Source organism: Parviterribacter multiflagellatus, from assembly GCF_056863265.1.
Genome location: NZ_JBXPIZ010000013.1, coordinates 1 through 109,500, shown reverse-complemented (window position 1 = coordinate 109,500; position 109,500 = coordinate 1). Strand labels below are relative to the sequence as shown.

General features: G+C 73.7%; 112 protein-coding genes, 2 tRNA genes and 1 other RNA gene (1 of these 115 only partly in view). 61 read left to right on the top strand and 54 right to left on the bottom strand.

From position 1 onward, the window contains the following. On the bottom strand, positions 1 to 653 hold the start of the coding sequence (locus AC1UE5_RS25680; RefSeq protein ID WP_482928787.1) for a PAS domain-containing protein. It extends 733 nt beyond the left edge of the window; 653 of the gene's 1,386 nt are visible here — the first part of the coding sequence; its start codon is at positions 651 to 653; its stop codon lies off the left edge, out of view. A 56-nt stretch (positions 654 to 709) separates the two neighbouring features. Beyond that, positions 710 to 1,372, bottom strand: a complete 663-nt coding sequence (locus AC1UE5_RS25675; protein ID WP_482928786.1) for a TetR/AcrR family transcriptional regulator — start codon at positions 1,370 to 1,372, stop codon at positions 710 to 712. A 111-nt stretch (positions 1,373 to 1,483) separates the two neighbouring features. On the opposite strand from AC1UE5_RS25675, the gene AC1UE5_RS25670 reads away from it, so the two are divergent. Together AC1UE5_RS25670 and AC1UE5_RS25665 are read left to right on the top strand one after the other, a co-directional pair. Then, positions 1,484 to 2,575, top strand: coding sequence for a GAF domain-containing sensor histidine kinase (locus AC1UE5_RS25670; RefSeq protein WP_482928785.1), 1,092 nt, complete (start codon positions 1,484 to 1,486; stop codon positions 2,573 to 2,575). Continuing rightward, positions 2,572 to 3,180, top strand: coding sequence for a response regulator transcription factor (locus AC1UE5_RS25665; RefSeq protein WP_482928784.1), 609 nt, complete (start codon positions 2,572 to 2,574; stop codon positions 3,178 to 3,180). The genes AC1UE5_RS25670 and AC1UE5_RS25665 overlap by 4 nt, the downstream gene beginning before the upstream one ends. 19 nt (positions 3,181 to 3,199) lie before the next feature. Here the strand turns inward: AC1UE5_RS25665 and AC1UE5_RS25660 are convergent, their stop codons facing one another. The 3 genes from AC1UE5_RS25660 to AC1UE5_RS25650 all read right to left on the bottom strand — a co-directional run bounded on the left by AC1UE5_RS25660 (position 3,200) and on the right by AC1UE5_RS25650 (position 5,133). Then, a complete protein-coding gene (locus AC1UE5_RS25660; RefSeq protein ID WP_482928783.1) occupies positions 3,200 to 3,733 on the bottom strand; it encodes an SMI1/KNR4 family protein in 534 nt (177 codons plus the stop codon). Then, positions 3,727 to 4,377, bottom strand: a complete 651-nt coding sequence (locus AC1UE5_RS25655) for a DNA/RNA non-specific endonuclease (protein WP_482928782.1) — start codon at positions 4,375 to 4,377, stop codon at positions 3,727 to 3,729. Before AC1UE5_RS25655 ends, AC1UE5_RS25660 begins: the two co-directional genes overlap by 7 nt. Positions 4,378 to 4,533: 156 nt before the next feature. Next, entirely contained in the window at positions 4,534 to 5,133 is a 600-nt protein-coding gene (locus AC1UE5_RS25650) for a hypothetical protein (protein WP_482928781.1), read from the bottom strand. A 78-nt stretch (positions 5,134 to 5,211) separates the two neighbouring features. On the opposite strand from AC1UE5_RS25650, the gene AC1UE5_RS25645 reads away from it, so the two are divergent. After that, positions 5,212 to 5,781 (top strand): response regulator transcription factor, encoded by a 570-nt coding sequence (locus tag AC1UE5_RS25645; RefSeq protein WP_482928780.1) that lies wholly within the window; start codon positions 5,212 to 5,214, stop codon positions 5,779 to 5,781. A 19-nt stretch (positions 5,782 to 5,800) separates the two neighbouring features. On the opposite strand, the gene AC1UE5_RS25640 is transcribed toward AC1UE5_RS25645, so the two are convergent. Both AC1UE5_RS25640 and AC1UE5_RS25635 read right to left on the bottom strand, forming a co-directional pair. Continuing rightward, positions 5,801 to 6,343, bottom strand: a complete 543-nt coding sequence (locus tag AC1UE5_RS25640; protein ID WP_482928779.1) for a hypothetical protein — start codon at positions 6,341 to 6,343, stop codon at positions 5,801 to 5,803. Next, positions 6,340 to 6,912, bottom strand: a complete 573-nt coding sequence (locus tag AC1UE5_RS25635; protein ID WP_482928778.1) for a hypothetical protein — start codon at positions 6,910 to 6,912, stop codon at positions 6,340 to 6,342. Before AC1UE5_RS25635 ends, AC1UE5_RS25640 begins: the two co-directional genes overlap by 4 nt. A 56-nt stretch (positions 6,913 to 6,968) precedes the next feature. On the opposite strand from AC1UE5_RS25635, the gene AC1UE5_RS25630 reads away from it, so the two are divergent. Both AC1UE5_RS25630 and AC1UE5_RS25625 read left to right on the top strand, forming a co-directional pair. Next, the gene (locus AC1UE5_RS25630; RefSeq protein WP_482928777.1) at positions 6,969 to 7,178 is read left to right on the top strand and encodes a hypothetical protein; all 210 of its coding nucleotides are present in this window, start codon (positions 6,969 to 6,971) and stop codon (positions 7,176 to 7,178) included. Between the two features lie 5 nt (positions 7,179 to 7,183). Then, entirely contained in the window at positions 7,184 to 7,369 is a 186-nt protein-coding gene (locus AC1UE5_RS25625; protein WP_482928776.1) for a hypothetical protein, read from the top strand. Here the strand turns inward: AC1UE5_RS25625 and AC1UE5_RS25620 are convergent. Together AC1UE5_RS25620 and AC1UE5_RS25615 are read right to left on the bottom strand one after the other, a co-directional pair. Then, positions 7,366 to 7,788, bottom strand: a complete 423-nt coding sequence (locus AC1UE5_RS25620) for an acyl-CoA thioesterase (RefSeq protein WP_482928775.1) — start codon at positions 7,786 to 7,788, stop codon at positions 7,366 to 7,368. The two genes, AC1UE5_RS25625 and AC1UE5_RS25620, sit on opposite strands and share 4 nt — an antisense overlap. A gap of 37 nt (positions 7,789 to 7,825) precedes the next feature. Then, complete coding sequence (locus AC1UE5_RS25615) at positions 7,826 to 8,560, bottom strand: helix-turn-helix transcriptional regulator (protein ID WP_482928774.1); 735 nt, start codon at positions 8,558 to 8,560, stop codon at positions 7,826 to 7,828. 69 nt (positions 8,561 to 8,629) lie between these two features. Here AC1UE5_RS25615 and tcmP point away from each other — a divergent pair, with 69 nt between their 5' ends. The 11 genes from tcmP to AC1UE5_RS25560 all read left to right on the top strand — a co-directional run bounded on the left by tcmP (position 8,630) and on the right by AC1UE5_RS25560 (position 18,531). Further along, on the top strand, positions 8,630 to 9,751 hold the full coding sequence (gene tcmP / locus AC1UE5_RS25610) for a three-Cys-motif partner protein TcmP (RefSeq protein ID WP_482928773.1): 1,122 nt from the start codon (positions 8,630 to 8,632) through the stop codon (positions 9,749 to 9,751). Positions 9,752 to 9,808: 57 nt separating this feature from the next. Further along, positions 9,809 to 10,546: a DUF5131 family protein gene (locus AC1UE5_RS25605; protein ID WP_482928772.1), complete on the top strand. Its 738-nt coding sequence runs from the start codon at positions 9,809 to 9,811 to the stop codon at positions 10,544 to 10,546. 153 nt (positions 10,547 to 10,699) lie between these two features. After that, a complete protein-coding gene (locus tag AC1UE5_RS25600) occupies positions 10,700 to 11,542 on the top strand; it encodes an ACP S-malonyltransferase (RefSeq protein ID WP_482928771.1) in 843 nt (280 codons plus the stop codon). Next, on the top strand, positions 11,535 to 12,521 hold the full coding sequence (locus tag AC1UE5_RS25595) for a 3-oxoacyl-ACP synthase III family protein (RefSeq protein ID WP_482928770.1): 987 nt from the start codon (positions 11,535 to 11,537) through the stop codon (positions 12,519 to 12,521). The genes AC1UE5_RS25600 and AC1UE5_RS25595 overlap by 8 nt, the downstream gene beginning before the upstream one ends. A 26-nt stretch (positions 12,522 to 12,547) precedes the next feature. Beyond that, positions 12,548 to 13,282, top strand: a complete 735-nt coding sequence (fabG, locus tag AC1UE5_RS25590) for a 3-oxoacyl-ACP reductase FabG (RefSeq protein ID WP_482928769.1) — start codon at positions 12,548 to 12,550, stop codon at positions 13,280 to 13,282. Between the two features lie 22 nt (positions 13,283 to 13,304). Beyond that, the gene (locus AC1UE5_RS25585) at positions 13,305 to 13,556 is read left to right on the top strand and encodes a phosphopantetheine-binding protein (protein ID WP_482928768.1); all 252 of its coding nucleotides are present in this window, start codon (positions 13,305 to 13,307) and stop codon (positions 13,554 to 13,556) included. Then, positions 13,553 to 14,761, top strand: coding sequence for a beta-ketoacyl-[acyl-carrier-protein] synthase family protein (locus AC1UE5_RS25580; RefSeq protein ID WP_482928767.1), 1,209 nt, complete (start codon positions 13,553 to 13,555; stop codon positions 14,759 to 14,761). The genes AC1UE5_RS25585 and AC1UE5_RS25580 overlap by 4 nt, the downstream gene beginning before the upstream one ends. Continuing rightward, the gene (locus AC1UE5_RS25575; RefSeq protein WP_482928766.1) at positions 14,758 to 16,209 is read left to right on the top strand and encodes an acyl-CoA carboxylase subunit beta; all 1,452 of its coding nucleotides are present in this window, start codon (positions 14,758 to 14,760) and stop codon (positions 16,207 to 16,209) included. Before AC1UE5_RS25580 ends, AC1UE5_RS25575 begins: the two co-directional genes overlap by 4 nt. After that, on the top strand, positions 16,203 to 16,700 hold the full coding sequence (locus AC1UE5_RS25570) for a MaoC/PaaZ C-terminal domain-containing protein (RefSeq protein WP_482928765.1): 498 nt from the start codon (positions 16,203 to 16,205) through the stop codon (positions 16,698 to 16,700). The genes AC1UE5_RS25575 and AC1UE5_RS25570 overlap by 7 nt, the downstream gene beginning before the upstream one ends. Before the next feature lie 5 nt (positions 16,701 to 16,705). After that, positions 16,706 to 17,503 (top strand): enoyl-ACP reductase FabI, encoded by a 798-nt coding sequence (fabI, locus tag AC1UE5_RS25565; RefSeq protein WP_482928887.1) that lies wholly within the window; start codon positions 16,706 to 16,708, stop codon positions 17,501 to 17,503. Further along, positions 17,500 to 18,531 (top strand): SDR family oxidoreductase, encoded by a 1,032-nt coding sequence (locus tag AC1UE5_RS25560; protein ID WP_482928764.1) that lies wholly within the window; start codon positions 17,500 to 17,502, stop codon positions 18,529 to 18,531. Before fabI ends, AC1UE5_RS25560 begins: the two co-directional genes overlap by 4 nt. Here AC1UE5_RS25560 and AC1UE5_RS25555 read toward each other — a convergent pair. Further along, a complete protein-coding gene (locus tag AC1UE5_RS25555; protein WP_482928763.1) occupies positions 18,528 to 19,232 on the bottom strand; it encodes a DUF892 family protein in 705 nt (234 codons plus the stop codon). The genes AC1UE5_RS25560 and AC1UE5_RS25555 overlap by 4 nt on opposite strands. A 43-nt stretch (positions 19,233 to 19,275) precedes the next feature. Between AC1UE5_RS25555 and AC1UE5_RS25550 the strand changes: the two genes are divergently transcribed. Further along, complete coding sequence (locus AC1UE5_RS25550) at positions 19,276 to 19,626, top strand: STAS domain-containing protein (protein WP_482928762.1); 351 nt, start codon at positions 19,276 to 19,278, stop codon at positions 19,624 to 19,626. On the opposite strand, the gene AC1UE5_RS25545 is transcribed toward AC1UE5_RS25550, so the two are convergent. Further along, a complete protein-coding gene (locus AC1UE5_RS25545; protein ID WP_482928761.1) occupies positions 19,623 to 21,059 on the bottom strand; it encodes a sensor histidine kinase in 1,437 nt (478 codons plus the stop codon). The genes AC1UE5_RS25550 and AC1UE5_RS25545 overlap by 4 nt on opposite strands. Positions 21,060 to 21,111: 52 nt before the next feature. Here AC1UE5_RS25545 and AC1UE5_RS25540 point away from each other — a divergent pair, with 52 nt between their 5' ends. Both AC1UE5_RS25540 and AC1UE5_RS25535 read left to right on the top strand, forming a co-directional pair. Further along, complete coding sequence (locus AC1UE5_RS25540) at positions 21,112 to 21,297, top strand: hypothetical protein (protein ID WP_482928760.1); 186 nt, start codon at positions 21,112 to 21,114, stop codon at positions 21,295 to 21,297. Next, complete coding sequence (locus AC1UE5_RS25535; RefSeq protein WP_482928759.1) at positions 21,294 to 22,499, top strand: aminopeptidase; 1,206 nt, start codon at positions 21,294 to 21,296, stop codon at positions 22,497 to 22,499. The genes AC1UE5_RS25540 and AC1UE5_RS25535 overlap by 4 nt, the downstream gene beginning before the upstream one ends. Here AC1UE5_RS25535 and AC1UE5_RS25530 read toward each other — a convergent pair. Beyond that, positions 22,496 to 23,263 carry a hypothetical protein gene (locus AC1UE5_RS25530; protein ID WP_482928758.1) on the bottom strand — a complete coding sequence of 256 codons (768 nt, stop codon included), beginning with the start codon at positions 23,261 to 23,263 and terminating at the stop codon, positions 22,496 to 22,498. The two genes, AC1UE5_RS25535 and AC1UE5_RS25530, sit on opposite strands and share 4 nt — an antisense overlap. A gap of 97 nt (positions 23,264 to 23,360) precedes the next feature. Here AC1UE5_RS25530 and AC1UE5_RS25525 point away from each other — a divergent pair. The 8 genes from AC1UE5_RS25525 to AC1UE5_RS25490 all read left to right on the top strand — a co-directional run bounded on the left by AC1UE5_RS25525 (position 23,361) and on the right by AC1UE5_RS25490 (position 30,350). Next, positions 23,361 to 23,450: transfer RNA gene (locus AC1UE5_RS25525), tRNA-Ser, on the top strand. A 166-nt stretch (positions 23,451 to 23,616) separates the two neighbouring features. Next, positions 23,617 to 24,720 carry a histone deacetylase-like amidohydrolase gene (locus tag AC1UE5_RS25520; protein ID WP_482928757.1) on the top strand — a complete coding sequence of 368 codons (1,104 nt, stop codon included), beginning with the start codon at positions 23,617 to 23,619 and terminating at the stop codon, positions 24,718 to 24,720. Positions 24,721 to 24,732: 12 nt separating this feature from the next. After that, positions 24,733 to 25,590 carry a branched-chain amino acid ABC transporter permease gene (locus tag AC1UE5_RS25515; RefSeq protein ID WP_482928756.1) on the top strand — a complete coding sequence of 286 codons (858 nt, stop codon included), beginning with the start codon at positions 24,733 to 24,735 and terminating at the stop codon, positions 25,588 to 25,590. Positions 25,591 to 25,605: 15 nt separating this feature from the next. Continuing rightward, on the top strand, positions 25,606 to 26,811 hold the full coding sequence (locus AC1UE5_RS25510; RefSeq protein WP_482928755.1) for a substrate-binding protein: 1,206 nt from the start codon (positions 25,606 to 25,608) through the stop codon (positions 26,809 to 26,811). Then, positions 26,802 to 27,824, top strand: coding sequence for a branched-chain amino acid ABC transporter permease (locus AC1UE5_RS25505; RefSeq protein WP_482928754.1), 1,023 nt, complete (start codon positions 26,802 to 26,804; stop codon positions 27,822 to 27,824). Before AC1UE5_RS25510 ends, AC1UE5_RS25505 begins: the two co-directional genes overlap by 10 nt. Beyond that, positions 27,802 to 28,536: an ABC transporter ATP-binding protein gene (locus tag AC1UE5_RS25500; RefSeq protein ID WP_482928753.1), complete on the top strand. Its 735-nt coding sequence runs from the start codon at positions 27,802 to 27,804 to the stop codon at positions 28,534 to 28,536. Before AC1UE5_RS25505 ends, AC1UE5_RS25500 begins: the two co-directional genes overlap by 23 nt. Continuing rightward, positions 28,529 to 29,254 (top strand): ABC transporter ATP-binding protein, encoded by a 726-nt coding sequence (locus tag AC1UE5_RS25495; protein ID WP_482928752.1) that lies wholly within the window; start codon positions 28,529 to 28,531, stop codon positions 29,252 to 29,254. Before AC1UE5_RS25500 ends, AC1UE5_RS25495 begins: the two co-directional genes overlap by 8 nt. A 25-nt stretch (positions 29,255 to 29,279) precedes the next feature. Further along, positions 29,280 to 30,350, top strand: coding sequence for a LacI family DNA-binding transcriptional regulator (locus AC1UE5_RS25490; RefSeq protein WP_482928751.1), 1,071 nt, complete (start codon positions 29,280 to 29,282; stop codon positions 30,348 to 30,350). Positions 30,351 to 30,354: 4 nt separating this feature from the next. On the opposite strand, the gene AC1UE5_RS25485 is transcribed toward AC1UE5_RS25490, so the two are convergent. The 5 genes from AC1UE5_RS25485 to AC1UE5_RS25465 all read right to left on the bottom strand — a co-directional run bounded on the left by AC1UE5_RS25485 (position 30,355) and on the right by AC1UE5_RS25465 (position 34,652). Then, a complete protein-coding gene (locus tag AC1UE5_RS25485) occupies positions 30,355 to 32,517 on the bottom strand; it encodes a CocE/NonD family hydrolase (RefSeq protein WP_482928750.1) in 2,163 nt (720 codons plus the stop codon). A 37-nt stretch (positions 32,518 to 32,554) separates the two neighbouring features. Continuing rightward, entirely contained in the window at positions 32,555 to 33,805 is a 1,251-nt protein-coding gene (locus tag AC1UE5_RS25480; protein WP_482928749.1) for a type II toxin-antitoxin system HipA family toxin, read from the bottom strand. Beyond that, the gene (locus tag AC1UE5_RS25475) at positions 33,798 to 34,094 is read right to left on the bottom strand and encodes a helix-turn-helix domain-containing protein (protein ID WP_482928748.1); all 297 of its coding nucleotides are present in this window, start codon (positions 34,092 to 34,094) and stop codon (positions 33,798 to 33,800) included. The genes AC1UE5_RS25480 and AC1UE5_RS25475 overlap by 8 nt, the downstream gene beginning before the upstream one ends. 93 nt (positions 34,095 to 34,187) lie before the next feature. After that, complete coding sequence (locus AC1UE5_RS25470) at positions 34,188 to 34,436, bottom strand: DUF6812 domain-containing protein (protein ID WP_482928747.1); 249 nt, start codon at positions 34,434 to 34,436, stop codon at positions 34,188 to 34,190. 39 nt (positions 34,437 to 34,475) lie between these two features. Next, positions 34,476 to 34,652, bottom strand: coding sequence for a hypothetical protein (locus AC1UE5_RS25465; protein ID WP_482928746.1), 177 nt, complete (start codon positions 34,650 to 34,652; stop codon positions 34,476 to 34,478). Positions 34,653 to 34,719: 67 nt separating this feature from the next. Here AC1UE5_RS25465 and AC1UE5_RS25460 point away from each other — a divergent pair, with 67 nt between their 5' ends. From AC1UE5_RS25460 to AC1UE5_RS25440, 5 genes are read left to right on the top strand one after another with little or no spacing between them, the layout of a single operon-like run. Next, on the top strand, positions 34,720 to 36,144 hold the full coding sequence (locus AC1UE5_RS25460) for an LVIVD repeat-containing protein (protein WP_482928745.1): 1,425 nt from the start codon (positions 34,720 to 34,722) through the stop codon (positions 36,142 to 36,144). A gap of 45 nt (positions 36,145 to 36,189) precedes the next feature. Next, on the top strand, positions 36,190 to 39,018 hold the full coding sequence (locus AC1UE5_RS25455; protein ID WP_482928744.1) for an ATP-binding protein: 2,829 nt from the start codon (positions 36,190 to 36,192) through the stop codon (positions 39,016 to 39,018). After that, the gene (locus AC1UE5_RS25450) at positions 39,015 to 41,861 is read left to right on the top strand and encodes a helix-turn-helix transcriptional regulator (protein ID WP_482928743.1); all 2,847 of its coding nucleotides are present in this window, start codon (positions 39,015 to 39,017) and stop codon (positions 41,859 to 41,861) included. Before AC1UE5_RS25455 ends, AC1UE5_RS25450 begins: the two co-directional genes overlap by 4 nt. A 54-nt stretch (positions 41,862 to 41,915) precedes the next feature. Then, on the top strand, positions 41,916 to 42,107 hold the full coding sequence (locus AC1UE5_RS25445; RefSeq protein WP_482928742.1) for a hypothetical protein: 192 nt from the start codon (positions 41,916 to 41,918) through the stop codon (positions 42,105 to 42,107). A 6-nt stretch (positions 42,108 to 42,113) separates the two neighbouring features. Beyond that, positions 42,114 to 42,797: a collagen-like triple helix repeat-containing protein gene (locus AC1UE5_RS25440; protein WP_482928741.1), complete on the top strand. Its 684-nt coding sequence runs from the start codon at positions 42,114 to 42,116 to the stop codon at positions 42,795 to 42,797. A 59-nt stretch (positions 42,798 to 42,856) separates the two neighbouring features. On the opposite strand, the gene AC1UE5_RS25435 is transcribed toward AC1UE5_RS25440, so the two are convergent. From AC1UE5_RS25435 to AC1UE5_RS25425, 3 genes are read right to left on the bottom strand one after another with little or no spacing between them, the layout of a single operon-like run. After that, entirely contained in the window at positions 42,857 to 44,353 is a 1,497-nt protein-coding gene (locus AC1UE5_RS25435) for a long-chain-fatty-acid--CoA ligase (RefSeq protein WP_482928740.1), read from the bottom strand. A 25-nt stretch (positions 44,354 to 44,378) separates the two neighbouring features. Next, positions 44,379 to 44,624 (bottom strand): DUF3618 domain-containing protein, encoded by a 246-nt coding sequence (locus AC1UE5_RS25430; RefSeq protein ID WP_482928739.1) that lies wholly within the window; start codon positions 44,622 to 44,624, stop codon positions 44,379 to 44,381. Beyond that, positions 44,621 to 45,085 carry a phage holin family protein gene (locus AC1UE5_RS25425; RefSeq protein WP_482928738.1) on the bottom strand — a complete coding sequence of 155 codons (465 nt, stop codon included), beginning with the start codon at positions 45,083 to 45,085 and terminating at the stop codon, positions 44,621 to 44,623. Before AC1UE5_RS25425 ends, AC1UE5_RS25430 begins: the two co-directional genes overlap by 4 nt. Before the next feature lie 65 nt (positions 45,086 to 45,150). Between AC1UE5_RS25425 and AC1UE5_RS25420 the strand changes: the two genes are divergently transcribed. The 8 genes from AC1UE5_RS25420 (at position 45,151) to lpdA (ending at position 55,872) form a co-directional block, all read left to right on the top strand. Next, on the top strand, positions 45,151 to 46,164 hold the full coding sequence (locus AC1UE5_RS25420; protein WP_482928737.1) for a YihY/virulence factor BrkB family protein: 1,014 nt from the start codon (positions 45,151 to 45,153) through the stop codon (positions 46,162 to 46,164). Between the two features lie 13 nt (positions 46,165 to 46,177). Further along, positions 46,178 to 47,326 (top strand): hypothetical protein, encoded by a 1,149-nt coding sequence (locus AC1UE5_RS25415; RefSeq protein WP_482928736.1) that lies wholly within the window; start codon positions 46,178 to 46,180, stop codon positions 47,324 to 47,326. Positions 47,327 to 47,367: 41 nt separating this feature from the next. Further along, complete coding sequence (locus tag AC1UE5_RS25410; protein WP_482928735.1) at positions 47,368 to 48,471, top strand: S1C family serine protease; 1,104 nt, start codon at positions 47,368 to 47,370, stop codon at positions 48,469 to 48,471. Positions 48,472 to 48,492: 21 nt separating this feature from the next. Beyond that, positions 48,493 to 49,701 carry a class I SAM-dependent methyltransferase gene (locus AC1UE5_RS25405; RefSeq protein WP_482928734.1) on the top strand — a complete coding sequence of 403 codons (1,209 nt, stop codon included), beginning with the start codon at positions 48,493 to 48,495 and terminating at the stop codon, positions 49,699 to 49,701. 135 nt (positions 49,702 to 49,836) lie between these two features. Then, positions 49,837 to 50,073 (top strand): hypothetical protein, encoded by a 237-nt coding sequence (locus tag AC1UE5_RS25400; RefSeq protein ID WP_482928733.1) that lies wholly within the window; start codon positions 49,837 to 49,839, stop codon positions 50,071 to 50,073. 14 nt (positions 50,074 to 50,087) lie between these two features. Further along, positions 50,088 to 52,751 carry a pyruvate dehydrogenase (acetyl-transferring), homodimeric type gene (gene aceE / locus AC1UE5_RS25395; RefSeq protein WP_482928732.1) on the top strand — a complete coding sequence of 888 codons (2,664 nt, stop codon included), beginning with the start codon at positions 50,088 to 50,090 and terminating at the stop codon, positions 52,749 to 52,751. Then, entirely contained in the window at positions 52,748 to 54,070 is a 1,323-nt protein-coding gene (gene aceF / locus AC1UE5_RS25390; RefSeq protein WP_482928731.1) for a dihydrolipoyllysine-residue acetyltransferase, read from the top strand. Before aceE ends, aceF begins: the two co-directional genes overlap by 4 nt. Further along, on the top strand, positions 54,067 to 55,872 hold the full coding sequence (gene lpdA, locus AC1UE5_RS25385; protein ID WP_482928730.1) for a dihydrolipoyl dehydrogenase: 1,806 nt from the start codon (positions 54,067 to 54,069) through the stop codon (positions 55,870 to 55,872). Before aceF ends, lpdA begins: the two co-directional genes overlap by 4 nt. Here lpdA and AC1UE5_RS25380 read toward each other — a convergent pair. From AC1UE5_RS25380 to AC1UE5_RS25370, 3 genes are read right to left on the bottom strand one after another with little or no spacing between them, the layout of a single operon-like run. Next, positions 55,869 to 57,356, bottom strand: coding sequence for a hypothetical protein (locus tag AC1UE5_RS25380; protein ID WP_482928729.1), 1,488 nt, complete (start codon positions 57,354 to 57,356; stop codon positions 55,869 to 55,871). The two genes, lpdA and AC1UE5_RS25380, sit on opposite strands and share 4 nt — an antisense overlap. Before the next feature lie 41 nt (positions 57,357 to 57,397). Continuing rightward, positions 57,398 to 58,870, bottom strand: coding sequence for a hypothetical protein (locus tag AC1UE5_RS25375; RefSeq protein WP_482928728.1), 1,473 nt, complete (start codon positions 58,868 to 58,870; stop codon positions 57,398 to 57,400). Positions 58,871 to 58,894: 24 nt separating this feature from the next. Next, complete coding sequence (locus AC1UE5_RS25370; RefSeq protein ID WP_482928727.1) at positions 58,895 to 59,797, bottom strand: helix-turn-helix domain-containing protein; 903 nt, start codon at positions 59,795 to 59,797, stop codon at positions 58,895 to 58,897. A gap of 66 nt (positions 59,798 to 59,863) precedes the next feature. Between AC1UE5_RS25370 and AC1UE5_RS25365 the strand changes: the two genes are divergently transcribed. Continuing rightward, positions 59,864 to 60,331, top strand: a complete 468-nt coding sequence (locus AC1UE5_RS25365; protein ID WP_482928726.1) for a pyridoxamine 5'-phosphate oxidase family protein — start codon at positions 59,864 to 59,866, stop codon at positions 60,329 to 60,331. Next, complete coding sequence (locus tag AC1UE5_RS25360; protein ID WP_482928725.1) at positions 60,328 to 60,552, top strand: hypothetical protein; 225 nt, start codon at positions 60,328 to 60,330, stop codon at positions 60,550 to 60,552. Before AC1UE5_RS25365 ends, AC1UE5_RS25360 begins: the two co-directional genes overlap by 4 nt. Positions 60,553 to 61,283: 731 nt before the next feature. Here the strand turns inward: AC1UE5_RS25360 and AC1UE5_RS25355 are convergent. From AC1UE5_RS25355 to AC1UE5_RS25340, 4 genes are all read right to left on the bottom strand, one after another. Beyond that, entirely contained in the window at positions 61,284 to 62,816 is a 1,533-nt protein-coding gene (locus tag AC1UE5_RS25355; RefSeq protein ID WP_482928724.1) for a flavin-containing monooxygenase, read from the bottom strand. A 48-nt stretch (positions 62,817 to 62,864) separates the two neighbouring features. Beyond that, entirely contained in the window at positions 62,865 to 63,239 is a 375-nt protein-coding gene (locus AC1UE5_RS25350) for a tyrosine-protein phosphatase (RefSeq protein ID WP_482928886.1), read from the bottom strand. 106 nt (positions 63,240 to 63,345) lie between these two features. Beyond that, positions 63,346 to 63,699: a translation initiation factor gene (locus AC1UE5_RS25345; RefSeq protein WP_482928723.1), complete on the bottom strand. Its 354-nt coding sequence runs from the start codon at positions 63,697 to 63,699 to the stop codon at positions 63,346 to 63,348. Continuing rightward, a complete protein-coding gene (locus tag AC1UE5_RS25340) occupies positions 63,680 to 64,816 on the bottom strand; it encodes a CaiB/BaiF CoA transferase family protein (protein WP_482928722.1) in 1,137 nt (378 codons plus the stop codon). Before AC1UE5_RS25340 ends, AC1UE5_RS25345 begins: the two co-directional genes overlap by 20 nt. Positions 64,817 to 64,865: 49 nt before the next feature. On the opposite strand from AC1UE5_RS25340, the gene AC1UE5_RS25335 reads away from it, so the two are divergent. Genes AC1UE5_RS25335 through AC1UE5_RS25320 form a run of 4 tightly spaced genes read left to right on the top strand, consistent with a single transcriptional unit; the run spans position 64,866 to position 68,543 of the window. Continuing rightward, positions 64,866 to 66,053, top strand: a complete 1,188-nt coding sequence (locus AC1UE5_RS25335; protein WP_482928721.1) for an acyl-CoA dehydrogenase family protein — start codon at positions 64,866 to 64,868, stop codon at positions 66,051 to 66,053. Next, a complete protein-coding gene (locus AC1UE5_RS25330; RefSeq protein ID WP_482928720.1) occupies positions 66,050 to 66,931 on the top strand; it encodes a 3-hydroxybutyryl-CoA dehydrogenase in 882 nt (293 codons plus the stop codon). Before AC1UE5_RS25335 ends, AC1UE5_RS25330 begins: the two co-directional genes overlap by 4 nt. Continuing rightward, positions 66,909 to 67,568 (top strand): GntR family transcriptional regulator, encoded by a 660-nt coding sequence (locus tag AC1UE5_RS25325; protein WP_482928719.1) that lies wholly within the window; start codon positions 66,909 to 66,911, stop codon positions 67,566 to 67,568. Before AC1UE5_RS25330 ends, AC1UE5_RS25325 begins: the two co-directional genes overlap by 23 nt. 9 nt (positions 67,569 to 67,577) lie before the next feature. Then, positions 67,578 to 68,543 carry a zinc-binding dehydrogenase gene (locus AC1UE5_RS25320; protein ID WP_482928718.1) on the top strand — a complete coding sequence of 322 codons (966 nt, stop codon included), beginning with the start codon at positions 67,578 to 67,580 and terminating at the stop codon, positions 68,541 to 68,543. On the opposite strand, the gene AC1UE5_RS25315 is transcribed toward AC1UE5_RS25320, so the two are convergent. Continuing rightward, a complete protein-coding gene (locus tag AC1UE5_RS25315) occupies positions 68,533 to 69,624 on the bottom strand; it encodes a response regulator (protein WP_482928717.1) in 1,092 nt (363 codons plus the stop codon). The two genes, AC1UE5_RS25320 and AC1UE5_RS25315, sit on opposite strands and share 11 nt — an antisense overlap. Positions 69,625 to 69,799: 175 nt before the next feature. On the opposite strand from AC1UE5_RS25315, the gene AC1UE5_RS25310 reads away from it, so the two are divergent. Further along, complete coding sequence (locus tag AC1UE5_RS25310) at positions 69,800 to 71,476, top strand: GAF domain-containing sensor histidine kinase (RefSeq protein ID WP_482928716.1); 1,677 nt, start codon at positions 69,800 to 69,802, stop codon at positions 71,474 to 71,476. Between the two features lie 12 nt (positions 71,477 to 71,488). On the opposite strand, the gene AC1UE5_RS25305 is transcribed toward AC1UE5_RS25310, so the two are convergent. The 7 genes from AC1UE5_RS25305 to AC1UE5_RS25275 form a co-directional block, all read right to left on the bottom strand. Further along, the gene (locus AC1UE5_RS25305) at positions 71,489 to 72,157 is read right to left on the bottom strand and encodes a response regulator (RefSeq protein ID WP_482928715.1); all 669 of its coding nucleotides are present in this window, start codon (positions 72,155 to 72,157) and stop codon (positions 71,489 to 71,491) included. Between the two features lie 62 nt (positions 72,158 to 72,219). Further along, a complete protein-coding gene (locus AC1UE5_RS25300; protein WP_482928714.1) occupies positions 72,220 to 74,004 on the bottom strand; it encodes a S8 family serine peptidase in 1,785 nt (594 codons plus the stop codon). Positions 74,005 to 74,015: 11 nt separating this feature from the next. Further along, complete coding sequence (locus tag AC1UE5_RS25295; RefSeq protein ID WP_482928713.1) at positions 74,016 to 74,804, bottom strand: CAP domain-containing protein; 789 nt, start codon at positions 74,802 to 74,804, stop codon at positions 74,016 to 74,018. Positions 74,805 to 74,894: 90 nt separating this feature from the next. Continuing rightward, on the bottom strand, positions 74,895 to 77,507 hold the full coding sequence (locus AC1UE5_RS25290) for a hypothetical protein (RefSeq protein ID WP_482928712.1): 2,613 nt from the start codon (positions 77,505 to 77,507) through the stop codon (positions 74,895 to 74,897). A gap of 196 nt (positions 77,508 to 77,703) precedes the next feature. Next, positions 77,704 to 78,564: a ribokinase gene (locus AC1UE5_RS25285; protein WP_482928711.1), complete on the bottom strand. Its 861-nt coding sequence runs from the start codon at positions 78,562 to 78,564 to the stop codon at positions 77,704 to 77,706. 33 nt (positions 78,565 to 78,597) lie between these two features. After that, positions 78,598 to 79,233 carry a glutathione S-transferase family protein gene (locus tag AC1UE5_RS25280; RefSeq protein WP_482928710.1) on the bottom strand — a complete coding sequence of 212 codons (636 nt, stop codon included), beginning with the start codon at positions 79,231 to 79,233 and terminating at the stop codon, positions 78,598 to 78,600. A 36-nt stretch (positions 79,234 to 79,269) separates the two neighbouring features. Then, a complete protein-coding gene (locus AC1UE5_RS25275; protein ID WP_482928709.1) occupies positions 79,270 to 79,917 on the bottom strand; it encodes an FMN-dependent NADH-azoreductase in 648 nt (215 codons plus the stop codon). Positions 79,918 to 80,004: 87 nt separating this feature from the next. On the opposite strand from AC1UE5_RS25275, the gene AC1UE5_RS25270 reads away from it, so the two are divergent. Beyond that, complete coding sequence (locus AC1UE5_RS25270) at positions 80,005 to 80,469, top strand: MarR family winged helix-turn-helix transcriptional regulator (RefSeq protein WP_482928708.1); 465 nt, start codon at positions 80,005 to 80,007, stop codon at positions 80,467 to 80,469. Between the two features lie 12 nt (positions 80,470 to 80,481). Here the strand turns inward: AC1UE5_RS25270 and AC1UE5_RS25265 are convergent, their stop codons facing one another. After that, positions 80,482 to 81,624: a VLRF1 family aeRF1-type release factor gene (locus AC1UE5_RS25265; protein ID WP_482928707.1), complete on the bottom strand. Its 1,143-nt coding sequence runs from the start codon at positions 81,622 to 81,624 to the stop codon at positions 80,482 to 80,484. Positions 81,625 to 81,745: 121 nt separating this feature from the next. On the opposite strand from AC1UE5_RS25265, the gene AC1UE5_RS25260 reads away from it, so the two are divergent. After that, positions 81,746 to 82,072 (top strand): PadR family transcriptional regulator, encoded by a 327-nt coding sequence (locus AC1UE5_RS25260; protein ID WP_482928706.1) that lies wholly within the window; start codon positions 81,746 to 81,748, stop codon positions 82,070 to 82,072. Continuing rightward, positions 82,069 to 82,665, top strand: a complete 597-nt coding sequence (locus AC1UE5_RS25255; protein ID WP_482928705.1) for a hypothetical protein — start codon at positions 82,069 to 82,071, stop codon at positions 82,663 to 82,665. Before AC1UE5_RS25260 ends, AC1UE5_RS25255 begins: the two co-directional genes overlap by 4 nt. On the opposite strand, the gene AC1UE5_RS25250 is transcribed toward AC1UE5_RS25255, so the two are convergent. Together AC1UE5_RS25250 and AC1UE5_RS25245 are read right to left on the bottom strand one after the other, a co-directional pair. After that, positions 82,631 to 83,302 (bottom strand): Bax inhibitor-1/YccA family protein, encoded by a 672-nt coding sequence (locus AC1UE5_RS25250; RefSeq protein WP_482928704.1) that lies wholly within the window; start codon positions 83,300 to 83,302, stop codon positions 82,631 to 82,633. The genes AC1UE5_RS25255 and AC1UE5_RS25250 overlap by 35 nt on opposite strands. Before the next feature lie 10 nt (positions 83,303 to 83,312). Further along, the gene (locus tag AC1UE5_RS25245) at positions 83,313 to 84,155 is read right to left on the bottom strand and encodes an oxidoreductase (protein WP_482928703.1); all 843 of its coding nucleotides are present in this window, start codon (positions 84,153 to 84,155) and stop codon (positions 83,313 to 83,315) included. Between the two features lie 278 nt (positions 84,156 to 84,433). Here AC1UE5_RS25245 and AC1UE5_RS25240 point away from each other — a divergent pair, with 278 nt between their 5' ends. Together AC1UE5_RS25240 and AC1UE5_RS25235 are read left to right on the top strand one after the other, a co-directional pair. Beyond that, positions 84,434 to 84,700: a hypothetical protein gene (locus tag AC1UE5_RS25240; protein ID WP_482928702.1), complete on the top strand. Its 267-nt coding sequence runs from the start codon at positions 84,434 to 84,436 to the stop codon at positions 84,698 to 84,700. A 245-nt stretch (positions 84,701 to 84,945) separates the two neighbouring features. After that, positions 84,946 to 85,869 carry a hypothetical protein gene (locus AC1UE5_RS25235; RefSeq protein WP_482928701.1) on the top strand — a complete coding sequence of 308 codons (924 nt, stop codon included), beginning with the start codon at positions 84,946 to 84,948 and terminating at the stop codon, positions 85,867 to 85,869. Here AC1UE5_RS25235 and AC1UE5_RS25230 read toward each other — a convergent pair. After that, entirely contained in the window at positions 85,866 to 86,759 is an 894-nt protein-coding gene (locus AC1UE5_RS25230; protein WP_482928700.1) for a hypothetical protein, read from the bottom strand. The genes AC1UE5_RS25235 and AC1UE5_RS25230 overlap by 4 nt on opposite strands. Positions 86,760 to 86,879: 120 nt before the next feature. Between AC1UE5_RS25230 and AC1UE5_RS25225 the strand changes: the two genes are divergently transcribed. Continuing rightward, complete coding sequence (locus AC1UE5_RS25225; RefSeq protein WP_482928699.1) at positions 86,880 to 87,182, top strand: hypothetical protein; 303 nt, start codon at positions 86,880 to 86,882, stop codon at positions 87,180 to 87,182. Positions 87,183 to 87,312: 130 nt separating this feature from the next. Here the strand turns inward: AC1UE5_RS25225 and AC1UE5_RS25220 are convergent. The 3 genes from AC1UE5_RS25220 to AC1UE5_RS25210 all read right to left on the bottom strand — a co-directional run bounded on the left by AC1UE5_RS25220 (position 87,313) and on the right by AC1UE5_RS25210 (position 88,516). Then, positions 87,313 to 87,384: transfer RNA gene (locus AC1UE5_RS25220), tRNA-Val, on the bottom strand. Positions 87,385 to 87,401: 17 nt separating this feature from the next. Then, positions 87,402 to 87,899 (bottom strand): MarR family winged helix-turn-helix transcriptional regulator, encoded by a 498-nt coding sequence (locus AC1UE5_RS25215; RefSeq protein WP_482928698.1) that lies wholly within the window; start codon positions 87,897 to 87,899, stop codon positions 87,402 to 87,404. Further along, positions 87,896 to 88,516 (bottom strand): DJ-1/PfpI family protein, encoded by a 621-nt coding sequence (locus AC1UE5_RS25210; protein ID WP_482928697.1) that lies wholly within the window; start codon positions 88,514 to 88,516, stop codon positions 87,896 to 87,898. The genes AC1UE5_RS25215 and AC1UE5_RS25210 overlap by 4 nt, the downstream gene beginning before the upstream one ends. 101 nt (positions 88,517 to 88,617) lie before the next feature. On the opposite strand from AC1UE5_RS25210, the gene AC1UE5_RS25205 reads away from it, so the two are divergent. The 4 genes from AC1UE5_RS25205 (at position 88,618) to AC1UE5_RS25190 (ending at position 92,417) form a co-directional block, all read left to right on the top strand. Then, positions 88,618 to 90,741, top strand: coding sequence for a CocE/NonD family hydrolase (locus AC1UE5_RS25205; protein WP_482928696.1), 2,124 nt, complete (start codon positions 88,618 to 88,620; stop codon positions 90,739 to 90,741). Positions 90,742 to 90,754: 13 nt separating this feature from the next. Next, positions 90,755 to 91,021, top strand: an RNA gene (gene ffs, locus AC1UE5_RS25200) — signal recognition particle sRNA large type. A gap of 39 nt (positions 91,022 to 91,060) precedes the next feature. Next, positions 91,061 to 92,014 (top strand): hypothetical protein, encoded by a 954-nt coding sequence (locus tag AC1UE5_RS25195; protein WP_482928695.1) that lies wholly within the window; start codon positions 91,061 to 91,063, stop codon positions 92,012 to 92,014. A gap of 55 nt (positions 92,015 to 92,069) precedes the next feature. Further along, complete coding sequence (locus AC1UE5_RS25190; RefSeq protein ID WP_482928694.1) at positions 92,070 to 92,417, top strand: hypothetical protein; 348 nt, start codon at positions 92,070 to 92,072, stop codon at positions 92,415 to 92,417. Positions 92,418 to 92,498: 81 nt separating this feature from the next. Here the strand turns inward: AC1UE5_RS25190 and AC1UE5_RS25185 are convergent, their stop codons facing one another. Then, positions 92,499 to 94,040, bottom strand: coding sequence for a DHA2 family efflux MFS transporter permease subunit (locus AC1UE5_RS25185; protein ID WP_482928693.1), 1,542 nt, complete (start codon positions 94,038 to 94,040; stop codon positions 92,499 to 92,501). Between the two features lie 55 nt (positions 94,041 to 94,095). Between AC1UE5_RS25185 and AC1UE5_RS25180 the strand changes: the two genes are divergently transcribed. Further along, complete coding sequence (locus tag AC1UE5_RS25180; protein ID WP_482928692.1) at positions 94,096 to 94,761, top strand: TetR/AcrR family transcriptional regulator; 666 nt, start codon at positions 94,096 to 94,098, stop codon at positions 94,759 to 94,761. Here AC1UE5_RS25180 and AC1UE5_RS25175 read toward each other — a convergent pair. After that, positions 94,754 to 96,109: a hypothetical protein gene (locus AC1UE5_RS25175; RefSeq protein WP_482928691.1), complete on the bottom strand. Its 1,356-nt coding sequence runs from the start codon at positions 96,107 to 96,109 to the stop codon at positions 94,754 to 94,756. The genes AC1UE5_RS25180 and AC1UE5_RS25175 overlap by 8 nt on opposite strands. A 55-nt stretch (positions 96,110 to 96,164) precedes the next feature. Between AC1UE5_RS25175 and AC1UE5_RS25170 the strand changes: the two genes are divergently transcribed. Beyond that, positions 96,165 to 96,962 (top strand): serine protease, encoded by a 798-nt coding sequence (locus tag AC1UE5_RS25170; protein WP_482928690.1) that lies wholly within the window; start codon positions 96,165 to 96,167, stop codon positions 96,960 to 96,962. A 66-nt stretch (positions 96,963 to 97,028) separates the two neighbouring features. On the opposite strand, the gene AC1UE5_RS25165 is transcribed toward AC1UE5_RS25170, so the two are convergent. Genes AC1UE5_RS25165 through AC1UE5_RS25120 form a run of 10 tightly spaced genes read right to left on the bottom strand, consistent with a single transcriptional unit; the run spans position 97,029 to position 107,256 of the window. Continuing rightward, entirely contained in the window at positions 97,029 to 98,498 is a 1,470-nt protein-coding gene (locus tag AC1UE5_RS25165) for an NAD-dependent succinate-semialdehyde dehydrogenase (protein WP_482928689.1), read from the bottom strand. Continuing rightward, complete coding sequence (locus tag AC1UE5_RS25160; RefSeq protein ID WP_482928688.1) at positions 98,495 to 99,655, bottom strand: iron-containing alcohol dehydrogenase family protein; 1,161 nt, start codon at positions 99,653 to 99,655, stop codon at positions 98,495 to 98,497. The genes AC1UE5_RS25165 and AC1UE5_RS25160 overlap by 4 nt, the downstream gene beginning before the upstream one ends. Further along, on the bottom strand, positions 99,648 to 100,559 hold the full coding sequence (locus tag AC1UE5_RS25155) for an NAD(P)-dependent oxidoreductase (protein WP_482928687.1): 912 nt from the start codon (positions 100,557 to 100,559) through the stop codon (positions 99,648 to 99,650). The genes AC1UE5_RS25160 and AC1UE5_RS25155 overlap by 8 nt, the downstream gene beginning before the upstream one ends. Further along, a complete protein-coding gene (locus AC1UE5_RS25150) occupies positions 100,556 to 102,034 on the bottom strand; it encodes an aldehyde dehydrogenase family protein (RefSeq protein ID WP_482928686.1) in 1,479 nt (492 codons plus the stop codon). Before AC1UE5_RS25150 ends, AC1UE5_RS25155 begins: the two co-directional genes overlap by 4 nt. Then, a complete protein-coding gene (locus tag AC1UE5_RS25145) occupies positions 102,031 to 103,161 on the bottom strand; it encodes a mandelate racemase/muconate lactonizing enzyme family protein (RefSeq protein ID WP_482928685.1) in 1,131 nt (376 codons plus the stop codon). Before AC1UE5_RS25145 ends, AC1UE5_RS25150 begins: the two co-directional genes overlap by 4 nt. After that, positions 103,158 to 103,685: a formaldehyde-activating enzyme gene (fae, locus tag AC1UE5_RS25140; protein ID WP_482928684.1), complete on the bottom strand. Its 528-nt coding sequence runs from the start codon at positions 103,683 to 103,685 to the stop codon at positions 103,158 to 103,160. Before fae ends, AC1UE5_RS25145 begins: the two co-directional genes overlap by 4 nt. Next, positions 103,682 to 104,641: a glycine betaine ABC transporter substrate-binding protein gene (locus AC1UE5_RS25135; protein WP_482928683.1), complete on the bottom strand. Its 960-nt coding sequence runs from the start codon at positions 104,639 to 104,641 to the stop codon at positions 103,682 to 103,684. Before AC1UE5_RS25135 ends, fae begins: the two co-directional genes overlap by 4 nt. A gap of 29 nt (positions 104,642 to 104,670) precedes the next feature. Then, positions 104,671 to 105,417, bottom strand: a complete 747-nt coding sequence (locus AC1UE5_RS25130; protein ID WP_482928682.1) for an ABC transporter permease — start codon at positions 105,415 to 105,417, stop codon at positions 104,671 to 104,673. After that, the gene (locus tag AC1UE5_RS25125; protein ID WP_482928681.1) at positions 105,414 to 106,601 is read right to left on the bottom strand and encodes an ABC transporter ATP-binding protein; all 1,188 of its coding nucleotides are present in this window, start codon (positions 106,599 to 106,601) and stop codon (positions 105,414 to 105,416) included. Before AC1UE5_RS25125 ends, AC1UE5_RS25130 begins: the two co-directional genes overlap by 4 nt. After that, on the bottom strand, positions 106,594 to 107,256 hold the full coding sequence (locus AC1UE5_RS25120) for an ABC transporter permease (RefSeq protein ID WP_482928680.1): 663 nt from the start codon (positions 107,254 to 107,256) through the stop codon (positions 106,594 to 106,596). Before AC1UE5_RS25120 ends, AC1UE5_RS25125 begins: the two co-directional genes overlap by 8 nt. Positions 107,257 to 107,359: 103 nt before the next feature. On the opposite strand from AC1UE5_RS25120, the gene AC1UE5_RS25115 reads away from it, so the two are divergent. After that, entirely contained in the window at positions 107,360 to 108,154 is a 795-nt protein-coding gene (locus AC1UE5_RS25115; RefSeq protein WP_482928679.1) for an IclR family transcriptional regulator, read from the top strand. A 69-nt stretch (positions 108,155 to 108,223) separates the two neighbouring features. Continuing rightward, positions 108,224 to 109,500 (top strand): DNA polymerase III subunit gamma/tau (gene dnaX, locus AC1UE5_RS25110; RefSeq protein ID WP_482928678.1); only part of this gene is annotated, 1,277 nt, incomplete at its 3' end.

The following is a 109,500-nucleotide window of genomic DNA, read 5'->3' as shown; positions in this document are numbered from 1 at the left end:
TCGTCGACCAGGCTGTCGAGGAACCGCCGCATGGCGACGCAGCGCTCGAGCACCTCGGCGACGCGCGCGTTCACACCGTCGGCGGGCAGCGTCAGCTGCCCCTCGCGCGTGCCGGCCAGCAGCGCCTCGCGGCTCGTCATCTCCGCGACGAGCGCGTGGCGCATGAACGCCTCGTAGTCGGCGAACCCGAGGGCGCGGAGCTTCGCGTCGAGCCGCTCGGCGCCGGCGGCGATCGCGGCCTTGCGGTTGCGCGGGTCGCCGTTCTCGACCTGCTGCTCCAGCGCGACGACCTCCGCGTAGAGCGCCTTCACTGCGCCGAACAGCTCGGGATGCGACGGCTTGATGCGCACGGACGCGTAGCCGCCCGGCACCGGCGCGGCGATGGCCATGACCCAGTAGTGGTCGCTCGGGTCCTTCGCGCGGTTCTTGACGTAGGCGGCGACCGACTTGCCCTGCTGCAGCAGCTCCCAGAAGACCTGGAAGACCGCGCGCGGCATGTCCGGATGCCGGATGATGTTGTGGGCGGCGCCGTGCAGCTCGGACTCCTCGTAGCCGCTGACGCGGACGAAGACCGAGTTGCTCAGGCGGATGTGGCCCTTGCTGTCGGTGGTGGAGATGAAGAGCTCGTCGAGCTCGAACTGCCGTTCGGCCATGCCTCTCGTTCATCGGCACGGCGCGTCGCCGCTTGGGTGAGTGGGCGCACGGACGGTCAGGCGCGTTCGCCCCACACCGCGGCGAGCCAGATGCCGGTGAGGGCGTCGACCGCCTGCCCGGTGCGCTCGGGCGGGGTGTCGCGGCGGTGCGCGTCGTAGAGGACGCGCTCGCTCGCCAGCATCAACGCGCGCGCGAGGTCCGGCGTGGCGGGCGGCTCGCCAAGTGCGCGGCCGGCGGCGCGCTCGGCCGCGATCCGCTCGGCGATCGCGACGACGAACCGGTCGATCCACGCGTCCCACACGACGCGCGCGCCCGGGTCGCTCGCGGCCGCTTCGACCATCCCGCCGAGCAGCGTCGCGTGGCGCCCCCACAGCTCGGTCACGTTCGCGATCGCCTGCCCGGCCCACTCGCGCGGCGGCGCGTCCGAGCCGGCGAAGAAGGCGTCCGCGGCGAGCGTCATCTCGTCCCACACGTCGCCCAGCGCAGCGCTCAGCGCGGCGTACTTGCTCTCGAAGTAGAAGTAGAAGCCCGAGCGGGAGATGCCCGCCTGCGCGGCGATGTGGTCGACCGCGAGCGCGGAGATCGGGCGCTCGGTGAGCAGCTGCTCGACCGCTTCGAGGATGGCGCCGCGGCGGCGGTCGCCCTTCGGGGGCCCGCCGGCGGGACGGCGTCCGGTGCGGGGAGCGCCGGAGCCGGCTTCGTGCTGATCGCCGCCCATCTCGACGGCGCACCGTAACTTGGAGCACCGGGGATCGTCAACGGCCTGCCGCCAAGCCCGTGAGGCGTCCCCCCGATCGGGGGGTTGATGGAGCTGCGAGGATCGATGGCCATGCAGGTCGAGGTCCGTGCCGTGGAGACGTTCGCCGAGTTGCTCTTCGCGGTCGACTCCGAGGAAGGGCAGGGAGCGTTCTTCGACCGCCTCTGCGAGGCGGCGTGCCAGCTCGCCGAGCTGGATCGCTCGGTCGTCTTCCTCTATGACAGCGCGCTGCGGCGCGTGCGGGTGGCCGGGAGCCACGGGATCGCGGTGGACGACTTCCGCGACATGCACATCCAGGTCGACTCGGCGACGCTGGCCTTGCGCGCGTTGAGCGAGGACAAGGTGCTGGAGATCACCGAGGGCTTCGAGGAGCTGCTGCCCGACTGGTCGGTCCGGTTCCTCGACAACACGCGCCTGATCTGCACGCCGATCGCGGCGGCGGGTCGCTGGCCGGGGGTGATCCTGTCCGACCGCGCGGTGGAGAAGCCGCTGACCGACAGCGAGCGCCACCTGCTGTGGTCGCTGGGGAAGATCGCGGCGCTCGCGGCGAGCGCGCGGCTGGCCACGCGCGAGGCCGAGCACGCGCGGATGCTGCAGGGCCGGATCGACCTCGCGCGCGAGATCCACGAGGGCGTCGTGCAGCGGCTCTTCGGGGTGTCGCTGGCGCTGACGGCGGAGGACCTGCCGCGCGAGCAGCTCAAGCGGTGTGCCGATGAGATCCAGGAGGCGCTGGGGGAGCTGCGGACCGCGGTCCAGCGGCCGCTCGGGCGCTCCTCCCGCGAGGCGTCGACGACGCTCGCCGAGGAGGTCGCCGTCGTCGCGGAGCTGCACCCGGACATCGAGGTCTCGTTCTCCAACGTCGCGCAGGTGCCCGCGCGGCTGCAGGACATCGCGTGCTCGGTGCTGCGCGAGTCGCTGCGCAACGCGCTCAAGCACGCGGACCCGAAGCGGATCTCGGTGGACGTCGAGCGCAACGGGGCGTTCGAGCTGTCGATCGTCAACGACGGCGTGCCGAACGGCGTGCGCGCCGGGCGCGCGGGGATGGGCCTGCGCATCGCGGCGGTCGAGGCGCTGCAGTTCGGCGGCGTCGTCGAGTTCGGCCCGGCGGGCGACGGCGAGTGGCGCGTGCGCCTGATCGTCCCCGTCGAGGACTCCGCGTCGTGACGAACGGCGCGCCGCTGCGCGTGCTGGTGGTCGACGACCACGACGTGGTGCACTGGGGCTTCCGGCTGATGCTGCAGGAGCAGTCGTGGGTGGAGGCGTGCTTCAGCGCGCGCACCGGCGCCGAGGCGCTCACGATGGCGACCAAGCACGAGCCGCACGTCGCCTTGGTGGATCTCTTCATCGGCGAGGAGTCGGGCGCGCAGGTCTGCGAGGCGCTGCGGGCGAAGGTCCCCGGCACGCGCGTGCTGCTGATCAGCGGCGCAGGTCGCATCTCGCCGGCGGCGGCGCGCGCGGCGGGTGCCGCGGGGTTCGTGCCCAAGGAGTGGCCGGCGCGCGACATCGCCGAGGCCGTCCGCATGGTGGGCCGCGGCATGACGGTCTTCCGCGAGATCGAGGAGCCGCAGCCGGCGAACCGCCTGTCCGAGCGCGAGAGGGAAGTGTTGGACCTGGTCGCCTCCGGCGCCACCAACCGCGAGATCGCCGAGTCGCTCCACATCTCCCCGTGGACGGTCAAGGAGTACACCGGCACCGTCTACCGCAAGCTCGGCGTCCGCAACCGCGCGGAGGCGGTGCAGCGGGCCCAGCGGCTGGGTCTGCTCGTCTAGCGGTCCTCCACGAGTCGCGTCAGCGGTACGACTCGAACGTGTGTGGCTGCGCTTCGGTCGCGTCTTCAAGTCCGGGAACGACCACCCGCGCCGTGACGACGCCGAGCACGACGTCGGCGGCGCGCCCCGCCACGTCGACGAACACGGGCTCCTCCCACATCTGCGCGACGACCGACCACGACGGCGGATCCTCCTCGGGTCGCCAGCACAGGTAGTCAGCGCTCGGCACCTCGCCCCAGCAGATCAGCCCGCCGGTGTCGGGCCACACCACAGCCGGTTCCCCCTCCTGGTAGGGGTCTTCCGAGAACGAGGTGTGGAGCGCGTGAAGCTCACGAGTGTTCGCGATCAGGTCGACCGACTCGTCCACGCTGACGCCGTAGAGGATCACTCGGTCATCGAAGATCCCCGGTCCGTAAAGGTCGACGAGCTGCTTGTAGTCCTCCGGCAGCTGAACACCAAGCTCACTCTCGACGCGGCCCCACTCCACTGGTGACGAGCCTGCCGGCGGCGGCACGAGCTGGATGAGGCGTTCGACGGCTTCGTACATCAGCATCCCTTCGGTGGGTCGTACTGCGGCACCTCGAGGTGCACGGTGTGGTCCCAATGGGGTCCCTTGGTGGAGACCACGCGAATGTAGATGTCCGACGGGATGTAGCCGCCGCGCTCGTACTTCGGCGTCACGATGTACTTGAACTCCCTGATCCCGCGGTCCGTGATCTGCGCCTTGAGCCAGTTCTCCTTGGTGCGCATGGTGACCGTGTTGAAGGTGTGCGGCAGGGGAACGAAGTTCTGGGGATCGTCTCCGGGCCCGCCGAACTGGCGCCCGACGAGGTGGCCCTTGTCGAGCTTGCACTTCGGCTTCCAGCCTCGCGGCTTGATGCTCGAGGCTGGCGTTCCGTCGGTGTTCGGTGCGCGCCGCTCGTTCAGCGTTGTTGTGGACACGGTCGCACGCGCCTGCGAGGCCCGCCCGAACTCGTCGAACCCGAGCGTCCGTCCGCTCCCGTGCGGGATGTCCATCTTCCGCGGGCCGTTGTCTGCGAGACGCTTGGTCTTCGCCGCCTTCTTCTGGGCGGGCGTGCAGAAGTAGTCGAGCTCCGTCGCGAAGCAGGCGACCTCCTTCACCCAGCCACACAGCTTCTTCGGCAGGAGGCTGCAAGCGCCGTCGATGACCTTCTTGCAGACGTCGAACTCCGGCACGCCGCCGGTCGATCGACATCTACCTCTACCGTCCGGGCGCTGGTGACCGTGGGGCGCGCCGTCCCCCCGCGCTCCGGGGCCCCTTGGCAAGGAGGGCGCGGGCGCCGGCGGCTACGAGTGCGACGACGACGAGCATCGCCGTGACGAGTCGACGCATCATCCCGCGCTGTACCTCCGGTCGTAGTAGGCGACGAACGCCTCATGCAGCGCCGGGGGATTCGCGACACGGCTCCAGGCTGGAGCGGGATGGTGCTCGTCCTCGCTGACCACGGTGACCGGCACCGGTCTCCCGAACGTCCGTTCCACCGCGCCCGTGACATGCAGGGTCCGGATGACCTCCGCGAGGCCCTCACCGAGCGCGAGCAGGAGTCGACCGCCCTGTTCGGCACGCCGGTCCTCGTCGGCGTCGTCCTCGTACCAGATGCCTTCATCGCGCGCCCATCGCTCCCGCAGCGTCGCACCGGCGGGGTCATCGGGTAGCGTTCCCACCGAACGGCCCGGCGGATGGACGAAGGAGAGCCACTCGTGGCGATGCCAGCAGGGGTCGTCCGGCGGAGTCGTGCGATGCGCGCGGTAAGCCGACTCTGTGTTCCATGCGAGCCTGACCGGGCTCTGGCGCCAGTCGAGCTCCGCGCCTTCTGGAAACCCGATCGCCACGGCGACGAGGTAGACCTCGTGACGTACCGAAGTAGGGATCGTCTCGAGCTCGCCCGTCATCCATTCGCTGACGTGACTCCACCAGCCATCACGCGGCATCACAGGTACGCGCCCTTCCTGATCGCTCGCTTCATACGGTCAAGCACATCCCGGAACGTCGATCCCCCGCGTCTGCAGATGCCAAGCGTGGTGCACTGGGGCTTCCGGCTGATGCTGCAGGAGCAGTCGTGGGTGGAGGCGTGCTTCAGCGCGCGCACCGGCGCCGAGGCGCTCGCGATGGCGACCAAGCACGAGCCGCACGTCGCCTTGGTGGATCTCTTCATCGGCGAGGAGTCGGGCGCGCAGGTCTGCGAGGCGCTGCGGGCGAAGGTCCCCGGCACGCGCGTGCTGCTGATCTCCGGCGCGGGCCGCATCTCGCCGGCGGCGGCGCGCGCGGCGGGGGCGGCGGGCCTCGTGCCCAAGGAGTGGCCCGCGCGCGACATCGCCGAGGCGGTCCGCATGGTGGGCCGTGGCATGACGGTCTTCCGCGAGATCGAGGAGCCTCAGCCGGCGAACCGGCTGTCCGAGCGCGAGCGCGAGGTCCTCGACCTGATCGCCTCCGGCGCCACCAACCGCGAGATCGCCGAGTCCCTCCACATCTCCCCGTGGACGGTCAAGGAGTACACCGGCACCGTCTACCGCAAGCTCAACGTCCGCAACCGGGCGGAAGCCGTCCAGCGGGCGCAGCGCCTCGGCCTGCTGGTCTAGCGCTCCTGGAAGCCCACGGTCAGGGCTGAAGCAGGACGAACCCGAAAGAGGCGCTGGCCTCTCGCGCGTGCACGAAGGCCGATGCCCGTTCGACGGCATCGGACCACTTCGTGCCTTCGTGGGGGGCGGGTCCGCCCCGCCCTTCGATCGCAGCGCCGGCCGCTGACACCTGCCCCGGCGAGAACAGGAGGGTCAGCCGGAGCACCACGGAGTCGACGCGATCTCCGTCCTCGTCGTGCAACACCAGCTCACGGACCAGGTGCAGCGCCGTCACCCGGCCCGTGTCCACGCCGGGCACGGTCCGCGGGTCGATCCGCAGGCCGTTTGTCACCTCGAAGCGCAGGAGGTCGCCGTCGAGGTCCGGATCAACGCTGAGCTGGCCGTCTTCCTCCGGGTCGTCGATCGCGTCGTTGAACGCCATCGCGGCGATCTCGCGGAAGACCGCCCAAGCGTGCCAGACGTGCGCCGGATCACCGGTCTCCGCCTCGAGGGTCCGGCGCAGGCTGACGCCCCGCTCAGCGAGGCGCGCACGGATCAACGGGTGGAGGTCATACGCGTTCATCGCAAGGTGACGCTCACTGTGCACTCGAGCTCTGCGCGAGACATGCAGCGAGCGAGGTGCAGCGTCTCGCTCCGAAGGATGACGCGCCGGCGCGCGTCGCGGACGACAAGTCGACGACCGTCCGCGCCGCGCGTCAGCGACAGGACCGCGAAGCGCGGGCTGTCATCTTCGTCGAGGTCGACGATCCTGCTCGTGAGCCCGCGGCTCGCCGGCGCGAGCTCGATGGAGCGTGCCGTCGGCGGGAGGAGGGTGAACGCCACCACGTCAGGGTCTCCGTAGGAGAGGTAGGCGATTCCGTCGTACCGGGCACCGTCGCGCTGCAGGCAGAACTCCACCGGGACGCCGTCGCTCCGGCTGAACGATCCGCACGCACCCGACAGTCTCGGCGTCTCAGGCTCGGAGCGGACGGTGGTCGCCGTCGCGCGGTAAGCCGCGTGGTTGATGGTCCGCCAGGCCACGGTCGCCGGCTCGGGTGATGCGTCGGTGGCGCTGATCAAGACCCCGGCCAGTCCCGCCGCCACGACCGCCGCAGCGACGACAACCAACACCGCCCTCGTACGTCGGCTCATCGCGGCACCCTTCCCCATCGCAGGTCCTCGCGCAGCGACTCGAGTACCGGACCCGGTTGAAGGGGGCGCCCACGCTCGCGGTCAAGGCGGGCAGCGTGCGCGTCCGGCGGCTCGGCCGGTCCGTCGGCGGGCTCGAGGTGACCCTGCCCATCCGGAGCGCCGACCTGCGGCGCGTGGGTGGCCGGACCGTCACGCTGCGGGTCGGCAAGCGGACGGTGAAGGCGAAGCTGGCGAAGGTTCAGCGCGCCAAGGTGCAGGGGAGGTAGGGGCGATGGAAGGGCTCGCCGCCGTCCTGATGCTGGTCGGCACGATCATCGTCGTGTCCGCCCTCGCCGGGCTGACGAGCGACTGCGCGGGCGACCAGTGCGGCACCTTCACCGGGTTCGCGATCGGTTGGCTCGTCTTCGGCGCGTTCTTCGTCGCGATCGGGATCATGCTGCTGCGGCTGCGGGACTAGAGGCCGAGGAGCTCCGGGTGCGTGGCGACCGCACGCCAGCGGGCGGCGGGGTCTGGGACGAGGCGGCGGGTGGTGAGGTCGAGGAGGCCGCCGTGGCCGGTGAGGGTCGCGACGAGCTCGCCGTCGCTCGTGCGGCGCAGCTCGTTGATCGCGGGGTTGACCTTCGCGCCCCGCGTCCACGTGAAGTCGCACGAGACGGTGACGTCGTCGCCGGCGCGCAGCTCGCGGTGGAACGCGATGTGGGCGTCGAGGCTGACCGGGCCGAGGCCGGCGGCCTGGAGGGCGTCGAGGGAGACGCCGGCGGCGCGGGTGAGCGCCCAGCGGGCGTGGTCGGCGTAGTCGAGGTACGCCGAGCCGCGGACGTGGCCGTTGGTGTCGAGGTCCGACGCGCGGACGGGGAGCGTGACGGTGAAGGGCATCGCGCGTCCCAGCCTCGCCGCGACGGCGCGCAGCGGTCTAGAACGTTCCGGCCGCGGCGGTGCGGGCGACGAGGGTCGCCGGGGTGCGGCCGCTGAGCCGGAGCGCCTCGCGGCCGAGGTGCGCCTGGTCGGCGTAGCCCAGCTCGTGCGCGGCCGCCGCGAGCGTGGTTCGCGCGCCGGCCAGCTCCGGCAGTCGCGCGGTGAAGGCGGCGAACCGGAGCACGCGCTGGAGCGCCTTCGGGCCGTAGCCGACGTGGTCGCGCATGCGGCGGCGGAGCTGGCGGTCGCTGAGGCCCACCGCGTGGGCGACGTGCTCGACGCGCGTGTCCGGCGCGGCGCGGAGGAGCATCGCGGCGGCGAGGACGGCCGGGTCGAGCGGCGCGCGCTCGGCCCGCGCGGTCATGGCGTGCGCGAGGACCTCCGGCCGCGGGTCGCGCGCCATCCGCTCGGCGACCCTCCGCGCCCACGCGTCCTCCAGCCGCACCGGCCCACCGCCGGACGGCAGCTCCCCAAGCACCGCCCGCGCCGCCCCGGCGCGCACCCGCGCCCCGACGTACGTCGCACCCGCTCGCACGTCCGCGACCGCCAGCTCCGCGCGCGTCCCGACCGCCCACAGCGTCCCGTCCACGATGTCGAACCACACGTCCGCACACCCGTCCGGCAGCAGCCGCAGCGCGCCGTCGCGCGCGGCCCGCGCCTCCCACGTGCACGCGAGCACCCCGCCGGTGGCGACCTCACGACCGGCGCTGCGGGCGGGGAGCGGGTGCGGCATGCGCCCCACGATCCCACATGGACGGAAGGACGTTTGAAACATCTCTGTTCCTAGGGCTACGTTTCTGGCATGGGGACTGAACCAGTTCTTTGGGCCAGGGAAGGCCACACGAAGGCCAAGCACGACCTCTTGCTCGCCTTCTTTCAGAAGTGGGTCAGCGTGCACTCCGAGACGTTCGCGAAGTACCAAGGCGGTCTCGTTCGGATCTACGATGGGTTCGCCGGCCCCGGCGTCTACGAGTGCGGCGAGCCGGGCTCACCGCTGATCCTTCTCGGGGCACTGCTCGACAACGACAGGCTTCTGCAGCGATGGACGAGCGTTCGGTACGAGTTCACTTTCGTTGAGCGCGACGAGCGGCGAGCGCGCCGGCTTCAGGATGAGCTCGAGGCGCGGGAGCGGCTCGCGCGTGAGGGTCGCCGTTGGACCGATCGTGTCAGCTGGTCCGTCACCTGTGGGGCGTACGAGGACCATGCCCCGCAGCCCGTGGCCGGGCAGTCGGCGCTGTTCCTATTTGTTGATCCGTTCGGCTACAGCCATTCGCCAATGGGGCTGACCACCGAGATCCTCAAGCTCCCCAAATGCGACACGCTCATCTTCCTGCCGCTGGCGTTCGTGAACCGGTTCGTCGCTCGCTCCGGGCAGGAACAGGCCATGGATCGGTTCTTCGGCACGCCGGAGTGGCGCGACGTGCCGGATGGCCCGGGGCGTCCAAAAGCGCTGCTCAACCTCTTCTGCAAGCAGCTGGTGAAGGCGGGGCTTAGGTACACGCACCGCTTCCGTCTTGCTTCCGAGTCGAACAACGAGTACTGGATCGTGGGCGCGTCAGACAACGTGCGTGGGTTCGAGAGCGTTAAGGAAGGATGTTGGGCGGTCGACCCTCGGCATGGCCGGGGTTTCGTGCCCGCCCAAGCAGCCGTGCCTGGACAAGGGAGTTTTGGCTTCGACGGCGTCCCGGACGGGCCGGACACGGCTCCGCTCCTGGCGGGCCTTCGATCGGAGTTCGCGGATCGGTGGTTCTCCGTCGAGGACGCCATCACCTACACGGCAGAGTCGACGTTCCTCCCGAAGCACCTGAAGCGCCTCACGCTGGTGCCGGCGGAGAAGGCGCAGCAGCTGGAAGTGGAGCGGCCCTCCGGAGCAAAGCAGTTCAAGGAGGGCAACGGGATCAGAATGCGATTTGTCCGATACTGACACGAACATGTGTTCGTAATTCAAGGAACCGGCGGCACCGAATCGAAGGAAACCGCGATGGCGCAGAGCAGCAGCATCGAGTGGACCGAAGCGACCTGGAACCCGGTGACCGGCTGCAGTCAGGTGAGCCCTGGGTGCGCGCACTGCTACGCGAAGACGTTCGCGGAGCGGTGGCGTGGTGTTCCAGACCACCCGTACGAGCAGGGCTTCGACCTACGCCTGTGGCCGGAGCGGCTTGACGTGCCTCTGAAGTGGAAGAAGCCGAAGACGATCTTCGTCAACTCGATGTCGGACCTGTTTCACGAGGACGTTCCGATCGATTTCATCGACGAGATCTTCGCGACGATGCGGGCGGCGCACTGGCATACGTTCCAGATCCTGACCAAGCGCGAACGGCGCCTCGCAGAGTTTGCCGGTCGGTTCGACTGGCCACCGAACGTCTGGATGGGAGTCACCATCGAGAACCGCCGCTTCGTCCACCGCGCCGACGTGCTTCGTGAAGTGCCGTCCGCTGTGCGCTTCATTAGCGCCGAGCCGCTTCTCGGGCCGCTGGAAGGGCTCGACCTACACGGGATCGATTGGCTGATCGCGGGCGGCGAGTCCGGACCGAAACATCGGCGGATCGATCCGGCGTGGGTGCGTGACCTGCGGGACCGCTGCGGCGGCGCGGGCACAGCGTTCTTCTTCAAGCAGTGGGGTGGCGCCCGGCCGAAGTCGAACGGTCGGGATCTCGACGGTCGCCAGTGGGACGAGTACCCGACGCCGCGTGCGCGGCGGGTCCTCGTCCCGGTCTAGATGCGCTGACGTCACCGGTCGGCGCGCCGCTCGTGCCGCATCGCACGTCGATGCACCGGACGCAGGTGCGGTCCCCCCACCCGAGCCTCGTTCTCCCCCCGGATGGGGGATGGGCCTTCACACGGACCCCGCGCGGCGGGGAGGGTTGCCCGCATGCCGACCGCGGTCATCTTCCCCGGCCAGGGCAGTCAGGTGCCCGGCATGCGCGACCTCGTCGAGGAGGGTGCGCCGGAGCTGCTCGAACGGTGCCTGGAGCTCGTCGGGACCGACCCCTTCCCCCGGGTCGACGAGTCCACCCGCTTCGCTCAGCCGGCGATCTTCTGCGCGAGCGTCGCGGGGTGGCGGCGGCTCGCGCAGGAGCTCGGGACCCCGCCCGCCGCCGTCGCCGGCCACTCCCTGGGAGAGCTGGCCGCGCTGGCGGCGGCGGGCGTGCTCGACGAGGCGGCGGCGCTGGAGCTCGTCGTGCTCCGCGGCCACGCGATGGCGGAGGCCGGCGGCGGGACGATGCTCGCGCTGCTCGGCGCCGACGACGAGACCGCCGAGGCGATCGCGCACGCCGCGGGCGTGACGGTCGCCAACTACAACGCGCCCGGGCAGGTCGTGCTCAGCGGCGCGGCGGACCGGCTCGACGAGGCGGCGCGCGCCGCTCGCGCGCACGGCCACCGGGCGATGGAGCTGGGGGTCGCCGGCGCGTTCCACTCGCCCGCGATGGAGGCCGCCGTCAAGCCGTTCGAGGCCGCGCTCGCCGCGACCGACTTCGCGGAGCCCCGCGACGGCGTCACCGTCTACAGCTGCCACACCGCGCAGCCCATGACCGACCCGCGCCAGGAGCTGGCGCAGGCCCTGACCGGGCCGGTCCGCTGGGCGCACACCATGCGCGCGCTCGACGCCGCCGGCATCGACCGCTACGTCGACGCCGGCCCCGGCAAGGTGCTCGCGAAGCTCGTCAAGCGGAACCTGGGCAGCGCGGCGACGCGGGAGCCGGCGCGTGCTTGACGCTCCCGCCACGCGCGCCGCGGCCGAGACGACCGCGGTGCGCCCGACGCGCACCGCCGGCATCTCCGGGCTCGGTCAGGCGCTGCCCACCCGCTCGGTCTCCAACGCCGTCGTCGCCGAGCGGCTCGGCGTCGACAGCGCATGGATCGAGCGCCGCACCGGCATCCGCTCCCGCTACCGGCTCGGCGCCGGCGAGCGCCTGAGCGACCTCGCCGCCGAGGCCGGCCGCGCCGCGCTGCAGGACGCCGGCGTCGACGCCACCGACCTCGACCTCATCCTCGTCGCCACCTTCACCGCCGACGACATCACGCCCGGCACCGCGCCCTACGTCGCGCACGCGCTCGACACGCACGCCGCCGCGGTCGACCTCAACGCCGCCTGCACCGGCTTCCTCGCCGCCGTCGAGGACGCCGCCGCGCGCATCGAGGCGGGCCGCGCGCAGCACGTGCTCGTGATCGGGGCGGAGGCGATGTCGCGGTTCGTCGACGACGACGACCGCCGGGTCGCGCCGCTGTTCGGCGACGGCGCGGGCGCGGCCGTCGTCTCCGCGGACGCCGGCGCGCTCAGCCCGGTGATCCTTAAGTCCGACGGCGCGCTCGCGGACCTCATCGTCGCCACGCGCGAGGACCCGTTCGTCCGCATGCAGGGCCACGAGACGTACGTCAACGCGGTCTCCTCCCTCAGCGAGGCGACGGTCGACGCGTGCGCCGCGGCCGGCCTCACCCCGCAGGACATCGACCTCTTCGTCTTCCACCAGGCCAACCGGCGGATCCTCGACGCCGTCGCCGAGCGGCTCGACCTCGACCGCACGCGCGTCGTCGACGTGATCGCCGACCTGGCCAACGTCTCTGCGGCCACGCTCCCGCTCGCGCTCTGCGCGGCGCGCGACGAGGGCCGCCTCAACCCCGGCGACCGCGTGCTCCTGGGCGCGATGGGCGCCGGCTTCGTCTACGGCGCGGGAGTTCTGACATGGGCATGACGGTTCCGGCACAGAGCGTGGCGGAGGTGCAACCACCCACCCTCCGTGAGGGCGCGGCGCTCATCACCGGCGGCTCGCGCGGCATCGGCGCCGCCACGGCCCGCGCGCTCGCCGCCGACGGCTGGCCCGTCGCGCTCGTCTACCGCAGCGGCGAGGAGCAGGCCCGCGCGGTGGCAGACGGCCTCGAGGTGCCGAGCGTGATCCTGCAGGCCGACGTCGCGGACCCGGCCGCGGCCGACCAGCTCATCGAGCAGGCGGAGGCGGAGCTCGAGCTCCCGCTCGCCGTGCTCGTCAACAACGCAGGGGTGCGTGCGGACGGCCTGGCCGTCCAACTCGAGGACGATGCGTGGGACCGCGTCCTCGAGACGAACCTGACCGCGGCGTTCCGGCTCACCCGCCGGGCCGTCCGCGGGATGGTTCGCCGTCGCCACGGCCGCGTCATCAACATCGCCTCGGTCGTCGGGCCGCGCGCGAACGCGGGCCAGGCGAACTACGCCGCCTCCAAGGCTGGCCTGATCGGCATGACGAAGACCGTCGCCGTCGAGGTCGCCCGCCGCGGCGTCACCGTCAACGCGATCGCGCCCGGCTTCATCGCGACCGACATGACCGACGACCTCCCGGCCGAGGTCACGAGCGCCGTCCCCGCGCGCCGTCCCGGCCGCCCGGAGGAGGTCGCCGCCTGCGTCCGCTTCCTGGCCTCCGACGAGGCCTCCTACGTCACCGGGACCGTCCTCACGGTCGACGGTGGCATGTCCGCCTAAGAGCAACGAGAGGAACCACCCCATGTCCGCCACCGTCACCCGCGAGCAGGTCCAGCCGGTCGTCTACGACGCCCTCGCCGAGCTGGGCCCCGAGCGCGACCAGATCACCGACGCCGCCACCTGGGAGGAACTCGACGTCGACTCGCTCGACCTCGCCGAGCTGAGCCAGGTCGTCGAGGAGGAGTTCGGCGTCAAGCTGAAGGGCGACGACGTCGCCAAGATCAAGACCGTCGGCGAGGCCATCGAGCTGATCACGGAGCGCGCAAGCTCGTGAGACGCCGCGCGGTCATCACCGGGGTCGGCGCCGTCACGCCCCTGGGCGTCGGCGCCCGCACGCTGCACGAGCGGTGGACCGCGGGCGTCTGCGCCATCGAGGACGGGCTCGCGCCCTGCTCCGACTTCGACCCGACCGTCGCGATGACCGCCAAGGAGGCGCGCCGGTCGGACCGGTTCACGCAGCTCGCCGTGGCCGCGTGCGCCGAGGCGGTCGGCGAGGCGGGCTGGTCGAAGGACGACCTGCCGTACGAGCCCGAGCGCATCGCCACGGTCTTCGGCACCGGCATCGGCGGGATCTCGACCATCGAGCGCGGCACCGACGCGCTGCACGACGGCAAGAACGTGTCCGCGCTGAGCGTGCCCCTGATGATGGGCAACGCGGGCGCCGCGGCGCTGTCGATGCGGCTCGGCCTGCGCGGCCAGTCGTACGGGATCGTCTCCGCCTGCGCGGCCGGCGCCAACGCGATCGGCTCCGCCGTGCGCCTGATCCAGACCGGCGAGGCCGACGCGGTCGTCACGGGCGGCAGCGAGGCGGCGCTCACGCCGCTGTCGAAGGCCGCGTTCGCCGCGCTCGACGCGACGTCCGAGTCCGGCCACTCGCGCCCCTTCGACGCCCGCCGTGACGGCTTCATCATGGGCGAGGGCGCGGGCGTGCTCATCCTCGAGGACGCGGAGGCGGCCGCCGCGCGCGGGGCCAAGGTGCTCGGCGAGGTCGTCGGCTACGCCGCCACCTCCGACGCGTACCACCTCACCGCGCCGGATCCGGAGGGCAGCGCGGCCGCGGCGGCGATGCGCGGCGCACTGCGGGACGCCGGGCTCACCCCCGACGACCTCGACTACGTCAACGCGCACGGCACCTCGACGCCGCTCAACGACCGCGCCGAGACGCTCGCGCTGAAGGCGGCGCTGGGCGAGGAGCGGGCGAAGGCCGTGCCGGTGAGCAGCACGAAGTCCGCCATCGGCCACCTGCTCGGCGCGGCCGGCGCGGTCGAGGCGATCGCGACGCTGCTCGCGCTGCGCGACCGCGTGGCGCCGCCGACGCTCGGCTACGAGGAGCCCGACGAGGGACTCGACCTCGACTACGTGCCGGGGAGCGCGCGGCCGATGGCGCAGCAGCGCAACGGCGACGGCGCGGTCGGCATGTCGAACTCGTTCGGCTTCGGCGGCCACAACGCCGTGCTCGTCCTGAAGGCGGCGGCATGAGCGGCCTGGCGGTGGTGCCGCAGAGCACCGAGAAGCTGACGCCGCTCGAGCGGCTCGAGACGCTCTGCGACCCCGGCTCGCTCCACCTCATCCGCTCCGACGTCCTGTCCCCGCGCATGGGCGGCCGCGCCCGCGCGGGTGACGGCGTCGTCGGCGGCGCGGGCCGCGTCGACGGTCGGCCGGTGTACTGCTACGCGCAGGACCCGGCCTACGTCGGCGGCTCGCTCGGCGAGGCGCACGCGGACACGATCGTGCGCATCCTGCGGCTGGCCGATCGCGCGGGCGCGCCCGTCGTCGGCTTCGTCGAGTCGGCCGGCGCGCGGCTCCAGGAGGGCCTGCTGGCGCTGGAGGGCTACGGCCGCATCTTCGCCGAGCACGTGCGCCTCACCGCGCGCGTGCCGCAGATCAACGTCATCTGCGGGGCATCCGCGGGCGGCGGCTCGTACGCGCCCGCGCTCACCGACTTCGTCGTCATGACGGAGGCGGCGAACATGTTCCTCACCGGCCCCGCCGTCGTGCAGGAGGTGATGGGCGAGGAGCTGACCGCGTCCGAGCTCGGCGGCCACAAGGTCCACGAGCGCAACGGCGTCGCGCACTTCGTCGCGGCGACCGACGCGGACGCCGCGTGGCTCGCGCGCGACCTGCTCGGCTACCTGCGCCCTGGCCGCGCCACCGCCGAGCCGGCCACCCGCGCCGCGCAGGTCCCCGACCTCGGCGTCCCCGCCGACGACCGCAAGGTCTACGACGTGCGCGGCGTGATCCGCGGCGTCGTCGACGGCGGCCGGCTGCTGGAGGTCCAGCCCAAGTGGGCCCGCAACGTCGTCACGGCGTTCGCGCGGCTCGAGGGCCGCGCGGTCGGCATCGTCGCCAACCAGCCGAAGTTCCTCGGCGGCGTGCTCGACGCGGACTCCGCGCAGAAGGCCGCGTCGTTCGTCGACACGTGCGACCGCTTCGGCGTGCCGCTCGTCGTGCTCGTCGACACGCCCGGCTTCCTGCCCGGCTCCAAGCAGGAGCAGGCGGGCGTGATCCGCCACGGCGCCAAGCTCGTCCGGGCGTTCGCGGCGGCGTCCGTGCCGAAGGTGACCGTCGTCCTGCGCAAGGCGTATGGCGGCGCGTTCATCGCGATGAACTGCAAGGAGCTGGGCGCGGACTTCGCGTTCGCGTGGCCGCGTGCGCAGCTCGGCGTGATGGGGCCCAAGCAGGCGGTCGGGATCATCCACCGCCGCGACATCGCCGCCGACCCGGATCCGGCGGCAGCGACCAACCGGTTCGCGCGCGCGTACGCGGAGGAGCACCTGTCCGCGCGCACGGCCACCGCGCTCGGGGCGATCGACGAGGTCGTGACGCCGGGCGACACGCGCACGCGCCTCGTCGCGGCGCTGGAGGCGCTGAGCCCCACGCCGGACGTGCCGGCGGCCCGCTACACGAAGGAGACGATCACATGCTGAGCGAGCCGTTCGAGCGGCTGCGCACCGGCGCGACGTTCACGTCGCACGGGCGCACCGTCACCGAGTCCGACGTCCACGCGTTCGCGACCCAGACCGGCGACCTGCACCCGCAGCACGTGGACGCCGAGTGGGCGGCGACCAGCGCCTTCGGGGAGCGCATCGCGCACGGGATGCTCGTGCTGAGCTACGCGGTCGGGCTCGTCGGGTTCGACCCCGAACGGGTCGTCGCGCTGCGCAGGATCTCCGACGCGGTGTTCAAGCGGCCGGTCAAGCTCGGCGACACGATCCACGTCGAGGGCTCCGTCCACGAGCTGGCCGACGTCAGCGACGAGGCCGGCCTGGCGACGATCGTCTTCAAGATCGTCAACCAGGACGGGCGGCTCGTGTGCCGCGCGAAGGTCGAGGCGCTGTGGAAGCGCGACGCGCCGCTGGCGCCGAGCCGCTTCGACACCACCGCCGACGACAACGGCTTCGTCCCGATCCCGCTGTGACCGGCATGCTCGACGGCAAGAAGCTGCTCATCACCGGCGTCGTCACGAAGGACTCGATCGCCTGGCACGTCGCGCGCGCGGCGCAGGAGGCGGGCGCGGAGGTGGTGCTGACCGGCTTCGGCCGCGCGCGGCGCCTCACTGAGCGCTCCGCCAAGGCGCTCCCGACGCCGCCGGACGTGCTCGAGCTCGACGTCAACAGCGAGACCGACCTGCTCGGCGTGCGCGAGGAGCTGGCCCGCCGCTGGGGCCGCGTGGACGGCGTGCTGCACGCGATCGCGTTCGCTCCGGCCGACGCGCTGGGCGGCGACTTCCTGGACACACGGGCCGAATCCGCCGTCGAAGCTTTCCGCACTTCGGCCTATTCCCTGAAGGCCCTCTCGGAGGCTACGTTGCCGCTCATGCGGGAGCACGGCGGAAGCATCGTCGGGCTGGACTTCGACGCAAGCGTCGCGTGGCCGGCCTACGACTGGATGGGCGTGGCGAAGGCCGCGCTGGAATCGGTCTCGCGCTACCTCGCGCGGGATCTGGGCGCGCACGGCGTGCGCGTGAACCTGGTGAGCGCGGGCCCGATCCGCAGCCTCGCGGCGAGCGGCATCCCGGGCTTCGACCAGCTCAAGGACGCCTGGACGGGCCAGGCCCCGCTCGGGTGGGACTGCGACGACGCGGCGCCGGTGGCGGACGCGACGTGCTTCCTGCTCAGCGACCTGGCGCGCGCGATCAGCGGCGAGATCCTCCACGTCGACGGCGGCTTCCACGCGATGGGCGCGGTGCCGGCGATGGCGCGCGAGGTCGCACACGCATGAGGATCCTCCTCACCGGCGCGACCGGCTTCCTCGGGATGGAGACCATCGCCCGCCTCGCGGCGGCGGGCGACGAGGTCGTCTGCGTCGTGCGCGGCGACCGGCCCGACCTGCGTCTGCGCGGCGTGCTCGACCTCGTCGGCGTGCCCGAGGAGCAGCGCGACGGCATCACCGCCGTCGCAGGCGACATCACCGACGCGCTGCCGGACGTCGGCGCGGTCGACGCGGTGCTGCACTGCGCGGCGTCGGTGTCGTTCGGCCTGGACCTCGACGACGCGCGGCGCATCAACGTCGGCGGCACGCGCAACGCGCTGGACGCCGCGCGGCGCACCGGCGCGCGCTACGTCCACGTCTCCACCGCGTACGTCGCCGGCCGCCACGCCGGGGTGTTCGGCGAGGACGAGCTCAGCCTCGACCAGCCGTTCCGCAACACGTACGAGCGGACGAAGGCGGAGGCCGAGCAGCTCGTGCGCGCCTCGCGCGACGTCGACAGCATCGTGCTGCGGCCGAGCATCGTGATCGGCGAGTCCGACACGGGCTGGACGCCGGCCTTCAACGTCCTCTACTGGCCGCTGCGGGCGTTCGCGCGCGGGCTCCTCACCGAGGTCCCGGCGCTCCCGCACGGGCGCGTCGACGCGGTGCCGGTCGACTACGTGGCCGACGCGATCGCGCACGTGCTGCGCGAGCGGCCCGACGTCGGCGGGACGCTGGCGCTCGTGGCCGGCGAGGACGCCGTGACGGTGGACGACCTGCTCGACCTCGGCTCGGCCGCGTTCGGCGTCGACCGCCCCGTGCTGCAGGTCCTGCCCGACCCGCACCAGTCCGAGTTCGCCCAGCGCAGCGCCGACGCCGCCCGCTACGTCCCGTACTTCGACATGGACGTGGTGTTCGGCGACGAGCGCTCGCGCAGCGTGCTCGGGCCGGCGGGGATCGCCCCGCCGCCGCTGGCGTCCTACTTCGACCGGATCGTCGCGTACGCCGTCGAGGCACGCTGGGGCAAGGCCCCGACGGCGCGTCCGGTGGTCGCCTAGGAGGACGACCGCGCCCGCGAGCGCGAGGAGCCGGAGGACGACCGGCTGCGCGACGACGAGGACCGCGAGGAGGAGGAGGAGGAGCGCGACGCGCTGCGCGACGACGTGCTGCGCGAGCGCGCCGGCGTCGGCCGCTCCTCCTTCGGCACCTCGGCCTTGATGACGTCCTTGACGACCATCGGGATCTGCTTGGCGATGAACGCCTGCATCCGCTCCTCCTGGCGCCGGTGCTCGCGCGCGAGCTTCGCGGTCTCGGTGTCGCGGAGCTGCTCGGCGGCGGCCTCGATGACGTCGTAGTGCGCGATCTCCTCCGCCTCGTTCCAGAAGCAGTCGCGCAGGTTGCGCAGCTGGTTGTCGGCCGGGCTCGTGCCGCGCAGGGCCTGGACCGGCCCCTTCGCCGCTGACAGCGCCTTGTTGGCGACCGACGTCACCGCCTCGACCACGTCCGCGGCGATGCCAGGCGCGGGGACGGGGAGCGAGGAGCCGCCGTCGGGCGAGCCGCCGAGCGCCTTGATGCGCCGCTCCAGCGCCTTCGCCTGGTCCTGCGTCTCCTTGAGGTGCTCCTTGAGCCGCTTCTCGATCGCAGGCTTCTGCGCCAGCTTGATCTGCAGCTGGAGCACGGGCTCGAGCTGCTTCTCCTTGCCGTACGCCTCGTTCAGGTATTGGACGAGCTTGAGCTCGCCCGCGTTGCTCTGGGCCATGGTGAGGTCGTTCCCGGCTGCCGCGTCGTAAACTCGCGCCGTCATGGAGACCGTCGAGCCGTTCGCCATCGAGGTCGACGAGCTGGAGGACCGCGTCGTGGTCGTGCCGAAGGGCGAGCTGGACATGGCCAGCGCGCCCGAGCTCGAGCAGGCCGTCGTGCCCCGCATCCAGGCCGGCGAGTGGGTCGTGCTGGACCTGCGCTCGCTCGACTTCATCGACTCCAGCGGCCTGCGCGTCGTCGTCGGCGCGCACCGGCAGGCCGAGGAGGGCGACGGCCGCTTCACGTGCGTCCGCGGCGCGCCCGGCTCGACCGTGCACCGCATCGTGGAGATCGCAGGCATCGACGGGGTCATCGAGATGGTCGACGACCCGGCCGAGCCGGACGCGCGCTAGGCGCCCGGCCGCGCGACCGGGGTCACGCCCGGCAGCGTGAAACGGAACACCGTCCCGGGCGCGCCGTCGTCGGGCCGGTCGACCCAGATGCGCCCGCCGTGGCGCTCGACCACGCGCTCGCAGATCGCCAGCCCGATGCCGGTGCCGCCGTGGCGGTCGGCGCCGTCGAGCTGGGCGAAGAGCGCGAACACGCGCGAGGCCTGCTCCGAATCGATCCCGATCCCGTTGTCGCGCACCGCGATCTCCCACACGCCGTCGCGCGGGACGGCCTCGACGCGCACCAGTGGGGAGACGCCGGGCCGCGTGAACTTGATCGCGTTGGCGACGAGGTTCTGCAGCACCTGCCGCAGCTGGCCGGCGTCGCCGCGAACGGTGGGGAGCGGGCCCGCGGTGACGGTCGCGTCGCGCTCGCGGATCGCCGCGTGCATCATCTCGACGACCTCGCCGAGGACCGCGCCGAGGTCGACGTCCTCCTCGCGGCCGACGCGCCCCGCGCGCGAGAAGCGCAGCAGGTCGTCGACCAGGAGCTTCATCCGCTCGGTGCCCTCGCGGGCGTGGCGGATGTAGAGCTCCGAGCGCTCGTCCAGCGCCCCCGCGGTCCGCTTCTCCAGCAGGTCGAGGAAGCCGGTCACCGTGCGCAGCGGCTCGACCAGGTCGTGGGAGGCGATGTACGCGTACTGCTCGAGCTCACGGTTGGAGCGGCGCAGGTCCTCGGCCGACGCGGCCAGCGCGCGCTCGGCGGTGCGCGTGCGCTCCAGCGCCTGCTCCTTCTCGTCGCGCACGTCCTCGTTGAGCCGCCACGCCGCCACCGCGAACGCGCCCGCCGCGCCGATGAAGCCGGCGTGGATGAACGCCCACCGCCACGGGTGCTCGGCGGCGTCGGCGTGGTTGTAGACGTCCTCCGGGGCGATGACGCCCAGCACGCCGTGGTGGAGAGCGACGTACGCGGCGGCCAGGAGGAACGGGAGCCACTCCTCGTACAGCGTCAGCGCGACGAGCATCACGAAGAAGTGGAAGTGGGCCTCGATGTAGCCCTCGGAGAAGTGGACGAGGATCGCCGACGAGCTGAGCAGGCCGGTCGCGACCACGCACGACGCGAGCCGGCGGTGGCGCTCGTCGCGGCCGAGCAACGTCGCGACGGTGGCGAGCGTCGCGACGATCCCACCCTCCACGAGGCAGTGCCCGAGCGGGTTGTCGCGCAGCCAGCCGTAGATCGGCAGCGCGACCGCGTGCGCCCACAGCACGGCCAGCAGCCAGCGATGGCGCTTGTGCCAGGCGTCCGGCGGGAGCGTCCGGCCCCGCGGGACGACCTCGCGGACGTGGCGCCACAGGTTCGTGACGCGGCCGGGCGGCGGCGCGCCGTCAGGGGCCGGAGCGGTGGGTGAGCCGGTCGGCGCCGAGGCTGTCGGTCGTGCGGGAGTCTTGACCTGCAAGAGGGGAGTCCAGGCCGGAGCCTGGAAATCTACCGGCGATATGGTCAGAACCATGAGTGCTGAGCAGCCCAGGACCGAGGAGCTGAAGGCGCTCCAGGTCGAGCGGGAGGCGGTCGAGCGCGATGCCGCCGACGCCGCGGCCGACGGCGCCGAGCGGCGTGCGCACGAGCGGCGCGCCGACAAGGCGGCCTACCTGGCCGACAAGCTGGAGGACCAGGAAGAGGCGCTCGAGTCGTGAGCACCCACGACGAGAGGCTCCAGCGCTGGGCGCGCCTGGCGGTCGGGTTCGGCATGAACGTGCAGCCCGGCCAGATCGTCGCCATCGGCTCCGAGCCCGGCAAGGAGGCGTTCCACCGCGCCGTCGCGGTCGAGGCGTACAAGGCGGGCGCGAAGTACGTCGACGTCGCGATGTTCGACCTGCACGTCAAGCGTGCGCGGCTGCTGCACGGCGATCCCGACGCGCTCGACTTCGTGCCGCCCTGGTACCCGCAGCGGCTGCTGACGCTGGGCGAGGAGAAGGCCGCGCGCATCGGGCTCAGCGGCCCGGTCGACCCCAACGTGCTCGACGGGGTGGATCCGGCGCTGGTCGGCAAGGACCAGCTGCCGTTCATCAAGGAGGCGTCGAAGGTCGTCAACGACCGCTCGACGAACTGGACGATCCTCCCCGCGCCGACGCCGGCGTGGGCGCAGCTCGTGCACCCGGAGCTCGAGCCGGACGCCGCGCTGGAGAAGCTCTGGAGCGAGATCGAGCACGTCCTGCGGCTCGACACCGACGACCCGGTGGCGGCGTGGCGCGCGCGGGCGGACACGCTCGTGGACGCGGCCGCGCGGCTGACCGAGCGGCGCTTCGACGCGCTGAGGTTCGACGGGCCGGGCACCGAGCTGACCGTCGGGCTCTTCCCGTCGTCGTCGTGGACGGCGGCGCGGTTCGAGACGGCGTGGGGCCTGGAGCACATGCCGAACCTGCCGACCGAGGAGACGTTCTCCACGCCGGACCCGGCGCGAGTCGACGGCGTGGTGACGGCGACGAAGCCGCTCTACCTGGGCGGCTCGATCATCCGCGGCCTCGTGGTGCGGTTCGAGGGCGGCGAGGTCGTGCAGATCGACGCCGACGAGAACGCCGACGTGCTGCGCTCGTTCGTGCAGCGCGACGAGGGCGCGTCGCGGCTGGGCGAGGTCGCGCTGGTCGACCGCGAGGGCCGCATCGGGCCCTTGGGGACTGTCTTCTACGACACGCTGCTCGACGAGAACGCGGCGTCGCACATCGCGCTGGGCAGCGCCTACGGGTTCACCGTGGACGACGACGCGGATCGCGAGAAGGCGAACACGAGCGCGATCCACGTCGACTTCATGATCGGCGCCAACGACGTCGCGGTGACGGGCGTGGGCGCCGACGGGAGCGAGGTGCCCGTCCTGCGCGACGGGCGCTGGCAGATCTAGGGCTGCGCCGCCGGCGCGCTCGCGGTGTCGGCCGCGGGTGCGTCGGTGGTGGTCGCCGCGGCGTCCGGCGCGGGCGTCGTCGCGGCGGCGGGCTCGGGCGCCGGCGTGGTGGCCACGGCCTTCTCCGCGGCCTCGGCCGCCGGCTCGTCCGCGACGGTCGTCGTGGGGGCAGGCGTCGTCTTCGCGGGCGCGTTCCTCTTCGCCGGTGCGGCTTTCTTCGCGGCCGGGGCCTTCTTCGCCGTCGTCGTGGTCGCCGCGGTGCGGACGGACGCCGACGATGCGGCCGTCGCGCCCTTCGCGCCGAGGTCCACGTCCTGCGCCTCGACGACGACGCGCTTGACGATCACCTCGCGCCTGACGACCGGCTTCTCGACGACGACGTGGCGCACGACCTCGCGCGCCGGCGCGACCTCCTCGACGAGCTCGTGCGGGGCGCCGGAGAGCAGCGCGACGGGCGCGGCGAGCCCGAGGCAGGCCAGCGCGAGCGCGCCGCCGGTGCGGGCCGGGGCGGGCGCGGCGAGCAGACGCTCGCGCACCCTGGCGCGGCGCGCCTCGGTGCGGCGGTTCAGCTTGGCGGTCACGATGCGCTCGAGCGGCGCGAACGCGACGAACAGCAGCTCGAAGGCGAGCGTCCACAGCAGGCCGCGCAGCACGAGCTGCTCGATCCCCTCGCCCGGGACGTGCTCGGGCCACCAGAAGAGGAAGACCCCCGCCGACAGGCCACCGGCGGCGATCTTGGACACGATGCTCTCGAAGTTGATCACGGCAGCCCGGCTGATCGACGCCCGTCGAACCGCCTTGACCCCTGTGTGACGCCCATCCCACGACGGCGCCAGCTACCCTTCCCGTCTGCTCGTCACTGGAGAGGTGCCAGAGCGGTTGAATGGGCGCGACTGGAAATCGCGTAACGGGGGTTGACCTCGTTCGAGGGTTCGAATCCCTCCCTCTCCGTCACAGCGCAAGGGCGCCCTCCGGGGCGCCCTTCGTCGTTCAGGCACGCGGTCGTCTGCGGGAACGATTCCGCACCACGCTTGCGGGATCGTTCCCGCAGGTGTACCGTGCCCGGCGCCGAGGGCCCGCAGGAGGTGCGGGAGCCCGGCTGGGAGATCGGAGCGAGATGGCGACTGGGTGGCACTGGGACGAGAGCTACGCGTGGCACGACACGGGCGCGGGGGCCGCGTTCCTGCCTGCCGGCGGGTTCATCCAGCCAGGCATGACGAACGCGGAGAGCCCGGCGAGCAAGACGCGGTTCCGCGACCTCGTCGCCCGCAGCGGGCTGCTCGACGAGCTCGTCCCGATCGCCGGCCGCGACGCCACGGAGGAGGAGCTGCTCCGCTTCCACACCCCCGAGCACCTCGCCCACGTCAAGGCCGTCAGCGACGGCGGCGGCGGCGAGGCGGGCGACGCCACGCCGATCGGCCCGGGCTCGTACGAGATCGCGCTCCGCGCGGCGGGCGGCGCCCTGGCGACCGTCGAGGCGGTGCTCGACGGGACCGTCGACACCGCCTACGCGCTCGTCCGCCCGCCCGGCCACCACGCCGAGGCGGCGCTCGCCCGCGGCTACTGCCTCTTCGGGAACACGGCGCTCGCCGCGATGCACGCCCGGGCGCGCGGGGTCGAGCGCGTCGCGATCGTCGACTGGGACGTCCACCACGGCAACGGCACCGAGGACGCCTTCTACGAGGACCCGAGCGTGCTGACGATCTCGCTGCACGAGAACGAGCTCTTCCCGCCCGGGCGCGGCTTCGTCGAGCACCGCGGGCGCGGGGCCGGCGAGGGCGCCAACGTCAACGTCCCGCTCCCGGCCGGCAGCGGCCGCGGCGCGTACCTGGCGGCGTTCGAGCGCGTGGTGCTCCCCGCGCTGCACCGCTTCCGCCCCGAGCTGCTGCTCGTCGCGTCCGGGCTCGACGCCAGCGCGTTCGACCCGCTCGGCCGCGCGATGCTCCACTCGGACGTCTACCGCGAGATGACGGAGCTGCTGCTCGACGTGGCGGCCGAGCACTGCCAGGGGCGGCTCGTGCTGATCCACGAGGGCGGCTACTCGGAGGCGTACGTCCCCTTCTGCGGGGTCGCGGTCCTGCAGGCGCTCACGGGCGTCCACAGGGTCGACGATCCGTTCCTCCCCTTCCTGCGCGACCGGCCCGGCCAGGTGCTCGAGCCGCACCAGGAGGCGGCCGTCGAACGCGCCGCGCAGGCGCTCGACGCGGTCCCGGCGGCCTAGGCGGAAGCGGCCATGTCGCCCGAGACCATCCGGACGATCTTCGACGTCCTGAGCCTCACGTCGATCCTGGCGCTGCTCGTGCTCGGGATGGCCGTGATCGTCGGCATGATGCGCGTCTTCAACCTCGTCCACGGCGAGCTCGTGCTGCTCGGCGCGGTCGTCGCGTACCTCGCGCACAGCTGGTTCGGCAGCGTGCTGCTCGGCATCGTGCTCGCGCCGCTGCTCGTCGGCCTGTTCGGCGCGGGGCTGGAGCGCACCGTCGTCAGCCGCTTCTACGCGAACCCGGCGGGCGCGCTGCTCGCGACGTTCGCGGTCGGCTACGTGATCCGCTCGATCGTCCTGTCGCGGATGGAGAGCCAGGGAGCGCCGGTGCCGGCGCCGATCGAGGGGACGTTCGCCGTCGGCGGCGCGAACCTCTCGACGTGGCGCCTGGTGATCGTCCTCATCACGATCGCGACGATCGTCGGGACGTACCTGCTCCTCAACCGCTCGTCGCTGGGCCTGCGGGTGCGCGCGACGCTCGACAACAAGGAGCTGGCGGCCGCCGCGGGCATCTCGACCGGCCGCATGTACACCGGCACGTATGCGTTCGGCGCGGCTCTCGCGGGCTTCGCCGGGGCGATGATCGTGCCGCTCCAGACGCTGTATCCGAACCTCGGGCTCGACTACCTCGTCCCGATGTTCATCGCCGTCATGGTGGGCGGCATGGGCTCGCTGGAGGGCCCGCTGCTCGGCGCCGTCGCCATCGGCGTCCCGAGCGGCCTGCTCCCCACCTGGATGAGCGGCACGTTCGCGCAGGTCCTCGTGATCTTCGCGGCGATCGTCTTCATGCGCTTGCGACCGGGCGGCCTGGTCAGCCGCGACACCTAGGAGGAGGAGCAGTCGATGAGCACCAACGGATTCACCCGCCGCTCGGCGGTCAAGCGGTTCGTCGCGTCGAGCGCCGGGCTCACCTTCGCGGGCGGTCTGCTGTCCGCCTGCGGCGACGACAGCGGCAGCGGCTCGTCGGACGGCCCGATCAAGGTCGGCGTCCTCACCGACCTGACCGGCGCCTTCGGCGTCGTCGGCAAGGCCAACGAGGCGGTCGCGAAGTTCACCGTCGACGAGATCAACAAGAGCGGCGGCGTGCTCGGCCGCAAGCTCGAGCTCGTCGTCGTCGACGGCGCGAGCGACCCGGCCGCCAACGCGCGCGTCGCCGGCCAGCTCGTCAACCGCGACAAGGTCGACGTCGTCATCGGCGGCGTGACGAGCGCCGAGCGCGAGGCGGTCAAGGGCATCATCACCGAGCGCGGCAAGACGCTCTTCATCTGGCCGGCCTCGTACGAGGGCGGCGAGTGCGGCGAGCTGATCCGCAACGTCGGCTCGGTCCCGTCGCAGCAGGTCGACCCGACCGTCGACCACCTGCTGGCCGAGGGCGCCAAGACGTTCTTCCTCTGCGGCAACGACTACGCGTACCCGCGCAACGTCCTCAAGGCCGCCCGGGCGCGGATCGAGGCGGGCGGCGGCAAGGTCGTGGGCGAGGAGTACATCCCGATCAGCGCCACCGACGCGCCCGAGCTCGTCAGCAAGACGCTGGCCTCCAAGGCCGACGCGCTGTTCGAGGTCGTGATCCTCCCGGCGACCGTGCCGTTCATCCGCGGCGTGGTCGACGGCGGCTACGACGGCCTGATCGCCGGCACGCTGTTCGACGAGTCGATCATCCCGCTGATCGGCAAGCAGGCGCAGGGCCTGGTCGGCGTGCAGGACTACTTCCTGTCGATCGACGACGCGACCTCCAAGACGAAGGTCGAGGCGTTCCAGAAGGCGTATCCGAAGATCACGTTCGGCCCGACCTTCAACTCGCCCGCCTGGTACCGCGGGCTGCGGATGTGGGCGGCCGCCGCGGAGAAGGCCGGCAGCGTCGACAGCGCCAAGGTCGACGAGGCGATGGACGACATCGCGCTCGACGACCTCATCGGCGGCCCGGCGAAGTTCGTGCCCGGCACGCGCCACTGCGAGCTGACGATGTACCTCGGCGAGATGCAGTCCGGCGGCGACGTGAAGGTGCTGAAGGACCTCGGGTCGATGCAGCCGGAGGGGCAGTGCGCGTAGCCGAGCGCCTGCCGCGCGGCGCGGCGGCCTGGCGGGCGGGCGTGGTGGTGGCGGTCCTCGCCGCCGTGCTCGTCGCCGGGCCGCTGCTCGAGGCGGCCGGCCAGTCCTACTGGGTCATCGCGCTCACCCGCGGGCTGCTGCTCGGGGTGCTCGCGGTGGCCACCGACCTGGCCTGGGGCGTGACGGGCATCTTCACGCTCGGGCAGGCGGTCTTCTTCGGGATCGGCGCGTACGCCGCCGGCCTGCTCGGGGTGAACGCGGGGATCGATGCGCTGCCGGTGCTCGTCGCCGCGGCGGCCGGCGCCGGCCTGGTCGGCGGCCTGGTCGTCGGCGCGTTCCTGTTCTTCGGGCGGCGGCGGGTCGGCGAGCTGTACGTCGGCCTCGTGACGCTCGCGCTGACCTACGCGTTCGAGCGGCTCGCCACCGGCTGGTCGGCGGTCGGCTCGGGCAACGGCATCAGCGGCCTGCCGCTGCCGATGCTGTTCGGCAGCGAGGTGGAGCCGGGCCTGGGCTTCTTCATGCTCGCCCTCATCACCCTGCTGCTCGTCCTGGCGATCGGCTGGGCGGTGACGCGCTCGCAGTTCGGGCTCGTCATGCGCGCGGTCCGCGACGACGACGAGCGGGCCGAGTTCCTCGGCTACCGGCGGCCGATCGTGCAACTCGTCGTGTTCACCGGCGCGGCGTGCGCGGCGGCGGTCGCCGGCTGCCTGTTCGCGCTGGTCGAGGGCTTCACGTCGCCGACCTTCCTCGGCGTGGCCCTGTCGACGCAGGTGCTCGTGTTCGTGCTGCTCGGCGGCCGCGGGACGCTCATCGGCCCGGTGGTCGGCGTGCTCCTGCTGGAGGTCGGCGGCCAGCGCGTCCAGGAGCAGCTGCCGAGCGAGTGGCCGATCGTCATCGGCTCGATGCTCCTGCTCGTGATCCTGTTCCTGCCCGGCGGCCTGATGGACCTGCCGCGCAAGCTGCGGCGCGGGCGACGCGTGGAGGTGGCGGGTGCCGATCCTGCAGGTCTCTGACGTCCGCAAGCGGTTCGGCACCGTCGCCGCGCTGAGCGACGCCCGCATCGAGGTCGACGCGGGGGAGGTCCACGGGCTGATCGGGCCGAACGGGTCGGGCAAGAGCACGCTCATGCACGTGATCGCCGGGCGCACGCTGCCCGACGGCGGCTCGGTCGTGCTCGACGGGCGGGACATCACGCGCGACCGGCCGAGCGACCGCGCCCGCAAGGGCCTGTCGATCAAGTTCCAGCTCGCCCGCGTGTACCGCGAGCAGACGGTGGAGGAGAACCTGCTGCTCGCCGCGCAGGTCCACTCGCCGCTGCGGACGCTCGTGCTGTCGCGGTCGCGCAGGCAGCTGCAGGGCAAGGTCGACGGGCTGCTGGCCGACTTCGCGCTCACCGGCCTGCGCACGCGGAGCGCCGGTGAGCTGTCGCACGGCGAGCAGCAGTGGCTGGAGATCGCGATGGCGATGGCGACCGGCCCGAAGCTGCTGCTCCTCGACGAGCCGACCGGCGGCATGAGTCCGCAGGAGCGGGCGCGCACCGGCGAGCTGATCCGCGCCGCGGCGTCGACGTGCTCGGTCGTGATGGTCGAGCACGACCTCGACTTCGTGCGCGGCCTGTGCGACCGCATCACCGTGCTGCACCAGGGCCGCCACGTCGCGACGGGGACGCCGGCGGAGATCGAGCGCGACGAGCGCGTCGCGGAGGTGTACCTGACCCGTGTCTGAGCTTCCGACGATCGGCGGCCGCCCGCTGCTCGAGGTCGACGGCCTCACCGGCGGCTACGGCGCCAGCCAGGTGCTGTTCGGCGTGTCGCTCGCCGTGCCCTCCACCGGCGCGGTGGCGGTGATCGGCCGCAACGGCGCCGGCAAGACGACGCTCCTGCGCACGCTGCTGGGCTACCTGAAGCCGACCGGCGGCACGGTCCGGTTCGACGGTGAGGACGTCACGGCGAGCCCGCCGGCGGCGCTGGTCAAGCGCGGCCTGGGCTACATGCCGCAGGACCAGGTCGTGTTCCCGACGCTGACGGTGGACGAGAACCTCCAGCTCGGGCTGCAGGCCGTGCCGAAGCGGCGACGGGGCTCGATCGACCCCGCGTTCGAGCTGTTCCCCAAGCTGGCCGAGCGGCGCAAGCAGCAGGCGGGGACGATGAGCGGCGGCGAGCGCAAGATGCTCGGGCTGGCGCGGGCGATGCTCGCCGAGCCGCGGCTGCTCGTGCTCGACGAGCCCACCGAGGGCGTCTGGCACGGCGTGGTCGACGAGATCCTCGGCGCGCTGCGGCGGTACGCGGAGGGCGCCGCGATCCTGCTCGTCGAGCAGCACCTGGAGATGGCGCTCGAGCTGGCCGGCAACGCCGTGGTGCTCCAGCGCGGCGAGGTCGTGCTGGAGGGCACCCGTGAGGAGCTGCAGGCCGAGGACGCGATCGGCCAGTACCTCGCACCATGACCTGCGCGGATAAGGTCGGCTCCAGATGAGCCGGGACGACGCCAGGTCCGCGCCGCGCAGCACCGCGCCCGTGACGCTCATCGACGTCGCCAAGGCCGCGAACGTCTCGCGCACGACCGCGTCCGCGGCACTGGGCGGCTCCGGGCGCATCTCGCCCGACACGCGCGACCGCGTGCGGGCGGTCGCCGAGCAGCTCGGCTACGTCGCCAACCCGGCCGCGCGGCACCTGCAGGGCGGGCGCAAGGGGGCGATCGGGCTCTACGTGCCGGACAACCTGACCGGCTACTCGTTCTACATGGAGCTGGCGTTCGGGGCGGCGGAGGCGGCGCGGCGCGAGGGCTTCGCGGTCACGATCGTCACGCCCGCTCCCGGCACGTCGATCACGCCGCTGCTCGCGCACGTCGACGGCTTCGTCATCGTCGACCCGCAGACGGGGGACCCGTTCGTGCGCGAGGTCGTCGCCGCGCCCCTGCCGGTGCTGGCCGCCGAGCGAGTGCTCGACGGGCCGCAGCCTGACGTGACCGTGGAGACGGAGCACGCCGACGCGATCCGGGCGCTGCTCGACCACCTGGCCGACCAGGGCGCACGCCGCCCCGCGCTCCTCAACCTCGAGCTGGAGTTCGCGTGGACCCGGCTCGTCGAGGACACCTACCGCCAGTGGTGCGCCGAGCGCGGGGTCGAGCCCGTCGTGCGCTCGATCCCCGCCACCGATGACCCGGCCGTGGTGCGCGAGATCTCCCGGCGGCTGCTCGCGGAGCCGTCGCCCCCGGACGCGATAGTCAGCGCCCCGGACGGCACCGCGCTGGGCGTGCTGGGCGCCGCGCGGGACGTCGGCCGCGTCGTCGGCGAGGACCTGCTGATCGCGTCGTGCGTCGACTCGATCGCGATGCAGCTCGCCACGCCGCCGCTGACCGCGATCGTGCTGCAGCCGCGCGCGATCGGCCGGGACGCGGCGGAGATCCTCATCCGCCTGATCAAGGACGAGGACACCCCCGAGCTCGTCCGCCGCGAGCGGCCGCCGCTCGTCCTGCGCGCGTCGACCGGCATGGCCGACGCGCCGGACGCCGCCGAGCCGGCGTCCGGCGTCGTGACCTGAGGCGCTAGCGGCAGGGCTGGCCGCGCAGGCCCGGGCACGGCGGGTAGGCCGCCGGGACCGGGACGCCGCGGACGGTGGGGAGGACGAGCGTCGACCGGCGGTTGCGGCCGTCGGAGACGATCTCGATGTCCGCCGTACCCGTGCGGGGGACGAGCTCCGAGAAGGCCCAGACCGGCTGGTCGCCGCGCGGCGGGCCGATCGTCACACGGAGGCGCGAGCCGGGTCGGTAGGCGTGGCCCTGGTAGTAGAGCGGGATCACGACCCGCTCGGCCTTGCCGCGCGGCATCGGCTTCGCGTCGCTGCGGCGAAGCGACAGGACGGGCGCGAGCGTCCGGCTCTTCTTCGCGTCGAGCTTGCGCTTGCTCGCCCGCAGCCAGCCGCTCTGCACGAACACCTCCTTGCCGTCCGGGCGCACCTCGCTCACCGTCGCCTGCAGATCCACGTCCGGCACGGAGCTCTTCACCCACGCGGTCACCGAGCCGGCGCCGATGACGGCCTTCGCCTCGGTCAGCGGCGCGCTCGTCCACGAGTACACCGAGCCGTCCGCCGGTTGCGTCCAGCGGTAGGTCGGGGTGGCGGTCCACAGGTCACCGGAGGCGGTGTTCGTCCCCGCGAAGCTGCGGGCCGGGCGCGAGGTGCGCGACCAGCGGAACCTGCCGGGCGTCATCTCCCACACCGTCCCGTCGGTGCCGCGCGGCGGCCACTGCGAGAACGTCCGCTCGAAGCCCGGGACCGGGATGCCGGGCACCGCGCTGCCCGCGCCGTTCTCGAACAGCACCCGCACCTGCGGCAGCGCCTCGAACGCCGCCTTCGCCGCGGGGTACGAGCCGGCGGCCTGGATCGGGTCGTCCGGCAGCCCGACGCCGTCGACGCCCATCGACGTCTTGAAGATCACCGGTGCGAGCTGCTTGAGCCCGTCCGCCAGCCTCGGCGCGCGCCGCGCGACGTAGATCTCGAGGAAGTCGTACCAGCGCGTGAACGTCGCGGGATCGAGCGAGTCGATGTGGTTGCCGTTGGTGAACGTGAACCACTTGCGCTTGGTGCCCGTGAACGCCGACGCCAGCGACGGGCAGTGGCCGCCGGTCTGCTCGTCGGTGAACTGGCAGGCCAGGAACGTCGGGACGTCGATCTCGTCCACGAACGTCTGCGGCGACAGCGGGTCCGCGACCTTCGGGACGTAGAACTGGTTCGCGCGCGTCTTGGCGATCAGGTCGACGGCCTCGGTGTGCAGCGCCTGGTTGACCTTGCAGACGTCGTCGCCGCCCTTGATCCGGTCCCACGCCCAGCGCTGGCCGCTCGTCGCGGTCGCCGGCTTGGCGCCCTCGACGCGGTCCTTCGCCCACGACAGCGAGAAGCCCGTGTTGAGGATGCCGCCCGGGTAGAGCGTCGTCTCGGTGCTGCTGATCACCGACAGCGGCGTGATCGCCGCGAGGCTCGGCGGGCGGTGCTGCGCGGTGAACAGCTGGCTGATGCCGCCGTACGAGATGCCCATCATCCCGACCTTGCCGTGCAGCACCCACGGCTGGCGCGCGACGGTCTCGATGACGTCGTAGCCGTCGAGTCCCTGCAGCGGCTCGAAGTAGTCGAACGCGCCGCCCGAGCACCCGGTGCCGCGCATGTTCACGTCGACGACCGCGTAGCCGAGCAGCTGCGCGATGTCGGCGATCGAGCTCTCGCCGCCCTTCGGGTTCGCGTAGCCGTACCCCGAGTACTCGACGAGCGTGGGGAACGGGCCCTTGCCGCCGCCCGAGGGCAGCCGCACCGCGATCGCCAGCTTCGTCCCGTCGCGCGTGGTCAGGTAGCCGTAGCCGTCGGTGGGGAGCCGCTGGTCGTAGACCTTCGTGGTCGGCGGAGCGGCCCGCTGCGACAGGACGGTGACCGGCTTCGTGCGCCGCCCGGACGCCGTCCGCACGCGGTACCCGCGCCCGGGTGTGACCGCCCGGAACACCGCGCCGCCCAGCCGCCCGGCCGGCTGCTTGGCGGCGACCCGCCCCCGCCGGTCGACCAGCGTCAGCCGCTGCCCGGGCTCCGCCCCGGTGACGTGGACCTGCTCGACGCTCCCACGGACGGTGAGCGCGGCGTCCGCGGAGGACGGAGCGGCGGCGCCGAGCAGCAGCCCGGCGACCACGGTGAGAGCGCCGGCATGACGGCGCGTCACAAGACCCATGGCGCGGCAGCTTCGCACGCCGCGCGGGCGGCGTGCCCTACGCCGCCGCCCGGTCCCGTTCGGCATGCTCGAACGCCGGGCGGACCCGGTCGATCTCGCGGGCATCGAGCCCGACCGCCCGCGCGGCGTCGACCCACCCGGCGGTCGCCTGCGCGACGTCGCGCAGCACCTCTCGGGCGGCGTCGGGTCGCAGTCGGAAGTCGGCGGCGACCGCGAGCAGGAGCTCCACGCTGGCGGTGGGATCGTCGAGGTCGATCGTCGTCTGAAGCACCTTCGCGCCAGGCCGAGGATCGGGGTTGAGGTCGAACGCCGGTGAGAGCGTCCACCCAGCCGTGCTCGTGCGCAGGAAGCCGTGGTTGCGGAGGTGGTCGTCGGTGTTCGAGACGAGGACCGAGAACGCGATCCGCCGCCACAGCTCGTGCAGGTCGGCGGTCGCGCGCGGAGACTCGCGCTCGATCACATCGGCGATCTCCAGGTAGCTGCCGTGGTCGCCGTCCGCCCGCTCGAGCATCGTCATCGCGCTCACGTAGCCGATCCGCCGCGCGCCGGCGCGGTCGAAGCGGTCGAGCACCAGCACGGCCTTGCCGTCCACGACGTGCAGCTCGTGCCGCGGGACGGTGAGCCCGGCGGCCTGCGCCAGTCGCAGCGTGACCGCCTCCCACCGGATCACATCCCACTCGTCGTTCGCGGGGCTGGGGAACTTCGCGATCGCGGTGCGCCCGTCGCCGGCGAGCACGTGCGCCTTCGGGCGCGCGCCGCCGAGGGAGCTGCCGCCCCGGAGCAGGACCGCGAGGTCGGCGGCGTCCTCGTCCTCGCGCTCCAGCCGCTCCGCCGCGCCGAGTAGGCGGGGCAGCTCCACCAGCGGAGGGACGCCGGTCGCATCGTCGGCCAGGAACCGCGCGGAACGCGGATCGCGGTACCGCAGCGCGCCCTGCCGCAGGTCGTCGCGGACGCCGAGGAGGAGGTCGGCCTCCCCGAAGCTGCGTTCGGCGTCGCCCTCCTCGCGGGCGCGGCGACGCTCGCTGCGCGCGATCAGCCGGCGGCCCCACCGGTCGGGTGCGCTGTCGCCGAACGCCCCGAAGAGCGCGCGCCCGACGGCGGTCTGCTGCGCGCCTGCGGTCAGCGGGAGGGCGGGATCGAGGGGGTAGGCGCCCGGGTGCGCGAGGAACGCGGCGTCGTAGGCGAAGGTCGCGGACTCCGTGTTGCGCCGCTGGTGCGACCACAGCCGGCCGGCGACGACGTGGTCGCCTGCGAGGGCGACCACGACCTGGACCTCGCGATCAGCCATCGTCGCCGGTGAGGTCGCGCGGGCGGACGCGGCGCGGCAGCTGGTCCTCGGCGCGCAGGCGCCCGACGTCGGTGGCGTACGGGTCCATCGCCGCCGTGAGCGCGTCGAGGACGCCGAGCGCGCGCGCGACGCGCACCAGGTTCTCGACGCTCGCGCCCTCGCCCGTCTCGAGGCGCACCACCGTGTTGCGGCCTACGCCGGCGCGATCAGCGAGCTGGGCCTGCGTGAGCCCGCGCAGCTTGCGCCACGTCGACACGTGCTCGCCGATCGCCCGCAGCGAACGACGCACGGGGAGCGGGACGTGACGTGACGACTTGTGCTCCATATTTGGAGCTTAGTCGCCGTTAGTGCCCCACATCAAGGGCACTACTTGGAACTGTCGTCAGTCCTCGGCGGCGAGCGGCGTGACGTAGACGATCTGCGTGCGCGAGACCGCCATGAACGGGTGCTCGGTCGTCTCGCCGCCGTCGAGCGGCTCGAGCGTGACGTCGGTGAGCGCGAGGAAGTCGCGCTCGGTGGCGTTGAGGAGGTCGGAGATCCGGCTGCGGAAGCCGGACTCGGACAGGGTCACGTCACCGGTGATCCGGTGGCGGGTGGTCTCGAGTTGGATGCGCTCCTGCCGCTGCTGCATGCAGTGGATGGTGTCGGCGCGCCAGGCGGCCGACTTGAGCTACGCGCCGCCGACTCCGCGCACGACCGTCCCGGCGCCCTCGCACTCCGGGCACGGCTTGCCGTCCACCTGCCCCGATCCGTCGCAGCGCGGGCAGACGTCGTCGCCCGTGCCCTCCGTCCCGGGCGGCGCCTCGTCGCCCGGCGCCATCTCGTCGTACCGCTGGTCGTCGCTCATCTCTCCCGCAGAGCTACCCACGCGGCGGCGAGCGCAAGAACCATCCGCGCCGCGCGTTCGACCACGCATGCGCCGCGCGATCCTCGCTCTCACCGCCACCGTCGTCGTGCTCGCCGTGCCGGGGGCCGCGCACGGGCAGGGCACCGGCAGCCCCAACCTCACGCACGTCAAGAACCTGCCGTACGACGCCCGCTACGGCGACGTCGCCAACTACGGCACCGACGTCGAGTTCGCCACGATCGCCGGCCGCCGCTACGCGCTGGCGGGCTCGGAGAAGAACGGCCTGCAGATCGTCGACGTCACCAAGCCCGCCGAGGCGCGCCGCGTCGCGGTCTACGACTGCGCGGTGAGCCAGGGCGACGTGCAGGTGTTCAAGCGCGGCACGCGGACGTACGCCACCTACACGAACGACTACGAGCAGGACGCGACGACCGCCACCAGCGCGTGCTTCGCCGAGGCGCAGGCGCGCGGGCTGGAGGCGATCGACGCGGCGGGCAACGCGAAGCTCGGCACGTTCGTGGTCGACGTCACCCAGCCGGCGAAGCCGCGGACGGTCTCGTTCGTCGCGATCCCGCAGGGCTCGCACAACATGACCGTCCACCCCAGCGGCGAGTACCTCTACAACTCGAACTCGGACCTGATCACGTCGCTCCAGCCGGCGATCGAGGTCTTCGACATCCGCGACCTGACCAGCCCGAAGGCGGTGGCGGAGCTGCCGCTCACCGCGCTCCCCGGCCTCGGCACCGAGTCGCACGACATCACGTTCAACGCGGACGGCACGCGCGCGTACTCGGCCGCCCTGTCGCACGGGGTCATCATCGACACGACGAACCCCGCGCAGCCGCGGGTCGTGACCGAGTTCGACGACGAGACGATCAACGTCTGGCACCAGTCCGACCCCGTGACGATCGGCAACCGCGAGCTGCTGCTCGTGGAGGACGAGGTCGCCGGCGCGGCGGGCCCGGGCGTCTGCCCCAGCGGCGGCGTCCACGTGTTCGACATCAGCGTCGAGACGCAGCCGATCAAGGTCGGCTACTGGAACATCGACGACATCGCGGTGGACGACGACCCGCTCGCCACCTGCACCGCGCACGTCTTCGACGTCCACGAGGAGGCGCACGTCATGACGATCGCGTACTACATGGGCGGCGTGCGGGTGGTCGACCTCTCCGGGCTGGCGGACGCGCGGGTCGGGGTCGGGATCGGCGACACGACGCTCGGCGGCGCGATGAAGGAGGTCGCGCACTTCATCCCCGAGAACGCGAACACGTGGAGCGCCAAGACCCCGCGCGTCGAGCCCGACGGCTCCTTCTGGCTGTATGGCAACGACATCAACCGCGGCCTCGACGTCTACCGCTACGACGCGACGAAGCCCAAGAGCGACAGCCCCGGCCGGTTCCTCGCGCCGGCGGCGCTGACGCGGGCGCTGGACGGCGTCGACCTGCGCGGTGACCGCCGTCTGATCTGCCTGCTCCCCGCGCTCGGTCGGTAGCTCACCCTCGACCCCGCCCGCATCGGGGACTACTGTGCCCCGGGCGTGGCTGGGACGTTGCTCGAGCGGGACGGAGACCTCCGGGTGCTGGATGGCGCCCTCGCGCTCGTGGCGCAGGGGCAGGGCGGCACGGTCGTCGTCGAGGGCCCGCCCGGCATCGGGAAGAGCGACCTCCTGCGGACCGCGGCCGCGCGGGCGCCCGAGGGCGCGCTCGTCCTCACCGCCCGGTGCGGGGAGCTCGAGCGCGACTTCGCCCACGGCGTCGTCCGCCAGCTGCTGGAGCGCACGGTCCACGGCGCCGAGCCCGAGCAGCGCGCGCAGCTGCTCAGCGGGCCCGCGGCCGCCGCGGCCGGGACGCTCGGCCTGCCCGCGCCCGGCGCCGCGCCTCCGCCGGCGGGCGCGGACCCCGCGTTCACGATCCTCCACGGCCTCTACTGGCTGACCGCGAACCTCGTCGACGACCGCCCCGCGGTGCTGTGCGTCGACGACCTTCAGTGGGCCGACGGCGCGTCGCTGCGCTTCCTCTCCTTCCTCGCGCGGCGGCTGGAGACCCTGCCCGTGCTGCTGCTCGCGGCGGTCCGGACCGGCGCGACGGCGGACGCCGACCGCGCGCTCGGCACGCTGCTCGCCGACCCCGCGACGCTCCGCATCGCGCCGCGCCCGCTGTCGGCGGAGGCCGCCGCCGCGCTGCTGCGCGACCGGCTCGGCACCGAGCCGGCCGACGCGTTCGTCCGCATGTGCCACGAGGCGACCGGCGGAAACCCGTTCCTGCTGGGCCAGCTCGCGGATGCCGCCGCGCAGGCGGGCGTGGCCCCCGACGCGGCCGGGGCGGCGCACGTCGCGCAGGTCGGCCCCCGCACGGTCGGCCGCTCGATCCTGCTGCGGCTGGGGGAGCTGCCAGCGCCGGCGCTCCAGCTCGCCCGCGCCGTCGCCGTCCTCGCCACCGCGTCCCCGCCGGACCGCGCCGCCGCCGTCGCCGGGCTCGACCTCGCGGTCGCCGCCGAGGCCGCCGACGACCTGCACCGCACCGGGCTCCTCGGCCCGGGCCCCGAGCTCGACTTCGTCCACCCGCTGGTGCGCAGCGCGATCTACGAGGACCTCGCCCCCGCGGAGCGCGCCGCCGCCCACGCGCGGGCCGTCGCGACGCTGCGCGCGAGTGGCGCCACGCCGGGCGAGCTCGCGCCCCACCTGCTCGGCACCGCGCCCGAGGGCTCCGCCGAGACGGTCCGGCTGCTGCGCGCCGCCGCCGCGGCCGCGCGCGAGCAGGGCGCCGCCGACATCGCCGCCCGCCTCCTGGAACGTGCGCTGGCCGAGCCGCCGCCGCCCGGGGAGCGGTGCGACCTGCGCGCGGACCTGGGCGCCGCGCACCTCCACGCCGGCGACGGCGCCGCGGCCGACCGCCACCTCACCGCCGCGATCGAGGAGACGACCGATCCCGCCCAGCGCGCCCTGCGCCGCCTCGACCTGGCCGAGGCCCGCAACGCCGTCGCCGACCCCGAGGCCGCGATCGCGGTGCTCCACGACGCGCGCGCCGACGCCGAGGAGGCGGGCGACCAGGAGCTGGCGCTGCGCGTCGAGAGCGAGCTGGCCACGATGGAGACCTTCGGCGGCGGCGCGGTCCGCGCGGGCGACCGCCTCACGCGCTTCGCGCACCTCCCCGGCGACACGCCGGCCGAGCGGCTGCTGCTCTGCGGCCTGGCCCGCGAGGCGTACCTCACCGGCCGGCCCGCGCCCGAGGTGGCGGAGCTGGCGCGGCGCGGCCTGGCCGGCGGCCGCATCGTGACCGAGCTGGGGAGCGCGTCGATCGTCCCGTCCCAGGCCGCGTACGCGCTGACGCTGACCGACGCGTTCGACGACGCTGCCACCGCGACCGAGCTGCTGCTCGACGACGCGCGGCGGCGCGGCTCGGTCCACGGCTACGGCTTCGCGAGCACGTGCCGCGCCCTGCTCGGCCTGTGGACCGGCGACGTCACCGCCGCGGAGGCCGACGCGCAGGCGGCCGTCGAGGCGTTCCGCGACCACGCCGTCTACCAGGTGATCCCGCTCGCGACGCTCGTCCTCGCGCTGCTGGAGCGCGGCGAGCTGGCGGAGGCCGCCGGCCGGCTCGCCCAGCACGAGGCCGAGGGGCGGATGCCCGACCTGCTGCCGTCCAACCGCATCCTCCACGCGCGAGCCGCGGTGCGGCTCGCGCAGGGCGACGCCGACGCCGCGTTGGCCGACCTCGCCGAGCTGGCCGACCGCGAGCAGCGGCTCGGGCTCGTGGACGTCGGCGTCGACTGGCGCGTGCTCTCGGCGCTCGGCCACCTCGCCCGCGGCGCGCAGGACGAGGCGGCGCGGCTCGCGGATGAGCAGCTCGCGCTCGCCCGCCGCCTCGGCGCGCCAACGTCGGTCGGTCGCGCGCTGCGCGTGCGCGGCGTGGTCGGCGACGACCTCGAGCTGCTGACGGAGGCGACGGCCGTCCTCGACGGCTCCGGCGGACGGCTCGAGGCGGCGCACGCGCACGTCGCGCTCGGTGTCGCGCTGCGCCGGCGCGGCCGCCGCAGCGACGCGTGCGACGCGCTGCGCACCGGGCTCGACCTCGCCCGCCGCTGCCACGCCACCGCGCTCATCGAGCGGGCGACCGAGGAGCTGACCGCCGCCGGTGCCCGCCCGCGCCGCCTGCAGTTCAGCGGCGCCGACGCGCTCACCGCGTCCGAGCGGCGCGTCGCCGAGCTGGCCGCCGCCGGGCGCACGAACCGCGAGATCGCGCAGGCGCTGTTCGTCACCGCCAAGACGGTCGAGAACCACCTGTCGCGGGTGTACGCGAAGCTCGGCATCGGCTCGCGAACGGATCTCGCCGGGGCGCTCGACCTCGCCGAGGCGGCGGCCGCGTGATCGAGGCCGAGGCGCTCGAGGAGCGCGCCGCCGAGCTGGCAGCCCTGGACGCCGCGCTCGACCAGGCGCTGGCCGGCAGTGGCGGGACGCTCGTGCTCGAGGGCCCGGCGGGGATCGGCAAGACGCGGCTGCTGCGCGAGCTGCGGCGGCTCGCGGCCGACCGCGGCGCGGAGGTCCTCACGGCCCGCGCCGCCGAGGGCGAGAGCGACTTCCCGTTCGGCGTCGTCCGTCAGCTGCTCGAGCGCCGCGTGCGGGTGGCCGACGCGCACCGCCGCGACGCGCTGCTCGCGGGCGCGGCCGCGCTGGCCGGCCCGGCGCTCGGGCTGGCCCCGGAGGCCGCCGCGCCCGACGCTCCCGACGCGCCCGAGCCCGCGTTCGCCGCGCTCCACGGCCTGTACTGGCTGACGAGCAACCTCGCCGCCGAGCGCCCGCTCGTGCTCGTCGCCGACGACGCGCAGTGGGCCGACCCGGCGTCGCTGCGGTTCCTGGCCTACCTCGCGCGCCGCGTCGAGGAGCTGCCGGTGCTGCTTGCGGTCGGCGTGCGCTCCTCCGACCCGGCCGCCGGGCAGCCCGCGCTGGCGGCGCTCAGCGCCGACCCGGCGAGCACCGTCGTGCGCCCGTCGGCCCTGACCCCGGCCGCGGTCGCCCGGCTCGCTGCCGCGGTGCTCGGCGCCGAGTGCGAGCCGCCGTTCGCCGAGGCCGTCCACACCGCCGCCGCGGGGAACCCGTACTTCACGACTGAGCTGCTCGGCGCGCTGAGCCGCGACGGCGTCGCGCCGGTCGCGGCGGAGGCCGGCCGCATCGCCACGCTCGGCCCGCGCACGGTCGTCCACGCGATCCTCGTCCGCCTCGCCGCGCTGCCCGCCGGCACGTCGGACGCCGCCGCGGCGCTGGCGGTGCTCGGCACCGAGGCGACGCTCCCGCGCGTGGCGGCGGTCGCCGACCTGCCCCCCGAGACGGCCACCGCGGCGCTCGACGCGCTTGCCGGGACCGGGCTGCTCGCGCCCGACGGCGCGCCCGCGTTCGCGCACCCGATCGTCGCCACCGCGGTGGAGGAGGAGCTCGGACCGGGTCGCCGCGCGCTGCTCCACGCGCGCGCCGCCGACGCGCTGCGCGACGAGGGCGCCGAGCCCGCGACGATCGGCCGCCACCTGCTGCTCGCGCCGCCGGGCGAGCGGCCCTGGGCGGCGTCCGTGCTGCGGGCGACCGCCGCCGCGGCGGTGGAGCGCGGCGCGCCCGAGATCGCCGTCCGCGCCCTGCGCCGCGCGCTCGTGGAGCAGCCCACCGACGACGAGCGCCGCGCGGTCACCGGCGAGCTGGGCGCCGCCGCGCTGCGGGCGGGCGACCCGTCCGCGGTCGAGCACCTCACGGCTGCCGCCGCGCCCGGGACGCCCCCGCTCGACCGGGCCCGCCACGCCCGCCTGCTCGGCCGCGCGCTGGCGGCGAGCGGCCGCCCGGCCGAGGCGGTCGAGACGCTCGGCAAGCTCGCCGACGCGCTCCGCGACGAGGCGCCCGAGACCGCGATGCTGCTCGACGGCGACCAGGCCTCGATCGGGCTCACCGACCCGCTCCTCGCCCCGCGTGCGGCCGCCCGCCTGGCGCGCCACGCGGACATCGCGGGCGCCACGCACGCCGAGCGCGTCGTGCTCGCCAACCTCGCGCTGCGCGCGTGGGTCGGCGGCGCCGGCGTCGACCGCACCCGCGAGCTCGCCGGTCGGGCGCTGGCCGGCGGCGCGCTGCTGGCCGACGAGACGAGCGACTCGGTCCCGCTCCACCAGGCGACGTTCGCGCTCGTCGTCGCCGACGGGCTGGAGGACGCCGAGCTGCACCTCGCCGCCTCGCTCGACGACGCGCGCCGGCGCGGCTCGGTCTACGGCTTCGCCGCGTCCTCGACGCTCCGCGCGCTCGCCCGCCTGCGCGCGGGCCGCATCACCGACGCGGAGGCCGACGCGCGCGCGGCGGTCGACACGGGCGTCGAGCACGCGCTGGTGACGCCGATGGCGCGGGCGTTCCTCGCGCTCGCACTGCTGGAGACCGACGCGCTGGACGAGGCCGCCGCGACGCTCGACGCGCTCCCCACCCGCGCCGCGCTCCCGTCGGCGATGCCGTCGATCCACGTCTGCTTCGCGCGCAGCATGGTCGCGCTGCGCCGCGGCGACCCGGTCGCCGCGCAGGCCGAGATCGAGGCCGCCGCCGCGCACGAGGACGCGTTCGCGATCCAGACGCCGATCCTCGGCTGGCGGCTCGTGCTCGCCGCGCTGCGGGCCGGCGCCGGCGACCTGGCCGCGGCCCGCGCGCTGGTCGACGACCACGTCGAGCGGGCGCGCGCGTGGGGCTCACCCGCCGTGCTCGGCTCGGCGCTGCGCGCGGAGGCGCTGTTCCACCCGGGCGAGGAGGGGCTGGAGCGCCGCCGCACCGCGATCGGCCTCCTGCGCGACGGCTGCGACCGGCTCGAGCTGGCCCGCGCGCTCGTCGAGCTGGGCGCCGCCACCCGACACGTCGGCGACCCGGCCGCGGCGCGCGAGCCGCTCACCGACGCGCTCGACCTCGCCCGCGCGCTGGGCGCCCGCGCGCTGGCCGAGCGCGCGCACCGCCAGCTCCAGGCCGCGGGCGCGCGACCGCGCCGCCTGCGCTTCAGCGGCGCCGAGTCGCTGACGGCGTCCGAGCGGCGCGTCGTGGAGCTGGCCGCGCGCGGGATGTCGAACCGGGACATCGCGCAGGCGCTGTTCGTCACGGCCAAGACGGTCGAGAACCACCTCGGCCGCGCGTACCGCAAGCTGGGCGTCTCGTCACGGGAGGAGCTGGGGGGCGCGCTCGCCCCCCAGGCCGACCCCCAGGGCTGAAGTTGAGGGACGTCCCCTCATGAGGACCCGGCGCGGCGGATCGATGCTCCTGCCGTGCTCGACACCGGACGCATCGACCTCCACCTCCAGATCGACGGCGGCGACCCGCTTCACGGCCGCCTCGCCCGCACGGACGGGGCCTCGCGGGACTTCCGCGGCTGGCTCGGCCTGGCGGCGGCGATCGAGGAGCTCATGCGCCCGGTGGCGAGCACGCCCCCGACATCCACTCCCACTCCGGAGGACTGACGCACCATGCGTTTCCTGCTCAAGCTGTCCGCGTTCGCGCTCGTCGCGGCGCTCCTCACCGCCGGCACCGCGACCGCCGCGAAGCTCATCACCGGCAAGCAGATCCAGAACGGCTCCATCACCGCCGTCGACATCAAGAAGGGCTCGCTGAAGGCCGACCGCCTCCACTCGTCGCTGCGCAACCAGCTGCGCACCGCGGCCGCCGACGGCAAGGCCGGGCCCGCCGGGCCGCAGGGTCCCAAGGGCGAGACGGGCGCGCAGGGCCCGAAGGGCGACACCGGCGCGACCGGCCCCCAGGGACCGCAGGGTGAGCGCGGTCCGAGCGCCGCGACCATCCACGGCGACAACACGCACACGTTCACGACGGCGCAGCAGGGCCTCGTGGCGACGCTCCCCGTCGAGGCCGGTCCGAACATGGTCCAGGCCAAGTTCACCGCGATCAGCGCCGACGCCGGCTCGCTCGACTGCGAGCTGCAGACGAACATCAACGTCGTCATCGACTCGACCGAGATCGAGCTGCAGGTCGGTCAGCGCACCGTCGTCGCGCTCATGGCGGCGCACGCGAACACGCCGGACAACCCGCTCGACGACACGGTCCGGATCGTCTGCAAGAAGACGACGCCCACGGTGGTGATGGACGGGATCAAGCTCAGCGCGATCCAGCTCGGCGCGATCCAGCCGACGACCTAGTCCCCACCGTCCCCAGACGCGACGACCGGGGCGGCCCATCGGGCCGCCCCGTCGGCGTTCTAGGACTCCTGTGGGGCGGGGACCTCGATCTCCCGCTTGAGGATCTTGCCCGTCGGGCCCTTGGGGAGCTCGTCGACGATCCACACGTGGCGCGGGTACTTGTACGCCGCGACCTGCTCCTTCGCGTGCGCCTTCAGCTCCTCCGGCGTCGCCGAAGCGCCCTCCTTCAGCGCGACGACCGCGCCGACCTCCTCGCCCCACTCCTCGTCCTTGACGCCGATGACGGCGACCTCGCGGACGGCGGGGTGCTCGTAGAGGACCTCCTCGATCTCGCGCGGGTACACGTTGTAGCCGCCGCGGATGATCATGTCCTTCTTGCGGTCGACGATGAAGAAGTAGCCGTCCTCGTCCACCTTGGCCATGTCGCCGGTGTGGAACCAGCCGTCCTTGATCGCCTCCGCCGTCGCCTCGGGCTTGCCCCAGTAGCCCTTCATGACGTTGTGGCCCTTGATGACGATCTCGCCGACCTCGCCCTGCGGGACGTCCTTGCCCTCGTCGTCGACGACCTTCATCTCGACCCCGTCGATCGGGGTGCCGATCGAGCCGGGCTTGCGCTCCTTGTCGGGGTGGTTGAACGACGCGACCGGCGACGTCTCGCTCAGCCCGTAGCCCTCCAGGATCACCGCGCCGAACTTCTCCTCGAACGCGCGCATCACCTCGACCGGCATCGCCGAGCCGCCCGACACGCACACCTTCAGCGACGACGTGTCCGCGCCCTCGGCCTCGGGGGTGTGGAGCAGCGCGCCGTACATCGTCGGCACGCCGAGGAAGATGTTCACCTGGTCGCGGGCGATGATCTCCAGCGCCTTCACCGGGTCGAACCGCGGCAGCAGCGTGAGCGTCGCGCCGCGCAGCACCGCGGTGTTCAGCGAGCACGTCTGGCCGAAGGAGTGGAACAGCGGCAGCCCGCCGAGCACGACCGAGCCGGCCTCGTACTGGATGAGGTCCGCCGACACCTCGGCGTTGCGCTGCATGTTGCGGTGGGTCAGCTCGGCGCCCTTCGGGGAGCCCGTCGTGCCCGACGTGTAGAGGATCACCGCGGTGTCCTCGGGGTCGCGGTCGACCAGCTCGGTGATCTCGGGCGCGCCGAAGACGACGCCCTCGATCTCGCCCGGCTTGACCAGCACGCACTCCGCGCCGGTCTCCTCGGCGCCCTGCTGCGCCGCCTCGCCGAAGTCGTGCCAGGCGAACAGCAGCTCCGCGCCGGAGTCCTTGAGGTAGTACGCGACCTCGCGGCCCTTGAGGAGCACGTTCATCGGCACGACGACGCCGCCCGCGCGGAGGATCCCGTAGTAGACGAACGGGAAGTACGGGACGTTCGGGAGCATCACGCCGACCCGGTCGCCCGGCTTGACGCCCTTCTCCTGCAGGAGCCCGGCTACGTGCGCGGTGGCCTTGTCGAGCACGGCGTAGTTGAGCGCCACGTCGTCGAGCTTGACCGCGATCGTCTCCGGCGCCGCAGCCGCCGTCTTCAGGAGGTTCTCCGCGAGGTTCATCGTGCCGGCAGACTAACTGCGGACGTCACTCGCGCGCGCGGCGGACGACCAGCAGGACGAGCAGCGCGGCGCCCACCCCGAGACCGATCTGCACACGGCGGTCGGTGGTCGCCCGCTCCTTGACCTGCTCCTTCGTCTCGTCGACCTTCGCCTTCGCGTGCGCCTTGACGTCCGCCTTGTCCGCGAGCGCCTCGACGGTCTCGCCGAGCTCCTCGCGCGTCTGCTCGATGTCCTCGCGGATGCGCTCCGCCTCGCGTGTGTCCTGGGTCATGCCTGGTGCCTCCCCGCCTGTGCGTGCGCCTTCACCGACGCGATGTCCTGCTTGACGCTCTCCTGCGCGCGCTCGGGCGCCGGCGGACCGGCGTCCTGCACCTTGTTCTTGCCGGTGAGCGCGAGCACGCCCGCGACCGCGCCGTAGACGGCGGCGACGATGAGCGCGGCGAGCCACGTGTGATCCAGCGCGCTGGCGAGCAGCGCGATGAGGCACGTGGTCAGGGCGGCGAACGCGAACAGGCCGAAGAGCCCCGCGCCGCCGAGCATGCCGGCGCCGGCGCCCGCCTTCTTGCCCTTCGCCGTCAGCTCCACGCGCGCCAGCTCGAGCTCCTGCCGCACGAGCGTCTGCGTCTGCTGGCTGAGGTCCTTCACGAGGTCGGCGACGCTCCGGTCGTCGTCGCGGTCCGCGCGTGCGAACCGTGCCTCGTCCGTGATCGCGCCCGGAGGCTGCGGATCCATGTCGTTCCTCTCAGTTGGCGTGTGAACGTCGGTCGGGGTCGGCGTTCCCGGGTAACGCCGATCACATGAGCGACCCGCACACCACGGCGCGTCAGCAGCAGGCGCAGGAGCACGACCAGGAGCAGCGGTTCCACCGCGACGCCGAGGAGCGCCGTGCACCGGACGACCCCGGCGACCTGCCCAAGCGCTCCTGGCTGGGCGTGCTCAAGCGCACCGCCAAGGAGTTCTCGGACGACAAGCTGACGCACTGGGCGGCGGCGCTGACGTACTACTCGGTGCTCTCGCTCTTCCCGGCGCTGCTGGCGCTCGTGTCGATCCTCGGCCTCGTCGGCCAGTCCGCGACCCAGCCGCTGCTCGACAACCTCGCGACCGCCGCGCCAGGCCCGGCGAAGGACATCCTCACCGACGCCCTGACCGGCCTGACGGAGAGCGGCGGCAAGGCGGGCCTGGCGTTCGTCATCGGTCTCGGCTCCGCGATCTGGGCGGCGTCGGGCTACATCTCCGGCTTCATGGATGCCTCGAACGCGATCTGGGACGTCGAGGAGGGGCGGCCGATCTACAAGAAGCTGCCGCTGCGCGTGGCGATCACCGTCGCGATGCTCGTGCTGCTGGCCGTGCTGGCGGTGCTGACCGTCGTCACCGGCCCGATCGCGGAGGAGGTCGGCTCGCTCATCGGCCTCGGCGACGCCGCCGTCACCGCGTGGAACATCGCCAAGTGGCCGGTGATGCTCGTCGTCGTGAGCTTCATGTTCGCGTTCCTCTACTGGGCGGCGCCGAACGTCAAGCAGCCGGGCTTCAAGTGGGTCTCGCCGGGCGGCGTCTTCGCGGTCGTGCTGTGGATCGTCGCGTCGGCGCTGTTCGCGTTCTACGTGGCGAACTTCAGCTCGTACAACGCGACCTACGGCTCGCTCGGCGGCGTGATCGCGTTCCTCGTGTGGCTGTGGATCTCGAACATCGCGATCCTGCTGGGCGCGGAGCTGAACGCCGAGCTCGAGCGCGGGCGGCAGATCGAGGCGGGCATGCGGCCGGTCGACAAGGAGCCGTTCCTCGAGCCGCGTGACGCGCCGAAGAACGGGTAGCCTCGCCCATCGGGTGAAGCGCGCAGGGGTTCTCGCGTTCCTGGTCTCGTTGTTCGCGGCCGCTGCGCCGGCGGCCGCGGACGTCCGCGTGCCTGCGGGCTGGGGGAAGACGCTCCAGCTCGGGGTCGCGGACTCGCCGGGCGGGGCGGAGAAGGCTCGCGCGCGCGGGCGCGTGGATCAGCGCTACCAGTACCTCACCGGCGGGGTCGACACCGAGAACGGCTGGCGCCACTGGAACGAGGACGCGACGTTCGTCTCGCGGTACGTCGAGGAGTCGGCGCGCGCGGGCGTCACGCCGGTCTTCACCTACTACCAGCTGCTGCCGTCCAAGCCGTCGCGCCAGCTGGGCGAGGCGGACAAGGACTTCGCGAACCTCACCGACGCCGAGCTGATGCGCGCGTACTACGCCGACCTGCGGCTGGCGCTGCGGCGGATGGCTGAGGGCTCGCATCGCGTCGTGCTCCACGTCGAGCCGGACCTGTGGGGCTTCGCGCAGCAGCGCCACGGGGACGACGCGTCCCGCACCCCGGCGGCCGTTGCGGCAAGCGGCGATCCGGAGCTGGCCGGGCTCCCGGACAACCTCGCGGGCTTCGCGCAGGCGGTCGTGCGGCTGCGCGACAAGCACGCGCCCAAGGTGCTGATCGGGTGGCACCTGTCGACGTGGGGGACGAACCGCTCGACGACCTCCGACGACGCGACGCCGGCGCTGATCGACCAGCTCGCGGCCCGCAGCGCGGCGTTCGCGCGTTCGCTCGGGCCCGCGCGGTTCGACCTGATCTTCAACGACGTCGCCGACCGCGACGACGGCTTCCGCGAGAAGGTCCTGAAGGAGCCGCGCGTCGTGCACCACTGGGGCAGCGGCGACGTCACGCGCCACCTGCGCTGGGTCCGCGGGGTCACGCGCGCGACGCGAACTCCGATGGTGCTGTGGCAGCTGCCACTCGGGCATCGCGGGCTGAACAACACGTGGAAGCGCTACCGCGACAACCGCGTCGACCTCCTCCTCGGCTCCCGCAAGAACCTGCGCCGCGCCCGCGACGCGGGCGTCGTCGGGCTGCTCTTCGGCGCGGGCGCGGACGGCTGCACGACCCCGCAGACCGACGGCGGCCACTTCTTCCGCCACGCGCGGCGGTACGCGCGCTCCCAGCTTCCTCTCAGGTAGCCCTCACCGCGCGCTCGCAGCGCCGCCGCAGCCTGACGGGCATGCAAGCGACGCCCCAGCTCTCCAAGCCCCGGATGCCGCGTCGCCTCCTCGCCCTGGTCGCGGCCGCGGCCATCGGCGGCGGTGGCGGTGCGGCGGCGACCCTCACCCTGAGGGACGACCCGGTCCCCGCGATCTCCACGCCCGTCGTAGCGGCCTCGAACGCCTCCGACGCGTCCTCGTCCACGAGCACCGCCGCGACCGTCTACGCGAACGCCGCCGGCTCGGTCGCGTTCATCACCGCCACCGGCGCGTCCGGCGAGGCGACCGGCTCCGGCTTCGTCGTCGACGCCGACGGCTACATCGTCACCAACGACCACGTCGTCGAGGGCGCGTCGGAGATCACCGTGAAGGTCGGGTCGGGCGCCGAGGTCAGCGCGGAGATCGTCGGCGAGGACCCGTCGAGCGACCTCGCGCTGCTGAAGATCGACGCGTCCGGCCAGGAGCTCACCGCGCTCGAGCTGGCCGACTCCGCTGCCGTGCAGGTCGGCGACGAGGTCTACGCGATCGGCTCCCCGTACGGCCTCTCCAGCACGCTCACCGTCGGGGTCGTGTCCGCGCTCGACCGCCAGATCGAGGCCCCGAACGGCTACACGATCGACGGCGCGATCCAGACCGACGCCGCGCTCAACCCCGGCAACTCCGGCGGCCCGCTGCTCAACGCCGCCGGGCAGGTCGTCGGCGTCAACTCGCAGATCGAGACCTCCGGCACCTCGGACTCCGGCAACACCGGCATCGGCTTCGCGGTCGACTCCGGCACCGTCACCAAGGTCGTCGCCGCGCTCAGGTCCGGCGACACCGTCGAGCACGCCTACCTCGGCGTCCAGGCCGGCGACGCGGACGGCGGCGGCGCGCAGCTCGGCACGGTCACGGACGGCTCCCCGGCCGCCGACACGGGCCTGCAGGAGGGCGACGTCGTCACGAGGATCGGCGACGACGCGGTCGAGGACGCCAGCGACCTCACTTCCGCCGTCAACGACCGCTCCCCCGGCGACCAGGTCCAGCTCACGATCACCCGCGACGGCGAGTCGCAGACGGTGACCGTCACGCTGGGCGACCGCCCCGCGAGCGCCGACACGGGGGTTAGCCCTATGGTTCGCCCTTGATCGAACCCATAGGGTCGAGGCATGGGACGAAGGACTCGGAGGTTCCTCGACGAGCTCGACACGGCCCTCCCCGATCGGCCGTTCGCGGTCGAGCTGTGGGATGGGAGCCGGCTGCCCAGCAGCAACGGCAACGGCGGGCCCACCTTCCGCGCCACGACGCCTGACGCCATCGCGCACGTGCTCCGCGCCCCCGGCCAGCTCGGCCTGGGGCGCGCGTACGTGAGCGGGGCGCTCGAGGTCGACGACATGGACGCGCTGATGGGGCTGCTCGCGACGTGGAAGCCCGCGCCGATCGAGCGCAAGGAGGCGGCCAAGCTGGCCGCGCTGGCCGCCGTCGCGGCGGGCCCGCGCATCCCGCCCAAGCCACCGGCCGCGGAGCTGCGCCCGCGCGGGCGCCGGCACACGAGCGACCGCGACATGCGCGCGGTGCGCCACCACTACGACGTCTCCAACGACTTCTTCGCGCACTTCCTCGACGAGTCGATGACGTACTCGTGCGCGGTGTGGCGCGACGGGGCGACGACGCTGGAGGAGGCCCAGTTCCGCAAGCGCGATCTGGTCTGCCAGAAGCTCGCGCTCCAGCCGGGCGAGCGGCTGCTAGACGTGGGGTGCGGCTGGGGCGCGATGGCGATCCACGCGGCCAAGCACTACGGCGTGGACGTCGTCGGGATCACGCTCTCCGAGCCGCAGGCGCGGCTGGCGCGGCAGCGGGCGGAGGAGCAGGGAGTCGCCGACAAGGTCGAGATCCGCGTCATGGACTACCGCGACATCGCGGACGGCCCGTTCGACGCGATCTCGTCGATCGGCATGGTCGAGCACGTCGGCGCGTCGCAGATCGACGCGTACGCGGAGGTGCTCGCGCGGCTCCTGCGGCCCGGCGGCCGCCTGCTCAACCACGGCATCGCGCGCCTGCGCCACGGCGATCCCGAGGCCGGCCCGTTCAGCGAGCGCTACGTCTTCCCCGACGCCGCGCCGCTGCACCTCTCGCGCGTCCAGTTCGCGCTGGAGCGGGCGGGCTTCGAGACCCACCACGTCGAGGACTTCCGCCACGACTACGCGCGCACGCTGACAGCGTGGCTGGAGAACTTCGAGTCGGACCTCGACAAGGCCAACCGCCTCGCCGACCCCGAGCGCGTCCGCGTCTGGCGCATCTACCTCCGCGCAGCGCGCAACGGCTTCGAGACCGGCTTCCTGTCGATCTTCCAGGTGCGCTGTTCGCTGCCGGGCTGAGCGCGACGTCGCATCAGGGCGACCGGCTCGCGGTGCGGGCCGGTCGCCTCCTCCGCCGGGATCTCGTGTCCCGCGAGGGCGTGCGCGGGCGGGCGGCGCTCGACAGGCTGTCCAGGTGCTTGTATACTAGTACCCATGTCTGCTGCCACCGCCTCGAAGGCCCAGCTCACGCCCGAGGAACTGGCTGCTCAGCTCGAGCAGCCGTTCACGTTCGACAGCCTTGTTCGTGCCGCCGAGCGGCAGCACGTGCGAGTAGCCGAGCTGATGCCGTGGCTGACCGACGCGACCGAGCGCGCGATCATCACCGACACCGGTGCGCGCCGCGGTTCGTCCAACGCGCTGCGTGGTAGCAGGCTGTATCGCCTTTCGTAGGGAGGAGAGCTCGCATGTCCACGAGTCCGAGTGACGTACGCCCCGACGTCGACCCGGACCCCACGGAGACCGCCGAATGGCTCGAGGCCCTGGAGGCGGTGGTCCGTCACGACGGTCCCGGCCGGGCACGCGAGCTCCTCGAGGCGCTCTTCGCGGATGCCCGGCGGCGCGGGTTGCACCCCGCCGGCGACCTGAGCACGCCGTACGTCAACACGATCCCGGTCGATCAGGAAGCCCAGATCCCGGGAGACGCCGCGGTCGAGCACCGGCTGCGCTCCCTCATGCGGTGGAACGCCATCGCGACGGTCCTGCAGGCGAACAAGACCAGCTCCGAGCTGGGCGGTCACATCGCCTCCTACCAGTCGGCGGCGACGCTCTACGAGGTCGGCTTCAACCACTTCTGGCGCGCGCCGACGGACGAGCACCGCGGCGACCTCGTCTTCATCCAGGGCCACTCGAGCCCGGGCATCTACGCCCGCGCGTTCCTCGAGGGCCGCCTCAGCGAAGCGGACATGAAGCGCTTCCGCACCGAGGTCGGCGGCGGTGGGCTCAGCTCGTACCCGCACCCGTGGCTGATGCCGGACTTCTGGCAGTTCCCCACGGTGTCGATGGGCCTCGGCCCGCTGATGGCGATCTACCAGGCCCGCTTCATGAAGTACCTGAGCGGGCGCGGCATCAGCGACACGTCGGACCGCCAGGTCTGGGCGTTCATGGGCGACGGCGAGATGGACGAGCCCGAGTCGATGGGCGCGATCAGCCTCGCCGGCCGCGAGCACCTGGACAACCTGAACTTCGTCATCAACTGCAACCTGCAGCGGCTCGACGGCCCGGTCCGCGGCAACGGGAAGATCATCCAGGAGCTGGAGACGAACTTCCGCGGCGCCGGCTGGAACGTCATCAAGGTCATCTGGGGCCGCCGCTGGGACCCGCTGCTGGCCGCCGACAAGGACGGCCTGCTCGTCCGCCGGATGGAAGAGGCGGTCGACGGCGAGTACCAGACGTTCAAGTCCCGCGACGGCGCCTACGTGCGCGAGCACTTCTTCGGCAAGTACCCCGAGCTCGCCCGGATGGTCGAGGACTGGTCCGACGCCGAGATCTTCTCGCTCAACCGCGGCGGCCACGACCCGCAGAAGGTCTACGCCGCGTACGCCGCCGCCAGCGCGCACAAGGGCCAGCCGACCGTGATCCTCGCCAAGACGATCAAGGGCTACGGCATGGGCGAGTCGGGCGAGGGCCAGAACATCACCCACCAGCAGAAGAAGATGAACGAGAAGGCGCTCTTCGCCTTCCGCGACCGCTTCGACCTGGACCTCACCGACGACGAGGTCCGCGAGGTCTCGTTCCACAAGCCGGCCGACGACACGCCGGAGATGCAGTACCTCAAGGAGCGCCGCGCCGCGCTCGGGGGCTCGCTCCCGCAGCGGCGCACCGACGCGCCGCCGCTGCCGGTCCCCGAGCTCGAGAAGTTCAAGGCGCAGCTGGACGGCACGGGGGAGCGCGAGATCTCCACGACGATGGCGTTCGTCCGCATCCTGTCGACGCTGCTGCGCGACAAGGAGCTCGGGCCGCACATCGTCCCGATCGTCCCCGACGAGTCGCGGACGTTCGGCATGGAGGGCATGTTCCGCCAGCTCGGCATCTTCAGCCAGGTCGGGCAGCTGTACTCGCCCGAGGACGCCGACCAGCTCATGTCCTACCGGGAGGACAAGAAGGGCCAGATCCTCCAGGAGGGCATCAACGAGCCCGGCGCCTTCAGCTCGTGGATCGCGGCGGCCACCTCGTACGCCAACCACGGCGTGGCGATGGTGCCGTTCTACATCTACTACTCGATGTTCGGCTTCCAGCGCGTGGGCGACCTCGCCTGGGCCGCCGGCGACTCGCGCGCGCGGGGCTTCCTGCTCGGCGGCACCGCCGGCCGGACGACGCTCAACGGCGAGGGCCTGCAGCACGAGGACGGCCACAGCCTGATCCAGTCCTCGCTCATCCCGAACTGCATCTCGTACGACCCCGCGTACGCGTACGAGCTGGCCGTGATCATCCAGGACGGCCTGCGCCGCATGGTGGGGGAGCAGGAGGACGTCTTCTACTACCTCACGGTGATGAACGAGAACTACGCGCAGCCGGCGATGCCGGAGGGCGCGGAGGAGGGCATCCTGCGCGGGATGCACCTCGTCTCGGACGCCGGTGGCAAGGCCGACCTGCAGCTCTTCGGCTCCGGCACGATCCTCCGCGAGGTGCTCGCGGGCGCCGAGCTGCTGCGCGAGGACCTCGGGGTCAGCGCCGACGTCTGGTCGGTCACCTCGTACCCCGAGCTGCGCCGCGACGGCATGGAGGTCGAGCGGGCGAACCGCCTGCGCGGCGCCGGCGACGCGGCCGCGACCTCGTTCGTCGAGCAGCAGCTGGAGGGCCGCACCGGCCCGGTCGTCGCCGCGAGCGACTACATCCGCCAGCTGCCCGACATGATCCGGCCCTGGATCGGCGATCGCACCTACACGGTGCTCGGCACCGACGGCTTCGGTCGCTCCGACTACCGCAAGGCGCTGCGCCGGTTCTTCGAGGTCGACCGCCACCACGTCGCCGTCGCCGCGCTCCGCGCGCTCGGCCGCGACGAGGACGCCGCGAAGGCGATCGCCAAGTACGAGATCGACACCGATGGGGAGGCCCCGTGGCGGACGTGAAGCAGGTCGCTGTCCCGGACATCGGCGACTTCTCGGACGTCGCCGTCGTCGAGGTGTTCGTCTCGCCCGGCGACACGGTCGCGGAGAACGACCCGCTGATCACGCTCGAGACCGACAAGGCGACGATGGACGTCCCCGCGCCGTACGCGGGCGAGGTCCAGCAGGTGCTGCTGAAGGTCGGCGACACGGCGTCCGAGGGGACGCCGGTCGTGATGCTCGCGGTGACCGCGTCCGGCAACGGCGCGGCGCCCGACGCCGCGAACGTGCAGCCGGTCGACGAGGCCGCGGTGGCCGAGGCCGGCGCGCCGAGCGCGGTGCGGACGGCGGTGAGCGCCGAGGCGTCCGCGCGCCCGCGGGACGCCGCTCCGGCGCCCAAGCCCGCCGAGCTGCCGCCGGCGTCCGAGGGCCCCGTGTACGCGTCGCCGTCCGTGCGGCGCATCGCGCGGGAGCTGGGCGTCGACCTGGAGCGCGTGACCGGGAGCGGCCGCAAGGGCCGCATCACGCCCGAGGACGTCAAGGCGTTCGCGGAGGGCGGCGGCGCGGCCGCGGCTCCGGCGGCGGGCGCTGCGGCCGGCGGCGCCGCGATCGCCGGGCTGGACCTCGCGCCGTGGCCGAAGGTCGACTTCGAGAAGTTCGGGCCGGTGGAGCGCGTCGAGCTGTCGCGCATCCGCAGGCTGTCCGCGAAGAACCTCGCGCGCAACTGGGTCTACATCCCGCACGTCACGCACAACGACGAGGCGGACGTGACCGAGCTCGAGGCGTTCCGCAAGCAGCTCAACAGCGAGCAGTCGGACGTCAAGGTCACGATGGTCGCGCTGCTGCTCAAGGCGAGCGCGGCGACCCTGAAGGCGTTCCCCGACTTCAACGCATCGCTCGACGGCGACGCGCTGGTGCGCAAGCAGTACTACCACCTGGGCTTCGCGGCGGACACGCCGAACGGGCTCGTGGTGCCGGTCGTCCGCGACGTCGACAAGAAGGGCATCCTCGAGCTGGCCGGCGAGCTGACCGAGCTGTCCGGCAAGGCGCGCGCGGGCAAGCTCGGCCCGGCCGACATGAGCGGCGGGACGTTCACGATCTCGTCGCTTGGCGGCATCGGCGGCACGTCGTTCACGCCGATCGTCAACGCGCCGGAGGTCGCCATCCTCGGCGTCGTCCGCAGCGCCATGAAGCCGGTGTGGAACGGCAAGGAGTTCGAGCCGCGGCTCATGCTCCCGCTGTCGCTGTCCTACGACCACCGCGTGATCGACGGCGCCGCCGCGGCGCGGTTCGTCGCGCACCTCGTCAAGACGCTGAGCGACCTGCGGAGGGCGCTGCTGTGAGCTCCACCCTCGACGTCCTGGTCCCCGACATCGGGGACTTCACCGACGTGCCCGTGGCCGAGCTGCTCGTCGCGGTCGGCGACGAGGTGGCCGCGGAGGACCCGCTCGTCGTCCTCGAGTCCGACAAGGCCTCGATGGAGATCCCGGCGCCGCAGGCCGGGACGGTCAAGGAGCTCAAGGTGAGCGTCGGCGACAGCGTGTCCGAGGGCTCGCTGCTCGCGGTGCTGGAGGTGGCCGAGTCGCCTGCCGCGTCCGCCGAGACGCCGGACGCGCCCGCGCCCGCCGCGGTCGAGTCGCCCGCTCCCGCGGTGGGGAAGGTCCCGCCGCCCCCGTCCGGCCCGGCCTCCACCGACGCCCCGTCCGCCGGCGCGACCGAGCGCGGCGACGTCCACGCGCAGGTGCTGGTGCTCGGCTCCGGCCCCGGCGGCTACAGCGCGGCGTTCCGCGCGGCCGACCTCGGCCTCGAGACCGTGCTCGTCGAGCGCTACGAGACGCTCGGCGGCGTGTGCCTCAACGTGGGCTGCATCCCGTCGAAGGCCCTGCTCCACATCGCGAAGGTCATCACCGAGGCGCAGACCGCGCGCGAGCACGGCGTGGACTTCGGCGCGGCCGAGCCGACGCTCGACCTCGACAAGATCCGCGCGTGGAAGGACGAGGTCGTCGGCAAGCCGACCGGTGGGCTCAAGCAGATGGCGAAGGGCCGCAAGGTCCAGGTCGTCACCGGCGAGGGCCGGTTCACCGGGCCGCACATGCTGGCGGTGCGCGGCGCCGACGGCAGCGAGTCGACCGTGTCGTTCGACCACGCGATCGTCGCGACGGGCTCGCGCAGCGTGAAGCTGCCGGGCATCCCGCACGAGGACCCGCGCGTGATGGACTCGACCGACGCGCTCGAGCTGCCGGACATCCCCGAGCGACTGCTCGTCGTCGGCGGCGGGATCATCGGCCTGGAGATGGCGACGGTCTACGACGCGCTGGGCTCTCGGGTCACGGTGGTCGAGCTGCTCGACGGCCTCATCCCGGGCGCCGACCGCGACCTCGTCAAGCCGCTGCAGAAGCGGATCGAGGGGCGGTACGAGGCGATCCACCTCGGCGTCAAGGTCGAGAAGATCGAGGCCAAGGACGACGGGCTGCACGCGACGTTCTCCGGCGACGTGCCCGACGCCGTCTTCGACCGCGTGCTCGTGGCCGTCGGCCGCACCCCGAACGGCGCCGGCATCGGCCTCGAGACGGCGGGGGTGAACGTCGACGAACGCGGGTTCGTGCCGGTCGACGACCAGCTCCGCACGAACGTGCCGCACATCTTCGCCATCGGCGACGTGGTCGGGCAGCCGATGCTCGCCCACAAGGCGACGGCCGAGGCGCACGTCGCGGCGGAGGTCATCGCGGGAGAGAACGCGCGGTTCGACGTCCGCGGCATCCCGTCGGTCGCCTACACCGAGCCGGAGGTCGCCTGGGTCGGCCTGACCGAGACGGAGGCCAAGGAGAACGGGACGGCGTTCGAGAAGGGCGTGTTCCCCTGGTCGGCGTCGGCGCGCGCGATCGCGGTCGACGGCGCGTCGGGCACGACGAAGCTCCTCTACGACCCCGAGACGAAGCGCATCCTCGGCGGCGGCATCACCGGCCCGAACGCCGGCGAGCTGATCGCGGAGGTCGGCCTCGCGCTCGAGATGGGCGCGGACGTCGGCGACGTCGCGCTGACGATCCACCCGCACCCGACGCTGTCGGAGACCGTCACGTTCGCGGCCGAGGTCGCGGACGGCACGATCACCGACCTGCCGAACAAGAAGGCCAAGAAGCGCTAGCCGAGGCGCACCGAGGGCGCGCTCGCGCCCTCGGTCCGCACCACGACGACGACGCGCGCGGTGTTGCCGGCCTTCTTGCGCTGGGCCTTCGTGAGCATGAGCTTCACGGTCTGCTGCTTGCCCGCCGCGAGCTGCACGCTCTTCGCCTTCACCCGCGCGACGACGCGCTTGCCGACACGCACCTCCGCGGTGACCGACGCGCGGCACGCGCTCGGGCCGCAGCCGACGCTGGTGCGGATCGTGCGACCGCTCCCCAGCCGCGCGCTCGCGGTCGTGCTGACGGGAGCGGGCGGGGTGGACGGCGCTGGAACGGCGCGGGTCTCGACGCGCAGCGGCCCGGGCACCTCGATGGTGCGGGTCTCGACGCGCGTGGGCGGCTCGGGTTGCGCGGGCGCCGGCGCTGCGCGGCTGGTCGCGTTGGCCTCCGCGTTGCCGGCGGCGTCGACGGAGAGGAACCGGATCCGCTCGCCCGCGCCCAGCACCGGCCTGTCCGTCGGGTCGTATCGCGGCGACGCGGCGGTCGGCAGCGCGGGGTCGGCGCCGATCTCGTAGTACGTGGCGGCGACGCCCGAGCCACCCGGGTCCTCCGCGAGCAGCGTGACGGGACCCACCGGCACCTCCGGCCCGTCCGCGAGCTGCGTCACCGGCGGCGTGTCGTCGATCCGGACGCGCACCTCGTGCGGCACCTCGCCGTTGCCGAAGGCGTCGGCGCTCGCCACCCACACGCGGCGGTCGCCCTCGCCGGCGAGGGTCGCCGGGCACGGCGCGTGGCCGGCGGCGTCGAACGTCGCCGGGACGGCCGGGGGATCGATCCAGCACCGCGTCTCGTCGACGCCGACCCCGCTCGGGCCGTCGTCGCTGTCGACGTCGAGGCCGACCGTCCCGCGCCACCAGCCCGCGGCTCCCGACGTGGACGGTGCCAGCGTCGTGGCCGGGGCGGCGGCGTCGGTGACGGGGTCCAGGTACGTCGTGAACGCGAGGTCCCGGTTGAACAGGCCGGAGATGTACGTCCACGCCGGCGGACTCGGCTGCCAGTACGCGGCGCCGCTCGCGTACGCGTTCACGGTGTCGAAGCGCGCCATCCAGAAGTCCACGGAGGCCGACAGCGTCAGCGCGTAGGGCGTGCCGCCGCGCACGGCGGGGCGCGACGGGAACGTGACCCGGCGCGGCGAGCCGACCTCGCTCACGCCGGCGCGCGCGAGGACGCGGTCGGTCGGCACGTTGCCCGCGACGGTGCGCAGCTCGACGACGAGCGGCTCCTCCGGCTCCGCGTCGCCGTAGATGCTGAGGTGCAGGTCGACGTACGGGATGCGGCCGTCCGCGCTCGGCACGAAGGTCTGCGCGAGGTCCTGGGCGAGGGCGCTGACCGAGCCCGACCCGCTGACCGGGTTGTGCTGGTCGCGCACGGGGATGGCACCGGCAGGCGGCGCGGCGAGGGCAGCGACGGTGAGCGCGGCGAGCGTGAACGCGAGGAGACGTGGCACGTTCGCGGCATCGGCCACGCGGCGTCACAGCTTGAGCGCCGCTACCCGCGCTCCACTGACGGTGCCGCGGTGCCCTCGATCCGGACGCTCACGACCACGCGTGCAGCCTTGCCGGCCTTCTTGCGCTGCGCTCTGGTGAGCGTGAGCTTCACCACCCGCGTGCGGCCGGCGGCGACCTGCACGGCCCTCGCCTTCACGCGCGCGACGACCTTCTTGCCCGTGCGCACCTCCGCGGTGACCGTCGCGCGGCAGGCGCTCCGGCCGCACCCGACCGCGACGCGGACGGCGCGCCCGGGCCCCAGCCGCGCGCTCGCGGTGGTCGTCGTCGTGACCGGCGGCGCCGGGACGGTGCGGGTCTCGACGCGCGTCTCGGTCCGGACCTCCGGCGCCGGCGCGGATGGGAAGCCGACGTCGGCGGCGCGGCTGGTCGTCGAGGGCTCGACGTTGCCGGCCCGGTCGACCGAGAAGTAGCGGATGCGCTCGCCGTCCCGCAGGACCGGCTTGCCGGCGGGGTCGTAGACCGGCGACGCGGCGGTCGGCTTCGCCGGGTCGACGCCGATCTCGTAGTACGTCGCAACGACGCCGGAGCCGCTGCCGTCGGCGGCCGTCAGCGTGACCGTCTGCGGGCCGGCGGTCCGCTCGCGCGCGATGCCGGCGTCGGTCGTCATCGGGGCGGTTCCGTCGATGTTCAGCGCGTGCGGGCGGGGCGTCTCGGCCTGGCCGAACAGGTCGCGGCTCGCGACGTAGAGCGTGTGCGCCCCTTCGCCTTCGACGGTCGTCGGGCACGGCCCGCCGCCCGGGGCGGCGAACGTGGCCGGCGGCGTCGCCGGATCCAGCCAGCAGCGCGTCTCGTCGAGGCCGATGCCCGCGCCGTCGCTCGCTGTCACCGTGAGCCCTATCGGTCCGTGCCACCAGCCGGTCGCGCCGCTCGGGACGGCCGGCGTCACCGTTGACGCGGGGGGGCCGACGTCGGGCGGGATGAAGTTCATCAGCGAGGCGAACCCGAAGTCCATCGCCGGCACGGGCGTCCACGGGTCGGCGCCGGCGCGGACGAGCATCGTCCCCTTGTCGTACGTGTCGTCGCTGATGCGGACGCCCCACTGGGTGCCGGCTCCGACGGTGCCCGGACTCGACAGCACGATCGCGTACGGCACACCGCCCCGCAGGGGCGGCGCCTCGGCGAAGATGATCGGCGCCGGGTCGCCCCAGTCGATCGTCTGCTCCTCCGCCAGCACGGTCCCGGTCGGCACGCCGCCGATCATCGGCTGGACCTGGACCACGATCGGCCCGGGCACGCCTTCCGGCAGCAGGTACAGGTAGAGCCCGTAGAGCCGGCCGTCCTGCGACGGGACGAAGACCTGCGAGCGCTGCACCGCCGCCGTGACCGGCTCGAAGCGCGGGTCGTCGCTCGGCCCGTTGGTCTGGTCGAAGTCGTACAGGGCGGCGTGCGCGAGCGAGGGGGCGGTGCCGAGGACGGCGGCGGTCAGGGCCGCGAGGAGGAGCGAGCGGAGCACGGGAGGTCAATCGGCGACATGATGTCACTCCTTGAGCTTCTCCAGGCGATCCTCCTCCCACAGCACGGGGTCGCCGGTCTGCAGGCCGGTGGCGCCGAGCTCGGCGAGCACGCTCGCGAGCATCTCGCGGCGGACCGCGCCGAACGTCAGGTTGTGTGCGAGGACGCCGCCGTAGGTGAACGACTGGGGCGGCTCGCAGAGCGCGTCGACGAACGCGTCGTCCGGCGCGACGGTCGCGGCCAGACGCGCGAACTTCGGGCCGGTGCGGTCCAGCCGCTGCAGGAGCGTCTCGCCCGCGGTCTCCGGGCGTGGTTCGCCGCCCATCGCCGCGACCCACACCTCGAGCGTGAACACGAGCCGCTCGGCCATCAGCGCGGCGCTCGGCTCCTCCCCTTCGAACCACACCGCCACGAACCCCGGCCGCAGCTCCCGCGCGAGCGCCTCCGCCGGCAGGGCCTCCGCCGCCATCAGCAGCTCGCGCGTGCGGTCGAGGTGGTGCTCGACCATCCGCCGCGTCACCCCGTCGTCGCCACCCCTCCTCCGTCCCGCCGGCAGCAGCAGGCCACCGGGCGGGTGGAAGTGGATCTCGTTCGGCGCGTCGAGCCGGTACGGCCCCGCGTACGCCGACGGCGGCGTCCCGAACGCCCGCGCGAACGCGCGCGAGAACGCCGCGAGCGAGCCGTAGCCCGCAGCCGCCGCGACATCCGCCACCGCCACCCCCGGCTCGGCCCGCAGCTGCCACGCCGCCCGCTCCAGCAGCAGCCGCCGCCGCAGCGCCACCGGCGTCTCCCCGGTCGCGGCGGCGAGCAGCCGGTCGAGGTGGTCGCGCGAGAAGTGCGCGCGCTCGGCCAGCTCCCGCCCGTCCGCACCGTCGTCCAGCGACGTCACCACGAGGTCGATCAGGTCACGCAGGCGGTCGGCGGCCACGCCTCCATTTGATCGCATTCGACCTGTCGCTGGACCGCCCGCCGCGGCGCGCCGATCCTCCCGCGCATGCCGAGCTGGTCCGACTTCGAAGCCGCCGCCCCCGACCTCGCCGCGAAGGTCCGCGCGCGGCTGGACGCCCACGTCCACAAGACGATCGCGACGATCCGCAAGGACGGCGCGCCGCGCATCTCGGGCACGGAGACGATCTGGGCGGAGGGCGAGCTGTGGATCGGCTCCATGTGGCAGTCGCGCAAGGCGCTCGACCTCCTGCGCGACCCACGCTTCGCGCTGCACTCAGGCTCCGAGGACCCGCCCACGTGGCCGGGCGACGCGAAGGTCGCGGGCCGCGCGGTCGACGCCGGCGACGACGCCACGATCGCGCGCGTCGTCGAGGGGCACGAGGCGCACGGGCAGATGCACCTGTTCCGCCTCGACATCACGGAGGCGACCCACATCGGGCTGAACGACGCGCGTACGCAGCTCGTCGTCGAGAGCTGGAGCGCGGCGCGCGGCATCCGTACGCTCGCGCGATGAGCAACGCCGCCGACCTCACGCGCATCGCCCACCTCGAGCACCTCGTCGAGAACCTCTACCGCCACCTCGGCCTCGAGCTGCCCACCGCCTCCCCGACCGTCTCCGCGGCCGTTCGCGACCTCGCCCTGCAGGGCAAGGAGATCGAGGCGATCAAGCTCCACCGCCGCGAGACCGGCAAGAGCCTCGGCGACGCCAAGGCGGACATCGACGCGCTCAGCTGACCAACTTGACCGCGACAGTACCGTTTCCGGTGTCATGGACGACACGGACGATCTGGAGGAGATCGACCGAGCGGTCGAGGCGCTGCTGACGGAGGCGTGGGACGCGCGCGAGGCCGGCGCGCCCGCGCGGGCGCTCGCGCTGCTCGACCGCCTGATCACGCGGTACTGCGGCGACGGGACGTTCGCCGCCGAGCGCATCCGCGCCGTGGCCGAGCTGTACGCCGGGTACGCGCTGCAGGACCTCGCGCGCCCGGTTGAGGCGATGGCCCGCTACCGCCGCGCGCTCGCCATCGCGGAGGGCGACGCGGCGCTCGACGACGTGCGCGAGCAGGCCGCCGAGCACGCCGCGTACCTGGCGGTGCTGCGCGGGCGCGAGCTGCACGGCCGGTGGTGGCGCGGGCCGGACGCCGAGGCGGCGTACCGCGAGGCGCTCGCGCTCGGCTCCGAGGACGCGTGGATCCACCTCGGCCTCCTCCTGCTGCCCCTCCCCGAGCGGCGCGCCGAGGCCGTCGCGGCGCTGCGCCGGGCCGTGGAGGGCGAGTCGCTCGCGCTCGCCGCGCGGGCGGCGCTCGAGCTGGCCGAGGTCCACGACCACGCCGGCGAGGCGGCGGAGTCCCTGCGCCTCCTGCGCGTCGCGGAGATGCTCGATCCCGCCGGCCCCGCCGGCCCCGCCGGCCCCGCCGGCCGCGCCGCACGTCGCCGCCTGGAGGCCGCCGCGACCCCGCCCGCGGTCAGCCGAGCGGCGCGGGTGTCCCGCCGCGCTCACCGGCGGCTGCAGTGGCGGCTGGCGGCGCTGCGTTCGTGGCCGGGACGAGGTCGTACTCCGACAGGTCGACCTGCCGTGTCGCCCGCACGTACTCCGCCATCTGGCCCGGCCAGTTGTTGACGATCCGGCCGTCGTCGCCCTCGCGGTACCAGCTCTCGCAGCCCGTCCACACCGTCGTCCGCAGGTGCTCCTGCACCGCCTCGGTCGACCGCTCCTGCACGTCCGGCCGCACGTCGATCGCCGCGGCGCCGAGGCGGGGGAGCGACGTGACCGCGTCCGCCATGTAGCGCGCCTGGGCCTCGAGCATCACGATGATCGAGCCGAACCCGAGGTTCGTGTTCGGGCCGTACATCAGGAAGAGGTTGGGGAACCCGCTGACCGTGATGCCGTGGTGGGCCCGCGCGCCGCCGCGCCACGCCTCGCTCAGCTCGCGCCCGCCGCGGCCGCGCACCTCCATCGGCGCCACGAAGTCGTGGGCGCGGAAGCCGGTGCCGTAGATGACGACGTCGACGTCGCGCTCGGTGCCGTCGCCGCTGACGACGCCCTTGGGCGTGATGCGGGTGACCGCGCCGGTGATGAGCTCGACGTTCGGCCGCGTGAGCGCGGGCAGGTAGTGCGAGCTGAACAGGACGCGCTTGCAGCCGATCGGGTAGTCGGGCCAGATCTTCGCGCGCAGCTCAGGGTCCTTCACCTGGTTGCGCATGTGCCACGTCGCCCACGCCCTGAGCGACGCGCGCAGGAGCGGCAGGCGCGTCTGGCCGGCGATGCCGGTCTCGGCGAACGCGAGGATGCCGAGCCGCCGCGTCGACTGCAGCCCGGGCAGCCACTCGATGAGGCGCTTGGCCCACGGCGCGTACGCGTTGTTGCGGCGCGGCAGGATCCACGGCGCGGTGCGCTGGTAGACGTCGACGCGGCCCGCCACCTTGGCGATCTCGGGGACGAACTGGATCGCGCTCGCACCCGTGCCGATCACCGCGACGCGCTTGCCGGCCAGGTCGACGTCGTGGTCCCACTCGGCCGAGTGGAACGCGGGCCCGTCGAACGTGCCGACGCCCTCGACGTTGGGGAAGAGCGGGCGCGACAGCTGGCCGCACGCGAGGACGATCGCCTGCGCGGTGACGGTCTCCAGGTCACCGGCGCCGGTCGTGGTGAGCGTCCATCGGCCGGCTCGCTCGTCCCACCGCGCGTCGCGCACCTCGACGCCGAACCGCAGCTTGCCCTCGACCCCGTTGACCCGCGCGGTGTCGTGGAGGTAGGCGAGGATCTCGTCCTGCGGCGAGCACGGCCGCGACCAGTCGCGCCGCTGGTCGTAGGAGAACGAGTACAGGCACGACGGGATGTCGCACGCGGCGCCCGGGTACGTGTTCTCGCGCCACACGCCGCCGAGATCGGCCGCCTTCTCGAGGACGACCACGTCCTCGACCCCGGCCTGACGCAGCGCGATCGCCGCCCCCAGGCCGCCGAACCCCGCACCGACGATCGCTACCCGGACGTCCATGGCCGGGATCCTGACACAGTGTCGAGCCGGTTGGCCGCGCAGCCAGTCTCAGGTCGCGAGGCGGGCGCGCAGGGCGGCCTGCTCGCGCGCGCCGAACCCGTGCTCGCGCAGCCAGCCCCCGGCGCCGCCGTGGCGCTCGTCGAGCAGCGCGAGCAGCCGGGCCATCGTCGCGGGGCGCGGGCGGTGGTGGTCGGGCGTCGTGTGCTCGAGGTCGGGCGCGTAGGTCGGGGAGGCGCCGAGGCGGGCGAGGATCGCGTCGATGCGCTCGGCGGTCGCCGCGTAGTCGGCCACGATCGCCGCGTGCGGCGCGCCGGCGACGGCGAGCGCGAACGCGCAGACCATGCCCGTGCGGTCCTTGCCCGCGGCGCAGTGGACGATCGTGGCGCCGTCGGTCGTGGCGATGTCGTCGAGCGCCGCGACGATCGAGTCCGGGCGGTCGCGCAGGTAGCCGAGGTACGCGCGGACGGCGGGCGGCTCGACGTGGTCCGCGCCGGTGCCGCCCCAGCCGGTCGCCTGCCACGGGGCGCGCTCACCCGCCGGCGAGGACGACGTCGTAGCCCTCGGCCCTGAGCACCTCGACGACGGTGTCGCGGTGGTCGCCCTGGATCTCGATCACGCCGCCCTTCGCGCTGCCGCCGACGCCGCACCGCTTCTTGAGCTTCCCGGCCAGCTCCTTCAGCCCGGCGTCGTCCAGCGCGATGTTCGAGATCGTCGTCGCCGTCTTCCCGCGCCGCCCCGCGGTCTCGCGCCGCACCTTCACGCGCCCGCCGCCCGGGCCGGGGGTCGCGCCCTCCGGCTTCGGCGCGCGCGCCTTGCGCAGATCGCCGTCGGTGGTCGAGTAGACGACGTTCGTGTCGCGGCTGTCACGGCTCCGCTTGGGCATGGGGCGAAGGTAGCGAGGGCGGGGCGGTGCGGTAGGCCGGCGGCGTGGCGGAGAGGCGGATGGGGTTGCGGGTGAGCGTGGCGGCCGTGCCGTCGTCGCGGGGGATGTCGACCGTCGGGTCGAGGCCGAGGCGGGCGGCGAGCGCGAAGGCGCCGGCGACGTCGTTGACCTGGCCGGCGGGGACACGGGCGGCGGTGAGCCGCTCGACCCACTCCGCCGCACCCCGCGCCGCGAGGTGCGCGATCAGCTCCTCCCGGAGGGCTTCGCGGTGCTCGACGCGCGCGGCGTTCGTGGTGAACCGGGGATCGGTCGCGAGGGCGGGCGCGCCGAGGACGCCGCAGAGTGCGGCGTACTGGCGGTCGGTGCCGACCGCGAGCACGAGGTCGCCGTCCGCAGTGGGGTACAGCTCGTACGGCGCGATCGACGGGTGCGCGTTGCCCATCCGGCCCGCCACGGACCCCGCGAGCGTGTACGCGCTGCCCTGGTTCACCAGCGCGGCGAGCAGGCAGCTGAGCAGGTCGACCTCGACGCGCTGGCCCTCGCCGGTGCGCTCGCGGTGGCGGACGGCGGCGAGGATGCCGACGCTCGCGAACAGGCCGGTGATGACGTCGACGAGCGCGACCCCGACCTTCTGCGGCTCCCCGTCCGGCTCGCCGGTGACGCTCATCAACCCGCCGAGCGCCTGCACGAGCAGGTCGTAGCCGGGCAGCGCCGCGCCGGTCTCGCTGCGGCCGAACCCGGTGATCGAGCAGTAGACGAGCCCGGGGTTGACCGCGCGCAGCTCCTCCCACCCGAGCCCGAGCCGGTCCAGCACGCCGGGGCGGAAGTTCTCGACCAGGACGTCCGCGCGCGCGGCGAGCGCGCGTGCCTCCGCCGCGCCCTCCGGCGTCTGCAGGTCGAGCGCGACCGACGTCTTGTTGCGGTTGACCGACTGGAAGTACGTCGCCTCGCCGCGGTCGTCGTACGGCGGGCCCCAGTGGCGCGTGTCGTCGCCCGCGCCCGGCCGCTCCACCTTCGTCACGGTCGCGCCGAGGTCGCCGAGCACCATCGTCGCCAGCGGGCCGGCGAGGACGCGGGAGAAGTCGAGCACGTGCAGCTCGTCGAGCGCTTGACCCATCGCCTAATCTTAGATCTTCGAAGATCTGGGATTCAGGAGCCTCCAAGCCATGTCCGCCACCGCCGCCCGTCCGGCCGAGATCCGCCCCCGCGACTTCCTCGACGTCGACCACCTCCTCTCCGACGAGGAGCGGCTGATCCGCGACACCGTGCGGCAGTTCGTGCAGGACCGCGTCGTGCCGCACGTCGGCGACTGGTTCGAGGAGGCGACGATCCCGCGCGAGCTGGCGACCGAGCTGGGCAGGCTCAACGTGCTGGGCATGCACCTGACCGGCTACGGCTGCGCCGGGGCGTCGGCGACCGCCTACGGCCTGGCGTGCATGGAGCTGGAGGCCGGCGACTCCGGCGTGCGCTCGCTCGTGTCGGTCCAGGGCTCGCTCGCGATGTACGCCATCTGGCGCTGGGGCAGCGAGGAGCAGAAGCAGCAGTGGCTTCCCGGCATGGCCGAGGGCGAGAAGATCGGCTGCTTCGGCCTGACCGAGCCCGACAGCGGCAGCGACCCCGGCTCGATGCGCACGCACGCCAAGCGCGACGGCGACGACTGGATCCTCAACGGCGCGAAGATGTGGATCACCAACGGGTCGATCGCCGACGTCGCCGTCGTGTGGGCCCGCACGGAGGACGGCTACGCGGGGTTCCTGGTGGAGAAGGGCGCGAAGGGCTTCACGGCGCCGGAGATCCACAAGAAGCTCAGCCTCCGCGCGTCGATCACGTCCGAGCTCGTGCTCGACGACGTGCGCGTCCCGGACTCCGCGCGGCTGCCCGAGGTCGCGAGCCTGAAGGGCCCGCTCAGCTGCCTCAACGAGGCGCGGTACGGCATCGTCTGGGGCGCGGCCGGCGCGGCGCGCGCGTGCTTCGAGGCGGCGCTGGACTACGCGAAGGAGCGCGAGCAGTTCGGCCGCCCGATCGCCGCCACGCAGATCCAGCAGCAGAAGCTCGCGCACATGGCGGTGGAGGTGAACCGCGCGACGCTGCTGGCGCTCCACCTCGGCCGGATGAAGGACGACGGCCGCTTGAGGCCCGAGCACGTCTCGATGGGCAAGCTCGCCAACGTCAACGCCGCGCTCGACGTCGCGCGGACCGCCCGGCAGGTGCTCGGCGCCAACGGCGTCACGCTCGAGTACCCGGTCATCCGGCACATGAACAACCTCGAGTCGGTCGTGACCTACGAGGGCACGGCGGACGTCCACGCGCTCGTCATCGGCGGCGCGCTCACCGGCATCCAGGCGTTCCGATGACCGGCGGAGACGCAACCACCCCGATCACGCGCGCCGGCGTCGTCGGCGGCGGCATCATGGGCACCGGCATCGCCGAGGTCACCGCGCGCGCCGGTGTCGACGTCGTCCTCGTGGAGGCGAACCCGGAGCGCGCGGAGGCGGCCCGCGAGCGCGTCGCGAAGTCGCTCCAGCGCGCGGTCAAGCGCGGCAAGCTCGAGGAGGCGGCGGCGGACGAGGCGCTCGGGCGCCTCCGGACCACGCACGAGATGGACGCGCTCGCCGACCGCGAGCTCGTCGTCGAGGCCGTCGTGGAGGACAAGGCGACGAAGCTCGACGTCTTCCACACGCTCGCGCAGGTGGTGGAGGACCAGGACGCGATCTTCGCCTCCAACACCTCGAGCATCCCGATCGTCGAGCTGGGCACCGCGACCGGCACGCGCGCCGGCAACGTCCTTGGCCTCCACTTCTTCAACCCGGTCCCGGTGCTGAAGCTCGTGGAGATCATCCCGTCGCTCCTGACGGCGCCGGGCACGACCACCCGCGTCACGCGGTTCGCCACCGAGCAGCTCGCGAAGGACCCGATCACGGCCCCCGACCGCGCCGGCTTCACGGTCAACGCGCTCCTCATCCCGTACCTGCTCAGCGCGATCCGCATGCTGGAGCAGGGCCTCGCGACCGCCGAGGACATCGACAAGGGCATGGTCGAGGGGTGCGCGCACCCGATGGGCCCGCTCGCGCTCGCCGACCTGATCGGGCTCGACACCGTCATGGGCATCGCCGAGACGCTCCACGCCGAGCACCGCGAGCAGCTGTTCGCGCCGCCGCCGCTGCTGCAGCGGCTGGTCGCCGCCGGACTGCTGGGGAGGAAGACGGGCCGTGGCCTCTACAGCTACACCTGAGCCGCTCGGCACCGCCCAGCAGCACGCGCTCGCGCACCTGCGGCGCCTCATCGTCGCCGGCGACCTCGCGCCCGGCAAGCGGGTCAACCAGGAGGAGCTGGCGGCGCGCATCGGCGTCAGCGTCGGGCCGGTCCGCGAGGCGCTCCAGGCGCTCGAGCAGGAGGGCCAGCTGACGTACATCCCGCGGCGCGGCTACTTCGTCACCGAGCTGAACGTCGCGGATCTCGACGAGATCTACGGGCTCCGCCAGCTGCTCGAGGAGCGCGCGGCGCGCCACGCGCTCCCCACCCTCGACGAGGACGCGCGCGAGCGCATCCGCGCGGCCGCCCGCGAGTGCGCGCAGGCCGCGAAGGCCGGCGACGTCCAGGCCGAGCTGGCGGCCAACCGCCGGTTCCACTTCGCGATCCTCGAGGCGCCGGACCAGCCGCACGCGCTGCGGCTGATCAAGCTCCTGTGGGACTCGACGGAGGCCTACCGCGCGCTCTACTACAACTCCCCCGCCGAGCGCGAGCGCTCGCTCGAAGCCCACGACCGCATCCTCGCCGCGATCGACGCCACCGACGCCGACGAGCTGGTCCACGAGCTCGACGCCCACCGCCGCCGGGCCCTCGACGTGCTCCGAGGTGTGCTGGGGTAGGCGACCGACATGCTCGCCGCCTACGCCGCCAAGATCGATCCCGACGACCCGCTCTCCGCCCTCGCGGTGGACGAGCGCCCCGAGCCTGAAGTGCCCGACGGGTGGACCACGGTCGACGTCCGCGCCGCCGCGCTCAACCACCACGACCTGTGGTCGCTGAAGGGCGTCGGGCTCCGCGCCGAGCAGACGCCGATGATCCTCGGCTGCGACGCGGCCGGCGTCGACGAGCAGGGCAACGAGGTCGTCGTCCACGCCGTGATCTCGACGCCCGACTGGCGCGACGACGAGACGCTCGACCCCAAGCGCACGCTGCTCTCCGAGAAGCACCCGGGCGCGATGGCGCAGCGGGTCGCGGTGCCGCGGCGCAACCTCGCCCCCAAGCCCGCCGAGCTGAGCTTCGCCGAGGCCGCGTGCCTGCCGACCGCGTGGCTGACCGCCTACCGGATGCTCTTCACGCGCGGGCGCGTGACGCCCGGCCAGACCGTGCTCGTCCAGGGCGCGGGCGGCGGCGTCGCCACGGCGCTCATCGTGCTCGCCAGCGCGGCCGGCGCACGGGTGTGGGCCACGTCGCGCGACGAGGCCAAGCGCCGACGCGCGGTCGAGCTCGGCGCGGCGGAGGCGTTCGAGACCGGCGCGCGGCTGCCCGAGCGGGTCGACGCGGTGATGGAGACCGTCGGCGACGCGACCTGGGCGCACTCGCTCAAGTCGCTCAAGCCCGGCGGGACGCTCGTGGTGAGTGGCGGGACGAGCGGCCTCACCCCGCCGAACGACCTCGCGCGCACGTTCTTCCTCCAGCTGTCGATCATCGGCTCGACGATGGGCACGCGGGACGAGCTGGAGCGGCTGACGCGCTTCCTCGTCGACCGCGACCTCAAGCCGCTGATCGACCGTGAGCTGCCGCTCGCCGACGCCCGCGAGGGGTTCGCCGCGATGCACGCCGGCGACCTCGTCGGCAAGGTCGTCTTCACCGTCTGAGCGCGGCGCGGGCCCGGGCGAGCGCCTCGCGCGCGCTCAGGTCCGCCGGCCGCAGGGCCAGGCCGCCGGCCTCGACGCCCTCCAGCTCGTCGCGCAGCGCCGCGACGGTCTCCTCCACCAGCCGCCCGGCCTGCGCCAGCGCCGGCCGCTGGCAGAGCACCACGAGCTGGCGCCCGTCGAGCCGGGCGCGCAGGTCGTGCGGGAGCGTGCACGCGCGCAGCCGCCCGCGGAGCCGGTCGAGCGCCTCGTCCGCGCGCACCGCGTCGAGCGCGTCGAGCGGGTCCCCCGCGGCCGCCGGCGCGACCCGCGCGCACACCAGCGCGGCCGCGTGCCGCTCGCGCGCCGCGCGCCACAACCGGTCCTGCACGACGACCTCCAGCGCCCGCTCGCCGATCACCTGGTCGGTCACGGGCTGCGGCACCGCCGTCACCGCCGGCGCCGCCGTCCGGCCTGCGAGCACCGCGTCGACCTCGGCGCGCAGCTCGGTCGCCCCGAACGGCTTGCACAGCACGCCGCTCGCGCCCCGCCGCCGCATCCGGTCGCGTTCGCCCGGGCTGCCGTTCACCGGGATGAGCACGAACGGGACGTCGGCGAGCGCCTCGTGCTCGCGCGCCCGCTCCAGCAGGACCTCGCCGCGCGCGTCGGGCAGCGCCGCCTCCGCGAGCACGAGCCGCGGGCGCAGCTCCCCGGCCAGCCGCAGCGCGTCCGCGGCCGTGCCGGTCACCGCGACGTCGTAGCGGTCGTCGAGCGCGCGCACCGCGAGGTCGCAGATCGCCTCCTCGTCGTCGACCACGAGCACGAGCTCGCGCTCCCCCGTCCCGGCGCGGTAGACCGACGGCGCGACGGCCCCGTCGCGTGCGTGGCCGCCGTCGGTGGCGAGCCCGTCGAGCAGCTGCCCGAGCCGGACGGCCTGCGCCTCGATGCGGAGCACCTCCTCACGCCACGTGCGGACGCCGTGCGGCGTGGCGAGCGCGTGCTGGGCCGCGGCACGCACCAGCGACAGCCCGTCGCGCAGGTCGTGCGCGACCTGCGCGTCCGCTGGTTCGTGCGCCCCGTCGGCGCTGTTGTGCCCGTGCGACACCGGTCCGCCTCCGTGCCTGCGGCTCCGCTCCAACGACCTGGACATGACCCATGGCGGACCGTAATCGAGCGCACGTCCGCGCGGGGGTTTCTTGCGCCGCAGGCTGCTGCGAACCTCTCATCCCGCCACGGGCGGCCCCCACGCTGCGGGTAGGGTCGGCCGAAGGGGACCAGGCGTGATCGAGCGACATGGAGAGTCGACGGCGCCGGGGACGTCCGGCGGCGCCACCGAGCGGATCCTCGCGGCCTGCCGCGCGCTCAGCGGCGGCGAGGACCGCGACCGCATCGAGCGCCGCCTGCCGCCGCTCGCGCTCGACGTGACCGGCGCGACGTCGGCGACGCTCGCCGTGCTGGACGAGCGGCAGGGCGCGTTCGCGCGGCTGCTCACCACCCGCCGTGACGCCGCCTCGCCCGCCCTGGCCGAGCCTGACGCGCGGGCGCTGCTGTGGGAGGTCCACCAGCACGCGGCGGCGCGCGGCGGGCCCGACGAGCACGACCGGTTCAGCGCGGCCGCGACGCTCCCGGACGGTGCCCCGGCCGACGTGCTCGTCGTCCCGCTCCTCGACGGCCGCTGGCTGCACGGCTGGCAGTGCGTCGTGACCGCGGCGGGGGAGGCGCCCGACGCCGAGGCCGCCGAGGCGCTCGCGGTCCTGGTCCGCTGGGCGGGCATGGCGCTGAGCAACGCGCGGCTGGTCGACGATGCGCGCGTGCGCGAGACCGAGCTCGTCCGGGCCGTCCGGACGCTCGGCGCGGTGGGACGGATCGCCGACTCGGTCACGCGCGAGCCGCAGATCTCGAAGGTGCTCGACCGGATCGTCGGCGAGGCGCTCGCGCTGGTGGACGCCCGCTTCACGCTCGCGCTCCTCGTGGACGGGGACGAGCTGGTCGTCGCCGCCCACGCCGGCCCGTTCGCGCGCGACATCCGCGGCCTGCGGCTGCCGGTCGGGGAGCGGACGGTGCTCGCCGAGGCGCTCGCGGACGGCCAGCCGCGCGCGGTCGACTCGTTCGTCCGCCGCGACCTGCTCAGCGCCGACAGCGACATCGGCCGCGCCGACCAGGGCGGGCTGGTCGCGCCGATGGTCTTCCGCGGCGAGCCGGTCGGGATGCTCGTGGCGATCGAGGGGCTGAGCGCGAGCGGCGGGTTCGACGCCGAGGCGACGCAGCTCCTGCAGTCGTTCGCGGCGGGCGCGTCGTCGGCGGTGGCGGGCTCGCGGCTGATCGAGGAGGACCGGCTGCGCCGCACGCTCGCGGCGACCGAGGAGGAGCGGCGGCGGTGGGCGCGCGAGCTGCACGACGAGACGCTGCAGGACCTCGGCGTGCTGCGCATCGGGCTCACGGTGGCGCTGGCCGACGACGACGCCGACGCGCGCGCGGCGATGCAGGCGGCGGCGGACGGGCTGGCCGACGAGATCGCGGGGCTGCGCGGGCTCATCAACGAGCTGCGGCCGGTGATGCTCGACGAGCTGGGGCTCGAGCCGGCCGTCCGCGCGCTCGTGGAGCGCACGCGCAAGCGCGGCTCGTACCCGATCGAGGCGCGGATCGACCTCGGCCCGGACGAGCGGCTGCCGCGCGACGTCGAGGTCGTCGCGTATCGCGTGACGCAGGAGGCGCTGACGAACGTCGCCAAGCACGCCGAGCCGCAGCGGGTGGCGGTGACGATCTCCCGCTCGGCCCGCGCGCTCGACGTGCAGGTGGTCGACGACGGGCTCGGCTTCGACCCGCGCCTGACGCTGGGCGGCGCGGGCCTGACCGGGATGCGCGAGCGGGTCGCGCTGACCGGCGGGCGGCTCGTGATCGCGTCGCGGCGCGGGTTCGGGACGCGCGTGAAGGCGTCGCTCCCGCTCGCCCGCTGAGCCGTCCGGGCGTCAGTCGTCGAGCAGGTGGTGCTCGATCGCGTACCGCACGAGCTCCACGCGCGTCGTGCGGCGCAGCTTCTGGTGCAGGTGCGCGCGGTGCGACTCGACCGTCCGCACGCTGAGCACGAGCTCGTCCGCGATCTGGCGGTTCGTGTAGCCGAGCGCGATCATCCGCAGCACCTCGACCTCGCGTGCCGACAGCTCGTCGTCGATCGCGCCGTCGCCGGACTCGACGAGCGTCGCGATGCGCGCGCCCAGCTCGGGCTGGAGGTACGTCCGCCGCCGCGACGCCGCCCGGACGGCGCTCACCAGCTCGGTCGCCGCCGCGTCCTTGAGCACGTAGCCGCACACGCCCTGGCGCAGCGCGCGGCGGGCCAGCGACGGGTCGTCCTGCATCGTCAGGACCACGACGGCGGTGTCGGGTGCGCGGTGCTGGAGCTCGGGCAGCGCGCCGAGCGCCAGCTCGCCCTGGAGGTTCATGTCGAGGATCAGCACGCGCGGCTGCGTCGCCTCCACCGCGCGGACCGTGTCGTGCACGGCGTCCGCCTCGGCGACGACCTCGAAGTCGTGCTCGGCCTCGAGCAGGAGCTTCAGCCCGTCCCGCATGACGATGTGATCGTCGGCCAGCACGATCGTGATCGCGCCGCCGCCGGAAGCCGCCTTCGTCCCCGCTTCCATGACCCGGGCCGACCCTACACCCGGCCGGGAGCCGCCGTCGGACGTCGTGGCGCGGGCGGCGCTCACGGCGCGCTCCTGCGGGCGGTCAGCGCGAGCAGGTCGGCCGACGCGGTGAACTTCAGCATCGAGCCCGCGCAGCGCACGCGCACGCGCACCTCCCCGCCCGCGCTGCGGTGGTCGGCGGCGGGCAGGCCGCCTCCGACGCCGATCCACGCGCCGTCGCGCCAGCGCAGCATGGTCAGCTCGCGCGTGCAGGCGCGCGTCTCCGTGCCCGTGTACGTCGCGGCGAGCGTCGTCGCGGTCGCCGGGACGTCGCGGAACGTCGCGGTCCAGGAGACGAGCGGCGACAGGCCGGTCGACGAGTCGAGGAGGAACGCCGCCCCATCCCCCGCCGCGAGCTCGGCCGGGCCGCCGCGTGGGTTGGTGCCGGTGCCGACGGTGACGGCGACGGGCGCGTGCGTCGTCTGCGCGGGCGGCGGATCGGGATCGGGGTCGGGATCGGGGTCCGGGTCGGGGTCGGGGTCGGGTGGGCCGGACGGGGTCGCCGCGCCGCTCCACCCGAGATGGCCGTAGATGCGTCCGGGCACGGGGCGGTCGGGGTCGCCGTGGAACCCCAGCGCCGGGTCGGCGGCGCTGCGCGCGGCCGCGGCCGCGCGCAGCCGCCCGACCACCTGCGCGGGGGCGCTGCCCGCGCACGGACCGGGGCCGTCCGTGGTCCCGAGGCAGAGCGCGGCCAGCCCCGCGACGTGGGGCGTGGCCATGCTCGTGCCCGTCCTGACCTGCGTGCCGCCACCGGCCCGCGTCGAGAGCACGCACGAGCCGGGCGCGGCCAGCACGTGCGCGCCGCCCGCGGCGCTGGTGGCGAAGTTCGAGTAGCTCGCGTACCGGTCGTCGGCCTGCGCGCCGGAGCACAGCGCGCCCGGGCCCGCGCCGCCGGGTGCGCCGTCGGTGTCGGTCGCGGCCGTCACCGTCAGCGCCTCGGGGTAGACGGCGGGCACGTCGGGTGCGCTGGTGCGCTCGAAGCTCCGCCCGCTGTTCCCCGAGGCGACGACGACGGTGACCCCGGCGCCCACGGCGCGGCAGACGGCGAGGTGCAGGGAGCTCGCCGCCGCGGAGCAGGCGCGGTGGTCGGTCGCGTCGCCGCCGCCGCTGAGGCTGAGGTTGACCACGTGGACGTCGTTCGCCGGGTCGGCGTCGGTGCGCGTTCCCACCACCCAGTCCAGGCCGCAGATCACCTTCGACCAGGCCCCGCGGCCGGCCGCGTCGAGCACCTTCACCGCCGTCACCGGCGTGCCCGGCGCGACGCCCACGACGCCGCTGCCCATGTTGCGCGCCGCGATCGTCCCCGCGACGTGCGTGCCGTGGCCGTGGTCGTCGTCCGGCGTGGTGCCCGGCGCGACGCAGTCGGTCCCGGCGCGCACGGTGAGGTCCGGGTGGCCGAGGTCGATGCCGGTGTCGAGCACGGCGACACCCGCGGTGGACGCGCGCGCGGCGGTGGTGGCCGTCGCCGCGCCGACACGACGCACGCCGGGCGGCGCGGTCTCGCCGGCGGCGAGCGGGGGATCGGCGACCGCCTCGACGGGGCGGTCCGGCGACACGGCGCGGACGGCCGGGTCGGCGGCGAGCTGCGCGGCCTGCGCCGGCGTGAGCGCGGCGGCGAACCCGGGCACGGCGGCGTCGAAGCGCAGCCGCGCGCGGAAGCCCTGCCGGCGCTCGCGGGCGTCGGTCGCGCGGTCGGGAGCGCGCACGCCCGGCTCGTAGACGACGACGTAGGGCTGCGCCGGGCCGGCGGCGTGCGCGGGCGGGACGGCCGCGGCAGCGACGCACGCGCCGAGGGCGACGGCCACGTGCGCGCGCCTCATCGCCGCGGCCCCCGGATCGTCCGCCACGCGCCGCGGTCGGGGCCCTCGACGGTCTCGGGGTACGCGACCGCGCGGGCCCGCGCCAGCGCGCCCGGCCGCACCGCGACGCACGCGCGCGCCGTCCCGAGGTGCCGCACGCCGCCCCAGCCGCGGCGGCCGCGGAGCTGCAGCTCCACCGCCCGCACCGGCGCGTCGGCCAGCGACCGCAGGAGCACGCGCCGCCCGTGCGCGCAACGCGAGACCGCGAGCCGCGGCGGGTCGGGGACGGCGATGACGGCGTCGAAGCGGGGGCGGTCGTCGACCGTCCCGAACGTCGCGGCCCAGTACCAGCGGGCGGCGAACGCCGGGTTCTCCGCGACCGCGACGCCGGTCACGCGGTAGGCGGCGCCGCGCATCGTGCGGTCGTGCGGCGGCGACGCCTTCAGCGCCTCGAACATCGCGTCGTCGGCGAGCGACCCCGTGCCGGTGTTCTGCGCTGCGCCCGGGTCGAGGTAGTTGAAGTCGGCCAGGCGCGACCACAGGTCGCGGCCGAGCGAGTCCACGTGGGTGATCGTGAAGCCGTCGTGGGCGGCCATGTCCCGCGCGTACCAGCGCGCTTCTCGCTGCAGCCGGGCGGAGACGAGGAGCGGGCGGAGGCCGAGCGAGGCGCGGTACGCGTTGGTGCGTCGCAGCAGCGCGAGCTCTCCGGAGGTGAGGTCGGCGACGGCGGCCCGGACGGACTCGGGCGACGTCGTGGCCGGCGGGCCGGCAGCGGCGGCCGGGGCAGGGACGGCGAGGGCGAGCACGAGAGGAAGGAGGCGGAGGGAGCGCATCGGAGACGGAGGAGGCCCGCACCTGGAAGCGGGCCTCCTCGGGTCTTCAGGGAGCCTCGGTGCCTAGATCGCGCTGAGCGAGATCGACTTGACCGAGGCGGGGATCGCGGTCTTCAGGACCACGACCTTGTTCGGCGCGACGCTGAAGGTCCGGGTGGCGACCACCTTGCCCTTCTTGTTCAGCATCTTCACGCGCACGCGGACCGACTTCACCTTCGGGCCACGCGCGTTGAGCCGGATGGACGTGCCCTTCTTGCTCCGGACCAGCCGGCCGGAGACGGCCCACTTCTTCACCTTGGTGGGGGAAGCGGAGGACACCTGGATGTTGTTCGCCTTCGCGATGGCGATCGACGGGGTGCTGGTGCTGGCCTGGGCCGGCGCCTGGACACCCGGGTTCGGCGTGCCGCCGTTGTTGACGGGCGGATCCACCGGCGGGTCGACCGGCGGAGGCGGCGTCTGGTCGTTGAAGTCCAGCGCCTTGGAGCGGAACAGGCCCTCGTTCACGAAGTCGGCCACGACGCCGATCTGCTCGAGCGGGTTGCCGTCCGCGCGGTACACCTCGAACGCGACGTTGCCGGCCGAGTTCGTGATGCCGCAGGCCCGCTGCGGCCCGTTGTCGCCGGACTGCGACGTGCCGACCAGGCTCCACGGACCGATCTGGCTCGCCCCGCCCGCGGACGGGCCGTAGAACCGGACGTTGTCCGCCGCCTGGGACGACAGGCACACGAGCTCGCCCGCGAACCCGCTGCCGTCGATGTCCTGCGCGTGCGCGATCACGACGCGGCCGTTGCGGTCGCCGCCGGAGACCGGCGTGCCGTCATGGCTGATCGTGCCCTTGGCGTAGTCGACGAGGTACTTGGAGAACTCGTTCCCCACCTCGATGTTGACGACGTTCGACTTCTTGTCGGGCGCGACCGGCTCGTCCGGGTAGCTCGCGACGGCCTGGATGTCCGCCTCGCCGAGCAGCGGGAACTTCGCCTTCTCGAGGTCGCAGCCGAGGTTGAGGTTCGGCAGGTTGTCGAAGAAGAACCCGTAGCCCGGGAACCAGTTCGCACGCGCCTCGCCGTGCTCGTCGCTGTAGACGGCCACGCTCTGGGCGCCCTCAGGCGTCGTGCGCGGCTCGTTGTGGTCGCCGACCCACTGCAGGCACTTGGTCGGGTCCGCGTCGCCGACCGCCAGGATGCGGGCGACGTCCCAGTAGTCGTACGGCCCGTTGACGAGGAAGCCCGGGGCGCTGTTGCGACCCAGGACCGCGCCGTCGACGCCGGAGACCGGGGAGGTGTTGAACAGGAAGTTCCCGTCGCCCGTGGCGGGGATCAGGGACGTGTAGTACGGCGCGAACAGGTTGTGCGCCGTCGCCAGGCCCGTGCCGTTGCGCGAGTAGTCGATGCGCTTGTCCGCGTTCGGATCGGCGAACGGGTCGTCCGCGACGCCGGCCTCGAGCGGCCCGCCCACGCCGAAGTGGCCGACGCCACCGGGCAGGATGTCGAAGTCGATCCGCGTGGACGGCATCGGCGCGTCCTCAGGCGTGATCTGCCCGTCGCCGAGCAGCGTCTGCGCGGTGCGGACCGGGTCGAACGGCCCGATCGTCTCGTCGGTCGTCAGGCCGAGCGGCGTGACGCCGAACAGGCCGGACAGGTTCAGCAGGCTGTCGAGCCCGGCGAACACGCGGCTGAAGTACTCGCCGCCGTCGCAGTTGTCGACCGCGTCGACCTGCGTGGCCGTCCCGATGTCGCAGACCAGGCCGCTGACGTGGCCCTCGGTCGCCGCCTTGGTGTCGTGCAGGTCCCAGTAGGACTGCGCGGCGTGCTTGTCGATGATCGGGTCGGTCGTCTCGGCCAGCTGCTTGGCCATCGCGGGCCAGGCGTCAGGCAGGGTCACCGTGTCCGGGAAGTCGTAGTCGGCGAAGTCGCCGCCCGACATGGACATGAGGCCCTTGACGTCGACGTCGAGCTCGCTCGGAGCGCCGCCCGGGATGGACGCCTTGGGCGCGTGGAGGATGCTCAGCTCCGGCGTCGTCAGCGACATCCAGCCCATGAGGGCCTGCCGGCTGAGGAGCCGCTCGTTCTCCGTGAAGAGGTCGATGATCACGTCGATGAGGTCGCCCACGTCGGCCGCCTCGGCGCCGCCACCGCCGCCACCGGGCAGCGGGATCACGACGTCCTCGAGCAGGTCGCCGATGTCCGCGGGGTCGAGCGTGATGTTCTGCGAGACGCGCGCGAGGCCGTCCTGCGTGGACATCAGGACGTGCTTGACGCAGACCTGGCCGTCGTCGGTGATGAACCAGTCCTGCGCCTTGAAGGGCATGACCTTCGGGGAGCTCGCCTCGTGCTTGCCGGACCAGGCGGTGACCTCGACGTTGGAGTCGAGGATGTCGTTCAGCTCCAGCCCGTTGGCCTCGAGGACGTCCTCCAGGTACGGGATGTTGATCACGACGTTGTCGCTGCAGCCGGTGAGCCGCAGGTACTCGCCGCGCCAGGCGAGCATCGGCGCGTTGCCCTGCTGCGCGTCGGCTTCCGTGCCGGGCAGGGGCAGGTCGCCCGGATCGAGCGGGTCGAGCCCGCCGATGTTGATCGCCTGCGCGGGAGCGGCGAAGGCCGCGGCACACGCGAACGCGGCGCCGAAGGCTCCGAGCCTCCCAAGCCGCTTCTTCCGTGAGATCCCCGTCGGGGGCATGGCTGATGGAACCTCCAGCGCCCTCAGGCATGGCCGCCACCTGACGACCACCGAGGACTAGACGGAGCGAACCTACGGTCGCCGCCGATGCACTGGCATCCGGTCGGAATGCGGCTTTTCCACTTTCGGGTGCGCCGCATCGGGGTGCGGGAAAACCGAGGTTCGGCGGCGCGTCGCCGCACCCTCAGGCTCGGCTTCAGCGTGAGGCCGTGGCCGCGTCGATGGTCGCTGTGCGGGGCATTCCGCCGCGCGCGCCGGGGACGGTCGTGGACAGCGCCCCGGCGACCACCGCGCGCGTCATCGCCTCGTGGGCCGACCGGCCGCGCGCCAGCGCCGCGGCGAGGACGCCGGTGAACGTGTCGCCGGCGCCCGTCGTGTCCACCGCCTCGACTGCGGGCGCGCGCACGGAGGCGCCGTCGTCGATGCGCGCGCCCGCCGCGCCGAGGGTGGTGACGAGCGGGCCGTCGCCGCGCTCGCCCAGGGCGGCGACCTCGCCGGCGTTGGCGACGACGATCGGGGCGGCGGCGCGCAGCTGCGGCGGCAGCGCCCGCACGGGCGAGGGGTTGACGACGAGGCGGGCGCCGCGCGCGGTGGCCGCCTCGGCCGTCGCGACGAGCGCGTCGTCCGGGATCTCGAAGCTCAGGACCACCACGTCGCCGCGCTCGACGCCGGCCAGCCCCGCCCGCACGTGCTCGGCGGTGAGCGCGAGGTTGGCGCCGGCCGCGACGACGATCGTGTTCTCGCCCGCCGCGTCGACGCAGATCATCGCGACGCCGGTGGCGCGGTCCGGCAGGACCGCCACCCCGTCCGTGTCCACGCCCTCGCCGCGCAGCTCGTCCAGGCTCCGCCGCCCGGCGTCGTCGTCGCCGACCGCCGCGACGAGCCGCACGCGCGCGCCGTCCCGCGCCGCCGCCACCGCGACGTTCGCGCCCTTCCCGCCGCCCGCGTGGAGCGGGTCGCCGGTGGCGAGCACGGTCGCGCCGGGCGACGGCAGCTCGGCGACGGGCAGCGTGACGTCGGCGTTGACCGAGCCGACGACGTGGACGGTGGCGCTCATGCGCGGCCCATCTTGGCAGCGCGCGCCGCGCGCTCAGCCGTAGATGGAGCGGCCCGCGCCGGGCAGCGCGTTCTCGGGGTACGGCACGAGGTCGTTGACGTAGCCGGGCAGCGCCGCGACGCGGTCGGTCCACGCGCGCACCGCGGGCCAGCCGGCCAGGTCGAGGCCGGCATCGCCCGCCACGTGCGCGTACGCGTAGATCGACAGGTCGGCGATCGTGGGCGCGTCGCCGACCAGCCAGTCCGCGCCGGTCAGCCGCTCCTCCAGCACGTCGAGCGCCCGCCGCGCCATCGGCAGCCGCTGCGCGACGACCTCCGGATCGCGGCCGGTCAGCATCCGGAACCGCGCGCCCGCGATGCCGGTCATCACGTGCTCCTGCTCGAACGTCAGCCACTGGACGACCTGCGCCCGCCCGAGCGCGTCGCCGGGCAGGAGCGGCGTGCCCTCCGCGAGGAACCACAGGATCGCGTTCGACTGCAGGAGCACGGTCCCGTCGTCGAGCTCGAGCACCGGCGTCTCCCTTGCGAAGTTCAGCCGCCCGAACTCCTCGGTCAGCGTGTCCCCGGCGAAGATGTCGACCGCCACCCGCTCGACCTCCCGGCCGGTCAGCGCGAGCAGCAGCCGCACCTTGTAGCAGTTGCCGGACGCCGCGTAGTCGTAGAGCCTCATACCGCCCCAACGCGCGGGCGCGCGAGAACGTGACCTCTACGCGGCCACGCGGTGCTCGCGCCACTGCGCGTCGATGGCCCGCTCGGCTGCCGCGAGCGACTCGGCCGCCAGCGGGCGCAGCTCCGCCATCGCGGGCGTGACGTCGGCGAGCGTCAGCTCCGCGGTGATGAAGCGCGGGACGAGGCCGGTGAGGTGGAGGCCGTGCGGGAGCCACTGCTCGGCGTGGTCCCACCCCTCGCGCGGCGTGCCGGGCGCGTAGCCGCCGCCGCGCGAGGCGACGACGAGGAAGTCGCGGCCGCCGAGGAGGCCCTCGCCGGTGTCGGGGTCGATGCTCAAGCCCTGCGTGACGAGGTGGTCGACCCACGTCTTGACGCTGCTCGGCGCGCCGAAGTTGTAGACGGGCAGGCCGAGCAGGACGGTGTCCGCCCGCCTGACCTCGTCGATGAGCGCGACCGTCGTCGCCCACGTCGCGCGCTGCGCGTCGGTGTGCTGCTCGGGCGGCGTGACGCGGGCGAGGTGCGCGTCGGTGTCGAGGTGCGGCACCGGCTCGGCGCCGAGGTCGCGGTAGGTGACCGTGCCCTCCGGATGGGCCGCGCGCCAGCGCTCTGCGGCACGACGGCTCAGGCGCCGGCTGATCGAGCGGTCGCCCTGGATGCTCGAGTCGAGATGGAGGAGATGCGGCATGACGTGCTGTGCTCCGTAGATCGTTGGTGAAACGCAAAGGAGTTGTAGCACGTCAATCAGTGATGGGCGCGGCGTAGACTGGACGCCGTGTCCTCGCTGCCCGTCGTCAACCAGCTCCCGCGCCGCTCCGCCGCGCTGCTCGACCACCTGACGCGGCGGATGCGGGTGCGCGCCGAGGCGGTGCTGGAGCCGCTCGGCCTGCGTCCGCGGCACCTGGTCGCGCTGACCGTCCTGCGCGAGCGCGACGGCATCTCGCAGGCGGACCTGGCGACGACGCTCCAGCTCGACCGCACGAACCTCGTCGGGCTGCTCAACGACCTGGAGCAGCGCTCGCTGGTCGCCCGCACCCGGTCGGCCGAGGACCGCCGCAAGCACGTCGTCGGGCTCACGGCCGAGGGCCGCGACCAGCTCGCGCAGGCCGAGCTCGCGCTCCAGGTGGTCGAGGACGAGGTGCTCGCCGCGCTCTCGCACGAGCAGCGCGACCAGCTCTACGAGCTGCTGGCGCTCGCCACGAGCGACGCCACCTGCACCGAGCCCCTCGGCCCCTGCTGAGCGCCGCGGCCGCTACCAGCGCAGGGCGGCGAGCATCCCGTCGGCGTCCGCGAGCGCCGGCGACTCCAGCAGCCCGACGGTGGTGACGGTCGCGTCGGACGCGAGCGCGGCCTCGACCGCGCGCTCGCCGGTGAGCGCCGGGTCGCCGCCGTCGACCAGGTCGCGCGCGACCGCGGGGATGACGGTGGCCGCCGGGACGTGGAGCGGGTCGAGCACGAGCTGCTCCACCCGGCCCGTGGCCAGCGCGGCGAGCACGGCGGCCGGGCCCGCGGCCGCGGCGTCCGGGCCGGCCGCGGCGAGCGCGTCGGCGCGGGCGACCGCGTCGTGGTGGTGGAGCGCCTCCAGGTGCGGCTCGACGCGCGCGGCGACCTCGTGCGCGGGGAGGCCGAGCAGGTTGACGTCGAGGTCGAGCCTGATGCGCGCGCGGGCGGCCTCGGGCAGCGCGAGGTGGAAGCGGGGCGCCAGCCCGCCGGGGGCGGCGAGGATCACGCGCTCCCACCCGCGCGCCGCGATCCGCTCCGCGACGGCGGTCGCGGAGGTGACGAGGAAGCGGTCGCGGTGCTCCTCCTCGCGCGCGCTGAGGTGTTCGAGGTGCGTGGTGCCCGGGTTCGCGCGCGGCGCGCCGCCGGCACCGCGGTAGCGCCGCCAGTCCGACCGGTCGAGCTCGAGCTCCACGTCGGTGTCCTCGTCGATCGTGCCGTGCGCCCACTCCAGGACGCGCACGCGCTCGCGGCCGGCGACGACGATTCCCGCGGGCGTCCCGCGCTCGACGAGGTCGACCGCGGGCGACACGAACGGCCGGCTGTCGAGCACCACCGCCGAGGCGCGCAGGGGAAGCTGCGCGGTGTGCCGCTCGTCCAGCGCGCCGTCGAGGCTCAGGAACCAGCTCAGGCTCCGCCCCCGCGCGGTCGCGTCGAGGTCGTCGATCGCCGCCACGACCTCGTCCCGCACCGCCCGCAGCGCGAGCCGGTCCTCGCGCTCCAGCCCGTCTTCGGTCAGCGCCTTGATGCCGGCGGTCAGCTCCGCCCGCCACGCCGGCGCGGCGCGGGTGTTGGCGGGGTCGCGCGGGTCGGTCCGCAGGTGGAGGCTGAGCACGGGCGAGCCGGCGTCCAGCGCGGCCAGCCGTTCGAGCGTGACGCGGTCGAGCACGGGCACGCCGCGGACGATGGCGCCGGGCCGGGTGAGCGCCCCTCACCCGCGATGGGTGACGCACCGCTGGTTCGCGAGACGGTAGAACGTCGTACGTTGTATCGCCTCACGTAGTAGTCTGCTCGCCATGAGCTCCGACGACCTCCTCGACCTCGGGCGCTACTCCGGCCCGGCGACGCTCATCCTCACGAGCCTCGCCGAGGGCCCCAAGCACGGCTACGCGCTCACCAAGGACATCGAGCGGTTCGCCGCCGTGACGCTGCAGCCGGGCACGCTCTACGGCGCGCTCACGCGGCTGACCGAGCAAGGGGCGATCGAGGCGCTCGACGGCGAGGGGCGCCGCCGTCCGTACCGGCTGACGCCGCGCGGGGCGCTGGCGCTGGAGGACCACCTCAAGGCGCAGCGCAGGATGGCGGACGTCGGCCTGCGCCGCCTGTCGGGGGCGACGGCATGAGCGGCTGCACGAGCCTCGGCGCGCGCCACGCGCGGCTCGTCGAGCGGCTCGGCTGGTGGTACCTGCCGCTCGCGTTCGTCTTCTGGGTCCTGCTGTGGCCGATCGGACTCACGGTCCTCGCGGTCGCGTTGGTGCAGCGCGAGCGCGCGGTCCGCCGCGACCCGGAGCTGCGCGTCCGCCGGCTCCTGGCCTGGTACCCGCCCGCCTGGCGGGAGCGGCACGGCGAGGCGATGGGTGAGCTGCTGCGCGACGCGCTCGCGGACGGCCGTGGCGGCCTGCCGATGACGCTCGACGTCGCGCAGGCGGGGATCGAGGCCCGGATGGAGGCGATGACCGGCCGGGGCGTGTACGCGGCGCTCGCGCTGTCGCTGGGCTCGATCCCGCTCTTCCCCCAGGGCCTCGTCCCGCTGGTCATGACCTTCACCGGCCACGACGACCGCTCGTGGTTCCTCGCCCTCTACGCGCCCGACGCGCTCCAGCGGCCGGTCGCCGTGGGCATGATGGCCCTCGGCGCGACGCTCCTGGTCACGGGCTGGCGCATCGCGCGGCCGCTGCGGCTCAGTCCCGCTGCTGGCCGAACAGCTCGAGGATGAGCAGGAACACGTTGAAGATGTCGAGGAAGATCCCGGCCGCGATCGGCACGGCGGCGTCCGGCGTGCTGCGGCGCAGGCGGTTGAAGTCGAAGATCGTGAACGCGCCGAAGATCCCGAGGCCCGCGACGGCGTAGATCGTGTTCTCGGCCGGGACCGACACGAAGATCGCGACGAGCCCGAACCCGATCAGCGCGAGGAGCGCCCAGAACAGCGTGCGTCCCCACGCGCTGAGGTCGCGGCGCGTGGCGTAGCCGTACGCGCCGGTCGCCGCGACGAACGCCGCCGTCGCGCCCGCCGCCTGCCACAGCGCGGACGGATCGGCGCCGGCGTAGTCGGCGATGACCGGCGCGACCGCCAGCCCGAGCACGAGGCCGAGCCCGAACAGCAGCCCGATCGCGAGCTGCTCGTTGCCGCGGGCGGCGGCGACGTTGAGGCCGACGGTCAGCCCGAGCGCGCCGAGGAACAGCACGATGCCGATCCCGCCGTCGAGGTCGCGGCCGAGGTACGCGCCGAGCGCGCTGAACCCGAGCGTGGCGGCGACGTAGCCCATCACCTGGCCGAGCAGCGCGCGGGTGTCCGGGGCGCTCTGCGCGTCGCCGATCGCCGGCGCGTCGTAGGGGGTCTGGAAGGTGCTCATCGCCCGGCCCTCAGCGCGCGGCCGCGGAGGTCGCGGATTCGCTCAGCTCCGCCCAGCGCTCGAGCTCCTCGGCGCGCTGCTGCTCGGCCTTGCGGGTGATCGCCACGGCGTCGGCGCCCAGCAGCAGCCGGCGCGGCGGGTCGGCCTGGCCGACCACGTCCACGACGATCTGCGCGCCGCGGGCGGGGTCCCCGGGCTGGGCGCCGTCCGTCTCGTCGCGGCGGCGGTGGATCTCGCCGACCGTCGCGGCGTAGTCGTCGCCGACCGGGTGGCGCCGCATCGACGCGCCCTGCCAGTCGGTGCGGAACGCGCCCGGCTCGACGATGACGACCTTGACGCCGAACGGCGCGGTCTCGCTGGCGAGCACCTCGGAGAAGCCCTCGACCGCGAACTTGGCCGCCTGGTACGCGCCCAGCCCGGGCGTGCCGCCGACGCGGCCACCGACCGAGGAGAACTGCACGAACACGCCCGAGCGCTGGCGGCGGAACACCGGCAGCGCCGCGCGCGTGACGTTCACGACCCCGAAGAAGTTCGTCTTGACCTGGGCGCGGAAGTCGTCCTCCGCCATCTCCTCGATCGGGGCGCTGTTCGCGTACCCGGCGTTGTTGACCACGACGTCGAGGCCGCCGAGCTGCTCCGTCGCGAGGGCCACGACCTCGCGCGCGCGGGCCGGGTCGGTCACGTCGAGCGCGACCGCGCGGACGGCGTCGCCGTACGTGGCGACGAGGTCGTCGAGCTGCCGCGGGGTGCGGGCGGTGGCGAGCACGCGGTCGCCCGCCTCGAGCGCGGCGATCGCGATCTCCCGCCCGAAGCCGCGCGAGCTGCCGGTCACGAGCCATGTGCGCTGTCTCATTCGTGGACCTCCTGGTGTTGACGGGTCGATACGCGATCGACCGTCCGACATGGCGGCCCGCTTCGCACCCGTGCCACCCCCTGGTCCACCCCCGGGAACGCCGAAGGCCCCGCCGTGGCGGGGCCTTCGATGAGGTGGGCGCGGCGGGTTTCGAACCTGCGACCTCTCGCGTGTGAAGTCCGGCGCGCCGGTCGCGAGCTACTGCGAGGTGCCGCGATCTGCCGAGGACATGTTCGAATCCGCGCTGGCGCGATCTCCGAGCGTCGCGGTGTGCTGCCGTGTGCTGCTTCCACACGCGCTTCCATAGAGCGCATGACGAAAAGCAGACGCAGAAGCTTGAGCAACTCAAGCGCTATTGGGCGAAGTCGGATGCGATCGTCGAGGCCTATCACGAGGACGACCTCGGTGTCTGGGTCCGTGTGACCGACGCGCGGGACGAAGAGTTGACGACGCATCTCATCGATCCCGATGGCGAAAGCTCGAATCCAGAGCCGGGCATCGCGCCTTACCTTCAGCGCAAGGACGAGGACGACGGGCCGAACTGAGCGCTGCCGCCGTAGAGAGCCGCGAGTCGGCTGCAAGTCGATCGTCGTTCACGGCAACGCGCATGGCTCCATTCTCCCCGATCTGCGTTCAACGCGTGGGGTAACCCGAGCGAACGCGGACGATGATCCAGGGGCGTCCTCGGCGGGTGCTGAAGCACGTACATGCCCCGACCTCCGCTGAGATCTCAACTAGCTGCGTTCAACAAACGAGAACGTCTGGCTGAGCGCTCATACTTCATGCGGCTATGGATCAGCTTCTCCTTCAAGGCAGCGAGGACGTCTTCGATCGCGAGGTGAACAGGCTCATCGCGGCGGGCGATGACCGTGCACTGCTCGATCTCATGGCCGCGCTTCCGGACACGGTCAAGGGGCTCCGCTCGGACGCGGAAGAACGGTTCGATGTACCGGTGCCGATCGTCAACGCGTGTGCGGTGGCAGCAGTCGCATTGCGGCGCAACAAGCGTGGCGTCGTCGAGGCCGCGCTTGATGCTCTGCTCCAGACCTACCGGACTGGCTCTGTTGACTCGGACGGTGGGCCTGAGGACGACGTCCGCCTGTGGGAGACGGCCGTAGGCTCGCTGTGGGCTCTGGGCGCAGTCGCAGTAAAGGCAGAGGACTGGGCGACCGTCCGATCAATCGTCATGCGCGCGCCTGAGGAGGGCGGCCACTACCGCACGTGGCTGAGACACGGCCAGGTCATGAGCTCACGTGCCTCAACCGATCGCGCCGACGACAACGTGCTCAATCTCTGCGCGGTGCGCCTGGCGACGAACCCGAGCTTTGGCTTCGTCTCAGAGAGTCCGGAAACCCGTGATCGGTTCGTCGCGGCTTTCGACCTGCTCGCGCAAGTCATGGTTGTGGGCTCGCCGGGCGGCGGGATCATGGACGTCTACCCGAGCTACGCCAAGTTCCCCGTCGCGTATGTCGAGCCGCACGTGATCGCGCTGCGACGCGAGAGCGAGGTGCGTACCCAGATCTTCCCGGGCTCGGATTCGGATCTTCGCGCCGCGTTGCGCGACTGCAACGAGATGGCGCTCTACCAGGCTGCGCAAGATCGCTATCGCGGCGGGACATGGGCGTACGAGGGATTCCAAGACGCACGGACCTGGGCGTACCTGCGAGAAGGACACTTCTTCGAAGAGTGGCCGGCCGGCGTTCGTCGACTCTAAGTCGGCGGGTCGTCCAGGTACGTGACCGGTTCGGGAGCCTCCAGTGCGCCGGTCTTGGCCCACCGAAACGACCGCCCGAAGTCGCGATTGCCCTCGGCGTAGACGAGCGCCGCTTCTCGCTGATGCGCGTCGGTTCCGTAGCGCTGGACCACGAGGCCCACCGACTGGTGATACGTCCAGAACGCGAAGTGCACCGCCTGCGATAGCCATTCCGGTGTGCTTCCGAACCGCCACTCGATCTGCTGGCCCCGACCAAACTTCGGAGCGCCCATGCGGGCGATCGAGAATGCGGACGGGTGAAGAACCTCGTTCATCAGCTTCACCACCCACGCGTTCATGAAGCGCACCTGATTGCGATCCGCTTCGGTCTGCCAGCACGTCAAGACGGCCTCGAACTTTGCCTTGCTGCCGACGCCCGTCCAGCTACTCGTGCCGCCTTTGAAGAGCTTCATCAGCTCGTCCGTCTCCTCGTCCGAGACGTCAATCGAAGGCGGCTTCTCCCCGTCGAACCAGGAGGCGAACTCAACCTGCGTGCGAGCGCGAAGGATGCGGCTGAGCTTGTCGTGCTGCTGAATTCGTTCGACGGCCAGCGTGGGGTTGAGCGCGATCCAGTGGGCGTCGAGCATGTCCTCCCACAGCGAGCGGTTCAGCATCAGGCCCTGCTCGCCGAACATGCGCTTCGCGAGCCACCGGGTGACGGCCTCATACGTTCGCGTGGAACGCGCGAAGAACGTCAGCAGCAGGAGGTCAGCGGGCTCTAGCTCGCGGGCGACAGTCCATGATTCCGCGTTCGTCGCGACCCAGCGGAGCGTCTTCTCGCAGACGTGAATCTGGAGTGACGTGGGGCCATCGCCAGGATCACTTGTCAGCCGGTTCGGGTTCTGCGTCATGGGACGTCCGTATGCGCGAACTCTGAGTCAGTTCGGCGCGGATGAGAGTGTCTCGGCCGGATCGGATGCCTCCCGTTCCGCGCCCGCTGGTCCATCCGCGACGGGGTTACGGTCGGACGCATGTGGACCATCACGCAGGGACCTGAGGAAGTCCGCGCCGTCAACGACGGTCACCGCTTCCGCTTCGTCGTTGAACGCGAGGGCGAGCGCCGAGATCTCTTCGTCGAGATCTCCGGTATGGCCTACATCTCGGCGGAGTCGTTGCCCTCGCCGCTCGATGACGACGCCAAGACGGACGGGCTGCACGCGGCGCAGCGGTACATCGACGAGGCGAACGAGAGCGGTGGCGAGCCTCCGGTGATGATCGATGTCTCGACGACGCGAGTCGTGCCGACGTTCCCTGAGGCTCCGGCCAGCCTGTAGCTACAGGATCGACCTATCCGGCGCGCGGAGCGGTACACCCGCTTCCAGCACGCTTCCACCGGGGCGAAGAGGAAAGGGCAGGGGGAGGTCCGAGCAGAAGAAAGGCCCGACTAAGTCGGGCCCTTCCGAGTGGGCGCGGCGGGTTTCGAACCTGCGACCTCTCGCGTGTGAAGCGAGCGCTCTCCCACTGAGCTACGCGCCCTCAGGGGAGGATTGATCCTAGCGTGACGCCGCTTCCGCTTCGACCGCGGCCCGGAGGCGGTCGAGGGTCGTGAGGGCCGCGGCGAGCTCGTCGGCGTCGAGGCCGGCGGTCACGCGGTTGGCCCACGCGACCTGGTCGGTGTGGATCGCGCGGACGGCCTCCAGGCCCGCGGGCGTGGCGAGGAGGAGCTTCGCGCGCTTGTGCTCGGGGTTGTCGCGGTACTCGGCCAGGCCGTCGGCGACGAGGACGTCGGCGAGGCGCTGGACGCTCTGGCGCGTCAGGCCCATCACGCGCGCGACGCCGCTCACCGTGCGCGGCTCGTGGAGCACCGCGCCGAGCACCTGCCAGCGCGCCGCGGTCAGGCCGACGGGCTTGGACAGGCGCTCGGCGGCCTCGAGGAAGAGGCCGTGGAGGGGGAACGTCGCCAGCACGATCTCCGTCAGCGCGTCGCCCGCCGGCGTGCGGCCGGACGGCGGCGCGCCGGCGTCGGTCGCGCGCCCCGCGGGCTCGCTCACGCGGTGGCCGCCATGAGCTTGCCGAACCACGCCGGGTCGCCGGTCGAGTACAGGCCGTACCAGGCCTCGAGCACGTCGGGCGCGTAGAGGTCGAGGCGCGCGAAGACCTCCCGCGCGAACTCCACCGGCCGCACGCCGCTGGCCGTGATGAGGTCGCCGTCGGTGACCGCCGGCGCGTCGACGTAGCGCTCGCCGCCCGCGTAGCCCTCGACGTACGCGAGGTACTCGGCCGCGTTGCTCGTGTGGCGGCGGTCGTCGAGCAGGCCGGCGCGCGCGAGGCCCGCGGTCGCGCCGCAGATCGCCGCGACCGGGACGCCGGCGGCGAGGAACGCCCGCGCCGCCTCGGCGAACTCGCCGAGGCCGCCCTCGTCCCAGCGCGCCGCGCCGGGCAGGAGGAGCATGGCGCTGTCGGCGGGCCGCAGGTCGGCGAGCGCGAGGTCCGGGACGATCGTGACGCCGCCCATCGTGGTGACGGGCTCGCGGGTGAGGCCGACGGTGCGGACGGCGTAGCGGCCGGGCTCGCGCTGGTGCTCGGGCTGGTTGATGCCGGCGACGGCGAACCCGGGCTCCCAGTCGGCGAGGGTGTCGTAGACGGAGAGGTGCACGGTGATGGGCATGTGCAGCATGCTGTCATAATGACAGTGCGCTGTCAATAACTCCGGTGGAGTCTTGGCGCGGATCGCCACAAGTTCGGCCGCAGGCACGCGTTCAAGGCGGCATGACACGGCCGCTCGTCGCTCTCGCCATCACGCTCCTCGCGACCCTGGTGGCCGCGGCGAGCCCCGCTGCCGCCGACGTGCCGGAAGGCGCCCTCTGGTGGGACGCGACGATCTACGAGGAGGACGGGACGCTCCTCAACGCGACCGTGTTCCGCCCGACGCACGTCGCGGAGATGGAGAAGACGCCGGTGATCCTCAGCGTCGGCCCGTACTTCAGCCGCGCCGGGCAGGTCGGCGCCGCCGGGCCGGTCCAGGGCGCGCCGTACGACCCGCTCCAGCCGCAGGTCCCCGACCGCTTCACCGACTTCATCGAGGGCGCGAAGCTGATGGAGAAGGGCTACACCGTCGTCTACGTGGACCTGCGCGGGTACGGCGGCTCGACCGGCTGCCAGGACTGGGCCGGGCCGGGTGAGCTCGCCGACGTCGCGGCGGCGATCAAGTGGAGCGCCGAGCAGCCGTGGTCGACGGGCAAGGTGGGCATGTACGGCAAGTCCTACGACGGGCTCACGGGCCTGATGGGCGCCGCGCTCAACCCGCCCGAGCTGCGCGCCGTCGTCTCTCAGGAGCCGGTCTACGACCTCTACCGCTACCTCTACTCCAACGGCGTCCGGTACGCGAACTCGCTCGGCACGCCCGCGCTCTACGACCTCATCGCCGCAACGCCCGGGCCGCTCCTCGACGACCCGTACTACGTCGTCAACTCGCTCAACGACCTGCAGCGGCCGGGCTGCCCGCTCCTCAACTGGCTCGACCAGCAGAACGACAACCACAGCGACCCGTACTGGCAGGCGCGCGACTACATCCGCAAGACGAAGGGCTCCGACGTCCCCGTCTTCCTCACGCAGGGCTTCCTGGAGAACAACACCAAGCCCGACGGCGCGTTCGAGCTGTTCAACGGGCTCGCGAACCCGGGCAACCGCGCGTGGTTCGGGATGTGGGACCACGTGCGCGGCAACGACCGCGACGCCGACGGTCGCCTGCTGATGGGCCGCGAGGGCTGGTTCGACGAGGTCGTGCGCTTCTTCGACCACCACCTCAAGGGCGCGCCCGCGCCGACGGATCCGCCCGTCGTCGTCCAGACGAGCGACGGCACCTGGCGGGCGGAGGAGCAGTGGCCGCCGGCGGACGCGACCACGTACACGAGCGCGCTGCGCACCGGCAGCTACCGCGACACGACGCTCAACAACGGCAGCGGCGAGGGCGCCGGCGACGGCATCTGGACGTTCTCGCCGCCGCTTCCGCACGACGCGCACCTGGCGGGCGTCCCGCGCCTGCGGGTCGACGTGGGCGCACCGCTCCCGCGCGCGAACCTCGCGGTCAACGTCTACAGCGTCGCGCCGGACGGCACCGCGATGATGCTGAGCCGCGCGACGACGCTCGTGGGGAACGGGACGACGCTCGACCTCGAGCTGCTCGGCAACGACTGGAAGATCCCGGCCGGCCACCGCATCGGCGTGCTCCTGTCGAGCTCCAACGCGGAGTGGTTCCTCCACGTGCCGACGCTCCAGACCGTGCAGGTGAGCCGTGCGACGATCACGCTGCCGTTCCTGCGTGAGGCGCGGACGCCGACGCTGCCGGGCGGGCCGGCGGTGCGGCTGGAGGAGTGGCTGGAGGAGGCGCCGTTCACCGTCGACCAGGCCACGATCGAGGCCGCGACCGATCCGGCGTTCGCGCTGCCGCCGGCGCTCGTCGCGCCGGCCTCCGCGCCTGAGGCACCCGAGCCGGATCCCGGCCCGGCGACGCCCGAGGAGCCCGGTGCGCCGGCGCCCGCCGCCGCGCCGGCCCCGCAGCCCGCTGCGCCCGCGCCCACCGCCGCCGCCCCGCGTGCCGCGGCCTCCGCGCGCGCCGCCACCACGACCACGGCCGCCTCACGCGTCCCGGCTCGCCTGACCGCGCGCCTCCTCCGCCGCTCCGGCCGCCTCGTCGTCACAGGCCGCGGCCCGGCGGGCGCGACGGTCGTGGTGACCCTCCAGCGCGCCGGTCGTACGCTCGCGACACGGCGCGTGACCGTCCGTCGCGGCGGCACGTTCACCACGACGTTCCGGGTGCGGAGGGGCCGCTACACCGCCACCGCGGCCACCGGCGGGACGACGGTTCGCACGGCGGGGCTCCGGCTGCGCTAGATTCACCCCAGGACCGTGCTAGGCGGGGAGGTAGCGGTGCCCTGCACCCGCAATCCGCTCTAGCGGGGCTGAACTCCCCTTCGAGGGGCGTCGGCCCCGGTCAGCGCCGTCGGTCGCGGCGTCGATGGCCCGGGTCCCGTGCGACGTCGGCCCGCGAACCAGGTCAGGTCCGGAAGGAAGCAGCCTTAAGCGACAGTCGATGGGCGCAACGGGGTCGCCTGGACCGGAGCCTTGGCCGACGGAGAGCGTCCGGGACCGCGTTTCGACAAGGGGTGCACGGTCCGCTTCCTTCGACGCCGTTCCGGGCAGCACGTTCACCGTGCAGCCCGGAGCGGTGTACTGGAGGCGCCGCGCCACCGCCCTGGGGGTGCTGGCGCTCCTCGTCGCGCTGCCGCTCCTGCTCCTCGCGGGTGGAGGCGGCGACGACGGGAACGAGACCGCGGGCGGCGGGGTCAGCGCCAGCGCGGACTCCCAGCAGCCCGAGCGGCGCCCGCAGCTGCCCCGCGGCGGCCGCTCGATCTTCCCCGAGCACCGCGTCGTCGCGTTCTACGGCGCGCCACAGGACGACGAGCTCGGCGTGCTCGGCATCGGCACGCCCACGCGCGCGGCGCGCAAGCTCGCCCGGGTCGCCAAGGACTACGACCGCCGCGGCCGCCCCGCGCTCCCCGCGCTCGAGCTGATCGCGACGGTCGCGGCGGCCCACCCGGGCGAGGGCGACCGCTACAACCTGCGCCAGGACGACGCCGTGATCGAGCGGTACCTGAAGGCGGCGCGCCGCGCCAAGGCGCTGCTCGTGCTCGACGTCCAGCCCGGCCACGCGGACTTCATGACCGAGGTGCTGCGCCTGGAGAAGTGGCTGCGCGAGCCCGACGTCGGCCTCGCGCTCGACCCCGAGTGGCACACGCCCGGCGCGGTCCCGGGGACCGAGATCGGCTCGGTGACCGCGGGTGACGTCAACGAGATCTCCGAGTGGCTGGCGGGCCTCGTCGCGCGGCACGACCTGCCCGAGAAGCTGCTCGTCGTCCACCAGTTCACCGCCGACATGATCCAGAACCGGCCCGCGCTGCGGCCGCGGAAGGGGCTCGCGATCACGCTCAACGTCGACGGCTTCGGGGATCGCGCGAACAAGCTCGCCAAGTACGCGGAGTTCACGCGGGGGCAGGAGCGCTTCCACGACGGGTTCAAGCTCTTCTACAAGGAGGACACGAACCTGATGACGCCGGGCGCCGTCCTGGACCTCCGTCCGCCGCCCGATCTCGTCGTCTACGAGTGAGCCTGGCGCAAAACGTGCGGTTTGGCACGTAGGCGCGGCGGGGATGGGAAGCAACATGGCGAAGAAGACCTCCCAGCAGGAGCAGGTGATCGAGCTGCTCCGGGCCCGGGGCCTCCGTCGCAAGGTCGCGGAGACCGTCGCCGACGCGGTCGGCAGGGCGCCCAAGAAGAACCCGCCCAAGGCGGTCCAGGCCGTGCTCCGCGACCTGGACACCGCGCGCAAGGAGATCGAGGACCGCGTCACGGGGAAGTCGAAGAGGCGGAAGGCCGCCGCGCAGAAGGCCGCGGCGACCCGCAAGCGGCAGGCGGCGAAGCGCAGCGCCGCCGCCAAGAAGGGGGCGCAGACGCGCGCGAAGCGGGCCGGTGGGGCGACCCGCAGCACGCGTGCGAAGGCCAAGGCGTGACGCCTCGGCCGGCATCTGCATGAGAAGGCCGGGCCACGCACCGTGCAGCGATGGCCCGGCCCGCCCTCACCGTGCTGACTGCTAGGCGGCCGCGACCAGCTCGCCCGTCGCCGCCGGCGCGTCCGCGGCCCACTGCTGCTCGCGCGCGCGTCGCGGGAGGGCGCCGGAGAGCGTGAGCGCCAGCGCGACGAGGCCGAGCGCCACGACGGTCGCGACCTGCGCCGCGGCGACCGCGGACGCCGCGGTCAGCGCGCCCTGCTCACCGGAGACCGAGAAGAACACGGTGCCCAGCAGCGCGACGCCGGTGGCGAAGCCGAGCTGCTGCATCGAGCCGAGCAGGCCGGTCGCGGAGCCGACCTCGTGGTCCTCGACGTCGCCGAGGACGATGTCGAACAGCGGCACGAAGATCATCCCCATCCCGAAGCCGAAGACCGCGTTCGGGGCGGCGAGGTCCCAGGCGCCGAGCGCCGTGCCGGTGGAGGCGAGGACGAGCAGGTAGCCGCCGAGGCCGAGCGCCATCAGCGTCAGGCCGAGCTGGAGGATCGAGCGGCCGAGCTTGTGCATCAGCGCGCCGCCGAAGCCCGAGCCGAGGAACGCGCCGACGCCCGACGGGGCCATCGCGATCGCGGCCTCCAGCGGGGAGAAGCCGAGGCCCGCCTGCAGCAGGACGCCGATGAAGAGCATGATCCCGCCCATCGCGGCGTGGAACGTGACGGAGAAGAGGACGCCCGACGCGTACGAGCGCTTGCGCAGGACGCTCGGCTCGACCAGCGTCGCGGCGCCGGTGCGGTTGCGGCGGACCTGATCGCGGGCGAACAGCGCGACGACCGGCACGGCGGCGACGAGCAGCGCGACCATCCACGCCGGCCAGTCCTGCTCACGCCCCTGGACGAGCGGGAACACGAGCAGCAGCATCGCCGTGCCGCCGAGCGCGACGCCGCGCAGGTCGAGCCGGCCCTGGCCCGGAGCGGGCTTGACGTCCGGCAGGTGGCGCAGCGCGACCGCGAGCGCCACGACGCCGATCGGCAGGTTGATGAAGAAGACCGAGCGCCACCCGACGACGTCGGTCAGGATGCCGCCGACGATCGGCCCGAGCACCGCGGCGAGCCCCATGATCGGCCCGAAGATCGCCCACACCTTCGCCTGCTCGTGCGCGGGGAAGAGGTCGCGGATGAGGCCGAACGCCTGCGGCACCATCAGCGCGCCGAACGCACCCTGGGCGACCCGCGACGCGATGAGCATCTCCGGCGAGACCGCCAGCGCGCACACCGCCGACGCGGCCGTGAACCCGCTGAGCCCGACGACCAGCATCCGCTTGCGGCCGAACAGGTCGCCGAGGCGGCCGCCGGTGAGGAGCAGGACCGCCAGGGCGAGGGTGTAGCCCGCGGCCAGCCACTGCAGCTGGGCGTACGAGCCGCCGAGATCCTCGCGGATCGCCGGCGCCGCGACGTGGATCACCGACACGTCGAGCAGGTCCATCACGCACGCGGCCATCACCGCGCCGAAGCCCACCCACCGCTTGGGAAGCGGCGCGTCCGCGCCCGCCGTCGCTGCCGTCGCGCTGCCGCTGCGCGGCGCGTCCACCGTGGTCTCCTCGAAGGAGAACGAAGCGTTCCGTTCCATGAGTGAAGAGTAGAACAGAACGATCCGTTCTGCAAGCCGGATATGCTTCTCCGCGATGGATGAGGCAGCCCCCACCCCGCTCGTCGGCCGCAAGGCCCAGGCCGCCCGCAACGACGAGGCGATCCTCGACGCCGCGCGCGCGGTGTTCACCGCGGACCCGGGCGCGCCGATCCAGGCGGTCGCCAAGCGGGCGGGCGTCGGGATCGCGGCGCTCTACCGCCGCTATCCGAGCAAGGACGACCTGCTCCGCAAGCTGTGCGGCGACGGCCTGACGCGGTACATGGAGATCGCGCAGGCCGCGCTCGACCACGAGGGCGAGGCCGCGGAGGACGTCTGGCAGGCGTTCGCCGGCTACGTGCGCGGGATCATGGCCGCGGACACGCCGTCGATCACGCTCCGGCTCGCCGGGACGTTCACCCCGTCGCAGGAGCTGTGGGAGCAGTCGACCGCGGCGGGCGAGCTGAACGCCCGCCTGTTCGAGCGCGCGCACGCCGCGGGCGTCCTGCGCGAGGGCGTGACGATGAACGACATCGCGCTCCTGACCGAGTCGCTCGCGTCGCTGCGGCTCGACGACGAGGAGCGCGCCGCCGAGCTGCGCGCCCGCTACACGGAGCTGGTGCTCGAGGCGATCCGCGCCCCGCGCGGCGGGTGGTCCCCGCCGCCCGAGCTGCCGGGTGCCCCGCCGAGCGACGAGGAGCTCGGCGCCCGCTGGGTCACTTGAGCCGGTCGGGCCGCACGACGACCCACGAGTCGTTGCGCGCGACGACCTCGCCGGACGTGCGCGGGAGCGTCCGGACCGGGTCGGACTTGTCGAAGATGAACCGCTGCGCGACCTCGGGGCTGGCCGGCCCGAGGTAGGTGCAGACGTCGGCCGGGTCGGCGCCGACGACGACGTCGCGCGGGTCGATCCCGTCGAAGCGGAGCGCGAGCTGCGGCACCGGGCGGCGGGTCGTCGTCCCGACCGGCTCGCACCGCAGCGCGTCGTCCGGCAGCGCGTCGAGGTCGGCGAGGATGTCGTGCTGGATGCCGAGCGAGCGGTCGAGGCGCTGGAGCCGGTCGATCTGCCCCGGCGCGAAGACCGCGAGGGCGAGGAGGAGCGCGGCGGAGACTGGGAGCCACGCGCGCGAGCGGAGGCCCTCGACGAGCGCGCCGCCGGCGAGCACGCACGCCAGCGCGGCCGGCAGCACGAGGTAGCGCGTGATGATCGGCAGTCCGGCGGTGGCGAGCAGCCCGAAGGCGACCAACGCGAGGGCGAGCGCGACGAGCGGGGTCAGGCCCAGGCGCGCCCGCCGCCGCCAGGCCAGCCACGCGCCGGCGACCAGGCCGAGCAGCACCGGCTCGCGCAGGATCTCGCCGAGCCGCCGCGGCCCGTAGAGCACGAGGTCGACCGGGCCCGTCTTGCGCCCGAGCTCCTCCGCGTTGTCCGCCGTCCCGAGCCACGAGTGGAGGGGGTCGCCGGTGAGCACGAGGTCGTGGAGCATCCACAGCACCGGTGCGATCGCGGCGACGAGCAGGAGACGCGGGTCCCGCCGCCACGCGACGTACGCGACCGAGAACAGCCAGGCCTCGGGTCGCAGCAGGCCGGCTGCGGCGAGCAGGCCGAGCACCGCGACGTCCCCGCGGCGGTCCCGGCGGGGGACGGCGACGGTCACGAACGTGAGCAGCGCGCCGAGGACGAGGCACAGGTACGGCAGGTCCACGTACGCGCGCAGGCCGAACGACAGCACCGGCTCGCGCGTGAGGAACAGCACCGCCGCGACGACGCCCGCGGCCACCCCGAACCACAGCTGCGCCAGGCGGGCCACGAGCGCGGTGGCGACGCCGAGCGACACGTACGAGAGGACGTTGGTCGCGGACGCGTTCAGCACCGTCGACCACAGCGTCTGCAGCGGGTGCGGCGTCGGCGCGAGCGGGACCTCGATGTCCGGCTTGACCCCGTCGAGCAGATCCCGCCCCCACAGCAGGGCGTACGCGGTGTCGTAGTTGATGAACGCGTTCCCGCCGAACACCCAGAGGACGGTGAGCGCGAGGGCGCCGGAGAGCGCGGCGAAGAGGGCAAGTTTCGGCATCGGAAGGCGTTGGAGCACCCAGTCCGGGTCACTCGAACGGCATGAGGTTCTATCGATGAAGCGCGTAGTCACCACCGCAGCCGCCGCAGCGCTCGCCTGTCTCACCTTCGCGGCAGGGGCCGAAGCGAAGATCAACCCCGGCGTCCAGACGGACACGAACGGGGCCCAGTGCACGGCGAACTTCGTGTTCACCGACGGCTCCTCCACCTACCTCGGCCAGGCCGCGCACTGCTCCGGCACGGGCGCCGCGACCGACACCAACGGGTGCGACGCCGGCACGCTCCCGCTCGGCACGCAGGTGAAGATCGAGGACGCCGACAACCCCGGCTCGTTCCCGGTCACCGGGACGATCGCCTACAGCTCGTGGAACGCGATGCAGGCCGCCGGCGAGACCGACGAGAACGCCTGCGCCTACAACGACCTCGCGCTGATCAAGCTCCCGGCCGGGACCGCCGCCGACCCGAACGTCCCGTTCTGGGGCGGCCCGAACGGCGTCGCGACCACCGCGCCGGCTGCCGGCTCGAAGGTCTACTCGTACGGCAACTCGTCGCTGCGCCAGGGCATCGAGCTGCTCAAGCCCAAGCGCGGCATCACCCTCGGCGCCTCGGGCGACGGCTGGACGCACCAGCTCTACACGCTCACGCCGGGCATCCCGGGCGACTCCGGCAGCGCGTTCCTCGACGCGTCGGGCAAGGCGTTCGGCGTCCTGAGCACGCTCGCGCTCGCCCCGCTGCCGGCCTCCAACGGCGTCAGCGACCTCGACAAGATGCTCGCCTACGCGCGCTCGCACGGCGTGCCGGGCCTCCAGCTCGTCAACGGCACCACGCCGTTCGACGGCAACCGCATCCTCTGAGACGGCCGCAGTTCGTCCCGGAAGCAGCCGGCGGCTCCCGCGCGTACGCGGGAGCCGCCGGCGCGTTCAGACCCCGGCGAGGCGGACGTAGCGGGTGTCGAGGTACTCCTCGATGCCCTCGGCGCCGCCCTCACGGCCGAGGCCCGACTGCTTGACGCCGCCGAACGGGACGTTCGGGGCGCTGATGACGCCGGTGTTGACCCCGACCATGCCGACCTCCAGCCGCTCGGCGACGCGCAGCGTCCGCGCGGTGTCGCGCGTCATGACGTAGCCGGCCAGGCCGTACGGCCCGGCGTTGGCGCGGGCCAGCACGTCCGCCTCCGTGGTGAACGTCTCCAGGCCGATCACCGGCCCGAACGTCTCCTCGCTGCAGATCCGCATGTCCGGCGACACGCCCGCCAGCAGCGTCGGCGCGAAGAAGTGGCCGGCCTCCGCACCCGGGACGCTGCCTGGGGCCAGCGCCGCGCCGCCGCACAGGACGCGCGCGCCGCGCGCGACCGCGTCGGCGACGTGCGCCTCCACCTTGGCGAGGCCCGCCGCGTCGATCAGCGGTCCGACGTCGACGCCCGGCTGCACGCCCGGGCCGACCCGGAGCGCCGCGACCGCCGCGGCGAGCCGCTCGGCGAACGCGTCGTGCACGTCCGCGTGGACGTACGCGCGGTTGGCGCAGACGCACGTCTGCCCGGCGTTGCGGAACTTCGACGCGATGAGCGCCCGCACCGCCACGTCGAGGTCCGCGTCCTCGAACACGAGGAACGGCGCGTGCCCGCCGAGCTCGAGCGACAGGCGCTTGACGTCCGCGGCCGACGCGCGGATGAGGTGCTGCCCGACGGCGGTCGAGCCGGTGAACGAGACCTTGCGGACGCGGGGATCGTCCATCAGCGCGCCGGCGACCGGCCCGGGATCCGCGCACGTGACGACGTTCACCGTGCCGTCCGGCGCGCCGGCCGCCGCGAGGCACTCGGCGACGAGCAGCGCGGTGAGCGGCGTCGCCTCGGCGGGCTTGACGACCATCGTGCACCCGGCCGCCAGCGCCGGCCCGAGCTTGCGGGCGAGCATCGCGGCCGGGAGGTTCCACGGCGTGATCGCGACGCACACGCCGACCGGCACCCGGACGACGAGCGAGCGGTGCCCGGGGGCCTGATCGGGGATGACGCGGCCGTAGACGCGCTCGGCCTCCCCGGCGAACCACTCCAGGAACGAGGCCGCGTACTCGACCTCGCCGGCCGCCTCGGCGAGCGGCTTGCCCTGCTCGCCGGTGATCGTCGCCGCCAACTCCCCCGCCCGCCGCCGCAGCTCGGCGGCCGCCGCGGCGAGGACCCGGGCCCGCTCGCGCGCCGGCCGGTCGCGCCACGCCTCCAGCGCCGCGGCGGCGGCATCGACCGCACGGGTCGCGTCGCCGGGCCCGGCGTCCGGGACCTGGGCCAGCTCGGCGCCGGTCGCCGGGTCGCGCACCGGGAAGCGGCCGCCGCCGGCGGCGTCCACCCACGCACCGCCGACGAACATCTGGGACGGCGCCGCCGCGAGCGTGCTCACAGCGCCTCCCGCAGCAGCGCGACCAGCTCGCCGCGCTCGGGCACCCGCGGGGCGTTCGCGATCACGACGTCGGCCAGGGCCCGCTCGGCGATCGCGTCGAGGTCAGCCTCGCGGGCACCGAGATCGGCCAGACGCGGGCGCAGACCGATGCGGTCCTGGAGCGCGAGCACCGCCGCCTCGAGCCGGTCCGGCGGCGCGTCGAGCGCCTCCGCGGCCCGCGCGGACCGCTCCGGGCGCTCCACCGCGTTGAGCCGGACCACCGGCGCGAAGATCGCCGCCAGCGCGACCCCGTGCGCGGCGCCGTAGCGATCCGACAGGGCGTGCGCCAGCGCGTGCGCAGTGCCCAGGCCGGTGCCGCCGGCGGAGAACGCGAGCGTCGCCAGGTGCGCGGCGAGCAGCATCTGCCCGCGCGCCTCCAGGTCCTCGCCGTCCGCGACCGCGCGGGGCAGGAACCGCGCGACGGCGCGCACGGCCTCGAGCGCCAGGCCGGTGGCGTAGGGGTTGGCGGTCGCGGCCTGCAGGCCCTCGACGGCGTGGACCAGCACGTCGAAGCCGGTCGCGGCCGTCACGCCGACCGGCAGCCCGACGGTCAGCTCCGGGTCGAGCAGCGCCAGGCGCGGCTGGCACGTGTCGTGCCCGGCGTAGATCTTCTCGCCGCGCGCGTGGTCGGCGATCACCCCGAAGCCGTTCGTCTCCGCCCCGGTCCCGGCGGTCGTCGGCACGGCGACGACCGGCCACGCGGGCGCGGGGAGCGAGACGCGGTAGTCGCAGTCGCGGGCCACCGCGCCGGGGTTCGCCGCAAGCAGGGCGATCGGCTTGGCGGCGTCCATCGGCGAGCCGCCGCCGAGGCCGACGACGACCGCCTCGCCGAACGCGCGCAGCCGCGCCGCGCCCGCGTCGGCGTCCTCGATCGTCGGGTTGGGGCTCACGCCGGAGAACACCGCGACCTCGACCCCGGCGCGCTCCAGGATCCCCCGCACGCGACCGGCGATCCCGCAGGCCTCGACGCCCGGGTCGGTGACCACGAACGCGCGCGTGCCGAGCGCGGCGACGCGCTCGCCGAGCTCGGCGACGGTCCCCGGGCCGAACAGCAGCTCGGGCGGCGGGGCGATGCGGACCTCGCCGAGCGGCGGGGCGGCGGCGAGCGTGTCAGGCATGGACGGCCTCTCCCTCCAGCCGCAGCGGCGTGCCGGTGAGGTCCTCGTAGAGGCGCACCGCGCTCATCTCCCCGGCGGTGTCGCCGTACTGCGCGCGGGCGCGGCGGTGGATCTGCTCGGTCAGGGCCGTCAGCTCCGCCGGCACGCCCGCGTCGCGCGCGAGGTCCGTGGCCAGGCCGAGGTCCTTGGTGACGAGCCGCATCGCGAACGCGTCGTCGTAGTCGCCGTCGTGCAGGACGCTGAGCACGTCGCGCTCGAGGAAGTTCGAGTTCGCCGGCGAGTGGACGAGCGCCTCCCGGAGCACGCCGAGGTCGACGCCGGCGCGGACGCCGACCGTGAGGACCTCGGCCGTCGCGGCAGCGTGCATGAACCACAGGAGGTTCAGCAGCAGCTTCACCGCGTAGCCGGCGGTGTGGCCGCCGACGTGGAAGATCCGCTGCGGGTCGCCCATCGTCTCCAGCGCGGGCCGCGCACGCTCGAGGTCGGCCGCGTCGCCGCCGACGAAGATGCTGAGCGTGCCGGCACGCGCGCCCGCGGCCATGCCCGCCACCGGCGCGTCGAGCACCGCGACGCCGAGCGGCGCGGCGGCGTCGACGATCCGCCGGCCGACCTCGGCCGAGGAGGTGCTCATGTCGATCACGAGCGCGCCGGCCGGCACGGCGGGGAGGACCTGGTCGCGCACGACGGAGGCGACCTCCGCCGGGCCAGGGAGCATCGTCACGACGAGCGCGGCGCCGTCGCACGCGGCGGCCACCGAGCCGGCGGGCTCGGCGCCGGCCGCGACCGCGGCCTGCACGGCCGCCGGGTCGAGGTCGAACGCGCGGACCGCGTGGCCGGCGCGGCAGAGGTTCGCGCACATGGGTCCGCCCATGTGCCCGAGGCCGATGAACGCGAGGTGGGTCATGTCAGGGAGATCCAGGTGGTCTTGAGGTGGGCGTAGGCGTCGAGGGCGTGCAGCGAGCGGTCCCGGCCGTGGCCGGAGGACCGCATGCCGCCGAACGGGGTGGCGAGCGAGGAGACGTCGAACGTGTTGACCCACACGGTCCCGGCGCGCAGCGCGCGGGCGAGCCGGCCGGCGCGCCCGACGTCACGCGTCCAGACGGCGGCCGCGAGGCCGTACTCGGTGTCGTCGGCCAGGCGGAGGGCATGGTCGGCGTCGTCCGCCGGCTGCAGCACGACGACCGGTCCGAAGACCTCCTCGCGGACGATCGCCGCGCGCGGGTCGGCGCTCTCGAGCACCGTCGGCGCGACGTACGACCCGCCGGCGGCGACGTCCACGCGCGCGGCGCCCGTGTGCACCTGCACGCCGGCGGCGCGGGCCCGCTCGAGGTGGCCCATGACGCGCCCGAGGTGCTCCTCGCTGACGAGCGCGCCCATCTGCGTCGCCGGGTCGAGCGGGTCGCCGAGCGCGAACCGCTCGGCGAACGCGACCACGCGCTCGCGCAGCTCGTCGAGGACCGGGCGCTCCGCGACGACGCGGGAGCCCGCGTGACAGGTCTGGCCGGCGTTGTAGAAGATGCCCCAGCCGATCGCCTCGGCCGCCGCCTCCAGGTCGGCGTCGGCGAGCACGACGTGCGGGCTCTTGCCGCCGAGCTCCAGGGCGACCGACTTGCCGTTCGACTCGCCCGCGTAGCGCTGGAACAGGCGGCCGACCGGCACCGAGCCGGTGAACGCCACCTTGTCGACGTCGGGGTGCCGTCCGAGCGCTTGGCCGGCCTCCTCGCCGAACCCGGGGACGACGTTCAGCACGCCGTCGGGCAGACCGGCCGCGGCGCCCAGCTCGGCGAGCCGCAGCGCGCTGAGCGGTGACTCCTCCGCCGGCTTGAGCACGACCGCGTTGCCCATCGCCAGCGCGGGCGCGAGCTTCCACGCGGTGATGATCAGCGGGTAGTTCCACGGGACGACCGCGCCGACGACGCCCATCGGCTCGCGGCTGACGAGCGCGTACGCGTCGGCGGCGGTGGGCTGCAGCTCGCCCGGCACCTTGTCGATCGCCTCGGCGTACCAGCGCAGGCACCGCGCGCAGCTCGGCACGTCGACGCCGCGGGCGTCGGAGATCGGCTTGCCGACGTCGAGCGCCTCGATCAGCGCGAGCTCCTCGAGGTGCTCCTCGACCAGCGCGGCGAAGCGGAGCAGCACCGCCTTGCGCTCGGCCGGGTCGGCCGTCGCCCAGCCCGACGTCGTGAACGCCCGGCGCGCCGCGCGGACGGCGCGGTCGACGTCCTCGGCGCCGCCGCGCGCCACCGCGGCGAGCACGCGGCCGTCGCGCGGGGAGACGGTCGTGAACGTGCGGCCGTCGGCAGCGGGCGCGAACCCGCCGTCGACGAAGCACTCCGTGCGCAGGCGCACGCCCGCGAGCGGGTCGGCGGTGGCGCTCACAGCACGGCCTCCCGTCCGGTCTCGGTCGCGTAGAACGCGACGGCCTCCTCGTCCAGGACGATCCCCAGGCCCGGCTGCTCCGGCACGCGGACGCACCCGCCCTCGTCGATCCCGACCGGCTCGGCCAGCATGAAGTCCCGCCGGTCGACGGTCCAGCCCGGCGGGTCGTACGGGAACTCGATGTACGGCCCGCCTCCCACGCCGCAGACGACGTGGAGGTTCGCCAGCAGGCCGATGCCGTTGGTCCAGGTGTGCGGGGTGAACCAGCGGTTGCGCCGCAGCGCGAGCTCGCCGAGCGTGCGGGCGCCGGACATGCCGAGCGCGAGCACCACGTCCGGCTGGTACACGTCGAGCGCATCGTCGTCGAGGACGAGCCGCAGGTCCTCGAACGTGCGCGCCATCTCGCCGCCGGCGACGCGGACGCCGGTCGAGTGGCGCAGGGTCCGCATCCCGTCGCGGTCGTTGCCGTCGAGCGGCTCCTCCACCCACAGCACGCCGTGCTCGGAGAGCCGCTCGACGACGCGGCGCGCATCCTGCGGGCCGAAGCCCGGGTGGATGTCGCCGGCCATCCGCCACCACTGGTTGAGGTCGACCAGGATGTCCATCCGGTCGCCGACCGCGTCGCGCACCGCGGCGACCGCCGCGACGCCCTCGTCGACGCGGTCGCGGGCGATGCGGATCTTCAGCGCGCGGAACCCCTGGTCCAGCAGCGCGAGCGCGCGCTCGGCGCGCACCGCCGGCGCCATCAGCTCGCCGCACGAGGCGTACGCCGGCAACCGGTCGACCGCACCGCCGAGCAGCGTCGCGACCGGCACGCCGAGCGACTGGCCGAGCAGGTCCCACAGCGCCGCCTCCAGCGGCCAGTAGCGCCCGGCGTGGAACGAGATCGTCTCGAGCGTCCGGACGTGGCGCGCGATCGTGCGCGGATCCTGGCCGATGAACAGGTGCTCGAACTCGTCGAACCCGGTCATCGTGTCGCCGCTGCCGATGCCGACGAGCCCCTCGTCGGTCTCGACGCGGACGAGCGTCGCGTCGAAGACGCGGCGCGGCTCCGGGTCCCAGGCGGCGTTGAACGGCGGGTCGAGCGGCAGCCGCAGCCGCTGCGTCCGGATGGCGGTGATCCTCACATGCGCTCCCTGCCGGCGAGCGCGCCGGCGTCGAAGTAGGCGTTCGCGGACGGGCCCGCGGCGAGCACGGCCTCGACGTCCGGCGCGCCCGCGGCCGCGCGGGCGAGCGCCCCCGCGGTCGCGGTCCGGTTGTTCTCGAAGACGCGCTGCTCGTCCTCGGCGTCGGGGTTGACCCAGACGGCCGCGATCAGCAGCAGGTCGGCGGCCTCCTCGCGGGCGACGGCGCCGGTGCGCAGCGCGTCCAGCACGCCCTCCGAGACGCCGGCCTGCGCGGCGCCCCAGGTCAGGCTCCCGTGCCGGTCGGACGCGATCGGCGCCTTGTTGACGAACACGGTCGCGGGACGCAGGAGCACGCCGGGCCGGTGTGCGACGAGGAACGGGACGTGGCCCGCCCGGGGCGTCGCGAGCGCGACGCTCCAGGCCGTCTCGTGCGCCGTCCCGCGCGCACCGAGGACGACGTTGACGTGCGCCAGCTCGACGCCCTCGCCGACGAAGTCCTCGCCGATGCGCGTGGGCGCGGTCATCCCAGCAGCCCTTCCGCCTCGAGCCACTCGCGCGCCACGTCCTCGGGCTGCTCGCCGTCGACGTCGACCTTCGCGTTGAGCGAGCGGATGACCTCGTCGGTGAGCTTCGCCGCGACCGGCGCGAGGAGCTCGGCGGCCTGCGGGTGCTCGTCCGCGGTCTCCTTGCGCATCGTCACCGCCGCCTGGTAGACGGGGAAGAACCGCTTGTCGTCCTCCAGGACCGCGAGCCCGAGCGCCTGGATGCGGCCGTCGGTGGCGAAGACCTCGCCGAAGGTGCAGTCGTCGCCCTTCTCGGTCGCCGTGTAGATGAGCCCGGTGTCGAGCGTCTTCACGTTCCCGCGCGGGATGTCGATCCCGTAGTGCTCCAGCAGGCCCGGCAGGCCGTCGTCGCGGCCCTGGAACTCGGACTCGACGCAGATGGTCGCCTTCGACGGGTCGCGCTGGGCGAGCGCCGCGAGGTCGCTGAGCGTCTTGACCCCGAGCTCGTCGGCCGTCTCCTGCTTGACCGCCAGCGCGTAGGTGTTGTTCAGCGGCGCGGGCTCCGACCAGACGATCCCGTTCTTCGCGTCCGCGTCGCGGACCGCCGCGTACTGCTTCGCGGGGTCGGCGATCGGCTTGGTCTCCTTCAGGTAGGTGATCCAGCCGGTGCCGGTGTACTCCCAGTACAGGTCGATGTCGCCGCCGACGAGCGCCTTGCGCGTGTTGTCCGAGCCGACGATGTTCGTCTTGTCCTCGACCTTCGCGCCGTGCGCCTGCAGGACCTGCATCGTGATGTGGCCCAGCACGTACTGCTCGGCGAAGTCCTTCGAGCCGACCTTGAAGGTCGCCCCCGCGAGCTCCTTCGCCGTGTCGTCGCCGGACCCGGCGGCGGTGTCCGCATCGTCGCCGCAGGCGGCGAGCCCCGTCGCCAGCGCGCAGCAGGCCGCAAGGGCCGTCAGGCTCTTCGTGAACCCCATGTCTCCTCCTTGTGTGTGTGGACGCGGCGCTACGCCGCGCCGTCGGTCGCGATCCCGCGCGGGGTGAGCGCGCGCTCGGCGAGCTCCCCCACCCAGTCGATGAGCAGCGCGAAGCACGCGGTCAGCACCGCGCCGGTCACGAGGACCGCCTCGCGCTGGGTCTTGATGCCGGCGACGATGAGATCGCCGAGGCCGCCGGCGTTGACGAACGTCGCGAGGGTCGCGACGCCGACGCACAGCACGAGCGCCGTCCGGATCCCCGCGAGCACCACCGGCACCGCGAGCGGCAGCTCCACGCGCCAGAGCAGCTGCAGCCGGGACATCCCCTGGCTCCGCGCGGCGTCCAGGAGCTGCGGGTCGACGCCCCGGATGCCCGCGATCGTGTTGCGGAGCACCGGCAGGACGCTGTAGGCGACGAGCGAGACCAGCGCGATCTCGAACCCGATGCCGAACAGGATCACGAGCAGCGCGAGCACCCCGATCGCGGGCGTCGCCTGGCCGAGGTTGGCCAACCCGAGGGCCACAGGCGCGAGCGCGCGCCAGCGCCCGCGCGTGAGCAGCACGCCGAGCGGGACGCCGATCGCCAGCGTGATCGCCATCGCGGCGCCGACGAGTCGTGCGTGCTCGAGGAGCGCCTCGCGGATCGCGACCTCGCTCAGCGAGCGCTGGGCGATCGAGTCGAGCTCCTGCGTGTCGACCCAGAGCTTCAGCGCCAGGGCGCCGAGGAGGACGACCGCCGGCGTGAGCGCCAGCCGGCCGGGACGCGGCAGGCTCACCGCAGCACCGCCCCCTCGTCGCGCAGCGCCGCGGCGGCCTGCTGGTCGCGGCGGGTCGCCTCCTGGCGCAGCTGGGCGATCCGCTCGGTGATCGCGTCGATCGCGACGGTCCCGGCGTAGGCGCCGTCGGCGTCGCAGACGATCGCGACGCCTGCCGAGGAGGCGAGCATCGCGTCGAGCGCGTCGTGGAGCGTCGTGTCGGCGCCGATGACCGCCCCGACCTCGTCGCCGCGCTCGGCCCACGCGTCGTCGCGCAGGTCGTCGGCGTACAGCCAGCGCGCGGGGCGGCCGTCGGCGTCGAGCCCGAGCAGCGCACCGCACGCCGCGTTGTCGGCGAGGCGCTCGCGCAGGACCTGCGCGGGCTCGCCCGGCCGCGCGACGGGCCAGGTGCCGAGCTGAACGCCGGAGACCTGCAGCAGGTGCAGCCGCTTGAGCGATGCGCCCGCGCCGATGAACGACTTGACGTACGCCGACGCGGGCGCCGCGAGGATCTCCTCGGGCGTCCCGAACTGCGCGATGCGCCCGCCCTCCGCGAAGATCGCGATGCGGTCGCCGAGCTTGATCGCCTCGTCGATGTCGTGGGTGACGAAGAGGATCGTCTTGCGGACCGTGCGCTGGATGCGGAGGAGCTCGGCCTGCAGGCGTTCGCGCGTGATCGGATCGACCGCGCCGAACGGCTCGTCCATGAGCAGCACGCCCGGATCCGCGGCGAGCGCGCGGGCCACGCCGACGCGCTGCTGCTGGCCGCCCGAGAGCTGGCGCGGGTACCGCTCGCGGTAGTCCTCGGGCGGCAGCCCGACGAGCGCGAGCAGCTCGTCGACGCGCTCGGCCGTGCGGCGCTTGTCCCACTTGAGCAGGCGCGGGACGAGGCCGACGTTCTGGGCCACCGTGAAGTGCGGGAGCAGCCCGTTGGCCTGGTTCACGTAGCCGATCCGGCGGCGCAGCGCGTCGCCGCCGACCGACGAGACGTCCTCGTCGCCCAGCCACACCCGGCCGGCGCTCGGCTCGATCAGCTTGTTGACCATCCGCATGGTCGTCGTCTTGCCGCAGCCCGACGGGCCGACCAGGACGGTGATCTCGCCGGCCGGGAACTCGAGGTCGACGTCCTCGACGGCGGCCCGCTCGGCCCCGGGATAGCGCTTCGAGACGCCCTCGAGGCGGATGGAGACGGCGTGCTCAGACACGGAACCCCTTCGGCGTGGTGAAGCGGGCGAGCGCGACGAAGACCGCGTCGAAGAGCAGGGCGATGACGACGACCCCGACCGTGCCCGCGATGACCTGGTTGATGGCGTTGAAGGACCCCAGCGAGGAGATCCCGTTGAAGATCAGCGTCCCCAGGCCGGGCCCGCGGACGTAGGCGGCGATCGCCGCGATGCCGATCGCGAGCTGCGCGGAGACGCGCAGGCCCGTGAGCATGACCGGCCAGGCGAGCGGCAGCTCCACCCGGACCAGCCGCTGGATGGCGCCCATGCCGCACCCGCGCGCCCCGTCGAGGATCTGCGCGTCGACACCGCGCAGGCCCACGATCGTGTTGCGGACGATCGGCAGGAGGCTGTACAGCACGAGCGCGATCAGCACCGGCGTCGTCCCGAGCCCGAACGGCGGGATCAGCAGCCCGAGCAGGGCGAAGGACGGCACGGTGAGGATCACGCTGGTGGACGCGATCGCGATCTGCGCGCCGATCCGCGTCCGATACGTGGCGATGGCGATGGCCACCCCGATGACGAGCGCGATCGAGAGCGCCGCGAGGACGATCTCGACGTGCTCGAGCGCGAAGCCGCGGATGTCGTCCGCGTTGTTGTCGACGTACCGCGTGAAGCGGTCCCAGTCGAACTCCACGAGTCTCCTCCGTTCGTTTGACCCGGCCGGGAACCCTGCATCCTGGTGGCGGGAACCGCAACGCTGGTTGCAATTTCGACAACGAGCTGCTTGGTTTCTGCACATGAAGCCGAGCGGACGCATCGAGCGCGACCTCGACCTGCTGCGCGGGCTCGCCGACGCGGAGGGCGAGGACGGCCTTGGCGTCGTGCAGCTGGCGACGGTCCTCGGACGCGACAAGAGCCAGGTCTCCCGCGGCCTGCGGGCGCTCCAGCAGGCCGGGCTCGTCGAGCGCGACGACGACGGCCGGTACCACCTCGGACTCGAGCTCTACGCGTTGGCCGCGCGGACGGCGCAGCGCCGGCTCCTGCGGGCGGCGCCGCTCGTGCTGCGGCCGCTGGCCATCGAGCTCGACGAGACCGTGCACCTGTGCGCGCTCCACGGCCGCGAGGTCGTGACGCTCCGCAGCCACGCGCCGCCGACCCACGCGTTCCGCGCGAGCGGCTGGGAGGGACGCGCCGTGCCGGCGCACGCCACCAGCGCCGGGCGCGTGCTCCTGGGCGACCACCGGCCCGAGGAGCTGCGGATGCTGTTCGATGGCGTCGACGTGCGCACGCCCGGTCCCAACGGCCGCGTGCAGGACGTCGGCGACCTCGTCGCCCTGGTCGGCGAGGTGCGGCAGACCGGGTACGCGACGGTCTTGGAGGAGCTCGAGGCCGGCCTGGTCGGTGCGTCCGCGCCGGTCCGCGACCACCGCGGCGACCTCGTGGCGGCCGTCAACGTCTCAGCCGACCGGGAGCACATCCGCGACCTCGACGCCGCGGGCCACGCCTGCGCGGTGGCCGGTGCCCGGCTGTCGCGCCTGCTCGGCGCGCCCGCGCGCCGGACGGGGCCCCGGGCGGAAGCGGTGCCGACCTGATCGCGTGATCGGGCACGGTGCGGGATCGGCGCCCGGGGCGGCCGGTCCGGCGCCTATCCTGGGTGACCCGTGGCCGCCGCCCCTTCGCTGTACCGCCGACACCGCCCGAGGACGTTCGCCAGCGTCGTCGGGCAGGAGCACGTCGTCCGCACGCTCCGCAACGCCGTGGAGCAGGACAACGTCCACCACGCGTACCTCTTCGTGGGGTCGCGCGGGACGGGCAAGACCTCGATGGCGAAGATCCTCGCCGCGTGCCTGAACTGCGTGAACGGGCCGACGGTCGAGCCCTGCGGCGTCTGCGAGTCGTGCCGCGCGATCGCCAACGCCACCTCGCTCGACGTCATCGAGATGGACGCGGCCTCGAACAACTCGGTCGACGACATCCGCGACCTCCGGGAGCGGGTCGGCTTCGCGCCCGTCTCTGGCAAGTACAAGGTCTACATCCTCGACGAGGCGCACATGCTGACGGCGGCAGCGTGGAACGCGTTCCTCAAGACGCTCGAGGAGCCGCCGCCGAACACGGTCTTCGTCCTGGCGACGACCGAGGCGAACAAGATCCTCCCGACGGTCGCCGACCGCTGCCACCGGTTCGACTTCACGCGCCCGACCGTCCAGCAGATCGCGCAGGTGCTCGAGCGCGCGGCGACGGCGGAGTCGATCGCCATCCCGCCCGACGCCGTGGCGCTGCTCGCGCGGCACGCGACCGGCTCGTTCCGCGACGCGCTCGGCACGCTGGAGCAGCTCGTCACCTACTCGGGCACGACGATCGCGCTCGACGACGTGCTCGCCGTGCTCGGCGTCGCCGACGCGGACCTCCTCTTCGAGGCGCTGGAGTCGGTCGCCGCGCACGATCCGCGCCGCGCGCTGCTGTCCGCGGCGAAGCTCGCCGAGACGGGCCGCGACCCGAGCGCGTTCATCCGCGACCTCGAGGCCCACGCGCGCGACCTGATGATCGTCGGCACCCTCGGCGAGGTGCCGGCGGAGCTGACGATGACGCCGGACCGCGACCAGCGCCTGGCCGAGCAGGCGGCCCGCGTGCCGCGCGGTGATGTCGTGCGGACGCTGGAGCTGCTGGCCGCCGCGCTCGGCGCGATCAAGGAGGGCGCGGACGCCCGCACGCAGCTCGAGCTCGCGCTGGTGAAGGCCGCGCAGCCGCGCGTGGACGCCTCGACGCAGGCGCTGCTGTCGCGGCTGGACAAGCTGGAGCAGGCGCTGGCCGGGCAGGCCGCGCCGCCGGTGATCGCCGCGCATCCGGTCGCGCCGCCCGCCGCGGTGGCACCGGCTCCCGCGCCGCCGGCTCCTGCTCCCGCGCCGCCCGCGCCCGCGCCCGCCCCGCCGGCGCCGCC

Coding starts and splice junctions, on each gene's coding strand:
- AC1UE5_RS25675 (WP_482928786.1), bottom strand. CDS start 1,372: ATGGGCGGCGATCAGCACGAAGCCGGCTCCGGCGCTCCCCGCACCGGA.
- AC1UE5_RS25670 (WP_482928785.1), top strand. CDS start 1,484: ATGCAGGTCGAGGTCCGTGCCGTGGAGACGTTCGCCGAGTTGCTCTTC.
- AC1UE5_RS25660 (WP_482928783.1), bottom strand. CDS start 3,733: ATGCTGATGTACGAAGCCGTCGAACGCCTCATCCAGCTCGTGCCGCCG.
- AC1UE5_RS25650 (WP_482928781.1), bottom strand. CDS start 5,133: ATGCCGCGTGATGGCTGGTGGAGTCACGTCAGCGAATGGATGACGGGC.
- AC1UE5_RS25645 (WP_482928780.1), top strand. CDS start 5,212: ATGCCAAGCGTGGTGCACTGGGGCTTCCGGCTGATGCTGCAGGAGCAG.
- AC1UE5_RS25640 (WP_482928779.1), bottom strand. CDS start 6,343: ATGAACGCGTATGACCTCCACCCGTTGATCCGTGCGCGCCTCGCTGAG.
- AC1UE5_RS25635 (WP_482928778.1), bottom strand. CDS start 6,912: ATGAGCCGACGTACGAGGGCGGTGTTGGTTGTCGTCGCTGCGGCGGTC.
- AC1UE5_RS25625 (WP_482928776.1), top strand. CDS start 7,184: ATGGAAGGGCTCGCCGCCGTCCTGATGCTGGTCGGCACGATCATCGTC.
- AC1UE5_RS25620 (WP_482928775.1), bottom strand. CDS start 7,788: ATGCCCTTCACCGTCACGCTCCCCGTCCGCGCGTCGGACCTCGACACC.
- AC1UE5_RS25615 (WP_482928774.1), bottom strand. CDS start 8,560: ATGCCGCACCCGCTCCCCGCCCGCAGCGCCGGTCGTGAGGTCGCCACC.
- tcmP (WP_482928773.1), top strand. CDS start 8,630: ATGGGGACTGAACCAGTTCTTTGGGCCAGGGAAGGCCACACGAAGGCC.
- AC1UE5_RS25605 (WP_482928772.1), top strand. CDS start 9,809: ATGGCGCAGAGCAGCAGCATCGAGTGGACCGAAGCGACCTGGAACCCG.
- AC1UE5_RS25600 (WP_482928771.1), top strand. CDS start 10,700: ATGCCGACCGCGGTCATCTTCCCCGGCCAGGGCAGTCAGGTGCCCGGC.
- AC1UE5_RS25585 (WP_482928768.1), top strand. CDS start 13,305: ATGTCCGCCACCGTCACCCGCGAGCAGGTCCAGCCGGTCGTCTACGAC.
- AC1UE5_RS25575 (WP_482928766.1), top strand. CDS start 14,758: ATGAGCGGCCTGGCGGTGGTGCCGCAGAGCACCGAGAAGCTGACGCCG.
- AC1UE5_RS25570 (WP_482928765.1), top strand. CDS start 16,203: ATGCTGAGCGAGCCGTTCGAGCGGCTGCGCACCGGCGCGACGTTCACG.
- fabI (WP_482928887.1), top strand. CDS start 16,706: ATGCTCGACGGCAAGAAGCTGCTCATCACCGGCGTCGTCACGAAGGAC.
- AC1UE5_RS25560 (WP_482928764.1), top strand. CDS start 17,500: ATGAGGATCCTCCTCACCGGCGCGACCGGCTTCCTCGGGATGGAGACC.
- AC1UE5_RS25555 (WP_482928763.1), bottom strand. CDS start 19,232: ATGGCCCAGAGCAACGCGGGCGAGCTCAAGCTCGTCCAATACCTGAAC.
- AC1UE5_RS25550 (WP_482928762.1), top strand. CDS start 19,276: ATGGAGACCGTCGAGCCGTTCGCCATCGAGGTCGACGAGCTGGAGGAC.
- AC1UE5_RS25540 (WP_482928760.1), top strand. CDS start 21,112: ATGAGTGCTGAGCAGCCCAGGACCGAGGAGCTGAAGGCGCTCCAGGTC.
- AC1UE5_RS25520 (WP_482928757.1), top strand. CDS start 23,617: ATGGCGACTGGGTGGCACTGGGACGAGAGCTACGCGTGGCACGACACG.
- AC1UE5_RS25515 (WP_482928756.1), top strand. CDS start 24,733: ATGTCGCCCGAGACCATCCGGACGATCTTCGACGTCCTGAGCCTCACG.
- AC1UE5_RS25510 (WP_482928755.1), top strand. CDS start 25,606: ATGAGCACCAACGGATTCACCCGCCGCTCGGCGGTCAAGCGGTTCGTC.
- AC1UE5_RS25490 (WP_482928751.1), top strand. CDS start 29,280: ATGAGCCGGGACGACGCCAGGTCCGCGCCGCGCAGCACCGCGCCCGTG.
- AC1UE5_RS25485 (WP_482928750.1), bottom strand. CDS start 32,517: ATGGGTCTTGTGACGCGCCGTCATGCCGGCGCTCTCACCGTGGTCGCC.
- AC1UE5_RS25480 (WP_482928749.1), bottom strand. CDS start 33,805: ATGGCTGATCGCGAGGTCCAGGTCGTGGTCGCCCTCGCAGGCGACCAC.
- AC1UE5_RS25470 (WP_482928747.1), bottom strand. CDS start 34,436: ATGCAGCAGCGGCAGGAGCGCATCCAACTCGAGACCACCCGCCACCGG.
- AC1UE5_RS25465 (WP_482928746.1), bottom strand. CDS start 34,652: ATGAGCGACGACCAGCGGTACGACGAGATGGCGCCGGGCGACGAGGCG.
- AC1UE5_RS25460 (WP_482928745.1), top strand. CDS start 34,720: ATGCGCCGCGCGATCCTCGCTCTCACCGCCACCGTCGTCGTGCTCGCC.
- AC1UE5_RS25440 (WP_482928741.1), top strand. CDS start 42,114: ATGCGTTTCCTGCTCAAGCTGTCCGCGTTCGCGCTCGTCGCGGCGCTC.
- AC1UE5_RS25435 (WP_482928740.1), bottom strand. CDS start 44,353: ATGAACCTCGCGGAGAACCTCCTGAAGACGGCGGCTGCGGCGCCGGAG.
- AC1UE5_RS25430 (WP_482928739.1), bottom strand. CDS start 44,624: ATGACCCAGGACACACGCGAGGCGGAGCGCATCCGCGAGGACATCGAG.
- AC1UE5_RS25425 (WP_482928738.1), bottom strand. CDS start 45,085: ATGGATCCGCAGCCTCCGGGCGCGATCACGGACGAGGCACGGTTCGCA.
- AC1UE5_RS25420 (WP_482928737.1), top strand. CDS start 45,151: ATGAGCGACCCGCACACCACGGCGCGTCAGCAGCAGGCGCAGGAGCAC.
- AC1UE5_RS25410 (WP_482928735.1), top strand. CDS start 47,368: ATGCAAGCGACGCCCCAGCTCTCCAAGCCCCGGATGCCGCGTCGCCTC.
- AC1UE5_RS25405 (WP_482928734.1), top strand. CDS start 48,493: ATGGGACGAAGGACTCGGAGGTTCCTCGACGAGCTCGACACGGCCCTC.
- AC1UE5_RS25400 (WP_482928733.1), top strand. CDS start 49,837: ATGTCTGCTGCCACCGCCTCGAAGGCCCAGCTCACGCCCGAGGAACTG.
- aceE (WP_482928732.1), top strand. CDS start 50,088: ATGTCCACGAGTCCGAGTGACGTACGCCCCGACGTCGACCCGGACCCC.
- AC1UE5_RS25365 (WP_482928726.1), top strand. CDS start 59,864: ATGCCGAGCTGGTCCGACTTCGAAGCCGCCGCCCCCGACCTCGCCGCG.
- AC1UE5_RS25360 (WP_482928725.1), top strand. CDS start 60,328: ATGAGCAACGCCGCCGACCTCACGCGCATCGCCCACCTCGAGCACCTC.
- AC1UE5_RS25355 (WP_482928724.1), bottom strand. CDS start 62,816: ATGGACGTCCGGGTAGCGATCGTCGGTGCGGGGTTCGGCGGCCTGGGG.
- AC1UE5_RS25345 (WP_482928723.1), bottom strand. CDS start 63,699: ATGCCCAAGCGGAGCCGTGACAGCCGCGACACGAACGTCGTCTACTCG.
- AC1UE5_RS25340 (WP_482928722.1), bottom strand. CDS start 64,816: ATGGGTCAAGCGCTCGACGAGCTGCACGTGCTCGACTTCTCCCGCGTC.
- AC1UE5_RS25335 (WP_482928721.1), top strand. CDS start 64,866: ATGTCCGCCACCGCCGCCCGTCCGGCCGAGATCCGCCCCCGCGACTTC.
- AC1UE5_RS25330 (WP_482928720.1), top strand. CDS start 66,050: ATGACCGGCGGAGACGCAACCACCCCGATCACGCGCGCCGGCGTCGTC.
- AC1UE5_RS25320 (WP_482928718.1), top strand. CDS start 67,578: ATGCTCGCCGCCTACGCCGCCAAGATCGATCCCGACGACCCGCTCTCC.
- AC1UE5_RS25305 (WP_482928715.1), bottom strand. CDS start 72,157: ATGGAAGCGGGGACGAAGGCGGCTTCCGGCGGCGGCGCGATCACGATC.
- AC1UE5_RS25290 (WP_482928712.1), bottom strand. CDS start 77,507: ATGCCCCCGACGGGGATCTCACGGAAGAAGCGGCTTGGGAGGCTCGGA.
- AC1UE5_RS25285 (WP_482928711.1), bottom strand. CDS start 78,564: ATGAGCGCCACCGTCCACGTCGTCGGCTCGGTCAACGCCGACGTCACG.
- AC1UE5_RS25280 (WP_482928710.1), bottom strand. CDS start 79,233: ATGAGGCTCTACGACTACGCGGCGTCCGGCAACTGCTACAAGGTGCGG.
- AC1UE5_RS25275 (WP_482928709.1), bottom strand. CDS start 79,917: ATGCCGCATCTCCTCCATCTCGACTCGAGCATCCAGGGCGACCGCTCG.
- AC1UE5_RS25260 (WP_482928706.1), top strand. CDS start 81,746: ATGAGCTCCGACGACCTCCTCGACCTCGGGCGCTACTCCGGCCCGGCG.
- AC1UE5_RS25255 (WP_482928705.1), top strand. CDS start 82,069: ATGAGCGGCTGCACGAGCCTCGGCGCGCGCCACGCGCGGCTCGTCGAG.
- AC1UE5_RS25250 (WP_482928704.1), bottom strand. CDS start 83,302: ATGAGCACCTTCCAGACCCCCTACGACGCGCCGGCGATCGGCGACGCG.
- AC1UE5_RS25245 (WP_482928703.1), bottom strand. CDS start 84,155: ATGAGACAGCGCACATGGCTCGTGACCGGCAGCTCGCGCGGCTTCGGG.
- AC1UE5_RS25235 (WP_482928701.1), top strand. CDS start 84,946: ATGGATCAGCTTCTCCTTCAAGGCAGCGAGGACGTCTTCGATCGCGAG.
- AC1UE5_RS25230 (WP_482928700.1), bottom strand. CDS start 86,759: ATGACGCAGAACCCGAACCGGCTGACAAGTGATCCTGGCGATGGCCCC.
- AC1UE5_RS25225 (WP_482928699.1), top strand. CDS start 86,880: ATGTGGACCATCACGCAGGGACCTGAGGAAGTCCGCGCCGTCAACGAC.
- AC1UE5_RS25210 (WP_482928697.1), bottom strand. CDS start 88,516: ATGCCCATCACCGTGCACCTCTCCGTCTACGACACCCTCGCCGACTGG.
- AC1UE5_RS25205 (WP_482928696.1), top strand. CDS start 88,618: ATGACACGGCCGCTCGTCGCTCTCGCCATCACGCTCCTCGCGACCCTG.
- AC1UE5_RS25190 (WP_482928694.1), top strand. CDS start 92,070: ATGGCGAAGAAGACCTCCCAGCAGGAGCAGGTGATCGAGCTGCTCCGG.
- AC1UE5_RS25185 (WP_482928693.1), bottom strand. CDS start 94,040: ATGGAACGGAACGCTTCGTTCTCCTTCGAGGAGACCACGGTGGACGCG.
- AC1UE5_RS25180 (WP_482928692.1), top strand. CDS start 94,096: ATGGATGAGGCAGCCCCCACCCCGCTCGTCGGCCGCAAGGCCCAGGCC.
- AC1UE5_RS25175 (WP_482928691.1), bottom strand. CDS start 96,109: ATGCCGAAACTTGCCCTCTTCGCCGCGCTCTCCGGCGCCCTCGCGCTC.
- AC1UE5_RS25170 (WP_482928690.1), top strand. CDS start 96,165: ATGAAGCGCGTAGTCACCACCGCAGCCGCCGCAGCGCTCGCCTGTCTC.
- AC1UE5_RS25160 (WP_482928688.1), bottom strand. CDS start 99,655: ATGCCTGACACGCTCGCCGCCGCCCCGCCGCTCGGCGAGGTCCGCATC.
- AC1UE5_RS25155 (WP_482928687.1), bottom strand. CDS start 100,559: ATGACCCACCTCGCGTTCATCGGCCTCGGGCACATGGGCGGACCCATG.
- fae (WP_482928684.1), bottom strand. CDS start 103,685: ATGACCGCGCCCACGCGCATCGGCGAGGACTTCGTCGGCGAGGGCGTC.
- AC1UE5_RS25135 (WP_482928683.1), bottom strand. CDS start 104,641: ATGGGGTTCACGAAGAGCCTGACGGCCCTTGCGGCCTGCTGCGCGCTG.
- AC1UE5_RS25115 (WP_482928679.1), top strand. CDS start 107,360: ATGAAGCCGAGCGGACGCATCGAGCGCGACCTCGACCTGCTGCGCGGG.